The following is a 115,343-nucleotide window of genomic DNA, read 5'->3' on the forward strand; positions in this document are numbered from 1 at the left end:
TTGCTCGAGCTGGCCGTGAACGCATCCGGCTCGTATTCCTCGCTCGACAGATGCGTGTTCCACGGCGACAGGCTCGCGCCGCAGGTGATCCACAGCCCATTCGCGGGCGACGTGTCGACGTTGTGATACTTGACGAGCGTCAACTTGCCGGTGGCCGGATCCTGATCCAGCGTCAGCACCGCGATCGGCGACGGGAGGCGGCCATACATGTCACTGCCGGACTGCGAGCGCGTCGTGTATTCGAACTGGACCACAGCGAACACCGTGTTGCCCTTTACGCCGGCGACCTTCGCGCCATCGATCTTCAGCAGCGACGTACCGTCCGGCGAGTCCGAAAAGAACTGGCGCCGTTGCGCGGGCACCGAATCGTCGTCGATCGGCTGGTTGTTGATGTCGAAGTACCCGCCGGCCGGCACGGTGCCGCCGTTGCCGTCCGGGACCAGATCGCCGGTCATGAAGAACGGCTCGTACGCGAGTTTGTAAGCCTTTTGGGAGCCGTCGGAATACGAAACCGTCAGGCCTGAGCCGACCGTGGTGGTTGCCATCAGCGACGGATTGGCGAGCGACGGCGCCGGCATGCTGGTGAAAGACGCCGAAGTGAAGTTCGCAACCGGGGTGGCAGGCGTAGTAGGCGTGGTGGAATTGGCCGACGGATTCGCCAGATCGCCGCCGCAAGCGGTCAGCATCGACGCCGTGGCGATGCCGCCTAGCGGCAGCATCGGCGCACCGGCAAGTAGTTTCAGGGCCTTGCGGCGGGAAATGTCGAACGGCTCTGCCATGTTGTCGTGATCCAGGGTTCGGGTAGCGTGGGTGAATACACAGCCGGCACGCAGTCAGCCCGAAACCACATGGTTCACGCTCGCGCGGCTATGACGCGAGGATTCTATGAAGTTAATATGAAAGTATATTGATAGGTTTTAGTAATTTTTGAATCAGCCTGGTCTGCCGGCCTGCCCGGTTGTGGTGCAATTCCGGTGCGTCGGACTGTTACCTTGAGCTTTTGACGACCACGAGCCAATGAGCAAGCTGAAAGATCTCAAACGGTTGTTCAACGGGCGTCATTTCGACCGCGAAGTCATCGTCCTTTGCGTGCGTTGGTATCTGCGCTACAAGCTCAGTCTGCGTGATCTTGTCGAGATGATGGCTGAGCGCGGCCTGTCCCTCGCCCACACTACGATCCTGCGTTGGGTGAAGCGCTACACGCCGGAGTTCGTCAAACGCTGGAATCGGTTGGCTACGACAGCCGGTCAGTCGTGGCGAGTCGACGAGACCTACGTGAAGATCGCGGCAAATGGGCCTATCTCTACCGCGCCGTTGACCGAGCGGGAAAGACGATCGATTTTCGCCTCAGCGCGAGGCGCGACGTGGCGGCAGCAAAGGCGTTCTTCGCGAAGGCAATCAGAACTCAGGGACGCGCTCCTGAGACGATTACGCTGGACGGCTACGCGGCATCTCTTCGGGCGGTCCGCGAGATGAGGACCGACGAGTCGCTACCCAGGCGAACGAAATTGCGATCCTCGAAGTACCTGAATAACCTCATTGAGCAGGATCACTGCCACATCAAATCGCGGGTGAACGTGATGCTCGGGTTCAAGCGGTTCCACAGCGCCGCCGTTACCCTCTCCGGCATCGAACTGATGCATCGCATTCGCAAAGGCCAGTTCGATCTCACCAGCATGCACCTCAAAGATACCACTTCGCCCTCGATTTGGATGCCGGTTCTTTCAGCTCGTTGAGGTCTCCGAAACATGGGCGATTTCTCGCCCGCCTACCCAGTTTGCACCACAGCCACCTTACGTATGTGGAGCCTCGTCTTGACGACTGCTGCTCCACGCCCCGCATACGATCCTTCGATTACGAAAGCTTCAAAACGGTGCCACTCATCGTCACGCTCCCACTTGATACAAGACGTGATATCGCAAGCCCAACCCTAGCTTCGGCATCTCCCGGCGTACGCGACATTCCAATCAGCCGACACACGGATTTGGCGACGTCAGAGGTTGGTGCACTGCCCGTTTCTTCAAGCACATGAAGCACACCGTTAGCCAACTCTTCCAGGCACACATCATCGACCTTCCGACGTGAAGTCTCCTCATCCGAGGCCTCACGAAAAACGCCCCACTCTGCCGGATTTACCTTAGCTGGCCAGTAAAACGTCGCGTTTCCGTCCGAGGTTCGACCTTGCTCGCGAGGCGTCAGCATCCGGAGACGATCAACAATTCGCGTACCCGTTCGCTCCAAACCCCACGCTCTTGCGACTCTGCGGTGAAGGACACTCTCGTGAATCGGTCCTTCAGCTTCGATTATCTCGATCAGTTGTTCCGTCAGCTTCCGGCCGTGGGTGAGGTCGTAAAAGTCTTCCGGCTTGCCTCCCGCTGGGATGATGACCGTGTACTTAGGTAGAGAGACGTCAATGTCCGATGCAAGAGTGGCCGAAGGAACGCTGTCGACGATTTCGGTCTCTACCGTCTCCGGGATTGACGCCGCTGCTGGAGCCTCCTCGTCGGCACCATCATCATCGAGAAGTAGCTTGTCCAAACGAGCGAGGAGCTTCTGAACCTCGACATCCGGATTTAACCACCAGTCGGTCGACCAGATTCTATGTATGCGCCATCCCAACCCTTCGAGCACTACTTGACGAAGGCGGTCTCGATCACGCGCAGTCGCACCGGAGTGGTAGGCGCGACCATCGCACTCTATCCCGATGAGATAACGGCCCGGTGCTCGGGGATCAACGACGCCAATGTCGATGCGATACCCAGAACAACCCACTTGAGGATGAACAACCCAGTTGTGGTCGCGGAGCACCTTGATGACCTGGCCCTCGAATGGACTGTCCGGCTCCATTCCAGTAGGCAATGATTGCTCCAGCAACGCCTTGGGGCCCTTCAGCGCAAACTCGAGATAGTGCTTCAGGTCGCGCACACCCGCAGCCCTCACGCGGGAAAGATCGATCTGCTCCGGTCGCAGGGTGCTGAAAATCACCACTCTTTCGCGAGCACGGGACACCGCCACGTTGAGTCGTCGCTGTCCACCCTCGCTGTTCAGTGGCCCAAAGTTCATGGTGAGTTTGCCGGCTGCGTCGGGACCGTAGGTAATCGAAAAAAGAATCACGTCGCGCTCATCGCCCTGAACGTTCTCAAGGTTCTTGATGAACAACGGCTCGCGCGACTGCGCAGAGATCGCCTTGTCGAGCGCGGCATTGGCTCGGCGACGCGCGTCAAGCAACGACTCAATGAGCGACTGCTGCGGCTGATTAAACGTGACAACGCCCAAAGTCAGATGTTGGTGCTTTGAATCCAGAAAGTGTTGCTCGATTCCACGCACAATCGCTTCGGCCTCTGCCCGGTTTGTCCGGCTACCACCTCTGTCGTAGACACCCGTGACGCGCTCAAGGCGCACCGCCACGTCGTCCGTCACCGGCGACGGAAAGGTGATGAGTTGCGAGTCGTAATAGGTAACGTTGCTGAAGGTAATCAGACTCTCATGCCGGCTGCGATAATGCCACTGCAGCCGCTGACGATTCATCCCCGCACCCAGACATTCGTCCAGAATGCTTTCGAGGTCTTCGATCTGAGCATCATCGCCGCCGTTGTCGTCTGAATCCGTCGACTTACTGAAGAAGCTCGTGGGTGGCAGCTGCTTCGTGTCTCCAACAACGGCCAGTTGCTTGCCACGCGCTATGGCGCCCACGGCGTCCCACACGGGAATCTGGGAAGCCTCATCGAAGACGACGGCATCAAACTGTGCGTGCCCAGCGTCGAGATACTGAGCCACAGATAGCGGCGACATCAACAGACACGGTTTCAGCTTGGGGAGCAGACTCGGAAGTCCGTGCATCAGTTGGCGCACCGGCGCGTGGCGTGTCTTCTTTTGCAGTTCCCTTCGCAACAGCCCGAGTTCACTATCGCTGCTGACCACCATGCCTTTTCCCGCCGGCACCTTGCCAGCAAGCGTCGCGGCAACATGTTGCGCCGTCAGATGCTGGAATCGCTCGTCGGACTGGCGGAACTCACGAATCTTCCGTTCGTGGTCAGCGCTGGAAAACGTGCGCAGCACCGAGTCTTTGTCGATGACCTTTTTCACCCACCAATTCTGGTAGCTGTACTCGAAGTGCTCCTCGACACAATCCAGCGGCACACGGCCATCTTCCAGCGAAGTTACGACGCCTTGCAACCCCAGATGCACGGCCTGCTCTCGAACCTGCCGCCACAGACACCACGACATAAACTGGCTCTTCGCCCGACGCCACGCCGCAGTAATACCGAGCATCCGCTCCAGAGCGCCGTCAGTGTCAGTCGGCCCCTGCAATGGTGCAGTCGGTTCTGCCAGTGCTTCCAGCGCCGACAGGCTGGCACGCACTTCACGCCACGCGTCGCGATAAGCAACCAGCGACTTGCTCATCGGACCTCCCGGCTGCAGCAAAGCACGGTTTTCGACCACCATATGCTGGAAACGGGTTTGCAGTTCCGCTGCCGCGACCGGATCTCCAGCAACCAAGGTGACAGCATCTGAGAAACGTTGCGCCCATTGCTCGCACCGCAATACCTGGTCCCAGTCCGTCTTCACGCCGTTGAACGTATCCCGCAGCACACGTTCCGCGTTGCCTTTCATCGCGAGAAGCTGCTCGTCCTCGGCATTGACGCCTGCAAGATGAGGCAACATTGCTCCAACAGCTTCGTCCGTCGGCCGCGCTCCGGTAATGCTGTAGCTCGCAAGCCGTGTGCGGATAGCGCGCTTCTTGATCGCTGATTTAGGCCACCAGGTGTTCGACGCTTGCGCCCACTCGTCTTTTAGAGATTTCGCGCTGACTTCTGAGATCCGCTCAGTCCAACTCGCCTCGAGATTGCTCCATGACTCGTTGCGCGCCTTCCCATGCCGGGCAAGCCGTTGCAGTTGTGCCCGGACTTCAGCGTCGTAAGCTTGTGCGGCAACGCCTTGAGGCACCTGTGGCGCTCCGAGCAGAACGTCTGCCAAACGGTCAATCTTTTCGTATCCCTCAAGGCTCAAACCGGAAACCGGAAGTCCCAGGCTGCGTTCCGCCTCGGCTGCACCGCCTTTGAATGCCTGGATCGCCTGCTCAAGCAAACGCGCAGTTGTCAAGAGTTCGTCCTGCCAGCTCGGACTCCAGTCGGTTCTGCCAATATGTTCAAGCGGATGGCCATGCAGCGCGACGAGCGCCCCGGAAAGGGTGGCCATCCGTCTCGATGTTTCTCGCAGGCTTTCGAGGGATTTGTGATCGTGAGCGGATGCATCTGCCCAAGACATCAGGGAGGCTTCCTCGCCATCGTGCGCGATGCAAGTTCCGATTGCCTGATATACGGTGAGCCCGTTGGAGTGCGGGTGATGTAATGCATCGACGAGATCGTTCAGATCCTGCCGCAGTTGGGCCAGACGTCCTGCTTCCCGGCTCCAGTCTTCGCTCGTTCGCTGGCCGCTGAAATCCAGAGCCTTGCCGAGTTGCTGCAGGACTTCCGACTTCCGCGCTTTGGACGAATGCAGTTCAAGACAAAACGGCCCCAGACCGACCGACTCGAGTCGCCGATGCACAACCTCCAACGCGGCCATCTTCTCGGATACGAACAGGACCGTCTTACCTCTCGCTAACAAATGGGCAATCAGGTTTGTGATGGTTTGGCTTTTGCCCGTACCGGGCGGGCCCTCAAGAACCAGATCACGCCCGGAGTCGACTACGCAGATGGCCTTTAGCTGCGACGAGTCAGACAGCATTGGCGTGAACAGGTCCTGAGGCTTGTGCGATTCATCCAGCCTCTCGAAACGTTCGTCGCCCTCCTCCTTCTCAAATGCTTGCCCGGGGTTCTCTATGAGATGTCGGACTACTCGATTCGCCTTGAGTTGCTCTGTCCGATCCTGGAGATCCTTCCACATCAAATACTTGGTGAAAGAGAAAATACCCAGGTGCGCCTGCTCGACGACCTCCCACTTGGGGATCTCGCGCACCGCCAGACGGAACGCCTGGAGCACCTTCCCGACGTCGACGCCCTTCTCATCCATCGGCATAACGTCCAAACCTGGAATGCGCAATTCGAAGTTCGAACGCAACATCTGCAGCAGCGTTGGATTGATGATCGTCTCATCGTCATGACGGCTAAGCCGGAAACCGCTTCGCACCGACTGGCGCTGTAGCGCCACGGGAACCAGGATGATAGGCGCCTGATGCACGCTCTCGGCGCTTTCCGCCTCCGTCCACCGCAACATGCCCAAGGCGAGATAGAGTGTGTTCGCGCCGCCTTCTTCCAAACCAGTCCGCGCCGCACTAAAAATGCTCAGAAGGTTGCCATCCAACGCCTCCTGCGGCATCCGTGCGATCAACTCCTTGTTGTCCAGGGCGTTGAGTGCCATGTCGTCAAGGGGGTGGTGTCCGCTGCGACTCGCATGGACCTCGGCCATGCGCGGATCATTTCCCTCCATCAGGGTCGGCATTGGCCGCACGCGAAACTCGACGCCTTCGGCGATGGCGTCCTCGAGCTTGGCCAGGTCCGGCGCGACCAGCGCCAGTGTCGATTTAGTCGACTTGAAGTTGAGAAGCCGGTTACGAAGCGTCAGATCCAGCAACCGGGATTTCCACTTCGACAAGCGCCCTTCCGGCGTCTCGTCGCCACCTAGATCGAGAGACGTCAGAGACTCTGGGTCAAGCGGTGGGAGGACCGGCGTCGGTTCAATGGCCGCGGGCTTTTCCGCGTCTTCGGTCTCGGATCGCTTAATCCCTGCTACGCGGGACGGCAATGGCCTGATTTGCAGTTCTCGGGCCCGATGGATATCAACCGCATACCGGAACGTGCCTTCTTCGAGCAGATGGACCGCACCCTGTTCCAGGGCGATTCTCAACGAGGGGCGACGGCTCGAATGCTGTGCGACTGCCGTGGTCTCGAATACCAGAAACTCGCCGCTATCGACGCGTTTCCGTACCGCCTGAACATCGTCGGTGAGAGGATCGGCGAAACAGGCCTGATGAAGCCATACACCTACCCAGGCATGACCATCCTTGAGCAAGACAACGGGACGTAGACCAGCCTGCTCCAGACATGACGAGAAAAGCATCGCGAGGTCAAGGCAAGTGGCTACTCTTCCCTCGATAACACGGTCAGGGGTTCGGATTTTCTGACCATCCACCCCGAAAGAAGCTGGCGGCTCAGCGTATTGCAAATTCTCCGCGGCCAGCGTGCTGTAAATCGCGGAAATCTGCTTCCACACCACATCGCGGCTCTTCGACTGATATCCATTCATCGACAGGTCGCTGTGCTGCTCGCGAAGCAACTTGGACGCCTTGCCAATGAGGATGTCGATCGCCGGGTTGTTCGGCATTGAGAAGCACGCGAGCAACTCGGGCATGGCGCGCGTACCGGCCCATTGATCGTAGGCCAGAATCTCGACGGGGTGGTTTATCCGGGCCAGTTCTATATCGCCGGCCTGCGCGACCACAGTAACCGATGAGGTAATAGCCTCCTGGAGGTCGGCCAGATAACCGTGGTCGGCTGCCAGATCTAAAGGGGATATGCGCCTGCTTTCGTCCGGAGTGAGCTTTGCAAAGTGAAGCTTCACGCCTTGAGCGAAGCGAGGATTGCACCCGACCAGGACATCCACGGCCTCGAGAGGTTCGCTACCGCGGTTCGTTACGCGCAAGGCACGGACTACGGGCACGGAATTCTGGATCGACGCATAGCCCAGTGTTGGGTCGGCCTCGATCTCCAGAAGCAGCGGCGCAGGGGTTGTTTCCTCGGCGGTTACGGATTCCAGATCCGGTTCTTGTTGGACGTCCATCGTACCCCCTTATCAGCGTTCTTTTTAAATCGTTCTCACGTTTTGCACGTAAGAATACGCCAGATGGCCGTCAATCGGGAAAGCCGAAATCGCATTATTGGCTGCATTGAATCGCGGGCTGTTTCAAGCAATCTGGCCCGGACACGCTTTTGCCACCCCTGTCTCGAGGGATCCGAGACGATCAGCGCGCTGGCCGCGCGGGACGGCGTGAGCCGCAAGTTCGTCTACGCGCAAACGCGCAAGGCCGGCGTCGCGCTGGCGGACGCGTTTGCGTCAGCGATACCGGAGGATGAAGTGCTGTTCGAGTTGCCGGTCAGCAAGAGGTGGCTGCGTCAGGTGATGGTCGCGCTGACGCTGATCTGCCGCAGCTCGTATCGCGGCGTGGTGGAGTTCATGCGCGACTTGCTGGGCGTGTCCACCAGTGTGGGCAACGTTCACGACGTGCAGCAATGGGCCGTGCAGCAATGGGCCGCGCAGCAAGCGGCCGCGCTCAACCGCGAGCAAGACCTGTCCGGCATTCGCGTGGGCTTGCACGACGAGATCTTCCAGGGCTCGCGGCCGGTGCTGGCCGGCGTCGATGCCGAGTCGACCTACTGCTACTTGCTGGCGGCCGAGGCCCATCGCGACGGCGACACCTGGGGCGTGCACCTGCTGGACGCGGCGCAGCAGGGACTGGCGCCCGACTACACGATTGCCGATGCCGGCCGGGGCCTGCGCGCCGGGCAGAAGGCCTCCTGGGGCGACACGCCGTGCCATGGCGATGTGTTCCACATCCAGCGCCAGTGCGAAGGACTGGCCAACACGCTGGGCAACCCTCGCCAGGGGCGCCCGGTCGCGGCGCGAGAAGCTGCAAGCCAGGCTCAACCAGCCGCGCTCGCGGGGGTGCGCCGGCGGCTTCGCTGCCCAGCTGAGGCGGGCACGTCGGACAGAAGCGCAGGCGCATCAGTTTGCCTGCGACATCCGCACGCTGACCCAGTGGCTCAGTCATGACATCGTGTCGCTGGCGGGTCCGCAACTCGCCACGCGGCAAGCGCTGTTCGACTTCATCGTCGAGGAATTGGGCGTGCGCGAAGCGCTGGATACGTGCCGCATCCGCCCGGTGCGCATCGCGCTGCAGAACCAGCGCGATGACCTGCTCGCGTTCGCCGGCGTGCTCGATGAGAAGCTCGCCGCGATCGCGCAGCGCGCCAACGTCTCGGACGAGCTCGTGCGCGCCGCGTGTGTGCTGCATCGCAAGCCGCGCACCTCACCCGCGTACTGGCAGGGATGGGGCCGGCTACGCGCCAGACTGGGCGGCCAGTTCCACGCCGTGTTCGCCGCGGTGTCCGAGGCCATGGCCCACACGCCGCGCAGCAGTGCGCTCGTCGAAAATCTGAACTCGCGCTTGCGCAACTATTTCACGCTGCGTCGCCATCTGGGCGCCCCTTACCTCGACCTACTGCGCTTCTTCCTGAATCATCGGCGCTTCGTGCGCAGCCGCCGGGCCGAGCGTCAAGGCAAAAGTCCGTGCGAGTTGATGACAGGGCGGGACCACCCGCACTGGCTCACGATGCTGGGACTCGGAGCGCTTCAACCGCGGCAAGCCTGAGCGCGGAAGGTCGATACCCAAGACCTCCGAATACATCGGGATACTAATCAAAAATCAACACACCGCCCTCCACGAGCGGTGCGGCTCAGTTCGTCCGTGTTACCCAAAATCGGCGCTTTTCGAACCACGCCGTCTGCCGCTCGAGTCGCCCCGCCAGGCAGGTCTCGGTGCGCTCATTGCTCAGCCGAGCCTTATTCCAGCTTGCACCCATTGATCGACTTAGGCAGACACCGTTGCCCGTGGGTCCATCGGGCACCAGACAGATCAGATCCGCTCCAGCTTACATTCACAAACCGCGCGTCTTCGAAGTTGGAATTGCGTAGATTCGCGTTATCGAACGAGACGTTTGTCAGGTCGGCTCGAGAAAAGTCGACACCAGATAGATCCGCGCCACTGAAATCCACATTTTTGCTCACGCTTTCCCGCAACGATGCCGAGGCGAGGTCGGCACGGACTGCACCAACGTTTTCAAGAGTCGCATGGGACAGATCCTTCTTCTTCCAGCTCACCCCCTTCAATTCAGTATTCTGAAGGACGATGTGTGACGACGAAACCTGATCCGATGCAGATCCTTTAGTCACGCTGGACGGCCGAACACCACTGATATTCATTGTCGCCGTCGAACCCGGACCGATTTGCCTGTTAGTAATAGTGACATTATGCAGTTCGAGTACCTGATTGGATTCGGTGAATGAATTTTCGGCCAGCGCAGCGCGGCCGAATAGCGCCACATAGACAAATAGCAAAGCGCGGCACATTGCCATTACGTGTCTTCCTAGATTCATTTTTCAACAACCTCTTCCGAGAGAATATCTGCGTGTAGCGGCTTGTCGGCGGAGATATTGGAGGACGAAGCAATGCTTGTCTGCGCAATCTGTCTCATCCAGGCAGGATCAAGCTGCTCGCCATTAGTTGCTGAGAAGATCAATCCAAGCATATTCTTCGCGCGGGAGTACTGTCGCTCTGCGGAGCGCCTGTACCAGACGAGCGCCGCCGAATAATTGATAGTGGTCCCCTTGCCGATGTGGTACATCGTCGCGAGTTCATACATCGCAACCCGATCGCCCTTCTCTGCTTCCTGACGTACATCGGTAAATTGCTCGCGGGCTGTTTTCGGTTCATTCCCGCCATTCAATCGCATCAGGTTGCGAGAGGCAGCAACCAGTCCCTTCATAGCGGCAGAGGCGTACCATCGCTTTGCTTCGGCCAGATCTTCCGGGACTCCGTCGCCCGACTCGTAGATTACTCCGAGTTCGTTCTCGGCGACCCGGTTGCCTGCTGACGCCGCCGTACGAATCTCGCGTAGTCCTTTCTCCACATCTCCAGTTGCCTGCATAACGAGTCCCAAAACCAGTCGTCCGCCGGCATTGCCCTTCACAGCCACATCATTCGCGTAGGACTGAGCGGAGAAGAGGTCGCGTGCAACACCACGCCCGTACAGGTACAGCACAGCCATTGCAACATAGTTCCGAGCGTCACCGGAATTTAGACCTTGCTGCCAGATCGCTGCCGCGTATTGAAACTGGCGACCAGTGTCATTCGATTCCATTGCCGCCATGCCAGCACGATACGCCGTAAGGCCGTCGTCATAGGTCTTGTCGGCCAGATCGTCGTATGTGGTTGCGCCTTGCTCGGTCACGCCGCGCTTTGCAGAGAACGATGCATCGCTCTCACCGCGAATACGGAAGTCGGAAAACCTGTCAGACAGTCCCTGGACATCCGGCGCTATCGTGGATTGGTGAATGACCACGGTCGCGTGCGCGGAAGGCATACTCATCGATACGATCAGCGGAAGGAAGCTGGCCGAGCAAGTCCATCTTTGCCGAAATCGGCCACGTATCTTTCTTTGCATATTTCGATTTCACTTGAGTTTGCGGGGCTCGGAGGAGCCCCACTATCGGCTGCCGACAGCGACGTTTAGCCGACCCACACTGAGGCTCGGCGCATTGAGCGCAAGCATCGCGTTCGTAATGTCTACCAGTGCCGGGAATCCCGTGATGGTCTCGAGCCCTGGACCCTTCAACTCGGATGGAAGATGTTCGAACACAGAAGCGTTTGCAGCGAAACACAGCACCTCCTCGTGGCCCGGTTTTTCGAAACGGATTGAAAATCGCTTGTCTTTAACAGGAATCGATGTGCTCGAATAGGCTTGCACCTCGCTCATCGGCTCGAAAGGGTTGGGATAAATCTGCGTAACGGTATGGCTCGCATCTTCGTAGTAGCAACGCAGCGCCGCACTTCGATTGAGCCGCACGTCCAGATTGAGCTCGTCACCCACCCGAGGATGATCGCCGCCTTCTGCACTCAGCGTGACGTCGATCGGACCTTGCCCTCCCTCCTTCAACGACAAGGCGTCCGACGCCGGAGCGACCGCGGATAAATCAACCTTCTGTACATTTCCGTGGACGTCAACCGGAACTCGCTTCGCAAGCATCGCCTGATAGGTCGGGAAGCTCAGCAATCCCGTGGACGGAATGTCCTGGTCCATCTGGAATTCCGCAATCGCAGCCTTCAGTTCGGTGGACGATATACCGTCCACGGGACCGTCGTAATAGGTTTCCCGGCGCAGGACAGTCTGCGCGAGCATCGTGAGATATGCCGGTGTTGCCGCGTCGTACCACGTGCGCAGTTCCCGCTGGAATTCCGGCGCTGCTTCGTTGAGCGACAGACATTGCCAATATGGCAGTTTCAGCCACTTTCCGACCAGCTCGATCATGCCGAGATCGACGAGGCTGCGCAGTGCGAGTCCGGACCCCTGGCTATGGTCGTTGCTCAACGAGAACTGCACCCCCGTCTTGAAGATCGTGCCGCCCCCTTCGATTCCGCTGCCGCTTTTTGCAACGATGGCGGAGTTGGCCGCATAGATACCTGGCACCAGCGTGCGGGTTCGTAACTCGCCCAGGTGCAATTCCAGCGCAATAATCGACGCATGCACGTCGCCATCATAGGCCAAGTCTGTGCTGAATTCGTGACCACGAATCGACCCGTCTGCCGAAGTGCCGAGGCTACGCCGCTTGCCGACAACGTTTTCGTCGATATAGCTAACCGCGCCGGACACATAGACCTGCGGCGGCTCGATGTTCATTGCGTTCATTCCGAGCAGCAGACTGCTGAGATATTGAACAGTGTCCTGCTGAACCAGATTGATTTCGTAATCGACGAACTGGAACGTCTTGCTGCGCTCGGACATTTGCGCCAGCGCGGTAATCACGAGGTCCTTGACCGATGTTCCAGCCTTGCCGGAGGGATCGGCGATAGATTTACTCGTGATGCGGATAGGAGTCTGATGGGTGCTGGCGAGCATTTCGTCCATGCACGCCAACGAGCGACTGAAGGAGCTGATCGAACGAACCGGCTCGACGACGGGACTGCCTTCGGAATAGGCCTGCGAAATGACTTCCTTATGGTCGCGAGGCGTAAGCGCACACGATGTGACCGAAACCGCTGTGATGGCCGCGCAAACACGACCTGCAACGGAGACGACAGGGTGCGGCCTCCGTTGAAAATAACGGTAAATTCCCAATTGATTCGCCTGAAAAAACAATAAGTGGCACTCAACAGCCGTTAACTATGGGACCCTTGATAACGACGATATTATCTTTCGGCGCCCTGACCCCTGGACGCTGGTTACCAAGGTCTACATTGCCGATGTCTGTTGTGCAGCCCTTGCCAACAGACGCGCCTGATGACGCGGAACTACTGGACGAAGAAGAGCCAGGGTTGGCATCCGCCCCGGTGCTTTTCGACAACAGACGATTTCTCGCCAGTGCACTGGTCACCTTGCTCTGTTGACTGGGATCAAGACCGGTTCGAGAACCAATTTCGTTGGCGCGCGTGGACGCGCCATGCAGTGCGGCGAAAATGACAGCATTAGTAACTATTGCGAAGAGAATGGCGCGCACTCGGTGAGCTCCGCTAAGGCCGCGAGATACGATGTTCGCGGCGCCTAAGACTTACTTGCCCGAGACGGAGCCGATGTTGAGCTTCGCCTTACTCATGGCACCGACGGATGAGTTGGCCAAACCGCTGTTCTCGATGCTCAGCGTTTGCTTGTTATTGCCGCCGATCTTCACGTTGCCTTCGACCGAATTGGCGTTTAGAACAGATTCCGATCCAACACCGACAGCCGAGTTGGCAATCCCGGAGTTCTTGATCGTGGTGCTCTGGTTATTATTTCCTGCGATCTCCACCTTAGCTATAGCGACGCTGGCAGAACAGGCGAGAAGCGCGCACAGAATGTATGACTTCATTAGTTATCCAAAAATGTAAAAATAGAATGAAAAAATGAAACGGCCGTTAAATATCATTTGCAACCATTGTTCATGCAACAGCTCCATCTTCCGACTTTTCATCGAAACATACAATAAGAGTACTCTTAAATTACAAGTTTATATTTGCCAGGGGTGGACGTCGCATGCGCGGCGCGGCTCAAGTGCGCTTCTGTCCACTGGTTTCGCCATAGCGCGGGGTCGAACATGGCCGATGGCAACCTCGATCTGCGGCTCGCACACGACAAGCTCGACCACGCGTCGCTGACGACCACAAGCCTGTATCTGCACAGCGACGATGTTCAGCGACATCAGGAAACAGAACTGAAACACCACATCGACTGGTGAGGGGTATCCACTTCACCTTATGGCTATTGAGGGCATTGCGCAATCGATCGCGCCTTTGAGAGGCTCCTGGCCGACCTCTGCCCGACGCTGATCGGCCCATCCCGACCCACAAGGGACAGTTGGATTTCTCCGTAACGGACGTTCAAGCGACTGGAAACGTTAAACCTCGCAAATAGCCAGGCACGGGCTGTAGTCGATCCGGGCTAAGCTTGACGCGCCCACGCAGTCTGATGCTGAGTCGCCCCGTTGCCTCCAATCTCGCCCATCAGATAATCGATGAACGACGCTATTCGCGAAGAAACGGCTGTATTGCGGTAATAGACAGCATGGATTGGCTGACGGACGTCCTTGGTCTGACGGGCGAGGATCTGCACGAGACGCCCTGTTTCACGGTCCCGGTCGGTCATGAAATCCGACAGGCAGACAACGCCCACGCCTTCGAGCGCCAGTTGACGAAGCGTCTCGCCGCTCGATGAACTTGCCACCGGCTCGATACGGTACGGCTCACCGTCGGCACCGAGCAACGGCCAGACATTGAGCGACTCCGGTTGTGTAAAGCCCAGCAGTACGTGCTTGCCAAGGTCAGCGACCTCGCGCGGATGTCCGTGCGCCTCAAGGTGGTCGGGACTCGCAAGAACACGCATGCGGCTACTGCCAACAAGCCGGCTATGCAGCGTCGAATCCTTGAGCCGGCCAATTCGAATAGCGACATCGGTGCGGCTCTCGAGTAGATCGATGATGCCGTCGTTCGTGTTCAGCTCCAGGTGAACGTGCGGATAGCGCACGCGGTAGCCTTGCACAAGCGGTGCGATCACGTGCAGCATGAAAGGCGACGCTGCATTGATCCGCAGGAGCCCCGATGGGTTTTCCCGCCGCGCGACCATCTGTTCCTCCGCGCTTTCCACGGAATCGATGATGGCTCGCGCGTGTTGAAGGAACGCGCGCCCTTCCTCGGTCAGCTCCATCCTGCGCGTGGTCCGGCGCATCAAGGTCGTTTTCAGCTTTTCCTCGAGGCGCCCCAGCGTCCGGCTGGCCGCCGACACTGTCAGGTCGAGATGTTGGGCAGCTGCCGTCATCGAGCCGGTATCGACCACGGCCATGAAAGTCGCCAATTCGTCGAGGGCGATATTCATTCTTGATTTCTTTTCAAAAGAATTTTGTTTATAGACCAGCTTGTGAACAAAAGTAAAGCTGGCAGACTCGGTCCGTCAGAATCCTCAATTCCTTCGCGAGGGAATACAGCCGCCGGAAGGCGCAGGCGCGCTGTCGAGTCTGGTGAGACAAAACTTTCTCCAATGTCACGGAGATTTAATAAATCAAACAGGCTGTTTCTGGAGACATACGCCGCGACGTTCAGGCTTGCGCAGACCAGGCGGGCAACTAACTCTGCTTAGCCGGAATGCGACTGACATCGGCATAAAGCCGGCGCGCAACTCACCTCGATCAATGCGAGCACAAACATGACGGTTACCGAGCGACCCGCGAATTACGGCACCAGCATGATCGACCTGGGCCGGTTTCAGATCGATTTGGAGATGCGGACGCTGCACCAAAGCGGCACGCTCGTACCTGTCGGATCTCGCGCCTTCGATATTCTTGCCGTGCTCGTGTCGGCCGCTGGACGACTAGTTACGAAAGACGAATTGTTGGATAGTGTCTGGCCGAAAACCGTCGTCGAAGAAAACAATATCCAGGTCCATCTGTCCGCGTTACGCAAAATACTTGGTGAGGATCGCAACCTGATTGTCACGATCCCTGGTCGCGGGTATCAGTTGCGACAACGACCCGTTGAGAGCCGGGCTCCTGCGGTCGAGTCCCGAGCCTTCAGACGTAGCCTGCCGCTACGCGAAACCCGGCTCACAGGCCGCGACGCAGCCGTTCGGCAGATCAGCATGTTGCTCCAGACGACGCAGGTATTGACGCTCACTGGAGCCGGCGGTATAGGGAAGACGAGCCTGGCTATAGAGGTAGCACGGCAGGCATCGAACGATTCTTCCCGCGCTGTGTGTTTTGTCGAACTTGCCACGGCAACAACCGAAGGATGCGGTCCTATGCGAGGTCGCCGAAGCATGCGGGCTGTCCACGCCCGATGCTGCAGTCGACATTGCGCAACTGGCTGCGGCGGTTTCCGGCAAACGTCTGCTCCTCGTGCTGGATAACGCCGAGCATGTGATCGACGCCGTCGCGCGGATCGTCGACGCACTCGTAGCGACAAGCGAAATTCTGCGTGTGATGGTAACGAGTCGTGAACCACTTCGCCTGATGCAAGAGACGGTGTACCGGGTCGAGCCACTCGACGTGCCGCCTTCGCATTCAACCCATGCGGAGATCGTCCAGTTTCCAGCGGTAAAGTTGTTTTTGCTGCGCGTCAATTCAATCCAACGGTATGCATACGCCGGCTGCGAGGAAATTCATCTCATCGGCGAGATCTGCCGCCGGCTGGACGGCATTCCTTTGGCGATCGAGCTGGCAGCGACGCGCGTCGCTGGCCTCGGCATTGGGGGTGTTCATCGCTATCTGCACGACCGTTTCAGTTTGCTGACGGGCGGCTACCGGACCGCTCTGCCACGCCATCAAACCTTACGTGCGACGTTCGACTGGAGTTTCTTCATCCTGAATCCATGCCATCAGTTACTGTTCAGGCGCCTCGCGGTATTTAGCGGCGGCTTTACGTTCGATGCGATGTGCGCGGTGATGTGCGACGAGAAATACGCTGTGGCGGACGCGATCGGCGGCATCGGCGATCTGGTGGCGAAATCGCTCGTCAACATTGAGCTGGAGGGGCCGGTAAGCAGGTATCGCCTTTCCGATTCGGCACGTGCCTATGCGCTGGAGAAGCTGCATGCGCAAGGCGAGCAGAGGCTGATCGCGGCGCGCCATGCACGCTATGCCTCCCATTGCTTGCGACCGTGTCTGGCTGACAGTGTCGCTGAACAATTGGACCTGGAAATCGATTTCCGGCAGTCGCTGGATGATGCACGCAGCGCTTTCGATTGGGCGTTCTCGCGGCATGGCGATACGCGGATTGGAGTCGAGCTCGCGGCAGGTCTCACAGAGGCGCTGCTCGATGCGGGCCTGATTCACGAATGCCGCACGCGTGCTGAGCAGGCCATCGATGCGCTTGAAGAACTGCCCCCTGCCTCGGTGGACTCAGACACCGAAAATGCGCGTACGTGCCACTCTCGCCTCGGCATTGATCTATGCTCAGGGGCCCGTGTCAAAGTCGGCACAATCGTGGACGGAACTGCTGGCTCTTGCTGGCGATAGAGGCGACGGTTCTGGTGCAAATAGTGAAGGTGAATCGGTTAAGGTGTTGCCCCCCGATCTCATCATCCGACAATGATGTCCGAGCGCGGCCTGTCGCTGGTCCACACGACGATCGCGGTCTCCTATTCGAACTCCGCGATCCGCAGGCCAATTTCCCAATGGCTTCATATCCATTCCGTTATACGACACATAACGAATCAATATTTCGGCCTTGATATTGACTCACCACCATCATCGCTGACGCGACGCAGCCAGTCGTCAGGACGACTGGCGTCGTCTCCTTCCAGTTCCCCATCTTCGGAGACTCCATGAGAACAAACTTCGCTCGCGCGGTGGTGCGCTCACTGCGCCCTGCGGTTACGCTTTTAGCCGCGCTTGGCATCTATGTCGCGTTGAGCCCCACTGCCACCGCCGCGGTGCCGATGGGCGTCGCGTTCGTCTACCTCGGCAACCCCGGCGACGCTGGCTGGACCTACGCACACGAACAGGGTGTGAAGGCGATCGAAGCGAGGTTCGGTGACAAGATCAAGGTCACGCGCGTCGAGAACGTACCCGAATCCGCTGACTCGGAGCGCGTGTTTCGCGACCTCGCGAACAAGGGCAACAAGATTATCGTGGGCTCGAGCTTCGGATTCCAGGACTTCGAACTGAAGACTGCAAAGGATTATCCCGACGTCGTCTTCGAGCATGCGACCGGATACAAGAAGGCCACGAACTTTGCGACCTATGACGTGCGCACGTACCAGAGCGCCTATCTGGCTGGGCTCGTCGCCGGCTATACGACGAAGACGAATACGCTCGGCTTCGTCGCCTCGGTGCCGGTCCCGGAAGTGGTGCGCAACATTAACGCCTTCACAATGGGTGCGCGTTCGATCAATCCGAATGCGAAGGTAAAGGTCATATGGATCAATAGCTGGTTCGATCCAGGCAAGGAGAAACAGGCGGCCGAAACGCTGATCGGCCAGGGAGCCGACGTGCTGATCCAGAACACCGATTCGACGGCGACAATGCAGACTGCCGAGCAGAAGAATGTGCACGCGTTCGGTTGGGACTCGGACATGAAGAAGTTCGGCCCGAATGCCCAACTGGGCGCATGCGTGAGCTACTGGGGCGTCTACTACTCTCACCTGATCGAACAGGTGCAATCCGGCACGTGGACCAACGCGCCGACGTGGTGGGGTCTCAAGGAAAAAGCAATCGACCTCGCTGACATCAACACTACAGCCGTACCGCCTGCCGCGCAAAAAGCGCTGGCGCAAAAGCGCGACGACATTATCGCTGGCAGATTCGATCCGTTCTCCGGACCGATCAGGGATCAGAATGGCGCGATCAAGGTGGCAGCCGGCACGTCGCTGCCCGACGCCGAGTTGCTGCGGCTCAACTGGTTCGTGCAGGGGGTCGAGGGCACGTTGCCGAAGTAACTCAGCCAACGTGGAGGAGACACACTTTGAGCCTTGTCATTTCCCCGCAACAGAACGCGTCGGCGTTCCCTGAGCAGGGGCTCGCGCCGACACGCGAGCAGATCATCCGCCATCTGCGCCATGCAAGCGTTATCGCGGAACGTGCGATGCTGTTGGGCCGTCACCCGTTTGGCGCCATACTCGTCGGGCCTGATCAGGAGTCGGTTCTAATAGAACAGGGCAATGTCGATTCCGTCAATCATGCGGAAGCAGTGCTCGCGCGTATCGCCGCGCTCAACTTTACGCCGCAATTCTTGTGGGGTTGCACGCTCTATACGACGGTTGAGCCATGTTGCATGTGCGCAGGCACGGCATATTGGGCCAACATTGGGCGGGTGGTTTTTGCAATGACGGAAGAGCGACTGCTGCAAGCCACGGGCAATCATGCAGAGAATTCGACGATGAGTGTGTCGTCGCGGTATGTCTTCGACCATTGCCAGAAGCGCATTGAACTGGTTGGACCCGTGGCCGAGGTCGAGGAAGAAGTGATGCAGGTGCAGCGCAGGTTCTGGGGACGCCGATGAGCATGGCGCATCGCGGCCTTATGTTCGCATCATGCCGCGCGCGGAGCCGCCACCGCCCGCGCAGGGGCCGCCGCAGCCACCGCGCCCGCAGGGCTCGGTTCGGGACTTGCGCAGTGGCGGCCGTTCGGCGGATCAGACCACCCGAACGTACCTCCACGCTGAGAGACGGACAGCATCCTCAATTGACTCGATGGTGAAAGCCCTGCGCCTCGCAAACTCACGCCGGCGATCGAGGAAGCCAGCGGCGCTCACTGGAACGAGCGTGAGCGGAGCACGTTGCTGACCGACCCTCGCGCGCACTTTTCCGGTGAGGTAGGAGCACAAATGCTGAGATGGCGCGGTCCGATCCCGTGAGGTCGCATGCCGGTGCTCCGAGCACACCACCGGTCTGCGTTGGCGTAGGCGTGGCCACCGCTCGCGCCGCGGCAGCAGACGACAACGGTGGACACGAGCGCTGTGCAGACCGGCACGCGGTACTCTCCACCACGCCGCAAACGCGCTACCGCTGCGGTACGCCGTCGCGCCACTCGCCCCAATGCGTGACGATGTCCTGCACGAGCGGATTGCCCGTGAGGAACAGATTGTCGATCGCGATCGTGAAGCCGCCCTGCGACGAGTAGTTGAGCAGGTTGTCCGCGCTCGACTGGCCCGCGTACGGCCGGTCGAAGTCCGAGCCAGCGCGCAGCACCGCGACACGGTTCAGGTCAACGCGATGCACGGTCGCCGCGCGCGTCAGCGCCTCGAAGGTGGCGTTGTCTTCCTGCTGCGTCGTGCAATAGGTGCCCTTGCCGTCGGTCAGGATCTTCGTCCATTGCCGCGCGCGCTCGCCGAGATCGGTGCCCGACCACCAGGTATCGCCTGCCAGCGTGTCGCACTGGATCACGGTCGGCGGACGGTTCGCGGGCGCATAGTTGTATTTGGCGCGGGCAGCCTGCGCCTGTGCGTCGTCGGTCAGCGTCACGTTGCGCGACAGCGCGAATGCCGCGTTCGAAAGCGCCGGATTGAGCTGGAACACTTCGGTGCGATAGTCGAGCGGCGGCTTCTGCGTCGGGCCCGTCGTGTTGATGCCGAGATAGCCGGTATTCCAGCCCGGCGGAATTTCGCGTCCGTCGATTTCCCATTGAATCCCGAAGTCGACCAGCCAGTTCGCCCACGCAGCGGAACCGACGGTGCCCTGAAGCGGATCAATACCAGCGATGCCCGCCACCATGAAGTACGTATGACGCAAGTCGAAACGCGGCGAGAACGTCAGCGCCATGATCGACGCGGCGGCATTCGCGTGCCCCATGCCCGTCGTCATCACGCAGACCTCCTTGCGATTGCAGTGTACGGCAGGGTAGTCAGGAGACAGGCCCGCGACGGTGATGTCCTGCCACGGGCCGAGATGATCGAGCCACACCTGGCCTTCCGGACCGAACATCGAAATGATCATCACCTTGACCGGCCGGCCATGCGACGCGCCGTCGTCCTGCGCGAAGCTGTCGTCGGCATGCGCGATGGCCGGTGCAACTGCCGCGCCTGCCACGAGCAACGATGAAATCGCTGCACCAAAAGCACGATTTAGCATAAGAGGTCCCACCTGATATGTAAGAACTGCGGTTGCGAAACGTGAGTCGCGTGCCGTGTTGTCGACTGACGTCGTGGTTTTTTGTCGGCGTGCAGCGTGGGACCTGGGCGTGAGCCGTTCAGGTGACAGTGAGTATAAGCAGAGAAAAATCTGTATTGCCAAGCGGACGAATGTCATTCTCGGCTACAACCGTTTCAGGAACGCCGCGATCACTCTTGCAGGCATTGAGTTGACGCATCGCATTCGCAAAGGCCAATTCAACCTGGCGAAGCTCGGCCTCAAAGATACCGCCGCGTCAGCACACGTTGTGCGCTCAACTCGCGCAACACGCGCGAAACGGTCATGCGTGCGACTCCGGACTCCTTGACCAACTCGGTTTCCGAAGGGATTGGCAAGCTTGCGCTGCAGCTTCAACCGCTTCGCCTCTCCACCCGCCTGCGCCGCCTCGGTCATGACTGTCCTGGTTGCACCGTGAACGATTTGCGCGGCGCCGCGCGACGCCAGCCTCAAGTACCGACCGCCCCGGGCAAAGCATCGTTCGCCGAGGCCGCCGCGCTGCCCGCCACGGAGTCCGTTGGTGCCGGAATGCAGAAATCCCGTGAGGGCCGGACCGTCAGCGGGCCGGGCAACGGCGGCGGACCATCATCCATGATCATGTGAAATGCGCGTGTCATGTCGTCCGCAAGCGGACGGTCGTCACGGTAGGTCGGCAAGACAGCGCGAACCTGGCTATACAACGCCTGCGTATACGGCGCGCGCTCGGCCGCGATAGGCTGCAGGTCGTATGCCTGAGCCGCGGCAAGCAGTTCAATGCCAAATATGCGGCCGCTATTGTCGATGACGGCAAGCGCCTTGAGCGCGGCCGGCGTGGCGTGGCAAAGGTGATCTTCCTGCAAGCCGGACGTCACACCGCCGTCGAGACTCGCGGGCGCGGCCTCGCGGCGGTTCTGCGCGACCAGCGCCGCCGCCGTGTATTGCGCGATCATGAAGCCCGAGCGCGTGCCGCTCGCTTGCGCGAGAAACGCGGGCAACCCGCTCACGAGCGGATTGACGAGACGATCGAGACGCCGCTCCGCCATCGCGGCCACCTGCGCGACCGCAGCCGCGAGGCTGTCCATGGCGAGCGCGATCGACGCGCCGACGGCGTGCGCCTGCGAGAACACGCGCGGCTCCTCGGGCGTGCCGGCGATGATCGGATTGTCCGTCGTCGAGGCGAGTTCGCGGTTCACGACTTCGGCCGTCGCAGCCAGCACATCGCGCGCCGCACCGTGCACATGCGGAATCGTGCGCATGCTGAGCGGATCCTGCGTACGCCGTCCGAGTGCCGCCGCCAGCAGACCGCTGCCCAGCAGCGCCGCGCGCATGCGCGCGCCGACCTGCGCAAGGCCCGGTGAGATGCGATACGCGAGCGAGCCCGCGTCGAACGCCACCATCTGCCCGCCGAGATTCTCGAAGCTCATCGCCGCCACGGCGTCAGCCCAGTCGAGCAGCCGGTGCGCGCGTTGCACCGCGAGCGCCGCGAGCCCGGTCACGCACGGCGTGCCGTTCACGAGGCTCAAGCCTTCTTTCGCTTCGAGCGACAAGGGTTCGAGCCCCAGCCGGCGCAGCGCCTCGGCGCCGCTGATGCGCTCACCACGCCAGTTCACGTGCCCCGCGCCGACGCACACGAGTGCGATATGCGCCATGTGGCTCAGATAGCCGACCGAACCGAGCGCGGGCACTTCGGGCAGGCAATCGGCCTGGAGCAGCGCGACGAGCCGCTCGACGAGTTCGACGCGCACGCCCGAATGCCCGTGCGCGTAATTGTTGATGGCTGCGGCCATGATCGCGCGCGTCTCCTGCGCGCCGAGCGACGCGCCGACGCCCACCGCGTGGCTCATCAAAATGTTGTGCGAAAGCGTGTGCTGTTCGGCCGGCGACACCACCACGTCGCACAACGCGCCGACCCCGGTGTTCACGCCATAGGCGCGCATGCCGCGCGCGATGATCTGCTCAACGAGCGCGCGCGCGGCGCCAATGCGCTCGCGCGCTTGCGCGGAAAGCTCGAGCGGTGCGCCTGCCGCGACGGCGCAGACTTCGCGCCAGTCCAGCGGGCTTCCGGTACGGATGACGGTCATGATGAACCCCGACGATGGATCAATGTGCGTTGCGGTCCTGATGGCTCGACACGAACTGGCGGAAGCGCTCCGACTTCAGTTCGCCGAATACCTCCGCGGGCGTGCCGTCCGAATCGACCTGGCCCTGATCCAGGAACATCACGCGATTGGAAACGTGTTTCGCGAAGCCCATCTCGTGCGTGACGACGAGCATCGTGCGGCCCTCGTCGGCAAGCGTGCGCATGACGCGCAGTACTTCGCCCACGAGTTCGGGATCGAGCGCCGAAGTTGGCTCGTCGAACAGCATCACCTTCGGATGCATCGCGAGTGCGCGCGCGATTGCCACGCGCTGCTGCTGGCCGCCCGAGAGATGTGCGGGATAGTGGCCGCGCTTGTCGGCGAGGCCGACCTTCACGAGCAGCGCCTCGGCTTCCTCGACCGCTTCGGCGCGGCTGCGCTTTTGCACGCGCATCGGGCCTTCGATCAGGTTCTGCAGCACCGTCATGTGCGACCACAGGTTGAAGTTCTGGAACACCATGCCGAGCTGCGAGCGCACGCGGTCCACCTGGCGGCGGTCGCCCGGTTGGAGCTTGCCGTCACGGCGGCGCTTCATCTTCAGCGCTTCGCCGGCAAGCGCGACGGTGCCGTCGTCGGGCATCTCAAGTAGATTCAGGCAGCGCAGGAACGTGCTCTTGCCCGAACCGCTCGCACCCAGGATCGAAATCACGTCGCCTTCGTGGGCGTCGAGCGAAATGCCCTTGAGCACGTGATGGTCGCCGAACGACTTGTGGATGTTCCTCACGGACAGGGCGACCGGTGCGACTGCGTTCATACGATTCTCCGGAAAGATGGGCCGATCAAGACGCGACGCGGCGGGTTTCGAGTTGCGTGGCGGGACGGCGCACGACGGTGGGCGCGGCGCGCAGATGGCGCGAGAGGCGCCGCTCGACGAGGCCGATGAGGCGCACCACGAGGAAATTCAGGCATAGATAGATCAGCGCAGCGCACGTGAACACCTCCGTCGTGCGATAGGTCTGCTGAATGATCTGTTGCGCGACACCAGTCACTTCCCAGACGGTGACAAGGCTTGCGAGCGCCGTCGACTTGACGAGCAGCACGGCTTCGGTCGAATAGGCGGGCAGGCACTGCCGCAACGCGATGGGGCCGATCACGCGGCGCAGCAGCGCGAAGCCCGACAGGCCGATTGCATGACCCGCCTCGATCTGCCCGGCCGGCACGGCCATCAGGCCGCCGCGGATGATCTCGGCGGTGTAGCCCGCCGTGCACAGCGCGAGCGAGAGCACGGCGCACACGTAGGGCTCGCGCAGCACGGGCCACAGGAAGCTTTCGCGGATCACGCCGAACTGTCCGAGCCCGTAGTAGACGAGAAACATCTGGATCAGCAGCGGCGAGCCGCGGAACACGAGAATATAGGCGCGCGCGAAGCGGTTAGGCAGCCAGTGCGGCGAGACGCGCATCGTGACGATCACGAGCGAAAGCAGGCCGCCGAGCACGAGCGAGGTGAAAAAGAGGCTCAGCGTGGTCGGCACGGCGGCAACGAGCTGGCGCGTCGTGTCGAGAAGAAAATCGAAATCGATATGCATGATGAGGCCGCCCTTGCGTCAGTTGCGCGCGAAGTTGCGCTTGAAGGAGCGGCCGACGATCGTCTCCGCCCGGCCGAACACACGGTTCGAAACGCCCGTCATCGCGAGATAGAGCGCTCCGCCAACGACGAAGAACAGGAAGTACCGGTGTGTCGATCCCGCCGCGACCTGGCTGGCACGCAGCAATTCGGCGAGACCGGTGACCGAGATCAGCGCCGAGTCCTTGAGGCTCAACTGCCACACATTGCCGATACCCGGCAGTGCGAATCGCAGCACCTGGGGAATCAGGATGCGGCGCGCCATGGTGAGCGTCGGCATGCCGATCGCGCGCGCAGCTTCGAGTTCGCCGCGCGAGACAGCTAGCACGGCGGCGCGATAGACCTCCGTCTGATACGCGCCGGAAATCATGCCCACCGCGAACGCGCCAATCACGAACGGCGGCACGCCGATGAAGCCGTCGGCACCGAACCACTGCCCGATCGAGGACACCAGCGTCGAGCCGCCAAAGTAGAACAGATAGATGACAAGCAGTTCCGGCACGCCGCGGAAGACGGTCGTGTAGAAGTCGCCGATCACGCGCGCCGTGCGAAAGCGCGAGAGCTTTGCCGCTGCGACGAGCGCGCCGAATACCGCGCCGATCGCGAGCGCCGCAAGCGTCAGCACCACCGTCATGAACGCACCGAGCAGGAGCAGGCCGCCCCAGCCATCGGTCCCGAAGCCGAGCATTTCGAAAAGAGCCATCACGCCACCTCAACCAAGCCTGCGAAACAAGCCGCGCGGCATCAGCCTTTCGAGCCGGATCAGGCCGAAGCGCGCGGTCACGTTGTGAGCGACGCTCAGGGCGTCACATCGGTCTTGAACCACTTCTCCGAAAGCTTCTTCACAGTCCCGTCGCTAATCGCCGACGTTATCGCCGCGTCGAACTTCGCCTTCAGGTCCGCGTCCTGCTTGCGGAACGCGAGGCCTTCGCCCGGCCCCCAGATCAGGCCGCCGATCTTCGGGCCGGCCGTCACCGTCGGCACCGCTTCCTTCTTGTCGGCATTTGCGGCGTAGTACGTCACATCGTCGAACGACGCGTCGATGCGGCCATTGGACAGATCGAGATCGCGTTCCGGCGAGGTCTTGTAGACGCGGATCGACGCGACATCCTTGAAGTTCTCGTTGATGAAGCGCGTATAGACCGTGCCCGACTGAATGCCGATGGTCTTGCCCTTGAGCGCCGTGCGCAGCGCCTGGACGGCGGGCGCGTTCGACTTGGCGTCGGTGTCGAGCTTCAGCGACGCCGGGGTTTCGGTTGCCGTCGGCAGGATCTTCGTGTCGGTGACCGCGAAGGTCGCCGGCGTGGACGCATACGGCTTCGAGAAGGCAATGATCTTCTCGCGCTCTGGGGTGATCGAGATCGCGTCCATCAGAACATCGAACTTTCCGGCTTGCAAGCCGGGAATCATGCCGTCCCAGTCCTGCGCCACGAGATTGCACTTGAGTTGCGCCCGCGCGCACAGGTTAGCGGCGAGTTCGGGTTCGAAGCCGCCCAGCTTGCCGCCCGGTAGCGTCATGTTCCAGGGCGCGTAGCCGCCTTCGAGGGCGATCGTCACTGTCGTCCAGTCCTTCGCCTCGGCGGTGTTGCCCACAAGCGCCGCCGCTCCAAACGCGGCACCGATCAAACTCTTGACCAACCATCTGCACTTCGCCTGCATGTCCACACTCCTTGGGATTGCCGAAAACTTCATTACGGTAGCGCGCCAATCGCGGTTTCGTCTTGTCTAGACAAGATGCGGGAAGTCGAATTTTGGCGCAAGCGCAATTTCTGAAAATGTCGCCGATTCAGGGTATCCACCAGGTCAGGGTCTCGGATCTGGCGCTTTACCCCGCCTGGCGGCGAACGCACAGTGGCAGTCACGGGTAATCGCATCAGCGACGATGCCGATGCAGTTCGTCGCTGGGCGATAGCCGGGGAAGGCCTTGTCTACAGGTCGCGACTGGACCTCATCGACGATCTGAAGGCAGGTCGACTGGTGGAGTTGTTTCCGCCGGCGTATTGCGAGCCTTCGCCGCTGCACTTGATTTGTGCTCACCGTGCGCGACTGACACGCTTAATTCGCACCCTTTGTCTTATAACAGTTAGACGAATTGATTGAATTAAATGTCATTTCACTTATCCTGTTTTCATAGTCGCGCGATGGTCCAAACCAGCAGTCCTCTCGTCGGAGGTCACGGCCAATGAGTCCCGTCGTCGTCACCCTGCTCGTGCTGCTGGGCGTCGGGCTACTGCTCGCGCTCCGCCTCATGGGCATCTACAACGGGCTAGTGGTCGCCCGGAACCGCTTCGCGAACGCCTTCGCCCAAATCGACGTGCAGCTCAAACGCCGCTACGAGCTGATTCCGAACCTAGTCGAAGCGGTCAAGGGCTACATGGGTCACGAGAGGGAGACGCTCGACGCCGTCATCAAGGCCCGCAACAGCGCGATGGCAGCCGAGCAGAAAGTCGCCGCCAACCCCAGCGACCCGGCGGCCATCAGGGGGTTTAACGAGGCCGAGGCCCAGCTCGGCGGCATTCTGGGCCGGCTCTTTGCGCTATCCGAAGCGTACCCGGACCTCAAGGCCAACCAGAACATGCTCGCCCTGCAGGAGGAACTGAGCTCGACCGAGAACAAGATCGGCTTCGCCAGGCAAGCCTTCAACGACGCCGCCACCGACTACAACAACCAGCGCGAAGTCTTCCCAGCCGTCATGGTGGCCGGCATGTTTGGTTTCAAGGAAGCGTCACTGCTCGAAACCACAGAGGCCGAGCGCGCAGCGCCCAAGGTGTCGTTCGGGTAACACGGAACCGCCACGGCTCCGTGCGCTTCACGCTCTCAAAACCGCGCCGACCATGGCCACCAATTTCTTTCAGCAGCAGGATTCGGCACGGCGCAAGACCTTCCAGCTGGTGGTCTATTTCGTCCTCGCGATCCTGATTCTGATCGCCCTCGTGTACGGTCTGTTGGTGGCGCTCAGCATGTATGGCGCTCACGAGCCAGTGTCCTGGTGGCAACCTGACATGCTCCTGCTCGCGGCGCCGGCGGTGGGCATCCTGGTCGGCGGTGCCAGCGCGCTCAAGGTGGCCCAGCTCGCTTCTGGCGGGCAGGCCGTCGCCTTGATGTTGGGCGGTAAGGAGGTGCCCGGCACGACCACCGACGCGCGGCAGAAGCGGCTGCTCAACGTCGTCGAGGAGATGGCCCTCGCTGCGGGAGTGCCGGTGCCCCCCGTATATGTTCTGCCGGAGACCGGCATCAATGCCTTCGCGGCCGGCTACGCCCCGGGCGATGCTGTGGTCGCCGTCTCCCAGGGCTGCCTCGACTACTTGACCCGTGATGAGCTGCAGGGCGTGGTGGCGCACGAGTTCAGCCATATCCTCAACGGCGACATGCGGCTCAACATCCGGCTGATCGGCCTGATCTTTGGGATCATGGCGTTGTCCATCATCGGCCGCAGCCTCATGTTCGCTTCCCGCGGACGCTCGTCGGGAAGACAGGATTCCCGCGGCGGCATGGTGCTACTGGGCCTGGGCGTGTTTGTGCTGGGACTGGTGGGAGCGTTCTTCGGTCGGCTGATCATGGCAGCGGTGTCCCGGCAGCGCGAGTACCTGGCCGACGCTAGCGCCGTCCAATTCACGCGCAACCCCGACGGGATTGGCGGAGCACTCAAGAAGATCGGCGGGCTGGCCGAGGGGTCGCGCATCGACACCCCCCGGGCCGCCGAGGCTGGTCACATGTTTTTCGCCAACGCTTTCGCCGGCGAGGGGCTCGCCGGACTGCTGGCCACCCACCCGCCCCTCGTCGAGCGCATCCGCCGGCTCAATCCCCAGTTCGACGGCCAGTTCCCGGAAGTGCGACCGGTCGATGTCGATCGGGAACAACTCAAGGGCACCCGCCCCAGCCGCGTCCCGCCGTTCGCCGGGGTTCCCACGTTACCGGGGCTGCCGCAGGTGCCGGTGCCGGTATTGGGCTTCGCCGAGGAAGCGGCGTCTCGGGTCGGCCACGTCCATCCGGAAGTGATGAGCTACGCCCAGGCACTGCACGACGGTATGCCCGACGCGCTCCGGGTTGCCGCCGAGGAGCCGTTCAGTGCTCGCGCCGTAGTCTGCGCGCTTCTTCTGGACCCGCTGGAGGACCTGCGGGAACTTCAGCTGGCCCAGCTGAAGGCCGGCGCCGAACCGCGGGACTTTGCCGAAACCTTGCGGATGGTCGCCCCAGTCCTGGCTCTGCCGGACACGCATCGGCTGCCCCTCCTGGATCTGGCGCTGCCAGCCCTGCGGCAGATGTCGCACCGCCAGCACCAGGCTTTCCGCGCACAGGTCGAGTTGCTCATGATCGCCGACCAGCGGCTGAGCCTGCTCGAGTACACGCTCCGCTGCGTCCTGCATCGCCATCTCGACGCCCAGTTCCTGCCGCAGCGTCAGACGCGTCCCTTGCACAGCTCGCCGCAAAAACTGGCGCAGCCGGTGGCGACGCTGTTAGCGCTGTTGGCCTGGGAAGGCCGGCCGGAACCCGACCGGGCCGCCCGAGCTTTCGATACCGGCATGCGCGGCTACATCGGCGGCGACCACACCCACCGCTTGCCGCCCCGCGAGAAACGTTCCCTCATCGAACTCGATGCGGCCCTGCGAACGCTCAATCAATCCGTTCCGGCAATCAAGCGCCGGATCGTCGCCGCCTGCGCGGCGTGCATCCTGGCGGAGCAGCAGGTCACCGTCCGTGGAGCAGAGCTGCTCCGCGCCGTTTGCGACACGCTCGACTGCCCGCTACCGCCGCTCGTCGCGAGCGAATCGGACAGGCGGTGAACGACATTGCATGCAGGGTTTTGTCGCGGCAAGGAACGCAGAACAACTGCGATCGCTATGCCGCGGGATCGAAGAACCGGGGCTACACCCCCTGCTCCGGTTTTCTGATCGCGGATGATTCTGCCTGACCGGCGGCTGCGCCGGTGACCGACGCGGCCGTCGCGCTCGGCACGATGTGCAATTCACGGGTGCGCAACGGCAGCGAACATTGCGCGTCGGTCAGTGTTTGACGCACCCGGCGCGCGAGTTCCCAGCGCATGGTCCAGAACATGTCCGTGTTCGACCAGACGCGGATATTCAGCACCGCCGTGCTGTCGTCGAAGCGGATGACCATCACCTGCGGCGCGGGATCGCGGAGCGCACGCGGGTCGGCGGCGGCGAGCGTGCGCAGCGCCTCAAGCGCGCGATCCACATCGTCACCGATCGAGATCTCCACTTCGAGATCGAGCCGGCGCATCGGATTACGGCTGAAGTTGCGGATCGAATTGCTCCACAACGCGCTGTTCGGCACGTATTCGCAAATGCCGTCGGGTTTGGTGAGACGCGTGGTGAACAGATTGACTTCGTCGACCGTGCCCGCGACACTGCCGGCTCCGCCCTCGATATAGTCGCCGACCTTGAACGGCCGCAACAGTAGCAGCATGATGCCGGCCGCGATGTTCTGCATCGTGCCTTGCAGCGCGAGACCGACCGCAAGACCGGCTGCGCCAAGCACGGCAATGATGCTGGCCGTCTGGATGCCTAACTGCGACAGCGCACCGACGATCGCGACAATGCGAATGCCCCACAGGCCGATGTCGCAGAGGATTGGTCGCAGCGTGGCGTCCATGCGTGATTGACGCGCAAGAAGCCGGCTCAGCGACATCGAAGCGCGGCGCGCGACCCACCATCCGATCACCAGTATGCCCGCAGCGGCGCCCAGACGAATCGAGAACGCGGTGAGCATATCCAGCAGGAAGGCCCATCTGCCCGCACTGATTTCGACGAGAAGATTCTCCATGTGTCTTGACGATCCCTATATTGGACAGCGGGTAGATTGCCGCGCGCGAGCATCGACGGTATATGTGGACGAACTCGACTGGCTTTCGGGGATTTAACCAGATAACTTCCGTTTTGGGCATTTTCAGCGGTTAAAGCTGCGTGTTTTTTCTGAGCTGTTATCCAGATCGCTTTTGGTCGTAACGGCAGCCGCCCGCGCTAGCGGCTGCCCGCCCCGAGTTCCGTGAACGGCCCCGCCGGCGTGACCTTCATCGTGCGCGGCGCGCTGCACGTACCGATTGAAGGATCGGTCGCGCTCTTTCTCGCTGGAGCGGCGCTGCACCTGTTCGCCACCACTTCGACGGGCATTTTCATGGCCACGCTCGAGCGCAGCATGCCGCAGTTCGCCCAGAACGTCATGCTCGCCGCGCCCACCACGCATTTCGTCGAGCTCGGCCAGGCCGTACTCTTTCGTGGCGCGGGCATCGCAGTGGTCTGGCAACCCTTCCGGTGGCTCGCGGCGATAAGAGGTCACGCAGCGCATGAATGAGCGCCTGCTACGCCGCGCCGAGGTCGAGCAGCGTATTGGCCTGACCGGAACGACGATCTATCTGAAGATCGCCCAAGGCAAGTTCCCCAAACCCATCAAGGTCGGCGTGGCGGCCGTGCGCTGGCGTGAAAGCGAGGTCAATCAATGGATCGCAGATTGTGCGGCAGGCACATTGCAGCACGCCCCGGACGCAGGCAAGGCGCAGATAAAGCCGCGAAGGAAGGCGAAGCGCCAGCGATCCGAGACCTGATCGCAGGACATCCACCCGACCCGCATCGCGCGGGTCTTTTTTTGCCTGCGCGCTGCGCTCGATCAGATCGCAGTCACAGTTCCGATGTTTGTTAAATCACGTCAAGGTATTGATAGTGCATAGCATCCCCGTTGCAAATGCTTGCGTAGCCGGGTAAAAAATTGTCCGTTCGTAGCGCATACCTTATTAAAAATGAGGTCGTAACCATGCAGCGCTCATTTAACCATTCAAGGAAAAATTCAAGATGCCGATTCCTGCACATGTGGCTGAAAGATGATGGCGGCGCAGACATCAAAGGCTCGTCAACCGTTCAGGATCGCGAGGGAAGCATTGAAATTATCAGCTTCAGCCACGGCGTGAATCTGCCAGTTGATGCGGCTAACGGCAAGATTACCGGCGCGCGCTCGCACTCGCCGATTGCGTTCGAAAAGGAGGCCGTGGCGAAGGGGCAAACGCTGCAGTCCGCCGAGATCAAGTGGTATCGCATCAACGATGCAGGCAAAGAGGAAGTCTATTTCGTGATGACGATCGAAGGTGTGAAAGTGTGTGGCATCAACCCCGGCATGGCTAATACCAGGCTGGCGCAGGCATCCGCACTCAATCACGTTGAAGCGGTCTCCATGATGGACGACCGCATCACGTGGCATTACCTTGATGGCAATATCAAATACACCGATTCGTGGAATGAGCGCGGATAAGGGGGCGTGACAATGGCCCATCAGGGTAAGTTTTTGGTGAACAACGAGCAGTTTTCGCCGCTCACAATTTTCGGTGTCGGCACGTTCGACGCGTATTCTGGAAACGATCAATACCGCAATCGCGGTGGCTGCACGGCTGTGCCAAGTAACGGTCCGACCCCTGCCCGAAGATACTGGATCGTAGACCGGCCCACTGGCGGTTTCGGGTCTCAAGCTTGGGCTTCGATAAAGGACACAGTTAATTCAGCGATTGGGAGTGCGGTACATCATCGCGAATGGTTCGCACTGTATCGGGATGATGGACTCATTGACGACGTGACATGGATCGGTGGTGTCAAGCGCGGACAATTCCGGTTGCATCCGGGAGGTGGCCAAGGTATTTCACTCGGCTGTATTACGCTTCCGAGCCGCACGGATTTTCTGAGAATCCATAACGCGCTGCTGCACACCATGACCATTCCTGCCGGCAATTCGGGGCTTCGCGCCTACGGAACAATTGAGGTCATCACGTATGGCAACACTTGTCCGTAGGCTGTTCAAGGTGGCGCTATTTGTTGGCCTGTTCTGCCTTTCCGTGCCCTACGTCCACACATTCCCTATACCGATGCCGGAAAGGCAGGCGTTTGCGTGGTTACACGCTGCAAATCGGCTTGGCATTCGCGACCCGGATGATTTATACATCCCGGTCATGCTGCTCGCTGATCTGCTTGTGGCGACGCTTGCCTATGTGGTGATCATCAGGCTATGGCGGCACTGTCGCGGCAAAAGGCAACGTTGAGAAATAGCGAATGATGTCCGCACTTGTCCGTAGGCTATTCAAGGTCGCGCTGTTTATCGGGTTGTTTTTTATTTCCGTTCGTTATATCCCGCTATCCAATAAGTGGACAGCAAGCGAAGCGCGTGCGTGGTGGCGTGCTTCGGATTGGCTCGGTATTGAAGATCCCGGCGATTTGTATTTCGTGGTATGGCTGTCTATCGAACTGATCGTGGCAGTGCTCGCCTACACGGTGATCATGAGGCTATGGCGGCGCTATCAACGCAAAAACTAACAGGGTCGATGAGCGGCGATCAGGCCGAATTCATTCCTGCGCGGTCCCGTCCAGTCCGGCGCGTGATGATCGCGTTGCGGGGGTTAACTGGTGGGTCAGAAAGTGCGCGTTTGCTCAGAGACAGGCGGGACAAGGGCGTGACGAACGAGCCGTTTGCGCCTGTACATCAATGATCGTGTAACAATCCCTCCAACGGCCGCGAGACGCCAGCGAGCGTCGAGCCGGCGGATGCGCACGTCAGCCCGGGAGCATCAGATGAAGCCCATACGTAATACCGACTCTGCTTCAGGAGAGTGGTACATCGACACTGCATGCATCAATTGCGGTGCATCTCGTCACGTAGCGCCTGGGCTGATTGTTGAGCGCAACGACAAAAGTGTCTTCGTTCGGCAGCCGGCCACACCGGAAGAGCAGCTCGATGCCTGGCGCGCGGTACTCGTATGCCCTACGGCGTCGGTACGCAGCGAAACGAAACAGCCTCGTCCGAACGCAGCGATCTTTCCGCAGCAGATCACATCGGGCGTGTGGCGCTGTGGATTCAACGCACGGTCGTCGTTTGGCGCACATTCTTATTTTGCCGCGCGTCCGGAAGGCAATCTGCTCATCGACTCCCCGCGCTATGCGGCGGAACTCGTGAAATGGTTTGACGGCGCTGGCGGTATTGCGCACATTTTGCTGTCGCATCGTGACGACGTCGCAGACGCGGACAAATACGCGCGTCAATTCGGCGCGCGCGTCTGGATTCACCGCGAGGACGTGTCGGCCGCCCCGTATGCGACGGATCTGCTCGACGACGGTTCAGCACTGAGCATTGCGGCCGGCGTGCGCGCGATCCCTGTACCCGGACACACTCGCGGTAGCGTCGTGTACCAGCTCGATGATCGCGTGCTGTTCTCGGGTGATTCGCTTGCCTGGAGCCCACGCCAGCAGGACCTCGTCGCGTTCAGGGACGCGTGCTGGTACTCGTGGACAGCGCTCACCGAATCGCTGGGCAAGTTGGCCGCGTATCGCTTCGAATGGCTGCTTCCTGGTCACGGTTGGCACGCGCATTTGCAGGCTGAGGAAATGAATGCCCGCTTGCTCGCATTGGTTGCACGCATGCGAAAGGACTGAATTCGCTGTTTTTCGCTAAAGCGCGTCGTCCTTGCCCCCGTGGAAACGCTTGAACTCGAACCGCACGTGCTAAACAATCGCCTCGGCTTAGCGTTTGGTCCGGTACGCCTTCCGCTGCCCAGGCGGGCTCCTGGCACACAATGCACGAACGTCAGAAAGACACCCCGATAACAAAAGCATACGGACGCAGCAACACCGGGCGAGTAAGCTCCGCCGACGCGGCCCCCCGCATGACGTCCGTCCCTCGCACCGTCTCCTCATCACTGATCAACGCGTCGAGAGACACGCCTCCCCCACGAAGCGTCAGTCGCACCGTACGCGCGCGGTCAGTCAGATTGGCTACCACGACTCGAATGCGCCCTTGCGGGTCTCGCGCGGCGATGCATGCGATCGCGGAGCGCTCCGCCGCCGCGACGGCGACAGGGAGCCTGTCCGATCCAGACATAGCGGCGAGCGCGCGGGCCACTGCGTACATCGGATACCGCGTCACCCCATCGCTGACGTCTGCGAGACCTCGCTCTCCCGTCAACGCACCTAGCGTCAATGTGTCGATCTGCGCACCTTCCAGCGCCGCCGCGTAACCGGCGAGCCATGCGCCCCCGAACAGCGCGGTCTGGCGCGGATCGAAGCCGGCCATCGCAATCCGTTCGCGGCGCGGGTTGGGCATCACGCGCGAGCCGTACGGATTCTGGCGCATGCCGATCGACACCGGCCCGATCGAATACGGCTGCGCCCCGACCAGCGAGCGACATGATCGGGTGATGTGTGGAATGGCTTCGAGCGTCTGCATCACGCTACGATCGTCGGCCGCGTGGACGATCGGACAGGTCGCGTGGGTCACCCAGTCCACGAGTTCCAGCGGCGGACGCTTGCGATTGAGTTCGGTGAAATAGCTCAGCATCCCGCCGCCGATCCTGAGTCCCGGAAAGGCCGCGCGCGCGGCGCGATAGACGTCGTCGAGCGCGGGACATGGTGGGCTGATGCTGCCCGGCGGGTTCGACTGCCGATGCACGGACGGGCTGACGACGATGCCGACGATCTGCAACCCGGCTGCCTCGATCAGCGCGGCCAGCGCATCGAGTTCGCGCCGCGGCTCATCGGCGCCCGGCAGCGCGTATTCGAGCACGGCCGCGACACCCGCGCGCCGCTGCAATGCCGCGAACCGCTCCAGTTCGGCCAGCCGGTGGCCAGCTACCGGATCGAAGCTCAACGTGATTTGTTGCGGGGCCAGCTCGGCCAGCAGCTCGGGATAAGCGAGCGCAGCGTCGATCTCGCTTGCGGCAATCGCGATGCCGAGTGCCGGCATCGTCTCGACCGCTTCCCGGGCGGGGTCGAGCGTGATCGTCGCGAGGTCGTCCTGCGCAGGGATCGACGGTGCGCATGTGCTGCCCGGCCACCAGGCGCCACTCCGCTCCGTGACGCTCAGCGTCACGCTCTGGCGCTCCGTGGCGCCCGCTTCCAGCGTATAAGGCCAGGGCAACACAAGCGGTCGCGAGTACGTCTTGAACGATGCATCGGACCAGTTGCGCTGGTCTTCCATCTCGAACACGTCGCCGGTGAATGCGCAGCGCACCGTGAGCCCGCAGGCGAGATCGTGTTCGATCGCGCAGATGTCCTTGAACGGCTGCCATGGATCGATCAGTTCCGGAAACACGGATTCCTCTCGTGTGCCGTCTCCATGCTCGACGCGAACGGGCACGCCTGCCACGCCGTCGATCGGATGCAGCACGCAGAATCCACAGCGGGCCGTCAGGAAAGCATCGTGTGCGGTCACGGATGCGTCGAAGCGCAGCACGCCATCAGCCGTGCAGACGATGCCCAAATCGTAGTTCAGCACCTGTCCATCAGGATTCGCACACTGCGCAAGATAGGCGATCCGAAAGCGGAGCTCGTCCTCGTCGAGTTCGACGCCCTCCAGCAGCGGACGACAGGTGCCCCAGTCCTTGTCGCGAACCAGGAACGCGACCGAGCGGATCACTTCGACGTCGCGATAACGGATCTCGCGCAACGCGCCGTCGACCAGCAGCGCCGACCACGGGCCCGCAAGCACGCGCCGCTCCTGCTCCTTGGCCTGCGTGGTGCCGTATCGGGCCATCGCGAGGTCCACGCTCACCGCGCCCCCTTCGTGTCAGCGCCGAACATCTCCGATATCTCGATGCTGCGTCCTTGCCGCGCCGACAGGTAGGTCGCTTCGACGAGCGCGAGTGTCGCCAGGTTGTCGCGCCCGCTGGTCGCCGGCTCGACGCCGCGCCGCAGGCAGTCGATCCAATGCGACTGAATGCTGGCCACGCTGCCCTGAATCGCTTCCCACGGCGCGCTCGCCCACGACAATGCAGGCGGCCTCACGTCGCGTATCCCGGTTCCCGCAGCGTTGTGAATCTGCAACCGGTAGTCCGCGAACAGGCGCAGCGTGCCGCCCGAGCCATCCACTTCGATCAGCGTTTGCGGAAACAGCTCGCGCGGCAGCCGCGTCGCGTAACTGCAGTCGACGATACTGGTCACGCCCTGCTCATGACTCAGCATGATCGTCGCGACGTCCTCGCCGTTGATCGCCGGATTCACGCGCGACGTGCTTGCGTACAGCCGCTTTACGTCGCCGAACAGAAACCGCGCGATATCGAGCACATGAATGCCAAGATCCTCGACGATGAAGCGCTCGCCTTCGGCCAGATACGGTTGGCCGCTGAACACGTCGAACCCCGAGCGGAACGACACCCGCCCCCAGAACGGCTGGCCGATCTCGCCGCGATGCAAGGCCGCGCCGACCGCCTGGATCGCGCTTTGCCAGCGGAAGTTCTCGTGAACCATCAGCGGCACGCGCGCCTCGTTGCATGCGTCGACCATCGCGCGGGCATCGTCGAGCGAGCGCGCAAATGGCTTCTGACAGATCACCGCGACTTTGGCCCGCGCGGCAAGTTCGACGAGCGCCTGATGGCTCGCCACCGTGGTCGCGATATCGACGAAATCGAGCTGCTCGCTTTCCAGCAGCGCGGCGGCATCCGAATAAAGACGCTCGATGCCGAACTCACGCCCGGCCGCATGCAGCCGCGTTTCGTCTGCATCGCACAGCGCGACGATGCGTGCCTCGCCAATCTCGCGCCACGCATGCAAATGGTTGCGCGAGAAAAACCCGCAGCCGATCAGCGCGCCTTTGAACACGTTCCGCTCTCCGTTAGAAATGGTTTGCATGCTCGCTCCGCTCATCGCTCAGGCCCCCGTCGCCGCTTGCTTCTGCAATGCGAAGCGCTGCTGCACGCGCCGCTGGACCTGGTCGACGACGACTGCCGCGACGATCACCACGCCCTTGATCACGGTTTGCCAGAACGCGCTGACGCCCATCATCACGAGCCCGTCCGACAGGATCCCGATCACGAACGCGCCGATGATCGTGCCGCCGATCTTGCCGCGCCCGCCGGACATCGAAGTGCCGCCGAGCACCGCCGCCGCGATCGCGTTGAGCTCGAAGGTTTCGCCGCTCATCGGATGCGAGGCGACCAGTTCCGACGCGATGATCAAGCCGACGATCGCCGCGCACAGCCCCGAAAACATATAGACGAACATCTTCACGCGGTTGACCCGCACGCCGGACAATTGCGCCGCGCGCTCGTTGCTGCCGACCGCATAGATCTGACGGCCGAGCGGCGTGCGTCCGGCGATATAGGCGGCGAGCGCGCCGACCGCCACCAGCAGCCAGATCGTCAACGGAATCGCCAGGATCGTCGCCGAGCCGATGATCGGAAAGCCGGTGGTGCCATAGTCCGGGTCGCCGGTCAGATTCGGAAACGTCTCGCCATTCGACGACAGCAGCGCAGCGCCGCGCGCGATATACAGCGTGCCGAGCGTCGCGATGAACGGCGCGACGTTCAGGCGCGTGATCAGCAGCCCGTTGATCGCGCCGACCGCGACGCCGGTCAGCAGCGCGACGATGATCACTTCGGGCACGCTCAGGTACAGCGTGTACTCGTCGCCGAGCGCAATGCCATGGAGGATCAAACCGCCCGCCACCATGCCCGACAGGCCGACGATCGACCCGACCGACAGATCGATGCCGCCCGCCACGATCACGAAGGTCATGCCGATCGCGAGAAAGGCATTGAGCGCGACGTGGCGCGACATGATCAGCAGGTTTTCCCAGCTCAGGAAATTGTGCGCCGCGAACGAGAAGAAGATCACCACCGCGAACAACGCGATGAACGTGCGCACCTTGAGCAGCAACAGCAACGGCGCCTCGCTCAAACTCGCGCCCGCTGCCTCGCCCTTCATGTTGATCGCCATCCGGTTCTCCCTCATGCAGTGATTGTGTCGGCGGATGCGCCCGCTTGAGCCGTGCGATGCCCGATCGCCGAGGCGGCGACGAGCGCGTGCTGGGTCGCCTCTGCCGCGTCGAACTCGGCGGTCAGTCGCCCGTTCGACATCACCAGAATGCGATCGGACAGCGCCATCACCTCTTCCAGATCCGACGTGACGAACAGGATGCCGAGCCCTTTCACGGCCAGATCGCGCATCACCTTGAAAATGTCCGCCTTCGCGCCGACATCGATGCCGCGGCTCGGCTCGTCCATCAGCAGCACGGTCGGCGTGGTCATCAGCGCCCGCGCGATCACCACCTTCTGCTGATTGCCGCCCGACAGCGAGCTGACCGGCAGCCGCCAGTCCGCGACCTTGATCGCGAGTTCGCGGATGTACTGGCCGATCGTGCGCCGCTCGCGCGCGGAATTGAGGTGAAAGCCCCGCGCGAATTCGGAGAGGCTCGCGATCGTCATGTTCTCGCCGATCGACAGCACCGGCAGAAGCGCATCGGTCTTGCGATCCTCGGGGATCAGTGCGATGCCCGCCGCGACCCGGTCCCACACCGGCTTGCCCTGCAGACGCTTGCCGTTGAGCACGACCTCCCCGCTCGCTTGGCGGTGACAGCCGAGGATGCACTCGAACAACTCGGAGCGGCCTGCCCCCATCAGCCCGTAAATGCCGACGATTTCCCCGGCATGCAGCGTCAGCGATACATGATCGACCGTGAAGCCGTGGGTCTTGCCCGGCAGCGACACGTCGCGCACGCACAGCACCTCGCCGCCGCGCGCATGACCGATCGGCCGCGAGAAATCCTTGGTGTCGCGGCCCACCATCTGACGCACGATCCACGGCACGTCGACCTGCGCCATCGGTTGATGGCCGGTGATACGGCCATCGCGCATCACCGCGATGTAGTCGCCGATGCGGATCAGCTCCTCCAGCCGGTGCGAGATGTAGACGATCGCGACGCCTTGCGCTTTCAGCTCGGCGATCACCCGGAACAGCACGTCGACCTCGGCCGCGCTCAGTGCCGAAGTCGGTTCGTCGAGAATCAGCACGCGTGCATCATGCGCGAGCGCCTTGGCGATTTCCACGAGTTGCTGCTGGCCGATGCGCAGATCCTCGACGAGCGTGTCGGGACTCAGATCGAGTTCGAGACGCGCGAGCAGCTCACGCACACGCCGCCGTTGCGCGTCGATGTCGATGTGGACACCGGCACGCGTGATTTCGTGCGCGATGAAGACGTTCTCGGCAATCGACAGGTTCGGAAACAGATTCAGTTCCTGATAGACGATGCCGATGCCCCGCTGCAACGCTTGCGCGCTGCTTTCCAGCTCGATCGGCGCACCGTCGAGCATCAGCCGCCCCGAGGTGGGCTTCTCGGCGCCCGCGATGATCTTCATCAGCGTGGACTTGCCCGCGCCGTTTTCGCCGACCAGCACGTTCACGGCCGCGCGCCGCACCGCGAAGTTCACTTCCTTCAGCGCGATGGTGCCCGGATAGACCTTGGTCACCGCCTCGACCTGCAGAATCGCCTCGTCCTGCGCAGGCGTCGCGCTCATGATTTGTCTCCCACTGCGATCGCGAGCGGCACCACCTCGGGCTGTTCCGCCGACGAGTCGTAGGAGAACGCGCCCGTCACGGTGATTTCCTTGCCTTTCAGACCGTCGCGCGGCAGCGGCTTCATCACATGCGTCGCCGCATAGCTGTTGAGCGCTGTGCCGAACTGCGCATATTCGATCTGATTGCGAAAGCTCTCGAACGAAATGAAATCGAGCGTGTCGCGCAGCGTGGTGCCGAGCACCGTCGGGCCGACATCGACGATCACATCGGCCTTGCCGTCGCCGTCGACATCGACGCCGACCGTGCCCTGGCTCGACTGCGTGTCCACTTCGACGATCTTGCCGTGCAGCTTCGTCGGGAAATTCCACGGCGCGCCGTCGTCCTTGCCGCGATAGCCGTACTTGCGGCCCGCCGCGTCCGGGTCCGCCTTGATCGCGTCGCGCAACGCCGGGTAGTCGGTCGCGCGTTTCTCGACGTCGGGCACGATCTTCGCGGCCCACATCGACGCGACCATCGCGTTCGGATCGTAGCCCGCGGAAGCGTACGCATCGCGCGAATGTTTCGACGCCTGCGCGTCATGCTTGACCAGCTTGCAACCAGTCAAGGCACCGCTCATTGCGATCACGATGAGCGCGCCACCAATGCAACCTCTCATGGTTCACCTCATGCCACACCGATGGAACAGCATGTCGCGGCGCGAGGATGCGCCCCCCGGCATCCTCGCGTCGGTCTGCGATCAGCGCAGCGCGAACATGTCGAGCTTGCCGGCGTTCGCCCTGGTGATCAGCGTGCAGTTGATCAGCTGCTTTTCGGGCTTGCCGGTCGAGCCCGTCTTCAGATACTTGTCGGCCTGTTCGACCGCTTCGTTGGCGGCCAGCGCGGCCGGTTGCAGCACAGTCGCGCGGATTTCGTCGCGCTTGATCGCGTCGCGCACGTCGTTGCTGCCGTCGAAGCCGACCACGATCACGTCCGGCCGCTTTGCCGCTTTCAGCGCGGCCGACGCCCCCATCGCCATCGTGTCGTTGCCGGCGATCACGCCTTTGATGTCAGGATGGCTCTGCAGGATCGTTTCCATCACCCGATACGCTTCGGTCTGACTCCAGTTCGCCGATTGCCGCTCGACCATCTTCAGGTTCGGGAACTGATCGATCACGTCGTGATAGCCCTTCGAGCGGATGCCCGCGTTGATATCGGACTCGCGCCCGACCAGCTCGACGTAGTTGCCCTTCTCGCCCAGCGCCTTGACGAATGCCCGGCCGCCGAGTTGCGCGCCCTGATAGTTATTCGACACGATCTGCGCGACCGCAATGCCGGTCGCGTTGATTTCGCGGTCGATCAGGAACGCCGGAATGCCCGCGTCCTTCGCTTTCCTGACCGCCGAGATCGACGCCTCGGAACCGGCGTTATCCAGCACGATCGCCTTCGCGCCGCGCGCAATCGCGGTGTCGACCAGTTGCGACTGCTTGTTCGCGTCGTCGTCGTGAACCAGCACGATGGTGCTGTAGCCGAGCGCCTTAGCGCGGGCATCCGCGGTATCGGCTTCGGCCTTGAAGAACGGATTGTCGTGCGACGGGGTGATGATGGCGATCAAGTCGGCCGCCTGCGCGCTCGTCGTACCGACGAGCGCCAGGGTGGCCAACGCGAGGGCGAACAACGGCTTCGATGCTTTCATGGTCTGTCTCCTGTGTACTTCGTTATCGGGTACAGCTACATCAAGCACTGCATCTTGCTCATCTGCTCATCTGTTCACTTCCAGAATTCCAGCGCTCCCGCCAGCGCGCGGCTGCGCGCGGCATGACGCTCGAGCGGCACGCCTTCCATCGCCGCGATCCACGCTTCGCGCAATGCCTCGACGCCCGCGGCAACGCCCTGTGGATGACCGAAGATGCCGCCACCCGCCGTATGGATCAGATCCGCGCAGCCGATTGCCGCATACGTGTCCGACGCTTGCAAACCGGTCTGGCCCGAACTGAACACCGGCATCGCGCGCATCGGCGCTGCGTCCAGCGCCGGCGCGAGCACCGCGCGAGCGGCCGCGATCACGCTGTCGTCCGATTCGCTGAACTTGTTGCGCAGGCCGTTCACGTGCAGATGGTCCGCGCCCGCGAGCCGCCATAGCTTTTGCCATGGCGCGTAGTCCCATCCCAACGCTTCACATCGGGTCAGATAACCCCAGCCTGCGCGATGCGCATGAATCGGCAACTGGCTATGGCGTCGCAGTTCGTGCAGCCCGACAAGGCCGACTGAGTTGAGTACCGCCATCACGCAGGTGCCGCCTTCCGCCAGCACCAGATCGTGACGGCGCTTCATCTGATCGAGATCGCCGGTCACGTTGAACGCCACCATCACCTTCTTGCCGGTGCGCTCCCCGTGCTCGTTGACGACCCGCATCACCGCGCGCACGCGCTCATCGAACGGGCAATGCGGACCATCGCCCTGCAGTTCGTCATCCTTGATGAAATCGATGCCGCCCGCGACCAGCTCCTTCACCTGCTCGGCGGTTTCCTGCGGCGACAAGCCCACGCTCGGCTTGATGATCGTGCCGATCAGCGGGCCGCGCGCGACCCCCGACAGCCGGCGAGTACCATCGATGCCGAACGCGGGCCCCGGATAGGCGGCCGCGAACGACGCCGGCAGTTGCAGATCTTTGAGCCGCAAGCCTGACACCTGGCGCAGCTCGAACAGGTTGCCCGCGATCGTCGACATCAGATTCGGCAGGGAGGCGCCGAAGTTTTCGATCGGCCACGACAACTCGAGCACGCACTGCGTATAGCGTTTGGATTGCACGCCGCCGCTTAGACCCGGCGTGTCGCTGTGACCGAGCAGCTCCAGACGCTCGACCCGCGCGCCGGCGCGCGCTTTCAGTTCCGGCGTCTCGTTGGGCAGCGCGATGAAGGTGCCGCTCGACTGCTCGCCTGCAATCACGTCGGCGGCCTCTTGCGGGTCGACGCCGGTTTCCAGCCAGTAGGTCGCGTGGATGCGTTCGGTCACGATGTGCTCCTTGACGATTCGTGTTCGGATGGAGCGGTGGGTCTGCGTGCGCCGGTGACAGGCAGCCTGACCGCATAGAGCGACGTGGTCGCGCAAATGAAAAGCTGATTGTGTTGCGGGCCGCCGAACGCGACGTTCGCGACGGGTTCGGGTGTAAGGATCTTGCCGAGCAGCGTGCCGTCCGGGTGGTAGCAATGCACGCCGTCCGCCGCGCCTGCCCACAGCCGTCCCGCACTATCGACACGCAATCCGTCGAACATGCCGTTCGTGCAGTTGGCGAACCACTCGCCGCCGCGCAGCGCGTGCCCGCTGACGTCGAAAACGCGGATATGACGCGGACCGTCCTTCACATGGGTGACGCCGCTGTCGACGATATACAGCCGCTGTTCGTCCGGGCTGAATGCGAGACCGTTCGGGCGGATGAAGTCATCGGCGACGATCGCGCATTCACCGCTGTGCGCGTCGATGCGGTACACGTGGCACGCGCCGATCTCCGACGGCGCGGCGTGGCCTTCGAAGTCGTCGTCGATGCCGTAGGCCGGATCGGAGAACCAGATCGAACCGTCCGACTTCACGACCGCGTCGTTCGGGCTGTTCAGGCGCTTACCCTGATGGTGAGACGCGAGCGTCGTCACGCTGCCGTCGTGCTCGGAGCGCGTGAGCGAGCGCGAACCGTGTTCGCAGCGCAGGACACGGCCTTCGCGATCGAGCGTGTGGCCGTTCGCATAGCGCGCTGGCGTGAGGAATACGCTGACGCGGCCGTCGGTTTCGTCCCAGCGCAGCACGCGATCGTTCGGGATATCGCTCCACAGCAGATAGCGGCCCGCCGGCACGTACACCGGTCCTTCGGCCCAACGGCAGCCGCTGTATAGCCGGTGCACGTGCTCGCTGCGCCGCACGCAGCGGCTGAAGCGTTCGTCGAGTTCGAGAAAGTCACGCTCTGACATAGCCAGGTCGCTCCAGAGCGCCGCTCAAGCCGCCGGCCGCGTCATGCCGCCACTCGCCGGCGGCGTGGCCGAGCGAGCTTTGCGGATCGAGCGGCGCAGCGCGCCGCCACCCGCCAGCGCGAGCACGGTGATGATCACGACGCCCTGCACCACATCCTGGATGCCCGGCGGCAGGCCCGCGATCTGCATCGTCGTGACGACCAGCACCAGCAGCATGCTGCCGATCAGCGTACCGAGCGGCGTCGCCGAGCCGCCGAGCACCACCGCGCCGAGCGATTGCAACAGATAAGGCTGGCCCATTTCGAGGAACGCGCCGCCCACGTAGCCGCCCAGCAGCAGACCCGCCACCGCGGCCAGCACCGAGCTGGTGAAGAACGCGCTCGCGGTCACGCGCGCTGTGCGTACGCCGGCGAGACGCGCGGCGCGCACGTTCTGTCCGACCGCGGACAACATGCGGCCGTACGCGGTGTATCTGAGGGTCACGCAAAACAGCGCGGTCACGCCGATCGCGACCAGCACGATCACCGGCATCGCGCCGATCCGGCCGGTCGCGATGAAGTGAATCGCGGGCGCGACCTTGAAGCCGGGGATCGCGCGATTGGCGAGCAGCGTCGCGCTCGCGAGGATGTAGCCTGTGGCCAGCGTCGCGATGATCGCCGGAATCCGGCACAGCACGACCAGCGCCGCGTTCACCGCGCCGACCGCGAGACCGAGTCCGAGCGTCGCCGCGACGCCGGCCACGAGCCGCGCGTCGCTGCCACCGATCACGATCAGCGCGAGATAGGCGGACAGCGTCATCACGCTCGCGATCGACAGATCGATGTTGCCGCGCCCAGTGGTCACCACCGCCATCTGGCCGAGCGCGCACAGCGCGAGAAAGGAACTTGATACCGCGACGCCCGACAGCGAGCTGACGCTGAAATTTCTGGTCACGACCGACAGCGTCAGCCACAGCAGCACGACGGCAAGCGCGGCCCACGCCCAGCGGTTGCGCGCGGTCCAGTCCGCCAGTTGTGTCGAAGTCGAGCGCTTCATTCTTCACTCCCGTTACGGGTGACCAGCGCACGCAGCGCGAGGATCACGACCAGCAGCGCACCCTGCACGGCCGCGTTGAAATCGGAGCTGACGTTCAGCGTGCCGAGCAGCGCGCCGATCAGGGCGAGCGCGACCGAGCCGGCCACCACGCCGGCCGGCGAGATGCGTCCGCCCATCAGGCTGCAGCCGCCGATCACGACACCCGCAACGCCGAGCAGCGTATAGCTCGACCCGGCATTGACGTCGCTCGCGGTGTTGATCGCGGTGAGCGCGAGGCCCGCGGTGACGATGAAGGCGGCCGCGAGCATGTAACGCACCGCTGCATAGCGCGGCGCGGACCAGCCGGCGCGCGCCATCGCGACCGGGTTGTTGCCGAACGCGCGCAGCGTGACGCCGAGCGGCGAACGGTCGAGCATCCAGGCGGCGAGACCGGCGACGACGATCAGCACCAGCGAAGTCGGCACGCCCGGCACCTGCCACGTGAACAGCGCCGACAGCCAGGCGGGGCTCGCGCCGCCCGGCGTCGGTTGCAGCGTGTGGCCGATGCCCATCCAGATGAACGACGCACCGAGCGTGATCACGATGGCCGGAATCCGCCGCGCCTGGATCAGCCAGCCGAGTGCACTGTAGGTCGCCATCGCGGCGACGAGGCTGAGCACGCCGAGCGCCGGCTGGTCGAACAGCAGCGTCGCGCTCAATACATTCACGAGCCCCGCGAACGCACCCGCGCCGAGGTCGATCTCACTGCCGCCGATCACGAACATCTGCCCAAGCGCGACCAGCACGAGCGGCAAAGCCGGGCCGAGCAGCAGATCGAGGCCGAACACACCAGCGGTGGCGGGGTTCGCGAGAATCATCGCGGCGAATACGAGCGCGAGACTGATGAACGGCGCCATCTGCACGACGCGGCGAGCGAGCGCGCCAGTCCCCACGCGCGACGTGGCGGACGCGGCGGCCATGCCGGACGGCTGCACGAACGACGCATCGACGATGGCCTGCTCGCTGATGCCCGTGCCGTCCAGCTCGCGCACCACGCGGCCGCCGGCGAACACGAGCACCCGGTCGCATTCGAGAAATTCGAGGTCTTCGGTCGAATGCCACAGCACCAGCCGGCCCGAGCGCGCGACCTCGGCGACGAGCCGGTAGAAGTCGCGCTTGGCCGCGATGTCGACACCGCGCGTCGGATCGTCGAGCAGCACGATCGGTGCGTCGGAAACCAGCGCGCGGGCCATCAGCGCCTTCTGCTGATTGCCGCCGCTCAGATCGAGGATGCCCGACGCGAAACGGCTCGCATCCAGCCGCAACTGCGCTGCGGCGTCAGCTGCGATGTCGCGCTCGGCCGCCGGCGTGACGAGGCGAAACGGCGAGCCCGCCGCAAGACTGCCGATCGAAACGTTGGAGAGCACCGTCCACAGCGGAAACACGCCCTCGCGCTGGCGGTCGCCCGACACGAAGCTGACCGCGCCGATGCGCTCGACCTTGAGCGCATCGCGTCGCGCGGCCGCGAAAATCTGGTGCAGCACCTCTTTCTGGCCGCTGCCTTCGAGACCCGCGAGCCCGACGATCTGGCCGCGCCGCAGCTCGATCGCGGTGCTGCCGGCCGCACCGCCGACGAGGCGCAGGCAGACACCGGCGGTCGCGCCCGTCTTGCCCTCGGCAGTCGGCGCGTCGCTCGCCTCGCGCAGCGCGGCGGCGGCTTCGCCGCCCATCAAGCGCACGAGCACCGGCACCGACGCATCGGCGACCGGGCCTTGCCATTCGAGCCGGCCATTGCGCAACAGCACCACGCGCGTCGCCACGTCGACGATCTCGTGCAGCTTGTGGCTGATGAAAATGAACGCGAGCCCTTCGAGTGCCTTCGCATGGATGTAGGCACGCAGTTGCCGGCTGCGCTCCAGTCCGAGCGACGAGGTCGGCTCGTCGAGGATCACGAGCTTCACGTGAGGCGCTGCGACCGTGCGGGCGATCTCGACCATCTGCCGCTCGCCGATCGGCAATTGCCCCGCTTCGGCGTCCACGTCGATGCCGTGGCCGGGGAACACCGCGTCGAGCGCGGCGCGCGCGCGCTCACGATAGACGCGGCGCCAGCCAGGCCGCGACCGCGCAGCTTCCGGCGCTTCCAGATAGAAGTTCTCGGCGACCGACAGGTTCGAGCACAGCGACAGCTCCTGATGCACGATGCGAATCCCGCGCCGCTGCGCAATTCCCGCCTCGTAGGCGCTGCCCGCCGGCGCTTCGTCGCCGAAGTCGATCGTGCCCGAGTCGGGCGGCGTGGTGCCGCACAGCATGCGCATCAGCGTGCTTTTGCCGGCGCCGTTGCCGCCGACCAGGCCGATCACGTCGCCGCAGTTCACCGCGAGCGAAATGTCGTCGTTGGCGCGCGTCGGCCCATAAACCTTGGTCAGATTGCTGGCGCGGACGATGAGCCGCGCGCGGTTCTGCAACTGCACCGTATCCTCGCGGTTCATCACGCTTCCTCCGCGTTACTTGCTGGCCAGCAGATTCTTGTCGACCCAGACCTGCGTGTAGGTGGGGCTGATGATCATCCCCGACGGGCTGTTCACGAAGTCCTTCAGGTTGTCCTGAGTGACGGTGGCCACCGGCATGATCATCTTCTTCGGCGGCTGCGCGCCCTTCACGAGCGACAGGCTCAGATAGAACGCCGCCGCGCCGATGCCGGGCGTCGTGTTCATCGAGATCGTCGTGTAGCCGTTCTTCCTGTTCTGCGCGTCCCACCATTTGATGAAGTCGGTGCTGCCGCCGCCTTCGATCACCGGCATCCTGTCCTTGTACTGGCCGCCGTACTGCTCGAACGCCTGGGCGATGCCGAAGTCGTCGCTGCCGCCCTGACCGAGCACCGCGTCGACGTGCGGCAGACTCGGCAGCACGTTGGCGATCGCCGACTGCGCGACCGACGCGGTCGCCTGCCCGTAAACGGTCGCGACGACCTTGACGTCCGGATAGTGCTTCAGCACCTCGACCTGCGCGTTGTACATGTCGTTGTCCGGTGCCGAGCCCTTCACGCCGCGCACCTGGATCACGTTGCCCTTGCCGCCGATCTTTTTCATCACCCACTCGGCTTCCTGCTTCTTGTAGCCGGTGAAGTCGAAGTTCAGTTGGTAGTTGCACGGCGAGCTTGCGACCGAGTCGAACGACACGACCTTGATGCCGGCCTGACAGGCCTTCTGGATCATCCCGTTCACCGCGGTCTCGGAGGCCGCGTCGACGGCGATCGCATCGACTTTCTTGAGGATCAGTTCGGCCAGCTGACTGTTCTGCTGCGCGACCGAGCCGTCGCCGTTGACGACGATGTAGTCGGCGATCTTGCCTTCCTGTTTGGCCTGCTTTGCGGCCGCGTCGAACGAGTCGACCATCTGATGCCGCCAGGTGTTGCCGTAGTAGGCATTGGCCAGCGCGATCACCGGTTTGTCCGGTGACGCGACGGCGTTCGGCGCGAGCGTCGATACGAGCGCGAGTGCGCCGAGCGAGGCGGCGAGCGTTCTGAGTTGCATGTCTGTCTCCTGAATTTCGACCCGTCGCCGAGGCCCGGCGAGGACTGTTCGAATGTGTGCATTCGTCTTGTTTGTGAATGCACTGTAGTCACGCGGGAACGGCGGGACAATCGATTTGTTCTCGGCAAGCTGTGAGAAAATCTCATACGAACCAGAAAAATCACGTACAAGGATTCCGCGCCGACAGGGCTCCCCTCGACGGACAAGGAGACATTCATGCACACCCCCCGCCCCTCCCTGAACGCGTTGCGCGCGTTCGAAGCCGTTGCCCGGTTGCGCAGCATGACGCTCGCCGCGCACGAACTGTGCGTGACGCACGGCGCGATCAGCCGGCAGATCAAAACGCTGGAAGAAACGCTCGGCCTCACGCTGATCGTGCGTTCCGCCCAGGCATCCGATCCGACGCCCGAAGGCGCGCGCCTCGCCGAGGGGCTGAGCGCCGCGTTCAATCTGATCGATGCGAGCATCGAGCAGCTAAAGCCCGAACCGCTGACGTTGTCGTGCTCGGCGTCGGTGATGATGTATTGGCTGATTCCGCGTATTGCGGGCTTTCATCAGCGTTATCCGCAGACGGAATTGCAGTTCAACATGAACTACGACCAGATCGATTTCGTGCGTGACAAGATCAGCGTGGCGATCCGCGCGAACACGATCGAACCGCCGAAAGACGCGCTCACGCGCCAACTGATGGACGAATGGATCGGCCCGGTCTGCTCGCCCGCGTATGCAAAGGAGCATGGCCTCGCGACGCCACGCGATCTCGAACGGGCGGCGCTGCTGTCGACCAGAACGCGCCCGGAAGCGTGGTCCGACTGGTTTAGCGCGACCGGAGTCGAGGCGATGCCGGAGGAAGCGGCCGGCGCTTACGATCACTTTTATCTGCTGATTCAGGCGGCCGTGTGCGGCCTGGGCATCGCGCTCGTGCCGCAGATGCTGGTGATGAACGACCTGATCTCCGGCAAGCTGTGCGCGCCGTTCGGCTTCGTGCGCGGGCCGCGTCAGCTGGTGCTATGGGTCGCGCCGCATCTGCGCGCGCATGCGGAGGTCAAGCAGCTGGAGCAATGGCTGACTGCGGAGATGAACGAAAGTCTGAAAGAGATGACCGCGTTTCTGGCGACGACGGACAACGCTGACGCGCGCGGCGCCGCGCACGTGCACGCGCGAGGTTGAGCGGTCCGACTAGCGCGCCGCGTTACGACAGAATCAGCTTGCCGTACAACGCGTTGGCGCGGCTCAGATGGGCGTGCATCGCTTGCGCGGCCGCCTCGCCGTCATGGCGCGCGATGGCCTCGACGATACGTTCGTGCTCGGCGAGCGTCAGCTGCTCGGCGCCGGGCGCGCGCACCATCGGCCGGTAGTATTCGGCGGCCCAGAGGAAGATCGATTCGACGATGGACGGGTAGATCGGATTGCCGGTGATCAATGCGATCTCACGATGAAACGCCATATCGCACTCGACAAACGCATCGCGGTCCGCGAGCGCCGCGCGTTGTTCCCGCACCTTCGCGCGCAGGCGCTCGATATCGGCGTCGCTCGCGCGCTCGGCGGCCATCCTGGCAGTGCCGGTTTCCAGAAAGAGACGCGCTGATTTCAGGTGATCGAGCATGTCCGGCTGCGTGCGCAGCAGATGCATCGTGCCGACCGCGATCTGCGCGATCAGGCTTTGCGCTGTGGGCACGACGACCCGCGCGCGCTCGCCGTGCGCGATTTCGACGATGCCCGCGCGTTCGAGCGTTTGCAGCGCCTCGCGGATAGCCGGCCTGCCCACGCCGTAGGTTTCCATCAGCTCGCGCTCCGATGGCAGTTGCTCGCCGGGCGCGACCTGGCCCGACTGGATGCGCTCCATCAGCCGCTCCAGCACTTCCTGATATAGCTTGCGCCGCTGAATCGTTTCGGCCATTCCTGTTGCTCGCGTCGATGACTCGCGTCGAAGAAACCAACATTATTCCAGAAGCCGCCCCGCGCGCACCGAACCGAAGAACGACGCCGCGCCGACCTGGCCGCCCTTCAGCGCGATTTCGAGGCCGTCGCGCGCCGGATCGTCCGACCATGCGCGGCACAGCGGCGAGCCGGGCGCCATGCCCGCGGCGACGCTCAACGCCGAGATGCCGAGCCGGCTCGCCACTTCACCCGAGCTGTCGCCGCCCGCCACCACCACGCGCGACACCGCCGTGCGTTCGAGCGTGCGCAGCATCACGTCGGCGAGCGCCTCACCGACGCGCCGCGCCGCCTGCGCGCGCGTGAGCGACACGCGTGCGGCGAGGTCGTCAAAGCCGAGCACGTCGGGATCGTCCGGACCCTCCGCGCTGAACACGAGCGAACTTTGGCTGCGCGACAGCGCGTCGACGGCTACCTGCACCGCGCGCTCGATTTCGGCGTAGCGCGTATTGGCATCCAGCGCGCGCCGCAGATCGAGCCGCTCGACGCGAAAACCATGCTCGCGCGCCCAGCGGATCTGCCCGGCCGTGACCGGCGAGCAGCTGCCGCTGACGGCGGCGATCGCATCGACGGAACCGGCCACAGGCAGAGAGGGCGTTGCCGGCACGAGCCCGGTCGCGCGCCAGTGCGCGGCGAGCGCATACTCCAAGCCCGACGACGACGCAGTGAAGACGCCCGCGCCGCGCTCTTCCCAGACGAGGCGCCCAGCCGCGGCGAGCGATGCCTCGTCGAGGACGTCGATCAGCACGACGGCGGGATCGTCCCGCATCAGCGTGTGCAACTTCGCGGCGGCATCGGGCGCGGCGAGCTGCACGAAGTCGATGAGCTCGATACCGCGTCGCGTCTGCCGCGCCAGATGCATGCGCAGGTCGGCTTCGTTCATCGGCGTGACGGGATGGCGCGACATGGTCGGATGACGATCGAGCCGATAACCGATGCCATCGACCGCTGCGAACAGGTTGCCGAACGCCTGATAACGCTTCAGACGCGGCGCGCCGACCACCATCGGCGACCATCTGCCCCGCATGTGCTGCACGCCGATATCGATCGCGCGGCCAATCGAACCGGTCTCCGGCGACGAATCGAAAGTCGAGCAGACCTTGTATTGGAGGATCGGCGCGCCGAGCGCGGCGAGGCTCGCAAACGCGCGCGGCAACTCGTCGTCCATCCACTGCGGACTGCGCCCGCGCGACGATCCGGCGAGCCCCACGCAACGTACGCCCGGAAAGCGCGCGAGCAGTTCGGGCGTGGGCGCGTCGAGACACAGCAGCGTGGGCACGCCGGCGGCGCTCATCGCTTCCATCGCGTCGGTCGAGCCGGTGAAGTCGTCGCCGTAGTAGGCGAGCAGCAGGCCGTCCGGCCAGCGAGCGTGGATGGCTTCGCTCATATTTGTCAGCACTCCAGCGCAGTGTTCAGCGTCTGATCGGTCACGTAATGCGGCGAATGCTCTCGGCGATCTCGGCGCGGTCGAACACGTTCTTCCAGTCATCGCGCATCAGACGCGGTTTGCCGAACTCGATCGCCTTATTGCATGCATCGGAGAACGCGCCGGGAATCTCGTTGAAGATCACCGCGGCCAGAATGTTCATATGGCCGAGCAGGAAGTCGCGCGCGGCCTGCTCCGGAACGCCGCGTTTCACGGTCTCGTCCATCGCCTCGCGCATCACGGATAGCAGCGTCGCGCAAATCGTTTCCGACAGACCGGGTTCGAGAATCGCCATCTGATCGACGCTCAAGCGATACGAACGCAGAATCGGTGCATAGATCACCTTCGCGACTGCTTCGCCGAGATCGAATGCTTCCTCCGGGCCCTGCATCAGCGCGCTGACGACCGACTGCTTCGCGTGCGCGCCACCGAAGTGATCGTGCAGCGACTTTTCGTCCGTGTCGTAGTTGAAGATGACCGGATGGCACGGATGCGCGACGAAGTACGTCAGGTCTTTGCGATCCGGCAGATGGCCGGCGAACGGCGCGGCCGCATCGAGCGTCATCACCATCGTGCCGGGGCGCAGCTTCGGCGCGATTTCATGGCTCAGCTTGCCGATCAGCGTATCGGGCACCGCGAGAATCACGACGTCGGCGCCGTCCAGCGCGGCATCCGCCGCGACCACGTCGATGCCGAGTTCGTCCTTCAGACGCTTCTGTCCCGCCGCGCCCGGTTCGACGTGCGCGACACGGTAGTCCGACTTGAGCAGGTTACTCGACAGGCGCACGCCCATCTTCCCGCCCGCGCCGAACAATGCAATCTTCTCCTTCATTCCAACTCTCCTTCAGCAGTCGATGTGAGCCGGAACGCGTGGCCCCGGGAACGTGAATCGGTGAATCGCAATCGGTGAACGTCAGTGCGCTTGCGCCGGCTCGAGCGACGCGCGGGTACTCGTGCGGCCAATCGCCAGCGCGAGCACGGTAGACATCAGCATCATCGCGCCGACGATCAGCATCGGCAGTTGATACGAGCCGCTCATGTCCTTCGCGACACCGGTGATGTACGGCGCGGCAAAGCCCGCGATATTGCCGACCGTGTTGATCAGGGCGATGCCCGCCGCGGCCGCCGCGCCCGACAGGAAGCGCGCGGGCAGCGCCCAGAAATTCGGCAGCGCGGCGAAGATCGCGCAGGCCGTGACGGTGATGACCGCGATGCTCGCGGTAGGCGAGCCCATCTGCAGCGCAAGCGGCACGCTCAGTGCGCCGATCAGCGACGGCACCGCGATGTGCCACGAGCGCACGCCGCGCCGCGTGGCATCGCGGCTCCACAGGAACAGCACGAGCGCCGCCGGCAGATACGGAATCGCGGTGATCAAGCCCTTCTGGAACACGTTGAAGTGGGTGCCGAAGCGCGTCTCGAAGCCGCCTATGATGGTCGGCAGGAAGAACGCCAGCGCATACAGGCCATAGATCAGGCCGAAGTACATCAGCGAGAACATCCACACGCGGCCGTTGGTCAACGCGGCGAGCGGATTGCCGTGCTGCGCGAGCGCGGCTTTTGCGCCCTTCTGCTGTTCCTCGGCTTCGAGTTCCGTGCTGAGCCAGTCGCGCTCGGCGGCGCTCAGCCAGCTAGCCTGCGACGGCTTGTCGGTCAGATAGAACCAGGCGACCACGCCGATCAGAATCGCGGGGATCGCGACGCCGAAGAACATGATGCGCCAGCCGGCCAGCCCGAACAGACCGTGTGCACCGATCAGCAAGGCGGCGAGCGGCGCGCCGATCACGATCGTCAGCGGCTGCGCGAGATAGAACAGTGCGAGGATATGACTGCGGTGCCTCGCCGGCACCCACATGCTCAGGAACAGGATCGCGCCCGGGAAGAAGCCGGCCTCGGTCACGCCGAGCAGAAAGCGCAGCGTATACAGACCGCTCACGCTGCTTACCCACGTGAACAGCAACGACACGATGCCCCAGGTCACCATGATGCGGGCGAGCCAGCGACGGGCGCCGAATTTGTGCAGAGCGAGATTGCTGGGAATCTCCAGCACGATATAGCCGACGAAGAACACCCCGGCCGCGAGGCCGAACTGGGCGGCACTGAGGCCGAGATCCTTGCTCATCCCGTTGGGTCCGGCGAACGAGATCGCGGTCCGGTCGAGAAAGTTGACGAAGAACATCAGAGCGACGAACGGTACGAGTCGCCACGACACCTTTCGAATGACCGACCGTTCGACGGCCGTCGTATCTGCAACGTTCACGAGTCCTCCCGCTGTGATGGATGGTCAAACTGGTGTGATGAGTAGACCATCGCGAAAGGGCGCGACGACATAGGCGTAAACACCGGGTCGCCGCGATTTTTTCTCACAGCGCGGTGATAAAAGCTCCTGGATTCTTGCATCGGTAGTCGTATGCAAGAGCTGTTCGCGCGACTGAAAATTGACCCCGTCGACTAGCGGTTCCTTGGGTGAACCTGATGGCGACAGTCTGGTTATCGAGAGAGATACAAGCAATGACTTCACTATTCGATCTGAGCGGGCGCACGGCGCTTGTCACCGGCTCGACACGCGGCATCGGCTTTGCATTGGCCGAGGGCCTCGCGATGGCAGGTGCGCGTGTGATCCTGAACGGCACGCAGGCCGATACGGTTGCCGCCGCGGCAAAGCGGCTCGCCGACCAGGGACACGACGCACGAGGCCGCGCGTTCGACGTGACGGACGAACAGGCCGTCGCGGCCGCCTTCGCGCAATGGGATCACGACGGCGTGCAGATCGACATCGTCATCAACAACGCCGGCATCCAGTTTCGCAAGCCGCTCGTTGAACTCGAACTGAGCGACTGGCAGCGCGTGATCGACACCAATCTGACCAGCGCATTCATCGTCGCAAGGGAGGCTGCGCGGCGCATGATCGCGCGCGGCACCGGCGGCAAGATCATCAACATCGGCTCGCTGACGAGCGAAGCCGCACGCGCGAGCGTCGGCCCGTACACGGCGGCCAAGGGCGGCATCAAGATGCTGACCCGGGCGATGAGTGCCGAATGGGCAGCGTCGAACATCCAGGCGAACGCGATCGGTCCCGGTTACATCCTGACCGACATGAACCAGCCGCTGGTCGAGAACGCAACGTTCGACGCGTGGGTCAGGAGCAGCAATCCCGCGCAACGCTGGGGCAAGCCAGAAGAACTCGTCGGCACCGCGGTCTATCTCGCCTCCGCGGCATCGAGCTACGTGAACGGCCAGATCATCTACGTCGACGGCGGCTGGCTGGCCGTCCTTTGAATGCAGAACCGCGCGGGCGGATAACACGACAACAGCCGGCCGCCGGCAAGACACCCTTACGCCCGCAAGCAGCCATTATCCATATCGATCTGGCGTCGCCCAATTTCGGTGTGCAGGAATGGTCCGGCACCGAGCCGCCCAACTTCGTGATTCAGGAACTCAAGGGGCCAAGAGCAGCATTGCCGGACGTGTTTCCCGGCCTGCCCGAATTCCGCAACGGATATGAGTACGCGAACGACAGACCGGGGCTGGGCGTGGACATCGATGAAGCCGAGGCAGCGAAATATCCATGCGACAACCCGGTAACGACGTGGACGCAGACGCGGCTGAAAGACGGCACCTTGCAGCCGCCGTAACGTCGTCAGAGCGCGCTTTCGCCGCCAGCCCGCGCGAGCTGCACGTGTTCGAATCACTGCGTTCGATGCGGGACATCGTCAGGGAAGGGATACGGTGCGTGAGGCCCCGGCCATTCTGGCGCGGGCGGTCCGCTCAACGCATCGCAACCACTTAAGCCAAAGAGAACCATCCCGGCGAGCAAACCGGTCGCAACGCGGCGCAGCATCGCTCGAGTGTCCATGTTGCACCTCCACGTACATCACTGTTTTGCGGTTGGACCTGCAATTGCCGTACAGGTTGCGCTGCGATCGCGTGCGCACCGTCATGCGCACGCGGGCGAAAGTGTGACAACCAGCTCAGGCCGCTTCCCGGTTGGCTCGCTGGAAGACGCGAGCGGCTCGCTCATCCGGAACACCGCGACCGCGCCGTCGAGCGCGCCCGCCTGCTCCTCCAGCGACGCCGCGGCAGCCGCAGCCTGCTCGACGAGCGCGGCATTCTGCTGGGTCGCCTTGTCCATGTGCGTGACCGCGCGGCTGATCTGCTCGATGCCTCGTGACTGTTCTTCCGAAGCCACGCTGATTTCGCTCACGATACGGGTCACGTTGCGCGCCGCGCCAACGATCTCCGACATGGTCGCGCCGGCGCGAATCGCCAGTTCGGATCCATTCTCGACCTTCGCCACCGAGCCGACGATCAGTTCCCTGATCTCTTTCGCCGCGGCCGCCGAGCGCTGCGCCAAAGCACGCACTTCACCCGCCACCACGGCGAATCCACGCCCTTCGTCGCCGGCTCGCGCGGCTTCCACGGCGGCATTCAGTGCAAGTATGTTGGTCTGAAAAGCGATACCTTCGATCGCACCAATAATGTCGACGATCCTGTTCGAGCCCGACGACATGTCGGCGATCAGGTCGATCACCTGATCGACCACTTCGCCGCCACGCGCCGCGGTTTGCGACGCGTTTTCAGCGAGCGTATTGGCCTCGCGCGCGTTATCGGCGTTCTGCCTGACCGTCGCCGTCAATTCCTCCATACTCGCGGCGGTCTGCTCCAGCGTCGCCGCCTGCTGTTCGGTGCGCGCCGACAGATCGGCATTGCCGCTCGCGATCTCGCGCACACCCTGTGCGATTGCCGCCGTGCCGAAACGAACCTGGCTGACCGCGCCAACGAGACTCTGCTGCATGCCGGCCAGCGCGCCCATCAGGCGACCCATTTCGTTGGCGCGCACGCCGCCGATCTGCCCAGTGAGGTCGCCGGCCGCGATTCGTTCGAAGTGCTGGATTACCGCGTCGATCGGTCGAAGAATCGCTGCTTTCACCATGAAGCGCGTGCAGAGGCCAAGCACCAGCGCGACCAGCCCGATTGCAGCGAACACCCAGCACAGCAGGCGAAAGTGCTGCTGCGCCGAGGTAAAGCGTGCTTCCGCGTGCTGCATCTGGAAGTTCTCGAGCGCAGATTCGGCATGTTTATAGTCGCTGAACACCGCATCGGGCGCCTGCCGTTCCGTGGTCCGGAACGTGATGAAATCGTTCTGATCGAGCGCCGTGACTTCGGGCAAAAGCACCTGTTTCAGCAACTGCTCGCGCTTTGCGCGCAGCGCGTCGGTCAGCGCCTTCTCGTCGTCGTCCGACGCAGGCTGCGCGAGATAGGCCGCCAGTTCGCGATCGCTGTGCGCGAGCCCAGTGTGGACGCGAGCGAGCACCGCATCGGTGGGCTTTCCCTGTGCCACGAGCGTTTCGTAGGCGCCGAGATCGACGCGCACATTCAGCAGCGCCTCCCCGCTCGCGGCGATGTGGCGCATCGCAACGGTCTCTTCGGTATACATCTTCTCGAGCGCCGCGTTGGTGGTCTTCAAACCAGCGACGGACATCGCGATCACGAACATCAACGCGGCGGTGTAGCCCGCGATGGTCACGCTGAGCGCGGTTCTGATAGTCGTATTGCCGAACATGCCTCTCCCTCGCCTGATGAAATGAAAAAGCGGCCGCGGAAATGTCCGCGGCCGCAAGCTGGAGAACATCGTTGAAACGGATGCGCTGCGAGGCTGTGTTCCCGATCAGAATCGGGTACGCACACCCGTGGTCAGTTCGAGCTGGTTGGTCGCGCCGAACGTGGTGCCGACCGTATAGCCGCCATGCAGCCTCATATAGTCGCCGGCCAGATACACTTCAGTGCGCTTGGACAGGTGATAAAACGCCGACCAGTACAGCGTTTCCTTGTAACCGTTGTGCAAGCCCGAGGTCGGATCGAAGGCGCCGATGTTCGCGTTCGGAATATCGCCGTCGGCGTTGTACGCGGCATTCTTCACACGCATCTGCTGATAGCCGAGCTGATAATCGAGCGGCCCCTTCGGCGACAGCTTGAGCGACACGGTCCACGCATTATCCTGACGCTGACCCAGCGCGCCCTGATTGCCGAGGTAGCGGAAGTACCCTGCATTGGCGCGCAGAATACCGAACGTATAGTTGCCGCCGACCGAAAACGACTGGTTCGTGTTGCCTTCGCGGTTCACGTGGCTATAGAAGCCCGACACGTTGAACGGGCCGCCGTTATAGCCCAGCGCAGCCTGATAGTTGGCGTTGGAGCCAAAACTCGTCGAGTTGCCGAACGCGTAACCCGCACTCGCGAAGATGCCGTTGCTGAACAGCTTCTTCCACGCGACGCCGTTGTTATAACGCGTGCCGGTCGCGCTGGCCGCGTAGAAAATCATCTGCTTGAAGTTGTTCGAATTCGTCCAGCCACCTTCTTCGTACCTCAGCTTCGCGCTGCCATACGGATCGCCATAAATCGCCGCTGCATCGCGTGCGATGGTGTTCTGGAAGCCTGCCGTAATCTTGCCGAACGTGTCGTTCTCAATACCGACCCATGCGTCACGGTCGAAAATCTGACCCGGATCTTCCATTTGGCCGTTGGCCACGACGAATTCGCTCTCGAGCCGGAAGATGATCTTGGAACCACCGCCGATGTCCTCTGCACCCTGCATGCCCCAGCGGCTGCCGCTGAACCAGGGTTCGCCGTCGTTGCCCATGCCGATGACATGATTGCCGTTCGCATCAGCATGCGTCCGATAAGTCGGGAAGCTCAGGTCCATCAGGCCGTAAAGCTGCACGCTCGACTGCGCGTGTGCGCCGCCTACCCCGAGTGCGCTGAGCGCGACAGCCAGCGAAAGATACTTTTTCTTCAAGATCGTCTCCTCAGACAACTGCGTTGAAATTGTGTTTTCCCTACTCACGGCTGCCTCCCTTTCGAGGTCCCGGCAACCGCTTCGGTATGCGAATGTTCATCATGCTAGTTACCCGAATCCTTCACGTTCCTTTCCTGTGTCATTCATGCAACTCAGTGACTCTACCGATATGCGCAATGACGCTCGCAGCAATAATTCGGACTACTGCTGTGCCGGAACAGGCTTGGAAGCGACGCCTGGACGTCTATCGACCACTACGGGACAAATTTGCTCACGTCCCTGCGGACGACCGCGGTAACGCGCCAGCCGGCTACGACCTATTTGGCGCTGACAAACTCGTTCGTATACGTTTTGCCCAACTCGACATGCTTGCCCTTGACCGACGGATTGAACGCCGATAGCACCTTGAGCACCGTGGTCGGACCGTCGGCCGGCATCTTGCCGTCCGCTGTGTACATCGGCAGCGACGCCCGCAGTGCGCTCACGTAGAGCGGCTTGTCTTTCTGATAATCGTCGGGCATCTTCCCAGCGATTTCTTCTGCGCTATGCGTGTGGATGAACTGCATCGTGCGAACGAATGCATGCGCGAGCTTAGTCGCCTCGGCCTTGTGCGAATCGGCCCATGCAGCCTGCACGTAGAGACTCGACGCCGGATAGGTGCCGCCCAATGCCGCCTTCGTGCCTTCGACCGAGCGCATGTCGACGAGCACCCTCGCGTCGCCGGACTTTTGCAATGCCGAGACGGTCGGTTCAGTCGTCATGCCGGCGTCGATGCGGCCTTGCTTGATCGCCGCGATGAAGCTGGCGTCGGCGCCCACCGGCAGCATCGTGTATTCAGTGGACTGAATGCCATGCTGTCCGGCAAGGTACTGCGTCAGGAAGCTGGTTGAAGAACCCAGGCCAGTCACACCAAGCGTCTTGCCCTTCACGTCCGCCATCGATTTGATCGTTTCGGCCGCTTTGGTCGAGACCATTTCGACCTCGCCCGGCACTTGCCCGAACACGACGATTGCCTTGACGTCCTTGCCCTTCGTTTGCAGATCGATCGTATGGTCGTAGAACCCGACGACAGCCTGAACGGCACCGGCCAGCAGTTCGTTTTCAGCATCGACGCCGGCAGGCTGCGACAGCAATTCAACGTCGAGCCCCTCGTCCTTGAAGTAGCCGAGCTGTTCGGTCAGGCGAGCCGGCAGGTAGATCAGCTTGGTGATACCGCCCACCATGATCGTGATCTTGCCGCTATCCGCGGCTGCCGCGTGCTGCGAGGCAAGGCTGAACAACAGGCTGGAAGCGACAGCAATATGACGAAACACACTGAACTTCGGTTGCATCGATAGTCTCCTTTATTGTTGGCGGCGAATGGCTGCCTGTTTGCATCGATGGCGCGATTGTCGAAGCGCGAACCCTTCCCCCAGCTTTCACGGCGAGGACCTGCATTTAGGGGATTTCCATGAGAGGGCCCGACTATCCGCGCAAGCACGACAGCGTTGCAATCGGCAAGACTCCGTGTAGGCAGCAAATTCGGCGGCCGCCGGTTGTGCCCATGGAAAACCCCCATCGGAACGCGCAGTGGCTGAAAGCGTTCAGAAGGTTCGGCTCTCCTAGAATTGCATCATCGATTGCGGTGATCCCATCGTGCTTTCAACGCCGACCATCGGCGCAATCGCGGCTTGACTTTGCACGGCGACGTCTTTCGGATGGAACGCGATGCTGGACGAGCCGACGCAATGACAATGCGTACACCTGCTACCTGACGACGCGCATGCCGCGACAGCCGCAACATGACTAACGATGGCATTGAGCACTACCTGATCCGCGGCGTGACGTCGCAGTGCAAGCTCTTCCGGCCAGGCGACTGGGCCGAGCGCCTGACCGGAGTTGTTGCACTGTTCGTAGGGGAACGCTGCCCCGGCAACCCGATAGCCAGCACACGGCTTGCGATGCCGGTTGTGGAGCAGGACATCAAATGCCTACGTGTCTCGAACGAATTGCGACGTATCTGTCCGGACGGATTTGATTTTGTGATGCGCTTCGCCAGCGACAACGATCTGATGGTCGATATCTGCCGCGCGCTGGACGATAACCCTGGACGAGATCCGCAACCTGAGCGGCAGACATCCGGAAGCAACGCAAAGGACCGGATGGATGTGTCGCCGGTTCCAACTGCCGCTACCGTTGCTACAGAGTCGAGCGGCTGATGCGACCGCCAGGAGAAGGCTGATGGAGACACTCACTAAAGTGCGTTACACCTACGCGTGCGCAGCATGCGGATACCGCGGGCGCGTAGTTCGTCCGGACGCGTCACATGCGAGAAAGCTGGCCATTTGCGCGCGGTGCGACGGACAGGTGTGGCTCAGCGTCGATGCCGCAACCGCCCCCGGCGAAGCTTCGGCGGTCTTTTCAGCGCAAAGGCTATCAGCCCACACAAGTCGCGGATGATGCAGAAGTTCTGCATCGCCAACCATTCCGAGTTGATCCGTTATCCGATCCGGCACGGCGTAGTGCCTGGGTGAACTCGCGGGCGCCTTTGTTCCTCGTGCAATTGGCCATCCCGCTGCCGTTCATCGATCGGATATCACTTCAACTGTATCGAAACGCGAGGCCGGAAGACATTCCCGGCGCGCTAACTCAAGGAGACACGCTGTGTCCATCACCACACCTACGCCGGAGCATTCACCGGCGGCGTCCGCGCAGCGGTCCGACAACGCCAGCCGATTCTGGCCGGAAGGCTGGTGGAAGCTGATGGAATACAGAATCGGCATCATCCCGCTGCCGGTTTATTTCATTCTGCTCGCGCTAATCACCGGGTTCGCGGTGACGGGCAAGATGCCGGGCGAGATTTCGATGGCGATCGCCGTGCTGGCGTTCTTCGGCTTCACCTGCGCGGAGCTGGGCAAGCGCCTGCCGCTTCTGCGCAATATCGGCGCGGCCGCGATCTGCGCGACGTTCGTACCTTCCGCACTGACTTACTATCACCTGTTGCCCAAGCCAATCCTCGGCCTCACGACCGAGTTCACGAAGCAGAGCAATTTCCTCTATCTGTTCATCGCGTCGATCATCGTCGGCAGCATTCTCAGCATGGACCGGCGCGTGCTGATCAAGGGCTTTCTCAAGATCTTCGTGCCGCTCGCGCTGGGTTCGCTGGCCGCATGCATCGTCGGAATCGCGGTCGGCTCGGCATTCGGACTCGGCGTGCGTCATACGCTGCTGTATATCGTCGTGCCGATCATGGCGGGGGGTGTTGGTGAAGGTGCCATTCCGCTGTCGGTGGGCTATTCCGAAATCATGCATCTGCCGCAGGGCGAGCTGTTTGCACAAGTCTTGCCGCCGGTGATGCTCGGCAGCCTCACTGCCATCGTGCTCTCCGGCGCGCTAGACATGCTCGGCAAGCGCTTTCCCCATCTCACCGGCGAGGGGCGCCTGCAACCTGGCGAGACAGACGAAATGGATCCTGTCCAGCAGGAGATTCGCGGTCATATCGACGTGACGCATATCGCGGCGGCCGGCATCACGGCGATCACGCTGTACCTGCTCGGCTTGATGTGCCGCAACCTGTTCGGTCTGCCCGCGCCGGTTGCCATGCTGTTCCTCGCGGTGTTGGTCAAGCTGGCGCGCGCAGTCTCGCCGCCGTTGCAGGAGGGCGCATTCGTCGTCTACAAGTTCTTTTCGACCGCGGTGACGTATCCGCTGCTGTTCGCGATCGGCGTCGCCATGACGCCATGGGACAAGTTGATCGCTGCGTTCACGTTGGCCAATATCGTGACGATCGTCGCGACCGTGACGACACTAATAGGCACCGGCTTTCTGGTTGCGCACCGGCTCAAGCTCTACCCGATCGACACGGCGATCGTTAATGCATGCCATAGCGGCCAGGGCGGCACAGGCGACGTCGCGATCCTGACCGCGGCGAACCGGATGCAACTGATGCCCTTCGCGCAGATCGCCACGCGCATCGGCGGTGCTATCGTCGTCACGCTGACGTTGATCGTGCTCGCGCATATCGGTTGATGCGTTACTGGCCATGGGCCGGCGATGGTCGCGCAACGCGCATCGCGCGGCACGCCCAACGAGAGCCGGTCTAGCTAAGCCTGGCCTCGGGCGAAGCGACGAAATGCCCCGGCGTCACGCCGACCGCGCGCCGGAAATGTCGGCCAAGGTGACTTTGATCGAAAAATCCGACTTCGGCAGCGACCTCACAGGGCGGCACGCCGTCGCGCAATAGCCGTTTAGCGTGCTGTATTCGCACCAGACACACATAGCGATGAGGCGAAATACCGACCTCTTTGCGAAATAGCGTGGCGAAGCGCGAAACACTCAACCCGGCGGTGGCGGCAAGCGTCGCGAGGCTGACGGGCTGCGCGAATGAGCTCTCGATAAAAGCCACGGCCCGCCTGATCGCGCGCGACATCGCCACGGTCCTATCGCCTGCAGATAGCCGAGGCAGAGCAGCAGCGTGCAGGCCTGTACGAGCGGGAAGTCGCGGTTGCTGACCGCGTCGACCATCAGGCTGGCGAGGCCCGGGTAGTTGAAGATGTTCTCGACGACGATCACGCCGCCAAGCAGATAAGACAGGCTCAGCGCGATTGCATTGGCGATCGGGCCGATCGCATTCGGCAGTGCGTGGCGCAGTACGACGCGGGCGGGGCTCGCGCCCTTGAGCATCGCCATTTCCACATACGAAGAACTGAGTTGCTCGATCACCGCGGCGCGTGTCATGCGGGCCATCTGCGCGATCACGACCGCGCACAGCGTGACGACCGGCATCGCATACGCGCGCAGAAAGTCGTGCAGGCTCTCGAGCTCACCGCTGTACGACAGCGCTGACAGCCAGTGCAGCTTGACGGCCAGCACCAGCACCGCCAGCGTCGCGATCAGGAACTCGGCGTGGCGACCAGCGACAGCGTACCGAGGCTCACGATCCGATCGATCAGCGAGTCGCGCTTGACTGCCGCGAGAACGCCCGCCGACACCGCGATCGGCACCGACACCCCGGTGGTGATCGCCGCGAGGGTCAGCGACTTCGGCAGGCGCCCTTCGATCATCTCGGACACCGGCAGACAGCTCGACAGCGACACGCCAAAGTTCGCGTGCAGCAGACCGACGAGCCAATGGAAGTACCCCAGGTATGCCGGCTGGTCGAGGCCGAACTGCAGTCGCAGCGCCGCGACCGTATCCGGCGTCGCCGACTGGCCGAGTGCGGCCTGCGCGGCATCGCCCGGCAACAGGTTGGTGATCACGAAGATGATGATCGAGACAATCAGCAGCGTCAGCGCAGTGATGGCGACGCGCCGGCCGATCAACTGGGCGATATCGACGGCAACGAACTGCTCGACGCATTTGCGGGCCTGTGGTGCGTGAACGTGGGTTACGGCCAGCAGAGCATCGTCGAAGCGGCGACGCGCCAGATGACCAAGCTGCCCTACGCGACCACCTACTTCCACTTCTCGTCGGAACCCGCGATCGAACTGGCCGAAAAACTGGTGTCGCTTGCGCCCGCTTCGCTGCAGCACGTCTATTTCACGCTCGGCGGCTCCGATGCGATCGACTCCGCGATACGCTTCATCACGCATTACTTAAATGCAACGGGGCGCCCGGCGAAAAAGCAGATGCTCGCGCTCGAACGTGGCTATCACGGCTCGTCGTCGGTCGGCGCGGGGCTCACTGCGCTGCCCGCGTTCCACCGCACCTGTTCGTCGCCGACGAGGTCATCACGGGCTTCGGTCGTAGCGGCCCGCTCTTCGCGTGCGAGGCCGAACAGGTCGAGCCGGATCTGATGACGGTGGCGAAGGGGCTGACCTCCGGTTATGCGCCGATGGGCGCGGTGCTGATGTCCGACGAAATCTACCAGGGCATTGCAGGCGATGCGCGCGATACCGCGGTCGTCGGTCACGGTCAGACCTACTCCGCGCATCCGGTAAGCGCCGCCATCGGGCTCGAAGTACTGCGTCTCTATCAGGAGGGCGGTCTGCTCGCGAACGGCATCGCGCAGGCACCGCGCTTTGCCGCCGGGCTCGACGCGCTGCTCGCTCATCCGCTGGTGGGCGACTCGCGTCATCGCGGGCTGCTCGGCGCGCTGGAACTGGTCGCGGACAAGAACTCGCGGGCACGCTTCGATCCGTCGCTGAAGCTGCCGGACCGGATCACGGCCGCAGCCTACCGCAACCGCCTCGTGTTCCGCGCATTCGGCGACGGCATTCTCGGTTTCGCGCCCGCGCTGTGCTTCGGCGAGGCCGAGTTCGAACAACTGTTCGGCCGTCTGCGGCGCACGCTCGACGACGTGCTCGAGCAGGCGGAGGTGCGTGCCGCATTGCGCGGCGCGAGCCGCGCGGCCGCCTGAGCGCGTGATAACATCGGCCTGCGCGTTGCTTGACCAAGGCGAAGCGCAACGAAGCGAAAAGCAGAACCTTCGACGGGCAGACCGATACATGACGACAAGCGGCGAAACGAAGCTGGACCGGATCGACCTGCGTATTCTTTCGCAACTCCAGAAGAAAGGCCGTATCACGAACGTCGAGCTTGCGGACGCCGTGGGGCTCTCGCCGAGCCCCTGTCTGATTCGCGTAAAAAGGCTTGAAAAGGCCGGCTATATCGTCGGCTACGGCGCACATATCCAACTGCAGAAACTCGGTGACGTGCAGATCGTGTTCACCGAGGTCACGCTCGCCGACCATCGTCGCGAAGACTTCGCCAAGTTCGAGGCGGCGATCCGTCCTGTGGACGAGATCATTGAATGCCATCTGGCGAGCGGCGGCTACGATTACCTGCTGAAGTTCGTCACGCGCAGCGTCAATCATTATCAGAGCGTGATCGAAGGGCTGCTGGAGCGCGATATCGGCATCGAGAAGTATTTCAGCTACGTCATCATCAAGACGCCATTCGTGAAATCGGAATACCCGCTGGAAACGCTCTTCTCGCAGCAGCATCAATGAAGCGGTGATGGTTTCGGCTGCGCGCGCCGGCCCGATCGGGTCGAATGCGTTCGAGGCCACCGGCGCGACGCCGGTGGCCTGTCGACTTGCAGTCAACCATTCGAGCTCAGCCATTCCCCCGGCGTTCTGCCAAGCACACGTTTGAAGTGCCGGCATAGATGGCTTTGATCGAAGAAGCCCACCTCGGTCGCGACGATCGACGGCGGCAAGCCTCGTCGCAACAGGCACTGCGCATGCCGTACGCGCACTAGCCGCACATATTGCTGCGGCGACACGCCAATCTCCGCGCTGAAGCGCACCGCAAACCTCGAAATGCTCAACTGCGCGACGGCCGCCAGTTCGGACAGGCTGATTGGCTCGGCGAAACAGGCATCGATGAAGTCGAGCGCACGCTGCACGGCGCGGCTCACGCGATTCGGCGCGCGCGTCGGATGACGGCTCGCGCCCACAAGCTCAGGCGCGGATGATGACGAAGTTGGGCTCAGGCTCAGCATCGACGCTCCGCTCACGCAACGCGCGACGTGGGCGGCACTGTCGGTGCCGTCTCCCGACTGGCCGCGAAGCGGCGGATGTCGAACGGCTCGAGCGGCGTGCTGGTGGCGCCGGTGTCGATCAGTTCGGCCATCGTGTCGCCTACGCCCGGACCAAGCTGAAAACCGTGGCCGCAAAAACCGAACGCATAGAACAGGCCGCCGGTCGTCCCGCTTGCACCCATGATCGGCTTGTCATCGGGCATATAGCCTTCCACGCCGCTCCACACCCGGATGATGCTCAACTTGCGCAGCATCGGCGCGACCCGCTGCAGTTGTCTGAACTGCAGCAACGTGCTTGACGGGAGAACCTTCGCGCGACGCTCGTCGAGATACGCAGGCGCACGCGCGCAGCCGCCGATCACGATATTGCCGCGCGCGACCTGGCGGAAATACACCACCTCTTCGATCTCCGGCGACGACACGCCGACCACCGGCTGGATCGCATACGGCACGGGTTCGGTAACGGCCATCTGTGGACCGTTGACGGCGATCGGCACCGCTTCGCCAAATTGCTCCGACAGCAGGTTGCCCCACGCACCCGCCGTGATCAGCAGCACGGGCGCATGAAACGTGCGGCCGTCGGCGCTCGTCGCGCGAAACTCGGCGCCCTCTTTTTCCACCGTCACGACATCGCAGTGTTCGACGATCTGCGCACCGAGCCGAGCCGCGGCGCGGGCGAACGCGGGCGCCGCGAGGCGCGGATTCGCGTGCCCGTCCATCTGCGAATAGGAGCCCGCCAGCACCTCCGCACCGAGAAACGGAAACCGCGCGCGCAGCGCGTCGCCGCGCAACAGGTCGAGCTTGAGACCGTAGTGCGCGGCCTCCTTCGCATAGGTTTCGAACTGGTCGGCCTGCTCTTCGCGATAACAGACGCGGACATGGCCCGACATCAGAAACTCGGCGTCGTGCTGGATCAATTCCGGCAGACGCCCCCAGATTTCGCGCGAACGGTTCGCCAGCGGCAACTGCGGCAGAAAGCGCCCTTGACGGCGCACGTTACCGAAGTTGGTGCCGCTCGCCTGCTGCCCGACGAGTTGGCGCTCGAGCAGGATCACCGAGCGGCCCCGCTGCCTCAGAAAAAATGCGGTGGACGCACCCATGAACCCGCCGCCCACGATCAGAACATCGGCTTGTGCACGGTTCACTCGGTATCCTCCACGGTTGCGATGGCCAGCGGCTTGACCGGCGCCTGTCCACGAAGTCTGCCAACCTGCTCGAGCGGCACGTTCGCCGCCGCCGCGATCACCTCCGCACCCGCATGGCCGCAGTAACGTCCCTGACAGCGCCCCATACCGACACGGCTAAAGGCCTTGGCACGGTTCGCTTCCTGCGCGCCTTCATCGCGCACCACGCGGCGCAGTTCGCCCGCGGTGATGCCTTCGCACCGGCAAACGATCGTATCGTCGGACAGACGCGCCGCCTGCGCGGCAGGCCACGCAAACGCCTCTGCCAGACCCAGCCGGAAGCGATCCATTTTGCGCTGTTCGCGCGTCAACGCGTCGAGGGTGGTCGCCGCAACGGGCCGCCCGAGATCGCTCAGCGCAGCGTGGGCCGCGAGCCGTCCGGCGACCTCGGCGCCGTCCGCGCCGAGCACGCGCGCGCCATCGCCCGCGATATAGACGCCCTTTTCGCTACTGCGACCGAGTTCGTCGATTTGCGGCACCCATTGCCGCGTGATCGCGTCGAAACGGAACGCACAGCGCGCGAGATCGGCAAGCTGGGTTTCCGGCCGCAGGTGATAGCCGAGACCGACCGCGTCGCATTCGACCTGCGCGACGTTGCCGCGCGCATCGCGAAAGCGTACGCCAAGCACGCCGTCGTCCGGAGTGCCGAGAATTTCGAGCGGCTCGATGCCGTTTTCCACCCGCACGCCTGAGCGCTTCAACGCGCTCACGAGCGCGCGGCCCTTGCGCAATACGTCGACGCGCGCCAGCAATTTCGGCAGCGCGCGCAAGCGCGCACCGGTCTTCGACGTGTCGAGTACTGCCGCTACCCTGGCGCCCGCCTGCACATACTGGTTCGCGACCAGATACAGCAATGGGCCGGTACCCATGAAAACGACCTGACGGCCAATCGCGCAGGCCTGCGACTTCAACGCGATCTGCGCAGCACCGAGGCTGTAGGTACCGGCGAACTGCCAGCCTTTGACCGGCATCAACCGGTCGGTCGCGCCAGGGCACAGGATCAGCGCGTCGTAGCGCAACACGCTCGCGTGTCCTTCATGCACGATATGCAGCTTGCCTTGCCCGACGTTCCACGCCAGCGTCTGCGGACGGTAATCGATCTGCGGGCGCAGTCGCTCGAAAGTTCGATGGAGGTTCTCCGCGCGCGCGGCTTCCGTGCCGTACAGCTTCGAATACGGCCGCGTGAAGCCATCGGGCTGACGCCGGTAGATCTGGCCGCCATCGCGCCTGCCTTCGTCGACGACGATCGGGCGGATGCCGGCCGCCAGCAGCGTTTGCGCGCAGCGCACCCCTGCAGGCCCGGCGCCGACGATTACGATGCGAGGTTCGGCCATTGCGCCTCCGGTTGCGTCGTGACGACGCGCATGCCTGCTTCGACCACCGTGGTGCAGGCGCGCAGCCGCTCGCCGTCCGCGGTCCATACCCAGCAGTCCTGACACGCGCCCATCAGGCAAAAGCCCGCGCGTTGTTCCGCGCCGAACTCGGACTGCCGCACATGCCGCACCGAGCACAGCATCGCAGTGAGCAGCGTGTCGCCGGCCAGCGCTTCGACCGGCGCGCCGTTGATCGTCAGTTCGACTTTGGCGCGAACCGTCTCGCCTACGCGTACGAATCTGCCGTTCATGCCGCGGCTCCTGCCATACCGTCGGGCGCGACGTGAGCGTCGCCGCGATTGGTCAGCACGTGGCGCAGGAACTCGCGGGTGCGCGCCTCGCGCGGCGAGCCCAGCACCTGCTGCGCCGTGCCCTCCTCGATGATGAGTCCCGCGTGCAGAAAACACACCCGGTCTGCCACCTCACGCGCAAAGCCCATTTCGTGGGTGACCACCAGCATCGTCATGCCTTCCCGTGCAAGGGTGCGCATCACGCCGAGCACTTCGCCGACCAGTTCTGGATCGAGCGCCGAGGTCGGCTCGTCGAACAGGATCGCCTTCGGCTTCATCGCGAGCGAGCGCGCAATCGCCACCCGTTGCTGCTGCCCGCCCGAAAGCTGGTGAGGATAGGCGTGCAGCTTGTGGCCGAGCCCCACCTTGTCGAGCAGTTCAGACGCTTCGCGTTGCGCGTCCGCGCGCGCGAGGCGCTTGACGTGCACCGGCCCTTCCATCACGTTCTCGAGCGCCGTACGGTGCGGGAACAGGTTGAAGCGCTGAAACACCATGCCGACCTGGGTGCGCAACTGGTTGATGTTACGCGCGCGCTGTTCGACGCGCTCGCCGAGCAGACGAATTTCGCCTTCGTCGTATGACTCCAGCGCGTTAATGCAGCGCAGCAGGGTTGACTTTCCCGAGCCCGACGCACCGATCAGGCAGACCACTTCGCCCTGGCGGACGTTGAGCGAAATGCCCTTGAGAACGGGTACGGTGCCAAAACTCTTGTGCACATTCGTGATTTCGATCATCGCATCCTCACTTCGCACTTATCTCGCCCTGTGCCGACCGAAACGTCGTTCAAGCGTGCGGGTCATGCTCATCAGCGGCAAGCTCATCGCGAGATAGCCGAGCGCGACGAGCGTATATACCGTCAGATTCTGAAACGTCGACGACGCGATCAGTTGGCCTTCGCGCGTCATTTCGGCGACCGTGATGGTCGACGCGAGCGATGAATCCTTCAGCATCATCACGAGCGTGTTGCTGTACGGCGGCAGCGCGACCTTGATCGCCTGCGGCAGGATCACCCGTATCATCGTCTTCACGCGGCCCATGCCGATCGACTGCGCGGCTTCGTACTGGCCCGGATCGACTGCCTCGATACCCGCCCGGAAAATTTCCGCGACGTAAGTCGAGTAACCGAAACCAAGCCCAATGATGCTGGCCTGCAGCGCCGACACCTGGATGTGGATTTCCGGCAGCACGAAGTAGATGTAGAACAGCAGCACGATCATCGGCAGGCCGCGCACGACGTTGATCATCGTGCTCACACCGCGTACGACGAGGGGATAGCGCGACATCTTCAGCAATGCCCAGGTCAGGCCGAGCACGGTGCTCAACACCAGACAACCCAGCGTGATGACGATGCTCATCACCGCGCCTTGCAGCAAAATCGGTACAAAGTCGGCTATATCTTGCCAGTGCATGTCGTGCCTTCCATTGCTCTTCGTATTCGTTCAGTCCGCCGCGCCGCAGCGCGACGGACCTGGCAGGACGAGTCCCGCGTCGCCGCGGGCACGGCTCTTTTCACGCGAAGCCAATCAGCTCACGAGGTGCCACTTTTTGAGGATCGCGTCGAGCGTGCCATCGGCCTTCATCTTCGTCAGCGCGTCGTTGATCTTTGCCATCAGCGCGCTGTTGCCCTTCTTCACCGCGATCGCGATGTCGAACTTTTCCATCGGCACATACGCGTCGTCGACCCGCGTCCCCGCCATCGCGCCCGCTGCTTCCTGGGCCTTCAGGATCGGATAGTCGTTGAAGCCCGCGACGATGCGGCCAAGCGCGACATCGCGCGTCATGTCGGCGGGGCTGTCGTACATCTTCACCTCGGTGAAGATGCCGAGCTTCTTCAACTGATCGCCGTAGTCGGTACCGGTCGGCGCCCCGACCGTCATGCCCTTCAGGTCCTGCACCGAGTGATAGACCGCCTTGTTCGTGTCCTTCACGATGATGCCTTCGCCAAACGCCGTCACCGGCTGCGAGAAATCGACCACTTCGGCGCGCTTCGGCGTCGGCGTCATGCCGGCAACGATGATGTCGATCTTGCCCGATACCACCGACTGGATCAGCGCCGAGAACGGCACCGCGTCGTACGACACGTTAAAGTTTTCGCGCTTGCCGATCTCCTTGACGACATCCGGCATCATGCCTTCGATCTGCTGTGTCTTCACGTTCATGAACGTGGTCGGCGCGCTCGAGGGCGGCGAGCCCGCGGTGAGCGTCGCCGTTTCGGCAGCGTGGGCGGCGCCGAACATCATCGTCATCGCGAGGCCCGCGCCGGCGGCAAAGCGCTGCACGGTGTTGAAGCGGACGGCGGCTGCAGGCTGGAACATGAAACGCAACATGGGGATTTCCTCTGGGAATAGTGATTTTCAATCTACGCGCTGCCCGACCATCTAACGGTAGCGATCAGTCGATCCATTCAATGCAGTACATCCTGCAACCTGTAATACGCGCCGACGAGCGGCAGAAACCACGCGCGTCCAAAATGTCCTGGAATCGCGGGCCATTCGAGCGTTCGCCACGGATTGCGCGAGGCGGCGCCGAACATCACGTCGGCCATCAGACGGCCCATGTGCACGGACATCTGCACACCGTGGCCGCTGTAGCCCATTGAATAGAACAGTCCTTCATGCTGGCCTGCGCGCGGCAGCCGGTCGGCCGTCATGTCGACGAGGCCGCCCCAGCAATAATCGATGCGCACGTCGGCCAGTTGCGGGAAATAGCGTGCGAGCCCATCACGCAGAATCCGCCCGCTTTTCTCGTCCGAACGCGGATTCGACATCGCGAAGCGCGCGCGGCCGCCGAACAGCAGACGCTCGTCCGGCGTCGCACGAAAATAGTTGCCGATGTTCAGCGTCGTCACATACGAGCGGCGCGTCGGCAACACCGCATCGAGGCGCGTCTTGCCAAGCGGCTCGGTTGCGACGATGAAGCTGCCGACGGGCGCGATGCGGCGCCGGAACCATTGCAGCGGACCGACCTGCGACGCACCGGTGGCAATCAGCACGCGCTCGGCGCGTACCGTCCCGAGCGGACACTGCACGTCGAACGCGTTGCCGCCGAGCGGCTTGAGGTTCGTCACCGGCGTGTTCTCGTAGATCTGCGCCCCACGCCGTGCCGCTGCCGTGCCGAGACCCACGCCGAATTTGCCCATGTGCATCTGCATGCCGTTGCGTTGCACGAGGCCGCCGAAAAAGCTGTCCGACCCGATCTCGTTGCGAATCTGCTCGGGCGGCACGAGTTCGACATCGGAATCGACTTCGCGCCGCAACACCTCGTACGACTTCGCGAGCGACGCGAAATGCTGCGGTTTCGCAGCGAGTTTGATCTTCCCGGAGTGGCGCAGATCGCAATCGATCTGCTCCTCCCCGATGAGCGTTTTCACCGTTTCGACGGCGCCGGCATACGCACGGTAGAACTCCGACGCGCGTTCGCTGCCGATGCGCGCGGACAACGCCGCGTAGTCCTGCGCGACGCCCGTATTGCAGTGGCCGCCGTTACGGCCCGATGCCTGCGCCGCGAGTCGGCCCGCCTCGAACACGATCACCGACATGCCACGTTTGGCCAGCTCCAACGCAGCCGACAGCCCGGTGAAGCCGCCGCCGACCACCGCAACGTCGACCCGCTGCGGTAGCGGACCCTGGGCGCCGCTGGTAAAGCGTGGCGCAGTGTCGAGCCAGTAGGAGTCGAGCTTCATCGTGATGCGTTCCTGTCGGTTGGTTGCCCCGCTTTCAGCGGCGCGCGGGAAGCGATGTCGTGAGAAGGCCGGACGTGCGAATCAGAGGCCGAGCAGCGATGCCAGTTGCGGAATGCCCGACACTTCGTTGACGCCGTAATACGGGTTCAGCGGCTCGTGACTACGGTTGACGAACGCCTTGTGTTTGATGCCCATGTCGTACGCGGTCATCAGGTCATAGCGGAAGCTCGACGACACATGCAGCACGTCTTCCGGATTGCAGTCCAGTTGCGAGAACATGTACTCGAAGGCTTTCTGCAGCGGCTTGTACGCCTGTGCCTGCTGGGCGGTGTAGACCTTGTGGAACGGCGCGCCGAGCTTGTCGACGTTGCTGTGGATCTGGTCGTTCGACGCATTCGACAGAATCACGAGCTTGTACTTCGAGGCCAGTCGCGACAGCCCTTCCGGCACGTCCGCGTGCGGGCCCCAGCTCGGCACGGCCTCGTAGATCTTCAGTGCGGTCGCTTCGTCGAACGGCACGCCGGTGCGTTCGCAGGTGCGGCGCACCGAGTTCACGACCACGTCGCGATAGGGCTTCCATGCGCCCAGCACTTCGTCGAGGCGGTAGCCACGGAAGAACTCGACAAACTCGTCCATCTTCGCCTTGTCCAGCTTGTCGCCGTAAAGCTCGCGCGCGGTCTGGCCCATCTGGAAGTTGGTCAGCGTGCCATAGCAGTCGAAAGTGATGTACTTCGGCTCGAAATCGATCATGGTCAACATCCTGTCGTCGTGGCGAACCTGGTTGCAGGCTCGGGTTCAGTTTCGGGTTGAATCAGTGCGGTTGATGCTTGCGTATATCCGGTGTAAAGCCGTGCTTCACAGCGTTTCGAAATCGATCAGCACACTCTTGTGCCGCATGCTCGCCACCATCGCTTCGCGGCCGAGATCCTTGCCGATACCGGACTGGCCGAAGCCGCCCGTCGGAATGATCATGTCGCCGCTGCGGCCGTAACGGTTGATCCAGATGGTGCCCGCGGCGATGCGGCGCATCGCCCGCAACGCCTGACCGATGTCGCTGCTATGGACCCCCGCCGCGAGACCGTAGATCGGATGCGCGGCGAGCGCGATGCCCTCTTCCTCGTCGGCGAATGTCTGTACCGTCAGCACCGGGCCGAATAGTTCCTCGCGCACGGCGGGCGTCTCTGAAGTCACATTGGCGAGCAGCGTCGGGCGGTGGAAATAGCCTTTGTCGGTGCCGTCGAAAAAGCCGCCGCCGAAGATCACTTCCGCGCCGCTCTCGCGGCTCTGCCCGATCAGCGCTTCGATGCGTCGCGCCTGGGCGGCATTGATGATCGGCGAATAAGCGGTGCGGCTGTCCCACAGCGGGCCGGGCTCGATCGGCTGCAGTTGCCGTTGAATGGCGGCGACCAGCGGCTCGGCAATGCGCTCGTGCACGATCAGCCGCGTGCCGGCCACGCAGGCCTGGCCGCCGTTGGCCGTAAAGCCGCGGGCGACACAGCGCGCCGTATACTCGAGGTCCCGCACATGTTCGAACACCAGTTGCGGGCTCTTGCCGCCGAGTTCCAGCGTGACGGGCTTGGTGCCGTGCATCGCGGCGTCGCTCATGATCGCGGCGCCCGTGCGGGTCGAACCGGTGAAGCTCATCTTCGAGATGCCTGGGTGACGCGTCAGCGCGGCGCCCGCCGTCGCTCCACGGCCATTCACCACGTTGAAGATGCCCGGAGGAATGCCGGCTTCGATGGCGAGTTCCGCGAGACGCAGCGTCGAGAACGGCGTCATTTCCGACGCTTTCATCACGACCGCGTTGCCCGCCGCGAGCGCGGGACCGCACTTCCATGAACACATCGACAGCGGAAAATTCCACGGTGTAATCGCACCGATCACACCGTACGGCTCCGATGCAACAAAACCGAGACTGTCGCGGCGCGTGGCCGCGATATCGCCACCGAGCTTGTCGGCCAGCTCCGCGAAGAAGCGGATCGCCTCCGCGGTGAACGGCACATCTGACGTATAGCTTTCCGTCACCGGACGCGTCGAGCTGACCGTTTCGAGTTGGGCGAGGTTCACCGCATCGCGCTCGATCAGATCGGCCCAGCGGCTCAGCACCTTCGCGCGCTCGCGCGGAGAGCGGGTGCCCCAGCCGCTCGTCTTCCATGCCGCTAGCGCATTGCTGACTGCGTGATCGACGGTGGCATCCGACGCGTCCGGCACATGGCCAAGCAGCGCGCCGTCCGACGGCCGATGAACGGCGATCTGTGCTTCGCCCGCCGAATGGTACGCACCGCCAATGAAATGCCCCTGCGGCAACGGCACGGCTGAAGGATCGAAATCGAGTGACGGAGTGGACATGTCCGGCCTGATCAGTAGGTTCAAGTGTGTGGTGCCGCGTGCGCTTACGCACTGATGACTGCGGCACCACTCGGCACTGCTGTTCGCCATCGCGACCGCCGAATGAACGAACATCGGATGAAGTTCATTTTAATGAACACCAAATGAAATACTAGTGGTCAAAAATAAACTGTGTGAAAAGTTCGTTGTGCGCTGCGATACATTGCCCGCCTCGCAGAGCACACCGCCGCACGGGTGGGCACGGACCGCAATCCCGCACGGCTGGGGCGCGCACGAGCGAGGCGACGCGACACGCCCGTGCCGTCGTGCAACGCAAAACCGAAAAGTGAATGAGAGAAAGAAAGGCGTTGACGTCAGCCGCCGTCCGTGCGAACCGGACGCGACGCGTCAGAGCGAGCGAGGAAAAGAGAGGGAGGACAGCGCCGCATGCCGCACGACATGCGGCTCCGGAACAACAAACAGATCAAAGATGAATGACGGGCGGCTGCGTGTTCATGATCCACAGCAAACGAGCAGTCTTCCTGCTTTCGTTACGCACGCTATGCGGCACCGTGCTCTTGAACTGGAAGCTGTCTCCAGCGCGCAGTTCGGAGCGCCGGTCGCCGACATTCAGCACGACCGTGCCTTCCAGCACCAGGCCCGCCTTCTCGCCAATGCCTACCAGCACTTCTTCGGAACCGGAGCCGGCCGGCAGCATGATGATCATCATCTGCAAATCGTGATCGCCATGCGGCGACAGCAATTCTTTCTGCATGCCGTTCTTGCCAACTTCGAACAGCGGCCGCTCGGCCGCCTTGCGCACGAAATCGCCGGTGATCGGGTCCGAGACCGCGTCGTCTTCTTCGAGGAGCGCGGTCAGCGGAACCTCCAACGCTTGGCGCAGGCGCTCGAGAATACGCACCGACGGATTGGCCTTGTTGCGCTCGACCTGACTGACGGTGCCGACCGACACGCCCGCGCGCATCGCCAGTTCGTTAATGGACAGACCCTGCGCGACGCGCAGCGCGCGCAGACGAGCGCCGACGTTGCCGTGAACCGGGTCGGCCGCGCGCTTCTTGCTGAGTTCTGTTCGCTGCATGTGTTTCCCGTTGATGACGATGCGCCCGGCTGCCTATGTGCCGCCGGTGCGGTTGTTGTGCTGGGCGCGCACGGTCGCATCCGATGAGGCGCCAGCCGCCTCGTTACAATGAACGCCCGCTCAATTTTTCATCATTATATTGAATATAGCACCCGCGGGGTGAACGCCAAAATACCTGTGCAATTGCGTGGCGCGTCGCTGCCGCCGTGAAGCAGACCCGACCACACACCGGCCGAATAACAAAAAGATCGTCCTATGAAGCAGGCACCGGGAATGCCACAGTTTAGGCTGATCATGCCGCCAGCAGGAGTTTGAAGTGTCCGAATCAACCGTGAAGAAATCACTGACCTATCGCCGCTTCACTGCCGAAGACATCGCCGCCGCGCACGGCCTCTCGGTTGCGGTGCGCTGGCCGCACCGCGCCGATGACTGGCGCTTCATGTACGACGCCGGCACCGGCTTCGTCGCCGAAGACAATGGCGCCGTGATCGGCACCGCGCTCTGCTGGAAATTCGGCGCGGACCGCGGCACGCTCGGCCTCGTGATCGTCTCGCCGGACGAACAGGGCCGTGGCATTGGCCGCAGGCTGATGGAACTGGTGCTCGAAGAACTGGGCAACCGCGTGACCTTCCTGCACGCAACGGTCGCGGGCAAGCCGCTTTACGAAAAGCTCGGCTTCGTCAGTTGCGGCGGACTCACCCAGCATCAGGGCACGCTCGGCAGCGTGGCCGCTGTCGCGCCGCCGCCCGGCGAACAGTTGCGTGCCGCGAGGCCGGACGACACGCCGAAGCTGATCGAACTCGCGTCGCGCGCGAGCGGCTTCGACCGCAGCGCGACGATACCGGCGCTGCTCGGGTTCGCACAAGCCGTGGTTCTCGAACGTGACGGCGAAGTGGTCGGTTTCTCGCTGTTCCGTCCGTTCGGACGCGGTTACTCGGTTGGACCGGTGGTCGCGCAGCATGGGTCCGACGATCTGCGTGCCCGCGCACTGATTTCGTACTGGCTCGCGCAGCACGCCGGCGACTTCGTGCGGATCGACGTGCCGGACGACGCCGGCATCAACGACTGGTTGACCCATGTCGGCATGTCGCGCGTCGATTCGGTCGAAAAGATGGTGCGCAACGCGCCCGCCGACTTGCGCGAGGTGGCCCCGGACCCGGGCTGTCGCGCGTTCGGCATCATCAATCAGGCGATGGCGTAAGCGCCAATGACCGTCCTCTACAAAGCCGATCCGGCGCGTGGAGCGCTATGGGCCGAGCGCTTCGCGCAGCTCGCGCCCGACGTGCCGTTCCGGGTGTGGCCGGACCTCGGCGATCCCACGGCCGTGCGCTATCTGGTCGCGTGGCAACCGGGAGACCTCGCGCTCACGCTGCCGAATCTCGAAGTGGTGTTTTCGGTCGGCGCGGGAGTCGATCAACTGGATCTGTCGCAGATTCCGGCGCATCTGCCGGTAGTGCGGATGCTCGAGCCGGGCATCGTCGAAGGCATGGTCGAATATGTCACCGAGGCGGTGCTGGCGATTCACCGCGATCTGTTCGATTACGGGTTGCAGCAGCGGGCGCGCGTCTGGCAGCCGATGCCGTTGCGCGCCGCCGCGTCGCGTCGAATCGGCGTGCTCGGCCTCGGCATGCTTGGCCGCGCGGTACTGGAGCGTGTGCGGCTGTTCGGCTTCGCCTGCGCGGGCTGGAGCCGCTCGAAGCATGCGCTCGAAGGGATCGACTGCTATGCGGGCGAGGCCGGGCTCGACGAGTTGCTTGCGCGTGCCGACATCCTGATCTGTTTGCTGCCGCTCACGGACGCGACGCGCGGCCTGCTCTGCCGGCGGGTATTCGACATGCTGCCGCGAGGCGCGTCGCTGGTTCACGTCGGCCGCGGACCGCAACTCGTCAGCGCCGACCTGCTCGACGCGCTGCAACGCGGGCAGATTCACAGTGCGGTGCTCGATGTCACCGACCCGGAGCCGTTGCCCGCCGACCATCCGCTGTGGGCGCAACCGCGCGTGCGCATCACGCCGCATATCGCAAGCGCGACGCGGCCCGAACCGGCCGTCGATGCGATACTGGAAAACCTGCGCCGCTATCGCAGCGGCGAGCGAATGAACGGCTTGATCGACCGGACGCGCGGCTACTGATACCCATACGCGGCCCGACCTCCGAACGCAACCCCATTTCGCCATCCGCGCGGCGTCGGCAGACGGCGCGCGATCACGGCAAGGAGAGAGATGTATGACCCGCAAATACCGCATTGCCGTGATTCCCGGCGACGGCATCGGCACCGAAGTGATGCCCGAAGGCCTGCGCGTGCTGGACGCCGCATGCAAACGCTTCGACATCGGCATCGACTACCGCCATATCGAATGGGCGTCGTGCGACTACTACGCGCAACACGGCCAGATGATGCCCGACAACTGGAAGGCGCAACTGCAGGATTGCGATGCGATTCTGTTCGGCGCGGTCGGCTGGCCCGACAAGGTGCCCGACCATATTTCGCTGTGGGGCTCGCTCCTGAAGTTCCGCCGCGAATTCGACCAGTACGTGAACCTGCGACCCGCGCGGCTGTTCGAAGGCGTACCCTGCCCGCTCGCCAACCGCAAGCCGGGCGATATCGACTTCATGATCGTGCGCGAAAACACCGAAGGCGAGTATTCGTCGGTGGGTGGCACGATGTTCGAGGGCACCGAGCGCGAAGTCGTGATGCAGCAGTCGATCTTCACGCGCCACGGCACCGAGCGCGTGATGAAGTTCGCGTTCGACCTTGCACGGCGTCGAGCGAAAAAACTCACGGTGGCAACGAAGAGCAACGGTATCGCGATCAGCATGCCGTGGTGGGACGCCCGCGCCGATGAAATGGCCGCCCGCTACCCCGATGTGAAGATGGACCGTCAGCACATCGACATCCTCTGCGCGCGCTTCGTGCTGAACCCGGATCGCTTCGACGTGGTGGTCGCATCGAACCTGTTCGGCGACATCCTTTCCGATCTCGGGCCGGCGTGCACGGGGACGATCGGCATCGCGCCGTCGGGCAACCTGAATCCCGATCGGCGCTTTCCGTCGCTGTTCGAGCCGGTGCATGGCTCGGCGCCCGACATCGCCGGCAAGGGCATTGCCAATCCGGTCGCGATGATCTGGTCGGCCGCGATGATGCTCGACTTTCTCGGCAACGGCGCGGGTGTCGAGCGCGATGCGCACGACACCATCGTCGCCGCGATCACGCGGGTGCTGAAGGAAGGCCCGCGCACGGGCGACCTGGGCGGCAGCGCATCGACCACGGAGGTCGGCGCGGCGATCGCGGCTCAGGTCGCCAACCCGTCCTGATCACTCACAGAGCAGGCAGCACTGACTGCCCGGCGCGCGTCGGGCGCTCTGCCATCGCATGCCAACCGGCACGGAGAGCTCATATGAGCACGAATCTCGAACAACAGGCCCGCGCGCTGATCCGCACGGAGAACTTCATCAACGGCGAGTGGGTCGCCGCCGCGAGCGGTCGGCGTTTTGCGGTCACCGATCCGGCGACCGGCAAGCTGATCGCGGACGTTGCCGACAGCGGCCCCAGCGACGCGCGAGCGGCCACGGACGCCGCCGCTAAAGCGCTGCCCGCGTGGCGCGCGAGGCTGGCCAGCGAGCGCGCGGCAGTACTGCACCGCTGGCACGCGTTGATCGTCGCGAATCGCGATGCCCTCGGTGCGTTGATCTCACTCGAACAAGGCAAGCCGCTCGCCGAAGGACGCGCCGAGGTGAACTATGGCGCGTCGTACGTCGCGTGGTTCGCCGACGAAGCCACCCGCATCTACGGCGACCTGATTCCGCAGCAGCAGCGCGGCAAACGCATGAGCGCAGTCAAGGAACCGATCGGGGTCGTCGCCGCCATCACGCCCTGGAATTTTCCGCTGGCGATGATCGCGCGCAAGATCGCACCCGCGCTCGCCGCGGGCTGCACGGTGGTCGCGAAACCCGCGGAAGACACGCCGCTCACCGCGATCGCACTGGTGATGCTGGCGCACGAGGCGGGCGTGCCGAACGGCGTGCTCAACCTGATCTCGGCTTCGCGTGCGGCGGCGGCCGAGACGGTCGGCGACTGGCTCGCCGACAGCCGTGTCCGCAAGATCACGTTCACCGGATCGACGCCCGTCGGCAAGCATCTCGCGCGCGAATCGGCGGGCACGCTGAAGAAGCTCTCGCTGGAACTCGGCGGCAATGCGCCGTTCATCGTATTCGACGACGCCGACCTCGATGCCGCGGTCAATGGCCTGCTGGCCGCGAAATTCCGCAATGGCGGGCAGACCTGCGTGTGTCCGAACCGCGTCTTCGTGCAGCGCGGCGTATACGAAGGTTTCTCCGCGCTGCTGTGCGCGAAAGTGGCCGAACTGCGGGTCGGACCCGCCAGTGACCCCGCCTCGCAGATCGGGCCCATGATCAATGAGCGCGCTGTGGACAAGATCGCTCGTCATGTCGAGGACGCGCTCGAGAACGGCGCGCTCGTGCTGACGGGCGGACGCCGGCTCACCGAGCTGGGACCGCACTATTACGCGCCCACGGTGCTGGGTAACGCCACGTCGTCGATGGTGTTGTGCGGCGAGGAAACCTTCGGCCCGGTCGTGCCGCTGTTCCCATTCGACAGCGAGCAGGAAGCGGTGCAGGCCGCCAACGACACGCCGTTCGGGCTCGCCTCGTACTTCTATAGCGAGAACATGCGCCGTATCGAGCGTGTCTCGCGCGCGCTGGAAGCTGGCATCGTCGGTATCAACGAAGGCGCGCTCGCTTCAGAAGCGGCGCCGTTCGGCGGTGTGAAGGAATCCGGCTACGGTCGCGAAGGATCGAAGTATGGTCTCGATGACTATCTGTCGATCAAGTATCTGTGTCAGGGAGGTCTGGAGTAAACATGGAAGCCTATCCGATCGAAGTCGCATTTCCGGACCTCTCGGCGCACGCCGACGGCAATACCGGCATCGCATACGTGCACTCGTTCGACTCCGGCCAGGCCGGGCCGCACGTGATGATCAATGCGCTCACGCATGGCAACGAAGTGTGCGGCGCGATCACCGTCGACGCATTGTTGCGCAGCGGCCTGCGCCCGCGCCGCGGCAAGCTCACGCTGTCGTTCGCGAACGTCGCCGCGTATGCGCGGTTCGATCCCGCGACACCAGACAAAGCGCGTTTCGTCGATCAGGACTTCAACCGCGTCTGGACCGCCGCGAAGCTCGACGATCTGGCGGCCCGCTCGTCGGAACTCGATCGTGCGCGCGCGATGCGGCCGGTGATCGACACAGTGGATCTGCTGCTCGACCTGCATTCGATGCATGAAAAAAGCGCGCCGCTGATCGTCGCGGGGCCGCTGCGCAAGGGAGCCGAACTGGCCGAGCGACTCGGCACGCCCGCCACCGTGATTCAGGACGAAGGCCATCCCGAAGGCCGCCGGATGCGCGACTACGAGGGCTTCGGCGACGACACGAGTCCGAAGAATGCCCTGTTGATCGAATGCGGCCAGCACTGGGAAGCCAGCGCGGTGACGGTTGCGCGCGACTGCACCGCGCGCTTTCTGTTGCTGTCGGGCATCGTCGACGCAGCCGACCTGCCGCCCGGCTGGATCGCGCCATTGCCCGACGAAATGCGCATCGTGCGCGTGACCGAACCGGTCGTCGCCAGGAGCATGGATTTCCGTTTCGCGGGTCCTTATACCGGCCTCGAGACGTTCGACAAGGCCGGCACCGTGATCGCATGGTCCGACGGTCAGCCAGTCTCGACTCCGTACGATGACTGCATGCTGGTGATGCCCTCGCTGCGCCAGTTGCGCGCCGGCGTCACCGTGGTCCGGCTAGGCCGGATCGAACGACGTATCGACCTCCGCTCACGACAACAGGAAACAGCGCAATGAAGGTTCAGCAGATCAGGCAAGCCGCGGAAGTCTCCGCACTGGAGGATTGGGGAACCGCGGGCCTGCCCGGTACCGAACCGTCGCGCGTATCGGGACGCCAGTACGTCATTCCCGGTCACGAAGCAATCGATACCGGCGTGTTCGAGTGCTCGCCCGGCGCCTATAGGCGCTCCGTCAAGCAGGCGGAGGTGATGCATTTCATCAAGGGCAGCGGCACCTTCACACCCGACGGAGAAGACACGGTCCGCTTCGCCGCCGGCGATACGCTATTTTTCCAAGCCAACACGGAAGGACTCTGGAACATCGATGAAACGCTGCGGAAGATCTATGTGATCTTCTGACAGCGACGCACCCGGTATCCGGCTGCTCATGTCAATCATGGTTGCTCAAACATGCTAAGAATCGACGAAGTCCCGAATAGCGAGGGGTTCCCCGATCGCTGCGACGTAGCCGTGATCGGCGGCGGCATTATCGGCGTCAGCACCGCTTACGCGCTGGCACGGCGCGGCGTATCGGTCGTGCTGCTCGAAAAAGGCATCATTGGCGCGGAGCAGTCGGGGCGCAACTGGGGTTGGGTGCGTCAGCAGAACCGCGACCTTTACGAGTTGCCGCTCGCGATGCAGAGCCTGAAGCGTTGGGGCGAGTTGAGCGACGAACTCGGCGAGGACATCGGTTTTCGGCGCAGCGGCATTCTGTACGGAAGCGAGCAGTCTGCCGACGTCGCCCAGTGGGAAGCATGGCTCGGCAAGGCGCGCGCGCTCGGCTTCGACAGTCAGCTGCTGTCGGCTCGAGAACTGGCCGCGCGCGTTCCGCATAGTCGGGCGAAGTGGGCGGGCGGCGTGTGGTCGCATTCCGATGGACGCGCGGAGCCGTCGCGAGCAGCGGCCGCCATCGCAAGAGGCGCGCAACGACTCGGCGCGCGCGTGCATCAGACCTGTGCGGTTCGCGGACTCGATAGCAGCGCGGGTCGAATCTCCGGCGTATGGACCGAGCGCGGCCGGATTGGCGCGAGCAGCGTCGTGCTGGCCGGTGGCGCGTGGAGCGCCCTGTTCTGCCGGCACCATGGGATCGATCTGCCGGCGGTCAATGTGATCGGCACCGCGCTGCGCACGGCGGAAGCGCCGGCCGTGATAGACGGGTGCTTCTCCGGCCCGAACTTCGCGATGCGGCGGCGGCTGGACGGCGGCTACACGATCGCGGTGCCGGGCTATGGACGCATGGAGATCGCGCCACAGAACCTGCGGCACGCGGTCAAGTTTCGCCAGATGTTCCGCAGCAAACTCAACAAGAAGCTCAAATTCCGGATCGCGCAACCTTTCTTCGGCGGCCCCGAAGGAAGTGCGGACTGGCGCAACGACGACATCTCTCCGTTCGAGGTGACGCGGGTTCTCAATCCCATGCCCGATGCCGAGTGGCCGACCCGTGCACTACAAAACGTTGCGACGGTCTTTCCGGAACTGTCTGGATTGCGTATCGCCCATGCGTGGGCAGGCGCGATCGACACGATGCCCGATCTGGTGCCGGTGATGTCACGCGTGGAGGGCAAGCCGGGCCTTGTGATCGCTTCGGGGTTCAGCGGTCATGGATTCGGGCTGGGACCGGGAGCCGGCATGCTGGTTAGCCGCATCGTGACGGACGACGCGACAGGGATCGAGACACAGCCATATCGATTGACGCGCTTTAGCGATGGCACCCGGCTGGCGAAACCCGAGATGATGTAACACCTGAGGTCGCCCCGCGAAAGCGAGCCTTCGGTGCTGTACAGCCGCGCTGATCTCGCTCGACAATCTCGGTGTCTCGTACTCCGTCGGCAATGCCAACACAACGACACTGCCAGTCGTCATGCTGTCGTACCTGCTTGCAGTCGAGAAACTCTATGGCTTGCGATCGATGAACGGTTGATTGCGCAATCGTGGCAAACACTGACCATCAGACCATTGCAGTTGAGTGCCGACCACGCTTGATCCGATCTGCGCCAGCGCATGACCGATGACACGTGGGAATCGGCTTGTAATATCCTGCTAAAAAGGTCATCCGCGAGCGGCTTTGGGCAACCCCAATCGACCTCGGCGGAGCCCATGGGGGGAACAGCATGAAGGGCTTCCTTCTGGCGTTGGCTTGCGCGTGTGTGCTGCTGGCCGCGGCGGCGCAGGATTTATCGCCTGGCCCTGCGCCCGGAGCCCCGGCCGCCGCGACGGACTTCCTGGCCCTGGCCAGGCGAGTGGTCGACGCCGCTTCGCGACCCGCTGCACCCTGGAACGGGCCACGCAACGGGCCACCCGCGCAATCTGGAAAACACATCGCGGTCGTCGCCGAGGATTTACGCAACGGCGGCATCATCGGTGTGGTCGATGGTGTGCTTGAGGCGGCCGAGGTGATCGGCTGGCGCGTGAGGATCTTCGATTCCGCGGGTGTGGCCGACCTGCGTCTGAAGATGCTCGCGAATGCGCTGGCAAGCCACCCCGACGGTCTGATCCTCGCCGGCGGCGACGCACGTGCGCTGCTCCCCGCGCTGCGGCCGTTTGCCGAGAACAACATCCCGATCGTCGGCTGGCATGTCGCGGCCCGGGCCGGACCGGTGCCCGGCACGCCCGTGGCGATGAACGTGGCGACGGATCCGCTCGAGGTCGCGCGCGTGACCGCGCTGGCGGCCATCGTGCAGTCCGGCGGGCATGCGGGCGTCGTCATCTTCACCGATTCCAATTTCCGAATTGCGCAAGGCAAGGCGGATGAAATGGCTGCCGTCGTTCGCGCGTGCAGTGGCTGTACCCTGCTTGAAGTGCGCGACGTGGCGATTTCGCGCAGCCGGGAACTGGTGCCGGGGACGACACGCGCCCTGCTCGCGCGTTACGGCCCGCGCTGGAACTGTGCGCTGGCGATCAACGACATCTACTTCGACTACGCCGCCCCGGTGTTGACCCAGGCCGGAATGCCGAACGCTGCAATGATCATGCTGTCGGCTGGCGACGGCAGCGAGTCCGCCTTCCTGCGCATCCGCACCGGCACGTTCCAGACCGGCACCGTAGCCGAACCCCTGAATCTGCACGGCTGGCAACTGGTCGACGAAATGAACCGACTCTTCGCGGGCGTTGGCGTCACGGGTTACGTGACGCCGGTGCATCTCGTGACGGCGGACAACGTCGCCGCGGACGGCGGCGATCGTCTACTCTACGACCCTGACAACGGCTATCGCGACATTTATCGTCAGATCTGGCAACGACCGTGAAACTGCCCTTCCCACAATCGCTCACCGCTCAATTTGCGCTCGTTGTTTCGTGCCTGGCCGCGCTGGTGGTCGTCGTCGGAGCCACGACGATTTACTCGTTGACCGGTTCGGCCCAATCGATCCGTCAGCTGGCCGAAGAGCGGCTCACGCGCCTCGCGGATGCGCAGGATCTGGTACAGCACACGCTGACGATCGAACGCCTCGCGTTGCAGTTGTCTCGCGACGATACGATCGATGCCGTGCACGAGACCCATCGGCATGTGCTCGAACAGCTGGCATCCTTCGACCGCCTGGTTGACCGCCTGGCCTCCGCGAGCGCAAGCGACGACCCAGGGGTCGACGCGCTGACGCTTTATCGGTCGAGCCAGCGCTTTCGCAACATCGCCAACATCGAGGCACAGGTGCGCGAGACCGCGCTCGGCCCGCGGGGTGCGCCGGCGGATGGGCAGCGGCCGGGCGTGTCGCTGACCAGCCTCGACAAGGACCTGCGCGGCGCGGCCGAGGCTCTGGCCGTCGCGGCGCAACGGCAGTCCGATTATTTGACGCGCGACTACCGCGAAGCAGTCCAGGATCTGGCCGTTCGCGCAGACCGCACACGCAAATGGGTGGCGGGTGGAGTCGCGGTGAGCCTGCTGCTCACCTGGCTAATCGCCCGCGAATTCCTCGGGCGCCATGTCGTGGCGCGCCTGCGCCGCGTCAGTCACTTTCTGCGGCACGGCGATGCCGGGAGCACGCAAGCCGGAGTCCCCGTGCACGGCGGCGACGAGATTGCCGATATGGCGCGCGCAGTCGAGCAGTTCCTTGAAGACCGACGCCAGCGCCGCCAGGCCGAGGATGCGTTGAAGGAGCTCAACGCCGGACTCGAGGCGCGCGTCGCACAGCGCACGGCCGAACTCAGTGCGGCGCTTGCGGGTCAGGCGGCCGAGATCGCCGAACGTCAGCACGCCGAAGATGCCGTCCGGGAAAGCGAGAACTTTCTTAACAGCATCATCGAAAATATCCCGGACGCGATCTTCGTCAAGGAGGCCGCGACCTTGCGCTTCGTGCGCTGCAACAAGGCGGCGGAGCAACTTCTCGGCGACCGGCGCGAGGAGCTCCTCGGCCGGTCCGTCCACGATCTGTTTCCCGCGGAGGAGGCTGAATTCTTCGCGCTCAAGGATCGGGCCGTGCTGGAGTCGCATCACATGATCGACATACCGGAAGAGCCGGTTCATACGCGACATGGCGTGCGCCTGGTGCACACGATGAAGATCCCGATCGCCGATGTGCGCGGCGTGCCGCAGTTCCTGCTCGGCATCTCACGCGACATCACGGATCACAAGCATGCCGAAGCGGAATTGCGGCGCTATCGCGAGCACCTCGAAGACATGATCCGCGAACGGACAGCGGAACTCGCCGTGGCCAAGGAACATGCAGATACGGCCAACCAGGCAAAAAGTGACTTTCTCGCGCACATGAGCCACGAACTGCGTACGCCGCTCAACGCGATTCTTGGATACGCGCAGATCCTCACACGCGACACGACTCTCGATCAACGCCAGATCGACGGACTCGCAGTCATCCAGCGCAGCGGCGAACACCTGCTGATGCTCATCGACGACATCCTGGATATAGCCAAGATCGAAGCTGGAAGAATGGAACTCAATCTTTCCGACGTTCCGCTCGAACAGTTCGTCTGCTTTGTCGCCGAGACGATGCGGGTCAAGGCAACGGAAAAGGGCCTCGCCTTCGATTGCGAGATGCCGCCCGATCTGCCCGCGGCTGTCCGGGTTGACGAAATACGGCTGCGTCAGGCGCTGCTCAACCTGCTTTCCAATGCGATCAGATTTACCGAGCAGGGGAGCGTGCATCTGAGCGTCGCTTTTACGCCGCCCGCGCGACTATGTTTCAAAGTGCAGGACACCGGCATCGGGATAGATGAAGGGCGCCAGGAGGAAATCTTCAGGCCTTTCGAGCAGGTGAGCGACGACCGGCACCGCTTTGGCGGCACGGGGCTGGGGCTCGCCATCAGCCGGCAACTCGTACGCCTGATGGGCGGCGACATCCATATCGAGAGTCGTCGAGATATTGGCAGCGTCTTCTCGATCGAACTGGATGTCCAGGTGGTGGCGCCCCCGGCGGCTGTCGCCGCGTCCGGACGGATCGTGAGCGGTTACAAGGGGCCGCGCAAGGCTATCCTGGTCGCGGATGACGTGGCGGAGAACCGTGCCGTGATGGTCGATATGCTGGGGCCGCTCGGATTCGACATGGCGGAGGCTGGCAACGGATCCGAAGCTCTGGAGAAAACCCGCTCCCTGCATCCTGCGCTTGTCCTGATGGATGTGGTCATGCCCGGGATGGACGGGCTCGAAGCCACGCGCCGCCTGCGCCAGATGCCCGAGTTCCGGGATCTGCCCATCGTCGCAGTCTCCGCAAGCGCCTCGGGGACCGATGCGGCGCACAGTCTCGCGGCCGGCGCAAACGCTTTTCTTGCCAAACCGATCGATTTCGGCCGGCTATTGTCCCATGTCGCGTCGCTCCTGAATGTCGAGTGGATCGACAAAGCGAGCAAGGCGCAAGTCACTGGCGCGGACCACACGGCTGTACCCGCTGCCGCTCTTTTTACCGCGCCCTTGATGGCACCGCCGCAGGGGGAGATCGAAGCGCTGCACTACCTGGCGCGACTCGGCGACATGCGTGCCATCGTGCAACACGCCCAACACTTGAGCGAGCTCGACGAGCGCTATCGACCCTTCGCAGACCACCTTTGCCGGTTGGCGAAGGCTTACCGGTCCAAGGCGATCCTCAGCTTCGTCGAGCAATATCTGGAAAGGAGGCTGCTGCGGTGATTCGCGCCTCAGAACGCGAACCGCATCATCCTTCGTTTTCTACTCGACGATCATTCCGTGCCGGATCGCGTACCGGATCACCTCAGCGTTGTTGGAAAGCCCGAGTTTCTGCATCAGCCGCATCTTGTGTGTACTGATCGTTTTCGCGCTGAGGGCACATGCCAGGGCAATTTCATTGATGCTCCTGCCTGCCGCGAGCATCTGCAGGACCTGGAATTCGCGGTCCGACAGTACTTCATGCGGCGGGACGTCGCCGCGCTGTGTATCGAACACCATCGCATCGACGAGCTTCGGATCGATGAAACGGCCGCCGTCCGCGAGCTTGCGGATTGCCGCGAGCAGCACCTCCGGGTCACTGTCCTTGGTCAGATATCCCGTTGCTCCCGCGCGCAGCGCGCGAGACGCGACCTGGGCCTCGTCGTGAATGCTCAGCACCAGCACCGGCAACGAAGGATGTTCCGCCCGTATCCTGCGGATCAGAGCGACGCCGCTGATGCCGGGCATCGTCATGTCGAGCAATAGAAGATCGAGCGCGCACGAGCGCAGCTTGTCGATCACTTCCGCTCCTTGCGCCGCTTCCGCCGCAACGACGATATCGCTCGTGGTCGCGATGATCTGTCTGAGTCCGCCACGGACTATCGCATGATCGTCCGCAATGAGTATCCTGATCATGTTCGAGCTCCGCCATCGAGCGGAATATGAATCGAAACCATGGTGCCCGCGCCCGGCGAGCTGTCGATCGAAAGCGATCCGCCGATCAGCCGCGCGCGCTCGTTCATGCCGAGCAGGCCATATGAATAGTTGCGACTCACCACTTGCTGATCGAAGCCGCATCCGTCGTCACGCACATGCAGCAAGAGCTGTGCAGCCGTCGAAACAAGCGTCACCTCGACACGTTTGGCGGCGGCATGACGCGCGACGTTCGTCAGCGAAGCCTGGGCAATGCGGAACAGGGCCGTCGCGTGGGCGTCGGACAGTGTGGGTTCGCCGCCTTCGATGCGCAATTCACAAGCAATCGCATTGCGGCGGTTGAACTCGTCGACAAGCCATTCGAGCGCAGACACGATGCCGAAGTTAAGCGCCGCGGGCCGCAGGTGGCTCGCGACATTGCGCACCATCGAGATCGTGCCTTCGACCAGTTGGCGCATATCGTCGGCTTTTTTTGTCGCTTCCGCGTCGTGCGCGATGCGCATTTTGAGCAGAGACACGTCCATCTTGAGCGCGGTCAGCAATTGCCCCAACTCGTCGTGAATTTCCATCGCAATGCGCTTTCTCTCCTCCTCGCGAATCGCCTCCATGTACGCGGACAGTTCGCGCTGCTGCTCGCGCGATTCGACGAGTTCCTGTTCCATCTGCTTGCGCCCCGTAATGTCATTCAGGCCCACATAGATCGCGGGAGAATCGTCGTAAGTCGCGGCGCGCGCCGTCGCCATCGCCCAGAACCGGGTACCGTCCTGGCGCCGGAACTGTACTTCCGTGTTGCGCAAGCCACCCTTGGTCCGCAGATGTTCGATCAGACGCTCGCGCTCGCCCCGCTCGGCGTAGAAATCCGCGATATTGGCGGCCAAGCCTTCGTCCATGCCGAAGAGTTCGCGCAGCGGCGGGTTCGTGTACAGGATGTGCCCATCCGGTATCGAGGTGATGCATAGCGGCACCGGACTCGTTTCGACAATCGCGCGAAAGCGAGCCTCGCTTGCCTGCAGGCGCGCGTCCGCGCGCCGCCGCTCGTCGATCTGCGCCCGCAAGTTGGCGTTGGCGCGCGCCAGCTCTTCGGTGCGCAATGCGACACGTCGCTCCAGATCGTCGCGCGCTTGCGATAGCGCGGCCTCCGTTTCCTTGCGCACGGCGACTTCCGCCAGCAGTTGCCGGTTCTGCGCGAGAACCTGCTTGTGCATCAGCCGCAGCTCGAGGTGCACGCCAACGCGCGCGACCATCTCATCGACGCGCAATGGCTTGGTCACATAATCGACACCGCCCACCAGAAAACCTTCGACGCGGTCCTCGTTGTCCATCAGCGAGGTCATGAATATGACGGCGATATCGCGCGTGCGCTCATCGCGCTTGAGGCGCCGACAGGTCTCGAAACCGTCGATGCCCGGCATCTTCACGTCGAGCAGGATCACATCGGGCTGCGAGAAGGCTGCGCGCTCCAACGCTTCGATACCGTCGAGCGCCACCAGCACGCGAATGCCGCGCGCCTCGAGACTGTCGACAACCACGCCGAGATTCCCCGGCGTATCGTCGACGATCAGAATCGTGCCCGTATACGCGACCGGAGCGGCGAGATGGCTCATGATGCGGTGTTCCCTTCGAGATACCGCTCAGCGGGTTGCAGGATTCCGCTCCACCATGCGTCGAAAATGTCGAGCGCCATATATCCCCGCCAGTGCCGCCGTTGTAGTTGTCCTATTCTGCACTCGATGCCGGCGCCTGGTCCATCACGCCCGCTCCGGGTTTCAAACGTCCGATGAAACGGCGCGCCCCGTGGCCTCACAGCCGCCGCATGCGTGCCTGTAAGCAGTTGCGCGCCTGGCCGGCGTTGCCGTTCGCTAGTGCGACACCTCGCCCGCCACCGCGATCAGTCGGACCGTGCGCGGCAAGGTCAGTTCGTCGATGAGGTCGGCCACCTCGCACAGCGCGCGAAAGTCATACTCGTCGATCTGCTCCGCGTGATTGCGCCGCAACTCGCGCATGGTTTCGCCCAGGCGCCTGAGCGCGTTGGTCGTGCCGTCTATCAACGGCCAGCAGTGCATCAAATACGCAAGCGATGTCACGCTGCGCGTCTCGCACCAGGTGTCGAACAGTCGCAGACATATCACGTCGATTTGCTCGATGACGTTTTCCCGTTCCGATAGATAGCCGATCATGTTGCATCAATTCGACATTGCATTTCGATGGCTCATCATCTACGAGCAGAATGTGTGTCGCATTCAGCGCACGCTGGAAAATCAGGGTGTGACTTCCTGATTCGCGTGTCAGGAAATCCTTAGTGTCATTCATGGCGAAAGCCCCCGCAGATGGGCAGGGACGCTTAAATGCCGTTCTATATGCTGCTCCGGTTCAGGAAGTCCTGACGGTTGAAACCAGTGATTCCTGAAACGACATTCCGGCCGGTGCCGATTGGACGCACGCACCGATCGCCATAGCATCGAATCATCGTGCATCGCGGGGAAAATCATGGCGGGCAACAGATCGCTGCGTTCTCAGGTCGAAAAACTCGTTGGCCCGACGGGGGGCCGAGGAGCGCGCGTGCGTCTGCTGAACCGCTCGCGCTCGGGTGGAACATGCCGGGTGTGCATTCAAATCGATCTGCCGACCGGGGCGTTTTCACTCTTCTTCTTTCGCCATGCCGACGGCGCATGGCACGTGTTTCCGCCGGGCCAGCGCCGTCCGGAAATGGGGATAGGCCGCATGGCGGCCTGATCGTTCAGCCAGCCGGGGAAACGCTCATGTACGACGATGCTTCGAACACACTGCCGCAGGACGTGATCGAACTGCGCGCGTGGCTCAACGACTGGTACGACCATGCATTCGCCGTAGGCTACGTCCATCCGCCCTTCACGCTCGACGAAGCGACAGCCGACCGGCTCGAAGGCTACTTCAAGGCGGGCCTGACGCCGGCCGAAGGCGCAATTCTGTTCTTTGGCGTCGTGCATTGAGAGGCGAGCGATGAAGGCGAAAGACCGTGAAGTCAATCAATGAAACATCACATTGTCGGGCGTTATCGCGGATTCGTCATCGAAGCGCACATGGAGCCGCGGACAGCCCGTTTGTCCGATGGAATCGCGCTGACATATCGCGTCACGTGGTCGTTGCGTAGAAGGACACGAAAACAGCACGTCACCGGTGACTTAGCCGATGCCATTACCTACGAGTCGGAAAGTGTTGCTCTCGCGTGCGTCGATCGCAAGGCTCGCGCTCTTATCGATGCCATGCTAGCGAATCAGGAAGCGTTACAAACCGTGGGGCTGTAACCCCGATGCCTGGAAGGCCCGCGCCTCGCGCAGCGTCACGCGGACTCCAACGGTCATGCAAGAAAAACGGTTCGACTAGCCGCGGACATCCCTGCCGAGATACGCAGCGACCGCGCCTGTCACGGCGAAGCCAGGCAATTGCTCCGGCGACGCCAGATGCGCGGCGACGATCTCGCGATTATCGAGCCGCAGTTCGGGTCCCGGATACTGCCGCCCGGGAACCCCCATTCGGCGCGGTACGACGACTTCAGCAGCAACAGCGACTGACCGACGTAGATTGGGCGGATTCAACCGGTCGATGCAACACAATGAACGCCGGATGAGCGGCTCTCGGTGCAGAGGAAAACATGAGCGGACCTACGAGTAGGCGATGGACCTGCTCACGTCCGCGGACTTCGATGTGAGAGCTGGTCAGGAAGATCGGAAAGCAATTGGTCGCGCTGGCCAAACGTATCGTTGCAGCTCGCTCCGACCGTTCGGCGAGTTACGATCCACATACGTTTTCGCCCCGGCGCCCGCGTACGAGAGAAAGAGCAGCTTCATCCTCGGTTGTGAGCAGGTTTGCTCCCACGAGCCTTTCCCTACACACGGCTTTAGCCAGGCTCTGACCTCGCTTCTGCATGAGCCATCGGATAGGCCACACCCGCGCGGTCTGATCCGCGGACGCAGTTACCACCCGCTGGCCGTCCGGGCTGAAGGCGGCGGAGAAAACCGGTCCCTGATGTCCGGTGAGCTTCGCGATCACCTCACCGGTCGCCGCGTCCCACACCCGCGCGGTCCCGTCCGCGGACGCGGTCACCACGCGCTGGCCGTCCGGGCTGAAGGCGGCGGAGAAAACCGGTCCCTGATGTCCGGTGAGCTTCGCGATCACCTCGCCGGTCGCCGCGTCCCACACCCGCGCGGTCCCGTCCGCGGACGCGGTCACCACGCGCTGGCCGTCCGGGCTGAAGGCGGCAGAGAAAACCGGTCCCTGATGCCCACCGAGCTGGGCGATCTGTTTGCCTGTGGCCGCGTCCCACACCCGCGCGGTCCTGTCCGCGGACGCGGTCACCGCTCGCCGACCGTCCGGGCTGAAGGCGGCGGAATAAACAAGATCCTGGTGCCCGCTGAGCTGCGCGATCTGTTTGCCCGTGCTCGCGTCCCACACCCGCGCGGTCCTGTCCCTGGACGCGGTCACCACCCGCTGGCCGTCCGGGCTGTAGGCGACGGAATCAACCGGGCCCTGATGCCCGCCGAGGAGCAAGATCTGTTTGCCGGTGGCCGCGTCCCACGCCCGCGCGGTCCCGTCCCACGACACGGTCACCACCCGCTGGCTGTCCGGGCTGAAGGCGGCGGAATCAACCGGGCCCTGATGACCGCTGAGGAGCAAGATCTGTTTGCCTGTGGCTGCGTCCCACACCCGCGCGGTCCCATCGGCGGACGCGGTCACCGCGCGCCGACCGTCCGGGCTGAAGGCGGCGGAATAAACCAGATCCTGGTGCCCGCTGAGCTGCGCGATCTGTTTGCCGGTGGCCGCGTCCCACACCCGCGCGGTCCTATCACGGGACGCGGTCACCACCCGTTGGCCGTCCGCGCTGAAGGCGGCGGAAATAACTGACCCTTGATGCCCTCTGAGCAGCAAGATGCCCATCGCCGCGTCCCATGCGCGCGCGGTCCTGTCACGGGACGCAGTCACCACCCGCTGACCGTCCGGGCTGAAGGCGGCGGAATTCACCGGCCCCTCGTGTCCGGTGAACTGCACGATCACCTGGCCGGTCGCCGCATCCCACACCCGCGCGGTCTTGTCATCGGACACGGTCACCACGCGCTGGCCGTCCGGGCTAAAGGCGGCGGCGCTCACCGGTCCGCGATGTCCAGTGAGCTGCACGATCGCCTGGCCGGTCGCCGCGTTCCACACCCGCGCGGTGTTGTCATCGGACGCTGTCGCCACGCGCTGGCCGTCCGGGCTGAAGGCGGCGGAGAAAACCGGTCCCCGATGCCCTATGAGCTGCGCGATCACCTGGCCGGTCGCCGCATCCCACACCCGCGCGATCTTGTCATCGGACGCGGTCACCACGCGCCGGCCGTCCGGGCTGAAGACCGCGGAGCTTACCGGTTCCCGATGCCCGGTGAGCTGTGCGATCAGGTGGCCGGTCGCCGCATTCCACACCCGCGCGGTCCTGTCCGCGGACGCGGTCACCACGCGCCGGCCGTCGGGGCTGAAGGCGGCGGAGAAAACCGGTTTCTGATGCCCGCTGAGCTGCGCAATCTGTTTGCCCGTAGCCGCGTCCCACACCCGCGCGGTCCTGTCCGCGGACGCAGTCACCACGCGCCGGCCGTGCGGGCTGAAGGCTGCGGAGTAAACCAGATCCTGATGCCCGCTGAGCTGCGCAATCTGGTTGCCCGTAGCCGCGTCCCATACCCGCGCGGTCCTGTCCGCGGACGCAGTCACCACCCGCTGGCCGTCCGGGCTGAAGGCGGCAGAATAGACCAGATTCTGATGGCCACTGAGCTGCACAATCTGTTTACCGGTGGCCAGGTCCCACACCCGCGCTGTCCCATCCCAGGACGCGGTCACCACCCGCTTACCGTCCGGGCTGAAGACGGCGGAATCAACCGCATTCTGATGGCCGCCGAGCAACGCAATCTGCACTGATGCTTGCGCGCCACGCATAAGCTCGAGCTCTGCTTCTGCCGATCCCGGCGAGAGCCAACCGTTGCCCATCGCCAGCATCGCGAAGCGCATTGCGCGGTCATAATTTCCCGCGTCGTTCGCCGTGGTCGCGGCCGACGCCAACGCCAGGGAAGTCTGGCGTGCGACCGTCCGAGTCTGGTGAATGATCCACCCGGCAGTCACAATTAGAATGAATACGATTGTGCCAACCAGTACCTGGATGCGTCGCTGCGCGCCCTGTCCGTGCCCGCTCTTCGTTGACATGGGCTTGATCCTCAACGATTTGTTGCAACTGCGACTCGCGCTCCGCGCGTGCAACCTCCTCGCGCCCGCAGCAAGTCCATAGATAGGAAAGGTCGTCCGCGCCCAGCCGAAAGCAATTCGCACATGTCCAATTCGCAAAGAAATCGCTCGCCCCACACCGTCGCCCAGACGTCTGGGGGCTCCCGGTCGCATCGTCTCACGCCACACCACGCACTCGATTCCAGGAAACAGCACATCAGTGCGCACCAGTGTCCGCCCGTCAACAATAGATGAGCCGAAGCAATGGTCTTGACGCCGCATCCGTTCCGCCTTGCAGGAGACGTCACTGATGAAATTGCTAAATGATCGCGTTAAACCATATGTTCGGTATCGCGCATGTTTCAGGCCCGGTTAAAGCACACTTCCGAGACAGCGAACGTCTATGATCACCGCAACCCAAAGAGGAGAAGCCTCGCGAAGCGAAACGCGTCGTAGTTGAGCAAGGCGAACGAATAATCGCCACATAGGCTGGAGTTGTTCGGAAAAGCGTGCACGACTCGCACCCCCGATCCCGTGCGGAGACAACTGACAGTTGTGGGCATGAACCCGGCAGCGCGGAAAGACTTCGTGCGCTTCCGGGTCATCCCGCTACGCAACGAAACGACACTCCGACGCTGGTGTACGTGTATCCATGTTCCTTCCGCGATTCGCATGGTCATCGATTTCAGCCGCGCAACCGAGCATGCGGGGGTAAAGAAAGATGGTAAAGGCGGCCGTCTCCAAAGCGTTGCGCGAATACATTCCGTCACGATACGGCTGCCAGAGCATCTTGAGCAGTAACGCGGCAATCACCGCATCGACGTTGACGCAGTAGACGTTTCGCGAAACCCCCGCGTCGAACAGGCTTTGGACCAACGTCCGGTAAAAGTCGTGGAAGACGTTGTATTCGTCGCGCTCGGCGAACAATTGCAGCACGAACATTTCACGCGGGTCGTGATTGACGGGTTTATCTTTAAACACCGGATGATTCAGGCCAGGGATTTTCTGGATGTCCAGGCTGCCGCTCGTTTTCTTGCTCGATTTGTATTTGGCGTAACTTTCGACGTACGTCATCGCTAGTGCTTTCAAATCCAGCCCGTGCGCAGGATTGCCGGGGTCAGTCAGTCCGCTATGCGCGAACTGGTCTAGCAGAAACGCAATTCCCTCAAATCCATTGCCACCGTGTGTGTAACCGCTGTGCGTAAGGAAGCCGATTAACGCCTTGTTGAGTTGGACGCGCCCGGGGTCTTCGGGACCATCGGCAGAGACCGCACCTTTTGCACCCTGCGCGGAAATCGTTCCGGGTCCATTTGACAGCAGCAGACCGACCAGCAATTGGAAGGAAAACAAGTCGCTCGTGCCTGGCGACAATCCAAACAACGCGCGGAAGGCGGTTTCACCAAGCGAACGCTCCTCCAGGACTGTCTTCGTTTCGACGCCGCAAAAGCTGTCCGGACCGTGCTGGTCCGAGGGCACTGAAGCGCCTATCAGGGAGCCGAAAAGTTGTATCCACCACGGAAGGCTCTCAGCCGAAAGGCGTGAAATGCGTTTGCGCATGAGCGGTCCCCATGCGAGCGTCGCGCAAATCGCTGCCAGTACACCATCGGTAGTTGGTTCGCCGGGCAGGCTTTCGATGTATCGCACAAACGTCGACTTCGCGTCCCGAGCCTTGAGTCCAGCCAGGATTGCCCGGGCCCGCAAATCCGGTTCACTGCCGACGAACAGGTTGAGGTCGGTGACTTCGGCGCGCGAATAGTCGAAACTCTCGTCCGTCGCGTTCTCGAGCTTCACCGTGGCAAAAGCGTCGATGAGATCGCGGACCGCCTCGCGAGGCGCGGATTGGCCACGCGGCCCGATGATACTCGCCGCCGCTGCAAGGACAGTGTTAGGTGCGTTCCCAGCATCTCGTGCAGCCTGCGCAGCTACGAGTGCGGGATGTCCATACAGGTTCAGGAACGCACTCACAGCGACATTGATTAGCGCGCGGTCGTTCATCCCGCCGGGTTCGTGGAGCAGCGCAAGGCTTACGTTTGTCTCAAGGGGGTACTGCGCCGCATCAAGCATCGAAACGCCGTACAGACTGGTCACCTGCGACTTTGGGTCCATCTGCGACGCGCCAGAAGCATCCTTCATCGACTGTCGCGGTGGTACAGCTCCAACCTGTTTGTCGAGCGCGGCAATCTGGGCATCGTATGGGGCCGTGGCCTGCACGACAGGCAAATCGAGCGCCTGCGGCAGGCTCAATCCGCGGTGACTGCTAAACCACGGTTTTAATGCGAGGTTACCTTCCGGCTCGAAATCTGGCCTGCAGGCGTTTTCACGCATCACAGCCGTGAGTGCTGCGGGTATGTGCGCGATGTTCGTGACAAGCGCACCCTTTGCCGACACGGCCGGATTGTCCGGTGTGAACACACTTGACACCCCGAATTTATCGAGAAACCATTGTTCTTTCGATGCGGCGTCGTCCGCGCCTCCGGACATAGCACCCGCGTGTCCGACAGCACGGGTCAGCTTTGACTTCCAGCGACCCACGACGCACGCAACCACCGGCTTCGTAAAGTTGGCGTCGAGCTCGTAGTAGCCGCCAGGTTCGACATAAAGAACGGCGGCCTTGCTTCGCGCGTCGTTTGCCAGGGCCGCAGCGAACTCGGGCGCCGCGAATTGAATGTAGACGTCTTTGCCACTTGAAATGGCTGTTGTCGTACCCCATCCGGCCATCCGCAGGTAGGTTGCAATGGTCGTTGTGAAGTTGCCCGAGTTCGAGAACAAGGCAATCGAGCCGCGTCGCAATGCCTCTTCAGGATTGTCGCCGCCCAGCGCTCCGCCGATACGCACCTGGTTCCAGGCGTCAGCTACGCCGAGGCTGTTGCCGCCAAAAATGTCGATGCCGTTGGACTGACCCATCGCGCGGATTTCGCGGGAGTCACTGACGGCCAGCTTTTCGGTGACGATGAAAATCTTCTTCAGTTCCGGGTTGACGCGGATAAGCTCGGCCACGCCGTCCCGTGCAGCGGAAGGAGGGAGGTAGATGACGCCGCAGTTGAACCTGTGGCCATCGTTCAGTCCTTCGAGAACGTTGTTGTAGACCGGCACGCTTCCAAGTGCCGTTTCCAGTACCTGGCCGCGCTTTCCCGGAGCCGTGCCAAACACCACATTGCCACCGGAATAGGCATGACCGACGGGCGTGACATCGCTCGACTCGCCGCCCAGAATGTTGAGCACGCAAACGCGGTCGTCCTTTGTTGCAACTTGGGATAACGAACTAATTCCTACGAAGTATTTAAAATCGCCAATGCCCTGCTTGTACATAATGATTCTCCCCAGTCGATGAGATGCTCAGGCAGCCTGTTTGACCGCAATTCCCAGCTTCGCGGCAATCTGCTCACGGCCGCCTGCTTTCATCCATTGGTCAACCTGCTTCGCATGCAGGACGACCTCGCTCATGTCCGAGTCAAACCCGAAGAAGGTGTACGGCAATCCCAGCGAATCGAGCGTGTCGCGCAATGCTCCCATTCCGCGAACCAGATTCGGACCGCCACGGCCGACCACCACATAGAGCGGCGTCGGGCCGTGCTGACTGAAGTGCTCGCGTAACGCGTCGGCCAGTGCGCGAAACGTTTCAAAAATATCCGTGTTGTTTGACTTTCCACCAATAATGAACAGAACATTGCTTTGCTGAATCCAGTGCTTGAAACAGATGCGGGCAACTTCCTTCATTTTTTCGTAGGGTGGATTGCCGCCGAAGTCTGACGAGATGATGGCGTCGTCTCCGAGCATTTGCGTGACAAGGGAGTTCGCGCCGCCACCGAACGTCGGAGCGAGAATGCTGCCCTTCGCGTTAATGACGTAGACGTCGCTCTGCCCTTGATATGTGCGAAGCTGGTTGATTTCCTGTTCGAAGTCTGAATAGTCGACTGCGAAGAGATGCGCGGGCAGGTCAAGGCGCTGCCAGCGCGGGTCATCACGGTCGAAGCCGCATTTGAAGTCACAGGCGACGGGTGTCAGCCGTCCCTTGCTATCCTCACGCATCCGGATTGGATTGAGTTCGAGGGTCGTCATTCCGAACCCGTGGTAGAGCTCCCATAACTTGGGGAGGTGCTGTACAAGCGGCGAGATAATCTGTTTGGGTGCGCCCAGCGTCGAAAGCGCGTTCGCCACGACGAACGCCTTGAGCCCGGTGAGCGGGTCAAACGGAATCTGCACAACTTGCGACTTGTCCAGTTCCTCGATGTCGACGCCACCGTGATGTGTGAGCGTCATCGTCGGTGCGCGGAAGCGTGTCGAGTCGGTAATCGAGAAATAGACCTCGTACTCGGCCGGCACACCCGCCTCAAAGGTCACGCCGTTGGCTTTCGACACAGTATTGGCAACGTGATGTTCGACGAAGTAAAGACGCTCCTTCTCCTTCAAGGCGGTCGTCAGGTCAGTCGCGCGGCCAATCAGACCGGCCTTGCCCTTCTTGCCAACACCGCCCTTGAAAACCGGCTTGATGAAAATCATGCCGTGCTTTTTCAGCATCGCTCGAATCTGTTCTTCGCTAGCGTCCGGACCCAGAATCTCGGGCGTCGGAAAGCCCACGAACTGCAGCAATCTGGCGCCGTGCAACATACCGGTGACTTGCATGATGACCTCAGGAAGTGAGTTGGGAAGTCGGCGTCGCCGGGACAATATCCCTCACGGGGTCTTCGTCGAACCCGTAAAACGAGTGTGGGGTTGAGCACAGGATTGCCTCGACAATCGCGGGCGCAAGATGTAAGTCCAGCAACGCGGTAAGCGTCTGGCTGTAGTCCGTCGCATGTTCAAACTGCGTGTGTGGCCAGTCGCTACCCCACATCAGACGTTCGGCGCCAAATGCGTCTATGAGCTGGTCCGTGGCATCGCGCATGAAACTCGAGTCCGGCTCCGAGCACCGATAGGCGCCCGAAATCTTGACCCACACGCGGCCAGATGGGCCAAACTCCAACAGGTCGTGGAAGCCCGGGTCGCGTGTGCCGCTGTCCGGGTCAGGGCGGCCAAAATGGTCAACGACGACTGGCAAGCCCACATCCAGCAAAGTGTTGACGAGCGGCGCCAGGTCCGACGCCTCCCTGTGCAACTCAACATGCCAGCCTAGTTTTGATAACTGCCGCCAAAGCATCACGTACGGGGCGGTGCTGAGGTCGGGGAGCGTCTGCCCGACAAGATTGAGACGCACGCCCGTCACACCCAGGCAGTTCAGCCGCACCAGGTCGTCTTCTGAAATATCGGGGGACACGACTGCCACACCGCGCAGCCGGCGTATGTCTCTGGTCAGCGCCTGTAAAAGATGGCTGTTATCGGTGCCGAGAAAGCTGGGCTGGATAAGGACGGCATTGCCAATATCGTTCTCGTCCAGAAGCTTCCGGTAGGCGTCCAGGGTTGCGTCATAGTCGGGTGCATAGCGCCGTCCGTCCGCCAGCGGCAGAGTCCTGGCAAACACGTGCGCGTGCGTGTCAACGCGCGGCAGCCGTGGCCGCGCGATGGGTGGTGCCTGAGTCATCGCTGGCTCCGGGGATGGTCAAGCGCGAGGTCGGCGTCGGCGACCAGTTGTGAAGCCTGCTCGACGCCGGACTGCCGCAAGCGCTTGCCGCGCGTTTCGGGAAGCAGCAACACGGCAACCATCGCCAGCCCGTACGCAATTGCGGCATCGATACCGATCGCTGCTCCCAGCGACATCGAATGACTCATGTACCCGACCAGCACCGGGAAACCCGCCGAGGCGATGCGACCGAAGTTGTAGCAAAAGCCGACGCCTGTCCCGCGCATGTCCGCAGGATAGAGTTCGTTGAAAAGTGCGCCCAGGCTGGCCGGGATGCCGGCGGCGAAAAAGCCTAGCGGGAAGCCCAGAACAAGCATCTGCGTGTTGCTCAAGGGAAGCATCACGTAGGCGAGCACAGTGACGATGCAAGAAAATGCAAAAAATGCGATGTTGCGACGCCGTCCGATACGGTCGAGCAGGTAAGCGCTCGCCATACAGCCGCACCAGAAAGCCACGATAACAACCGCAAGATACCCACCGGTGTTGAGGACCGACAGATGTCTTTCCTTGGAGAGGAAGGTCGGCAGCCAGGTCATGATGGCGTAGTATCCGCCGTGTGCGCCTGTGCCCAGAATCGCCCCGATAACGGTGGTCTTGATGACGCGCGGCTGGAATACTTGCGCGATTTGCCCCCACACAGAAACAGCTGGTTCAGCGCGAGACGGCTCAACGCGCACAGGTTCGCGGAGATTGCGGCGGACGTAAAGGACGAGAAGCGCGGGCAGCAGGCCAACACCGAACATGACACGCCACGCCGTGTCTGACGGCAACCACGAAAAAGCTGCGGCATACAACAGCACTGCGCCGGCCCAGCCGACAGCCCAGGCGCTCTGTACCGCGCCCATGGCCTTGCCGCGGTGTTCCGTCCGGATAGTCTCAGCCATCAACACGGCGCCTGCAGCCCACTCTCCGCCGAATCCGAACCCTTGCAGGGCTTTCAGGACCAGTAGTTGAGGAAAACTCTGGGCGAAGGCACAAAGGAATGTGAATCCTGCAAACCAGAGAATCGTAATCTGCAGCGTCCGCACCCGACCAATCCTGTCGGACAAGGCGCCCGCCAACCAGCCGCCCATCGCCGATGACACCAACGTCACGCCGCTGATTGCGCCCGCCTGCGTATGGTCGATGCCGTACGCTGCGATGATTGCGGGGATTGCCAGGGTAAACATCTGCACATCGAGAGCATCGAGGCCCCAACCCGCGAAACATCCCCAGAAGGTGTTTCGTTCAAGAGGTGTGCCTTGCTTGTACCAGGTGAACATCGCCGTCTCCAAGGTAAATTCATATATTCATGTATATGACTATATGTTTAGTTTAGGCGCCTCGACGAAGAAGTCATTGAGGATTTACCCTTGTTGCTGCAGATGTTGTACAGTGACTATTCCTGTGAACAACTATATGAATCATGGATATGCAGTCGTTCTCGGCCAAGCCAGACGGTCGATTGCCCCGATACCAGCAGCTCCGCGATGACCTGGTGCGCCGCATCGCGGAGGGCGAGTGGGCGCCAGAAAAGGCAATCGACACAGAGGCGGAGCTCAGCCTGTTTTATAACGTGTCGACCGGCACACTTCGGAAAGCCATTGATTTGCTGGTGGCCGACGGGGTGCTCACCCGCACCCAGGGAAAGGGGACCTTTGTCCGGCGCCCGCGCTTTGATTCGTCGTTGTTCCGCTTCTTCCGATTCAAGTCAGCTGACGGCAAGCCGGTCCGACCGACGGCGAAGGTGCTCAGTCGCGAGGTCGTCAAGCCGAACGAGACGATTCGCTCAACCTTGCAGATGAAGGCGACGGAGAAGGCTGTTCATCTCTCGCGGGTACGATTGATTGACGGACAACCCGTTTTGTCGGAAGAAATATGGCTTCCACGAAGCCGTTTCGAAGCTCTGGCGACTCTGCCCCTTGGTGGCTTCGAAGATTTGCTTTATCCGCTCTATGAGCGGCTTTGCCGCCAAATCGTCGCATCCGCAACCGAGATTCTGAACGTCGAACAGGCGACGGACGCTGATGCAGCGCTCTTGCATATCGACGTTGGCAGCCCGGTAATCCTTGTGCACCGTGTGGCATCCGATTTCGCCGGGACGCCTATTGAATGGCGCACCACGCGTGGTGCTGCTGCAGCGTTCCAGTATCAGGTCGATATTCGCTGACAACGCGACTTCCTCGCCGCGTTTGGTGCTGTCATACGGACCGACAACGCGAACTGACTTTCTGTCACCCGGCAAGTCGCATTTTTCCCGCGACTTTCAGGCTCTACACCTCGTTCGCCGAATACATCACTGGTCGCCAGCTGCGGCCGCAGCTCGCTTGCATGCGCTCGTCCGGGTTATACCTCATTGCAGCCCGACCTCAAACATACAAACATATACATGACTATATCAATCTGCTTGTTTTCGTCTGACTGACCGTTTTCGAAACGCCAGTCGAGCGGCAGCGGGCATGGAACTTGGAGCGAACATGTCTACGTCCGTAACACGTGAGCAGCAGGTAATGAAGAAAATGGCATGGCGGCTGATGCCGCTGCTGATTGTCATGTTTCTCATCGCATTCATCGACCGGCAGAACGTCGGCTTCGCGAAACTGGAAATGGTTCAGGCACTCGGCATGACGGAAGCCGCGTATGGCCTTGGAGCATCGCTGTTTTTCATTGGCTACCTGCTGTTCGAGGTGCCCAGCACACTGGCGCTTCATCGGTTTGGGGCCCGGACGTGGCTCGCTCGCATCATGATTACGTGGGGCGTCGTTACAGTGCTAATGGCGTTCACCAGGTCCCTGCCAGCTTTTTACTCGTTCCGGTTCGCGCTGGGCGTTGCTGAAGCCGGCTTTTATCCAGGCGTCATTTACTACCTGACGCAGTGGTTTCCTCAAAGCTACCGGACACGTGTGCTTGGCCTTTTTACCCTCGGCAGTTCGCTGGCAAACATGCTTGGCGCGCTCGTCGGAGGGCTGCTCCTTTCCTTGGGCGGAACACTGGGACTGGCGGGTTGGCAATGGGTCTTCCTTGCCACCGGTTTTCCGGCAATACTGATCGCCTTCGTAGCGCTTAAATATCTACCGAGCTCCGTCAAGGAAGCGAATTTCCTTTCTCAGGATGAGAAGGACATTGTGGTCGCAGCGCTTGTGCGCGAAGCGTCCCCGGAAGCAAAGGAGTCCCGGCCATGGGCTGCATTGCTCGACCCGAAGGTTCTCATGTTCGCAGCAACCTACATGCTGATGTCGACGTCGCTCTACGGCGTGACGTACTGGCTGCCCACGTTGGTTAAGAGCTGGGGCGTTTCGTCGAGCGTCAATGGCCTGCTTAACATGATTCCGTGGGCACTCGCGGCTCTTCTCCTGCTTTGGCTTCCCGGGAAGCTCAAACGTGAACAGGTGGTGTTAAAAGCAATGGCCATAGTCGCCGGCATCGGCGTCGTATGCTTTGCATCGAGCCTCGTGTTGCCGACTGTGTCGTTGCGCTTTATTGCTCTGTGTCTGGGCGGAGCTTGTATTCCTCTGCTGTACCCTTGCTTCTGGTCGCTCCCACCACGCTTCTTTTCTGGCGCTCGAGCCGCTGCAAGTGTCGCTGCCATCAACTGCATTGGAAACCTTGGAGGGTTCTTTGGACAGAACCTCATGCCGTACGTTGGCAAGATAACCAACAGTCATATTGCACCCATGCTCGTTCCGACTGCATGCCTGTTAGCTCTCGCAATCGGTACCATCATTGCGTGGACAGTCGGTGGGCATCGCAAGGCGGCGCTTGCGTCATCAACGGTTCCACTTTGATGCGGGCCATGACACCCCCAAGCTATTTGCACAGACGCAATGTACCCTCATTTGAGCCGCATGCTCGATTGATTGCAGACTGAGCGCGGTTCGACTTCGCGATGGTTTGAAGCCATCCGGCCCGGCTGGGGGTGCCGTTCCGGAGCAAGGCTCGAATCGGCCAACTTGAGACGGTCGCGAACGGCTCTGCGAGGTCGCTGAGCGGCTGCCACATGCCCTGAGTCCGTCCCCGTCAAGTATTTCGAGGGCGGCCGATCTGGCCCGTCTGTGCCTAGCCAGCGAGACCCAAAGCCTGATTTGAAAAGGCCGATCCACTGGTTAGATTTGATGCCATGTCCCTCCCCAACGTAGCAAGCGGTCATGTCGATCTATACTGGGGTACCTGGAGGCTTCGATGGCTAATCAAGACAGACTGCATCCGCTACGTCCGCTCCTGAAGAATTGGGTTTGGGAGCATGGCCGAATCGGTACCCGATATCTGGACTGCACCGATGGCGAAATCAAGTTTGACGAAGGCAAGAAGTCGCGCTTCGCGGCCGAAGAATACATTCACGTGCCGCTCGATAAGAATGCTGACGACGATGCGCCTGTGGAAGGTCCTGCGATCCAGGAAGCGGGGCTCGCCCGGTTTTTGAGGGCAGCGCAGTTAGGCAGGCCCGAGGAGGCCGGCACTATCGTGGAGGTCCAGCGCGCAGTGCAGGACTGCATGGAACTCGGCCTGTTCAGCGCATATCAGTTGAGCGCCCAGCAGGCCGCCGCACGCTATGCGCAAGAACCCATGTTCGAGGATGAAATCCGCGCTGCGGTTGTCGACGATATCCGACGTATCTACGCGGGCATGCGCGAGCAATTGGCGCTGTACGATTTCAGTGTGCTTTACGGCTTGCCCACGCCCCTGCTCATCAGCGAGGCGCCGTTCATCGACTGGCGCGTGCGCGCTAGTCCGGCCCTTCCGTTTGTCTCGCTTCCTCTTGGGCCATACTGCCTGCTGGTGGGTGCGCCGTCGGGCAGGAGCAGCCGAATTGGCCCCGTGGTCTGGAAGTCCGCCGCGGCAATGGGCCCGTTGAAGGACCACAACCGTCAAATCGCGGAGCACGCACGGTTGTGGCTGGTGGCGACCACTGATGACCAACTCGTCGCGGTACAAAGCCGCTTTGCTGATGCCAGGAGCCCCAAGCCAGAGGATGCGAGGCCCTGACTGAAGTCGGCGGGAAACGCGTTGAATCGTTCGTGCTTCTGGAGACGATTTACGGACGTCCGCTCCCTGAAGCCACGAGTGTCACGCTGGGTCGATATCCGCGCGGCCTTCATAAGCAGCGGAATACACCCGCGAGCAGGGGTCGGCCCCGTCAAGCCCCCCGTCGCGCGTGCCAGCCTCTGAAAGTCGCGATCGCGTATCCTGGCAGGTCAGTCCTTAGCCCACGCCGCAGCCATGGCGACGGCAAAGTCCCGATAGGATCTCGGTTGCCGTCCCAGCAGCGTCGCCAGACGCTCGACGTCCGCGCTGGACGCGACGGCGCCGTCCTGCTGATACCGGCCCATCATGAGCCGCATGTCGTATGCGAGCCAGGCAGGAGCAACCGACTTGAGGCGCTGCTCAAGGACGTCGAGATCGTCGCCACCGTAGCGGACGGGACGTCCCAAGGCCTCGGCCCAGATCGAAACCACGGTCTGCGCATTGATCACGTCAGGACCGACGAGTTCGTACGTCTCGCCCGGCAGCGGGTTTGAGCCACGCTCGCGGCGCAGCAGTTCGCGCGCGGCAGCCTCGCCGATATCACGGACGTCGACCATGGAAATGCCTTTCGCGCCAATTGGCATGCCGTAGACGCCGTGCGAAAGCAGCGGGTCTTTCTGCCGGACGTCGTTCTGGATGAAATACGCGGGGCGCAGCACTGTCACCGGCAGGTCGAGGTGTTCGATCATGCGCTCGACCGTATGTTTGCCGGTGAAGTGCGGCACGTCGACGTATTCGGCACCCTTGAACACCGACAGATAAACCACGCCTTTCACACCCGCTTCCCGTGCGACGCTCAGGGTCTGCACCGCCTGAGTCAGCTCGTCCGCGACGTTGGGCGCAAGCAGGAACAACGTGCTGACGCCGATCATCGCCTGCCGCACCGCGTCGACGTCGGACAGGTCGCCCTTCACTGCTGTGACGCCACCAGAAAATCGCGCTTTCTCCGGTGTGCGGGTCAGCGCGCGTACCTCGGCACCGCTGCCGCCCAGATGCTCGATAACCTGCTTACCGATCACGCCCGTGCTGCCTGTAACGAGGACTGCCATGGGTATCTCCTTGAAGTGGATGGGCTGGGTCCGCCCGTGAGACAAACAATAGTCGTTTCGCTCAATAGTCGAAAGTGCCAGAATTCATACACTTCGTCTCATAAACGGAACGATCATGGATTTGACGTCGCTCGGGGATTTCAATGCAGTTGCGCTGCACGGTGGCTTTGGGCCCGCCAGCCGGGCGCTCGACCGCCCCAAGGCCACCCTCTCGCGGCGCGTGGCCGAGCTCGAGGAAAGCCTCGGCGTCAGGCTGATCGAGCGAGGCTCACGCAGGCTGCGTCTGACAGAAGAGGGCGTTGCACTCCATGAACGCACGCGGGGGCTCATGGCTGAGATTCAGGAGGCGGGTGAAGCGCTCGCCTCACGCGCCCCGGTGGCGCGCGGGCGGCTGCGCATCAGCGCGCCTGTCGTTTTCGCGCATGTCGTGCTGTGCCGGATCGCTGCGCGCTTTGCGCTCGCCTATCCGCAGGTCGAACTCGAGGTCATTGCAGAAGACCGCATCGTGGATCCGGTGGAGGACGGCTACGACCTCGTTATCCGTATCGACCCGGCGCATGGCGAGCAGCTCGTGGGACGGCGCATCCTCGGTGACGAGCGCCTCGTGGTCGCGGCGCCGGGCATGTCGATACCTTCGAGACCGGCACCCGATGCAACCGGGTTGGAGGTGCCGGCCGTTATGTCGGCCGCGGCACCATCAGGCGCGTTATGGCACATGCGAACGGAAGACGGTGGTGCGATAGCGATCAGGCCGATGCCCGTGTTGCGGCTGTCATCGTTGCTGATGGTGCGTGACGCGGTGCTCGAGGGCGTAGGCGCGGCGCTCTTGCCCAGATTGCTGGTTGAGCATGATGTGTCGACAGGAAGACTCGCCTGTTGGGGAAAGGCGGGCGCGCCCGTGGAAATCTGGGCCCTTTACAATTCGCGCCGGCTTCTGAGCGCGAAGGTGCGAGCGTTCATGACTATGCTGCAGGAGTTGCCGGGTCGGGAGCGCAAATGGGGTGGCGCTAGCAGCTCCAATGATTCTCAGCGCCGCTAGCTTTCTCTGTGGTAGCGCGGCGACGTGGTCGAGCCGTCGAGCGGCTGCTTTGGGCGACATTGAGTGTCTCTCACGGGTCGGCTGCCGACGTCCAGTCGGGCAGGAGTCGTCAGAAAACCGTGGTTGAGGGCCGGTTGTGTCGCCCGGGAACAGCTATTCGTCGGCGCGTGCGCGCTGTCCAGCAGCCTTGGCCGGTCTGCCTGAGTAGGCCTATGATGTCCCTTCGGCTACTGTGAGTGACTGGGCCCCATGAACCGTCTCCTCATCGTTGTTGGCATGCTGTGCATTCTTGCCGGCCTCGGGTGGCACTGGCTCGCGCGCATCCCGTTTGGGCGGCTGCCTGGTGACATCCATATCGTCCGAGACGGATTCAGCTTGCACTTCCCGATCGTCACGTGCATTGTGATTTCGGTCGCGGTATCGGCGCTGTTCTGGTTCTTGCGGCGTTGAGCGCGGCTCCGCGGCGGAGAAGGTTCGGTACACACAATCGCGCCAATTGTTTGAGCGCGAATCGGGTCGTCATGCGCCGGTCGCATCCGACAGCAGGCGGCCAATAGCCGCCGCTCGCGGATGTCTGCTTTACGGCTGCTAGTCCCAGTGAAACCCGAGATACGCCGAGCTCCGAAAGACGAAAATGTTGTATTGCGTAGAAATGCAGGTCAACAATTCGGCTATCGCTCGACGCGCACCGAGTCGAAGATATCCACGAGCCCACTGGCACGCGTCGTCTGCAGATGACGCGCGATCGAACTGTTGAGTTCCTGGTCCGCCGTCGCCAGCATGATGCGCGCACGCATGACCAGCGCCGTCGAAATCGAACGCGCTGTCGAAAACGGAACGGAGCTAGCGGATTGCCAGAGCGACGCGGCCGCCCGCTGTCGGATGGCCATATTGAGGCCCACGGGCAGCCGAACTTCCGTTTTGCGCTGCGTCCGTTGATGAACTCTCCTGATCGATGCGGAACACCGCCACCGCACCCCGCAGAACATCCGCCTGCGCTTCCAGCGACTTCGCTGCCATCGCGGCTTCTTCGACGAGCGCGGCATTGTGCTGCGTGACTTCATCGATCTGGCTGATAGCCTTGTTGACCTCATCGATGCCGGCGCTTTGTTCGAGCGCGGCGGCTTCGATCTCGCTCATGATGCCGCTTACCCGGCCCACCGACTCCATCGCCTCCTGCATCGTCCTGCGCGCTTCCCCTACGAGCAATGCGCCTTGTTCCACCTTCGCGGCCGAGTCGCCGATCAGTTCCTTGATTTCCTTCGCAGCCGCGCCCGAGCGCTGCGCGAGGCTGCGCACTTCCGATGCGACCACCGCGAAGCCGCGCCCCTGCTCACCCGCACGGGCCGCCTCGACCGCGGCGTTCAAAGCGAGGATGTTGGTCTGGAAAGCGATGCCTTCAATCATGCCGATGATCTCCGTGACCTTGCGCGACGACTCCGTGATGCCGTCCATCGTCTCTGTCACGCGAGTCACGACGTTGCCGCCGCGCGTAACCGTCTCCAGCGCGCCCTGCGCGAGGAGGCTAGCCTGTTTCGCGTTGTCGGTGTTGTGCTTCACCGTCGCGGATAGCTGTTCCATGCTCGCCGCCGTCTGCTGAAGCGCCGCGGCTTGCTGCTCGGTACGGCTTGAGAGGTTGGCATTGCCCGAGGCAATCTCGTTCGCGCCAGTGGTGATCGCGTCCGTGCTGCCGCGCACCTTCGACACCGTGTCGACCAGACCATCGCGCATCTGCGTGAGCGCCGACAGCAGCTGGCCCATTTCATTGCGCGAGCGTGACCCGACAGAGATCGTCAGGTCACCCGCAGCGATGCTGCGAAAGTGGGAGATCGTCCGGTTCACTGGCTTGACCACCGCCGCTGACAGGCCCACTCGCGCCAACATCCCGACCACGCCCCCAATTGCGCCGATCGCGCCGAACAGCAGCGTCGCGATGCGCAAGCGCTGCTCCGATGTTTCGGCCTGGCGTTGACTTTCGGCGGTCTGCAACTGGTTGAGCGCGTCGAACGCCTTCGCATAGGCCGCGTAGTAGATGTTCGCCGTTTCGCCCTGGATAGTGTGGAAGGTATTGAAGTCGTAGTCCGTGAGCGCCGTGAATTCCGGCTCGATCGCGCGGTCGACGAGCGCGGCGCGTGCCTGCTCTACGGCCTGCGCACGCCGCTTTTCCTCGTCGTTGGCAAAAGGTCTATTTGCGTAACTGCGGAACGCTGCCGTGGATTCTTCCAGCACCTTGTGCGCCGCCGGAAGAAGCCCGTCGCTCTGCTTGCCGGCGCTGAAGAGCGTGTCGTAACTGCTGAGCGCCAGCCGCACCTGAAGAAGCTGTTCAGAGCTGCCCCTCAGTTGCTCCAGCGTGGACGCGCCGTGCCGGACGTCCTCCAGCCCGCTACTCGTGAGCTTGAGCGCACCGTAGCCGACGCCGATCACGGTCAGCAGAAATGCAACGAAAACGCTGATGACCAGCGTCAGGCCACCGCGAATGGTGAGGTTGTTAAGCATTGGGTCTCCGGAATGTCGGAATCAGCCTTTGGCGGCGCGTGGCTCTTCCAGGCTTCGAGGTTTGTCGTTCACCTCTCGCTTCGGTGACGCGCTTGTGTGATAGCGGCAGTGCATAGATACGGTGTCTACCTGATCATGGATTGCAGCGAATCGGTGCAGTTAAAGGTGCGGACAGTGGTGGCGATCATCCTCTGGTGCGATGTCAGCGCGAGCGACAGTGTGATCGCGCGCAAACCCGATCTCGGCGTCCAACAGAAATCCGTGCGCCCTCCATTGACACGACCGCGGAGAGCCCTGGTTCCGCGCGTCCATCGACGGTCCAAGTCTGCCGTCCTTGACTAGCTCCGCGATCTCGAACCCGCTGATCATCGAGATCAGGACCTCACCGCTATCGGGTCCCGATCTATCGCATCACGTGCAGCCTGGCTTAACGCCTTCTGGCTGCTCAGCCAGCACACTGGCGCAGGTGTGATCATCGGTCGTCCTGCTCCAACGCCACTGGAACAGACGAGTGCTTCATGTCGAAATGCACGATCGAAGCACGCAGCAGCTTAAGCGGATCCTCCTGCTTGTTGCGGTAAGGCCTGATTTCGATGGTGGGTTGCCCCCGGTCCGTGACGACGATCGTCTCTCCCCGCATCTCCACCTGGCGGAACAGTTCACATGCTTTGGACTTGAAAATGGCCTTCGATACTCTCTTTTGCATTGCGGTCTTTACCCAGACAGTTCATACGGGCTATTTTTTCGATGGGGCGGACACGTTTTACGGTTCGCAGCCGGACATTCGTTATCGACCTTCGAACTACGCTGTCTTCGACTTCGCACGTCCAAACACTGCATCGACGGCGACATGATGCTTTCACCGTCGTTAGCAAGCGATTCGCCGATGCGGCATGCATTCACCGCAGTGCTCTGATCTGGTCGGTATTTGCCCCTGTTGTGACTTTGAATTAAAAACAACCGATGAACGTTATCCTTAACGTTAACAAATGTTAATTTGCTGCTGAGAAATCCGCCATGCGGAGTTTACCTAGTCCTTTGGGGCACGCCTCTGCGGTCTGCCAATGGCAGGATCTCGCGCTGCCGTTGAGCCAAAATGCTCATACCAGCCCGGTAATATCCAGTCGACACCGAAGTGGTAGCGCTAGCGTTAAATGAACGATGGCCACTATAGACATGAACGGCCGTTTCCGGCGTGAGTATCGAGCGTCAGTGTTCATGAGAAATCGAGTTGACATTCGTGAAGCACTCGTCGGACTAGCCTGTGCGCCGGCCTGCTGGAACAGCTTCAGCCATCCTGAACAGCCTTTTCGAACTGGCCTCAAAGCAACGTGGGCAGCCAGGCATAGTGGCAGTATTGAAAAGGCGCGGCGATCTTCGACTTGAAGTCGAACTGAAATCCAACGCATTGGGGCGGCGGAACATGTATTGACAGAACGGATGAATCCGCCGTCGCGTGCTGCCGGTCATGACCCGACACTTGTCGATCGCACAACGATTGACAAGGTTCGGCCAGGAACGGTCCTTCCCAATCGGGTCGCGAGCGTCCGCTTGCTCGCGGCGAGCGGATCTTCGAGGCGCGGCGACTGACGACCCGTCTCCGACTCATTCCCGGGCCCACAAGGCGTGGCGCGTCCTCGAGCACTTGAGCCTTCGGTTCGGAACCATGTTCGTGATTGTGGACCACGTGGTACCGAATGTCGTTCAACGTGATTCAAAGGAAGGTTCGATTTCATCGAACAAGGTCGGGTGCACGTGTACTTCCAAATCGCGTCGCCTAGAAACGGCGGGTGGCCCGACGCCAAGCGGATTCGGGGGTCAACTGTTTTTTGCACCGCAGTCTACGATAGATAAAGGCGATGAGTGCGTTCCCGTCTGACTAACTGGTTCCTGAAGAGAAACTCCGTGGCCGCAAAGCGGAAGCGTTGCGCGGCACGGAGTGAACAAAGTCTTTGGGCTTTCTTGACCTCAGAGGTATTCCATGCTTCAAGACAGCGACGTCGCAACTCGGATCCCAGCGCAAGACCTCGCTCGCGCAAGATCTTTCTACTCGAGCAGGCTCGGCCTTGAGCCGGTGGAAGAACGGGCTGGTGGCCTCCGCTACAAATGCGGCAGGGGCTACTTCACACTCTTTCAGTCGTCTGGGTCGGCCTCAGGGACTCATACACAAATGGCCTGGGAGGTCGATGACATCCAGGCAACCGTTAGTGAGCTGCGACAGCGTGGAGTCGCGTTCGAAGAATACGATCTTCCCGGCCTCAAAACGATAAACGGGATCGCTGATATAGAAGGAAATTACCCGTCCAAGGGTGGGGTCGGCGAAAGAGCTGCCTGGTTCCGGGATAGCGAGGGCAACCTGCTCGGCATTGGGCAACCGCTTAAGTGAGCAGGCCGACGCCATGCCTCAAAGCGCCGCTTAGGGTCAAAGCAGGCTATCGGTGCAAGGGAATCGACTATTGTCGATTTCTTGACTCCCCGCTCGTCGTGCGTATGGGCGGTCGTGTTGCGATGCGCTGCCGACCGGCACCTATAGTCCGTATGGGAAAAAGGAGATTGCGAATGACTTACGTCGATGGATTTGTTGTCCCCGTGCCTACAGCCAACCGCGAAGTTTACAGACAGTTCGCCGAAAGAGCGGCGGCCGTGTTCAAGGAGCACGGCGCGTTGAAGGTGGTCGAATGCTGGGGAGATGACGTGCCGGAGGGCAAGTTGACGTCGTTTCCAATGGCGATCAAGCGCAAGGATGATGAGACGGTGGTGTTCTCCTGGGTTGTCTGGCCGTCGCATCAGTCGCGAGACGAAGGAATGAAAGCGGTAATGGCCGACCCGCGGCTGCAACCAGATAAAAATCCGATGCCTTTTGACGGCCAGCGGCTAATCTATGGCGGTTTCGAAGTGATTGTCGACGCGTGATGGCAGAAAAACATGGCGCCGGTTCGCGTTGAGACGCGAACCGACGCCGCGGCCTGGCATTGAACATCCGCGATGCAACGCGTGAATCTCCTGTCGGACTTACGCTACTCAGGGCAAGCTGTGAAGTCAGGTATCTGGTTGGCAGCGGACGGTCGCGCGTGACGCATAAGTGACTCCAACGGGTCGACACTCGACGACGGCGCCGCCATCGAACAGGCTGCGGCGGATGGTCGGTTGAACCGGCTCGTAGTCCGCAACCCAGCGGGACCCGATACCCCCTACATTTCGCTTCTTTTCCCCGGTGATCTGCTGGGTCGCCTCGAAACACTGTGGCCCAGGCAATCCGCAATCTTCGACGACGCCTCCGGTGAGGGATGAACTCTTCGTCGATTGCGCTTGCTCAGGCGCCGAACAGATCGAGTCGCGCGGGCACTTCGGTCAGGGAGTTGAAAAAGCACCCGCTACTTAAGCTCTTCGGAAGGAAACGCGGTGAGGAAATCAAAGTCGCACCCTGCCGCGGCAGAGAGCACGTGATCGTGATAGAGGCGCTGGTAACCGCGCGCATACATCCCTTCGGCCGGACGAATCTCAGCGGCACGACGCGCCAGTTCGACCTCGTCGACCAGTAGATCGATCCGCTTGTCCCGCGCCGAGAGCCGGATCCGATCACCGTTGCGCACCAGCGCCAGCGGGCCACCGAGCGCCGCTTCTGGCGTCACGTGAAGCACGATGGTCCCGTACGCCGTGCCCGACATGCGCGCATCTGAAATCCTCACCATGTCCTTCACCCCCGCCCGCGCAAGTTTCTGCGGAATCGGCAGATAGCCGGCCTCGGGCATGCCTGAAGCACTGCGCGGCCCCGCGTTCTGCAATACGAGAACGTCGTCCGCGCGAACGTCCAGACCGGGGTCGTCGATGCGCGCGGCCAGATCTTCGAGCGAGGTAAATACCACGGCACGCCCTTCATGTTCGAGCAGTTCGGGAGTAGCGGCGGCGCGCTTCAGAACCGCACCGCCGGGCGCCAGACTCCCGTTCAGAACAATCAGCCCGCCATCGGGACTGACCGGTTTCTCCGTCGAGCGGATCACGGCCGTATCGATCGGATCGGCAAGCGGCTTGTTCAAACGCTCCTCGAGACTCTGCCCGGCGATATCGCGACACGTCAGATCGAGTTGGGGCATCAGTCCGCGCAGAACGCCCTCCAGCCCGCCGGCTGCATGGAAATCCTCCATGTAGCCGTTGCCTACCGGCTTGAGATCCACGAGTACGGGCGTTTCATCAGACAGCCGGTTGAACTCGTCGTAATCGATCTTCAGTCCGATACGACCGGCAATCGCCGCCAGATGAATCACGGCGTTGGTCGAACCGGAGACCGCGAGCAGCACGCGCAAGGCATTGCGCACCGACGCGGGCGTCACGATCTCGGCCGGTTTCGGTCCGCCATTGAGGGCCATGCGCGCAACCAGCGCCCCGGTTTCTTCGCAATTGCGCAGACGATCCGCGTGCACGGCCGGAATCGCCGCCGAACCGGGCAGCATCATGCCCAGCGTTTCCGCGATCAGCGCCATGGTCGACGCCGTGCCCATGACCGCACACGTTCCCGCCGTGACCGCCAGACGCCCCTCCACTTGCCTGATCTCCTGCGCCGAGACTTTCCCCGCGCGGAAATTCGACCAGAAGCGCCGGCAGTCCGTGCACGCGCCAAGCCGCTCGCCGTGATGTCGCCCGGTCATCATCGGACCGGCCACCACCATTGCGGCGGGCCGCTCCGCGGAGATCGCGCCCATCAACATCGCCGGCACGGTTTTGTCGCATCCGCCGAGCATCACCACTGCATCCATCGGCTGGGCACGAATCATTTCCTCGACGGCCATCGCCATCAGATTGCGATAGACCAGCGAAGTCGGCGAAAGGAAGACCTCGCCAAGCGACATCACCGGAAATACGACCGGCAATGCGCCCGCCGCGAGCACACCGCGTTCGACCGCCTTGATCATTTCGGGAAAGTGGCGATGGCAGTTATTGAAACCGCTCTCCGAGGTGCAGATCCCGACGATCGGCTTGTCGAGCGATTCGCCGGTGTAGCCCATCGATTTGGCAAACGACCGGCGCAGATAGCGCGCGAAGTCGGGATCACCGTAGTTCGTCAGGCCATTGTCGAGGCCACGCGGTTTTTGATTCATTTCCAGTTCCTTACGATCGGGCGATGCAGCGCGGATACAGCGAAAGAAAACGTCAGATGAAACCAGGAGCGAGGCGGCCTCCAACCTCGATAAGTCTAAACGACGCCTATCATCCAGATACCGCCCGGCGCCGCACGCGTGACGGGATGGGCGGGGACTCACGCACTGAACGTGTTCGACGGTCGATCCCGGTCTGGGAGGTCACATGTCATCGCTACGCGCAAACGATCTGCTCCATTCGAAGGAAGGATTCCGTCTGCATGGACCGGACCTCGACTGCTGGCGCCGCTGGGGGCCTTATCTGAGCGACCGGCAGTGGGGCACCGTTCGCGAAGACTACAGCGACTACGGAACCGCATGGGAGTATTTCCCCCACGAGCATGCGCGCAGCCGC

General features: G+C 62.5%; 98 protein-coding genes and 7 pseudogenes (1 of these 105 running past the window's edge). 45 read left to right on the forward strand and 60 right to left on the reverse strand.

What is annotated here, in order from left to right:
- A pseudogene (locus HDG37_RS03935) lies at window positions 1–779 on the reverse strand (alkaline phosphatase); the annotation flags it as partial.
- A gap of 238 nt (window positions 780–1,017) precedes the next feature.
- On the opposite strand from HDG37_RS03935, the gene HDG37_RS03940 reads away from it, so the two are divergent.
- A protein-coding gene (locus HDG37_RS03940) for an IS6 family transposase (protein WP_409259902.1) occupies window positions 1,018–1,736 on the forward strand; the annotation gives its coding sequence in 2 pieces (ribosomal slippage) (window positions 1,018–1,285 and window positions 1,285–1,736; 720 coding nt in all).
- A 118-nt stretch (window positions 1,737–1,854) separates the two neighbouring features.
- On the opposite strand, the gene HDG37_RS03945 is transcribed toward HDG37_RS03940, so the two are convergent.
- Entirely contained in the window at window positions 1,855–7,782 is a 5,928-nt protein-coding gene (locus HDG37_RS03945; protein ID WP_184044530.1) for a DUF3320 domain-containing protein, read from the reverse strand.
- 63 nt (window positions 7,783–7,845) lie between these two features.
- Here HDG37_RS03945 and HDG37_RS03950 point away from each other — a divergent pair, with 63 nt between their 5' ends.
- Together HDG37_RS03950 and HDG37_RS03955 are read left to right on the forward strand one after the other, a co-directional pair.
- On the forward strand, window positions 7,846–8,772 hold the full coding sequence (locus HDG37_RS03950; RefSeq protein WP_184044532.1) for a hypothetical protein: 927 nt from the start codon (window positions 7,846–7,848) through the stop codon (window positions 8,770–8,772).
- A gap of 4 nt (window positions 8,773–8,776) precedes the next feature.
- The gene (locus HDG37_RS03955; protein WP_184044534.1) at window positions 8,777–9,370 is read left to right on the forward strand and encodes a hypothetical protein; all 594 of its coding nucleotides are present in this window, start codon (window positions 8,777–8,779) and stop codon (window positions 9,368–9,370) included.
- A 191-nt stretch (window positions 9,371–9,561) separates the two neighbouring features.
- Here the strand turns inward: HDG37_RS03955 and HDG37_RS03960 are convergent, their stop codons facing one another.
- The 4 genes from HDG37_RS03960 to HDG37_RS03975 form a co-directional block, all read right to left on the reverse strand.
- Window positions 9,562–10,134: a pentapeptide repeat-containing protein gene (locus HDG37_RS03960; RefSeq protein WP_184044536.1), complete on the reverse strand. Its 573-nt coding sequence runs from the start codon at window positions 10,132–10,134 to the stop codon at window positions 9,562–9,564.
- A gap of 17 nt (window positions 10,135–10,151) precedes the next feature.
- On the reverse strand, window positions 10,152–11,147 hold the full coding sequence (locus tag HDG37_RS03965) for a tetratricopeptide repeat protein (protein WP_184044538.1): 996 nt from the start codon (window positions 11,145–11,147) through the stop codon (window positions 10,152–10,154).
- Between the two features lie 117 nt (window positions 11,148–11,264).
- The gene (locus tag HDG37_RS03970) at window positions 11,265–12,683 is read right to left on the reverse strand and encodes a DUF4384 domain-containing protein (protein ID WP_184044540.1); all 1,419 of its coding nucleotides are present in this window, start codon (window positions 12,681–12,683) and stop codon (window positions 11,265–11,267) included.
- A gap of 640 nt (window positions 12,684–13,323) precedes the next feature.
- A complete protein-coding gene (locus tag HDG37_RS03975) occupies window positions 13,324–13,620 on the reverse strand; it encodes a hypothetical protein (RefSeq protein WP_184044542.1) in 297 nt (98 codons plus the stop codon).
- A gap of 153 nt (window positions 13,621–13,773) precedes the next feature.
- Between HDG37_RS03975 and HDG37_RS03980 the strand changes: the two genes are divergently transcribed.
- On the forward strand, window positions 13,774–13,986 hold the full coding sequence (locus HDG37_RS03980; RefSeq protein WP_409259281.1) for a tyrosine-type recombinase/integrase: 213 nt from the start codon (window positions 13,774–13,776) through the stop codon (window positions 13,984–13,986).
- A 203-nt stretch (window positions 13,987–14,189) separates the two neighbouring features.
- Here HDG37_RS03980 and HDG37_RS03985 read toward each other — a convergent pair whose 3' ends face one another.
- Window positions 14,190–15,119, reverse strand: coding sequence for a LysR family transcriptional regulator (locus tag HDG37_RS03985; protein WP_184044544.1), 930 nt, complete (start codon window positions 15,117–15,119; stop codon window positions 14,190–14,192).
- A 402-nt stretch (window positions 15,120–15,521) separates the two neighbouring features.
- Here HDG37_RS03985 and HDG37_RS39010 point away from each other — a divergent pair.
- From HDG37_RS39010 to HDG37_RS04000, 4 genes and pseudogenes are all read left to right on the forward strand, one after another.
- A pseudogene (locus tag HDG37_RS39010) lies at window positions 15,522–15,701 on the forward strand (transcriptional regulator); the annotation flags it as partial.
- A gap of 295 nt (window positions 15,702–15,996) precedes the next feature.
- The gene (locus tag HDG37_RS03990) at window positions 15,997–17,253 is read left to right on the forward strand and encodes a hypothetical protein (protein ID WP_260332777.1); all 1,257 of its coding nucleotides are present in this window, start codon (window positions 15,997–15,999) and stop codon (window positions 17,251–17,253) included.
- Between the two features lie 308 nt (window positions 17,254–17,561).
- Window positions 17,562–18,674 carry a BMP family ABC transporter substrate-binding protein gene (locus HDG37_RS03995; RefSeq protein ID WP_184044546.1) on the forward strand — a complete coding sequence of 371 codons (1,113 nt, stop codon included), beginning with the start codon at window positions 17,562–17,564 and terminating at the stop codon, window positions 18,672–18,674.
- Between the two features lie 26 nt (window positions 18,675–18,700).
- Window positions 18,701–19,237, forward strand: a complete 537-nt coding sequence (locus tag HDG37_RS04000; protein ID WP_184044548.1) for a nucleoside deaminase — start codon at window positions 18,701–18,703, stop codon at window positions 19,235–19,237.
- Between the two features lie 499 nt (window positions 19,238–19,736).
- On the opposite strand, the gene HDG37_RS04005 is transcribed toward HDG37_RS04000, so the two are convergent.
- The 7 genes and pseudogenes from HDG37_RS04005 to HDG37_RS04035 form a co-directional block, all read right to left on the reverse strand.
- Window positions 19,737–20,804, reverse strand: coding sequence for a purine nucleoside permease (locus tag HDG37_RS04005; RefSeq protein WP_184044550.1), 1,068 nt, complete (start codon window positions 20,802–20,804; stop codon window positions 19,737–19,739).
- 290 nt (window positions 20,805–21,094) lie between these two features.
- Window positions 21,095–21,193, reverse strand: a pseudogene (locus tag HDG37_RS04010) (GntR family transcriptional regulator); the annotation flags it as partial.
- Window positions 21,194–21,310: 117 nt separating this feature from the next.
- Window positions 21,311–22,921, reverse strand: coding sequence for a histidine ammonia-lyase (gene hutH, locus HDG37_RS04015; protein WP_184044552.1), 1,611 nt, complete (start codon window positions 22,919–22,921; stop codon window positions 21,311–21,313).
- Window positions 22,922–22,940: 19 nt separating this feature from the next.
- Entirely contained in the window at window positions 22,941–23,732 is a 792-nt protein-coding gene (locus HDG37_RS04020) for an ABC transporter ATP-binding protein (RefSeq protein WP_184044554.1), read from the reverse strand.
- A 25-nt stretch (window positions 23,733–23,757) separates the two neighbouring features.
- Window positions 23,758–24,504 carry an ABC transporter permease gene (locus tag HDG37_RS04025; RefSeq protein WP_184044556.1) on the reverse strand — a complete coding sequence of 249 codons (747 nt, stop codon included), beginning with the start codon at window positions 24,502–24,504 and terminating at the stop codon, window positions 23,758–23,760.
- A gap of 18 nt (window positions 24,505–24,522) precedes the next feature.
- A complete protein-coding gene (locus HDG37_RS04030; protein ID WP_184044558.1) occupies window positions 24,523–25,245 on the reverse strand; it encodes an ABC transporter permease in 723 nt (240 codons plus the stop codon).
- Between the two features lie 95 nt (window positions 25,246–25,340).
- A complete protein-coding gene (locus HDG37_RS04035) occupies window positions 25,341–26,201 on the reverse strand; it encodes a transporter substrate-binding domain-containing protein (protein ID WP_184044560.1) in 861 nt (286 codons plus the stop codon).
- A gap of 156 nt (window positions 26,202–26,357) precedes the next feature.
- Here HDG37_RS04035 and HDG37_RS40245 point away from each other — a divergent pair, with 156 nt between their 5' ends.
- The 3 genes from HDG37_RS40245 (at window position 26,358) to HDG37_RS04050 (ending at window position 29,326) form a co-directional block, all read left to right on the forward strand.
- Window positions 26,358–26,642 carry a hypothetical protein gene (locus HDG37_RS40245; protein ID WP_409259959.1) on the forward strand — a complete coding sequence of 95 codons (285 nt, stop codon included), beginning with the start codon at window positions 26,358–26,360 and terminating at the stop codon, window positions 26,640–26,642.
- An 82-nt stretch (window positions 26,643–26,724) separates the two neighbouring features.
- On the forward strand, window positions 26,725–27,324 hold the full coding sequence (locus HDG37_RS04045) for a LemA family protein (protein WP_184044562.1): 600 nt from the start codon (window positions 26,725–26,727) through the stop codon (window positions 27,322–27,324).
- Between the two features lie 52 nt (window positions 27,325–27,376).
- Entirely contained in the window at window positions 27,377–29,326 is a 1,950-nt protein-coding gene (locus HDG37_RS04050) for a M48 family metallopeptidase (RefSeq protein ID WP_184044564.1), read from the forward strand.
- An 82-nt stretch (window positions 29,327–29,408) separates the two neighbouring features.
- Here HDG37_RS04050 and HDG37_RS04055 read toward each other — a convergent pair whose 3' ends face one another.
- Window positions 29,409–30,326, reverse strand: coding sequence for a mechanosensitive ion channel family protein (locus HDG37_RS04055; RefSeq protein ID WP_184044566.1), 918 nt, complete (start codon window positions 30,324–30,326; stop codon window positions 29,409–29,411).
- Window positions 30,327–30,566: 240 nt separating this feature from the next.
- Here HDG37_RS04055 and HDG37_RS04060 point away from each other — a divergent pair.
- The 7 genes and pseudogenes from HDG37_RS04060 to HDG37_RS04090 all read left to right on the forward strand — a co-directional run.
- A pseudogene (locus tag HDG37_RS04060) lies at window positions 30,567–30,854 on the forward strand (hypothetical protein); the annotation flags it as partial.
- Complete coding sequence (locus tag HDG37_RS04065) at window positions 30,847–31,104, forward strand: AlpA family transcriptional regulator (protein ID WP_184044568.1); 258 nt, start codon at window positions 30,847–30,849, stop codon at window positions 31,102–31,104. The pseudogene HDG37_RS04060 and the gene HDG37_RS04065, both read left to right, overlap by 8 nt.
- Window positions 31,105–31,364: 260 nt before the next feature.
- Window positions 31,365–31,802, forward strand: coding sequence for a type VI secretion system tube protein TssD (locus HDG37_RS04070; RefSeq protein ID WP_260332742.1), 438 nt, complete (start codon window positions 31,365–31,367; stop codon window positions 31,800–31,802).
- 12 nt (window positions 31,803–31,814) lie between these two features.
- Entirely contained in the window at window positions 31,815–32,333 is a 519-nt protein-coding gene (locus HDG37_RS04075) for a DUF2778 domain-containing protein (RefSeq protein ID WP_184044570.1), read from the forward strand.
- Window positions 32,314–32,580, forward strand: a complete 267-nt coding sequence (locus tag HDG37_RS04080) for a hypothetical protein (RefSeq protein WP_184044572.1) — start codon at window positions 32,314–32,316, stop codon at window positions 32,578–32,580. Before HDG37_RS04075 ends, HDG37_RS04080 begins: the two co-directional genes overlap by 20 nt.
- Window positions 32,581–32,593: 13 nt before the next feature.
- Complete coding sequence (locus tag HDG37_RS04085) at window positions 32,594–32,851, forward strand: hypothetical protein (RefSeq protein WP_184045250.1); 258 nt, start codon at window positions 32,594–32,596, stop codon at window positions 32,849–32,851.
- A 255-nt stretch (window positions 32,852–33,106) separates the two neighbouring features.
- Window positions 33,107–33,964, forward strand: a complete 858-nt coding sequence (locus HDG37_RS04090) for an MBL fold metallo-hydrolase (protein ID WP_184045252.1) — start codon at window positions 33,107–33,109, stop codon at window positions 33,962–33,964.
- A 151-nt stretch (window positions 33,965–34,115) separates the two neighbouring features.
- Here HDG37_RS04090 and HDG37_RS04095 read toward each other — a convergent pair whose 3' ends face one another.
- The 11 genes from HDG37_RS04095 to HDG37_RS04145 all read right to left on the reverse strand — a co-directional run bounded on the left by HDG37_RS04095 (window position 34,116) and on the right by HDG37_RS04145 (window position 48,302).
- The gene (locus HDG37_RS04095) at window positions 34,116–36,077 is read right to left on the reverse strand and encodes a hypothetical protein (protein WP_311540975.1); all 1,962 of its coding nucleotides are present in this window, start codon (window positions 36,075–36,077) and stop codon (window positions 34,116–34,118) included.
- Window positions 36,074–37,153, reverse strand: coding sequence for a Gfo/Idh/MocA family protein (locus HDG37_RS04100; protein ID WP_184044574.1), 1,080 nt, complete (start codon window positions 37,151–37,153; stop codon window positions 36,074–36,076). Before HDG37_RS04100 ends, HDG37_RS04095 begins: the two co-directional genes overlap by 4 nt.
- Window positions 37,154–37,171: 18 nt before the next feature.
- Window positions 37,172–38,239: an ABC transporter permease gene (locus HDG37_RS04105; RefSeq protein ID WP_184044576.1), complete on the reverse strand. Its 1,068-nt coding sequence runs from the start codon at window positions 38,237–38,239 to the stop codon at window positions 37,172–37,174.
- Window positions 38,240–38,250: 11 nt separating this feature from the next.
- Window positions 38,251–39,816, reverse strand: a complete 1,566-nt coding sequence (locus tag HDG37_RS04110) for a sugar ABC transporter ATP-binding protein (protein ID WP_184044578.1) — start codon at window positions 39,814–39,816, stop codon at window positions 38,251–38,253.
- Window positions 39,813–40,472 carry a DUF2291 family protein gene (locus tag HDG37_RS04115; RefSeq protein WP_184044580.1) on the reverse strand — a complete coding sequence of 220 codons (660 nt, stop codon included), beginning with the start codon at window positions 40,470–40,472 and terminating at the stop codon, window positions 39,813–39,815. Before HDG37_RS04115 ends, HDG37_RS04110 begins: the two co-directional genes overlap by 4 nt.
- Before the next feature lie 81 nt (window positions 40,473–40,553).
- Window positions 40,554–41,489: a D-ribose ABC transporter substrate-binding protein gene (locus HDG37_RS04120; protein WP_184044582.1), complete on the reverse strand. Its 936-nt coding sequence runs from the start codon at window positions 41,487–41,489 to the stop codon at window positions 40,554–40,556.
- Between the two features lie 74 nt (window positions 41,490–41,563).
- Window positions 41,564–42,808, reverse strand: coding sequence for a ribulose-bisphosphate carboxylase large subunit family protein (locus HDG37_RS04125; RefSeq protein ID WP_184044584.1), 1,245 nt, complete (start codon window positions 42,806–42,808; stop codon window positions 41,564–41,566).
- Window positions 42,805–43,755 (reverse strand): SMP-30/gluconolactonase/LRE family protein, encoded by a 951-nt coding sequence (locus HDG37_RS04130; protein ID WP_184044586.1) that lies wholly within the window; start codon window positions 43,753–43,755, stop codon window positions 42,805–42,807. Before HDG37_RS04130 ends, HDG37_RS04125 begins: the two co-directional genes overlap by 4 nt.
- Before the next feature lie 24 nt (window positions 43,756–43,779).
- Complete coding sequence (locus tag HDG37_RS04135; protein ID WP_184044588.1) at window positions 43,780–44,790, reverse strand: ABC transporter permease; 1,011 nt, start codon at window positions 44,788–44,790, stop codon at window positions 43,780–43,782.
- Window positions 44,787–47,258, reverse strand: a complete 2,472-nt coding sequence (locus tag HDG37_RS04140; protein ID WP_184044590.1) for an ATP-binding cassette domain-containing protein — start codon at window positions 47,256–47,258, stop codon at window positions 44,787–44,789. The genes HDG37_RS04135 and HDG37_RS04140 overlap by 4 nt, the downstream gene beginning before the upstream one ends.
- A gap of 15 nt (window positions 47,259–47,273) precedes the next feature.
- Complete coding sequence (locus HDG37_RS04145; protein ID WP_184044592.1) at window positions 47,274–48,302, reverse strand: ABC transporter substrate-binding protein; 1,029 nt, start codon at window positions 48,300–48,302, stop codon at window positions 47,274–47,276.
- Window positions 48,303–48,518: 216 nt separating this feature from the next.
- Here HDG37_RS04145 and HDG37_RS04150 point away from each other — a divergent pair, with 216 nt between their 5' ends.
- Window positions 48,519–49,472, forward strand: a complete 954-nt coding sequence (locus tag HDG37_RS04150; protein WP_184044593.1) for a LysR substrate-binding domain-containing protein — start codon at window positions 48,519–48,521, stop codon at window positions 49,470–49,472.
- A 22-nt stretch (window positions 49,473–49,494) separates the two neighbouring features.
- Here HDG37_RS04150 and HDG37_RS04155 read toward each other — a convergent pair whose 3' ends face one another.
- The 4 genes from HDG37_RS04155 to HDG37_RS04170 all read right to left on the reverse strand — a co-directional run bounded on the left by HDG37_RS04155 (window position 49,495) and on the right by HDG37_RS04170 (window position 53,923).
- Window positions 49,495–50,202 (reverse strand): transcriptional regulator NanR, encoded by a 708-nt coding sequence (locus tag HDG37_RS04155; protein WP_184044595.1) that lies wholly within the window; start codon window positions 50,200–50,202, stop codon window positions 49,495–49,497.
- Between the two features lie 42 nt (window positions 50,203–50,244).
- A complete protein-coding gene (gene oiaK / locus HDG37_RS04160) occupies window positions 50,245–51,627 on the reverse strand; it encodes a 3-oxo-isoapionate kinase OiaK (RefSeq protein ID WP_184044597.1) in 1,383 nt (460 codons plus the stop codon).
- Between the two features lie 40 nt (window positions 51,628–51,667).
- The gene (locus HDG37_RS04165) at window positions 51,668–52,498 is read right to left on the reverse strand and encodes a phosphogluconate dehydrogenase C-terminal domain-containing protein (RefSeq protein WP_184044599.1); all 831 of its coding nucleotides are present in this window, start codon (window positions 52,496–52,498) and stop codon (window positions 51,668–51,670) included.
- An 81-nt stretch (window positions 52,499–52,579) separates the two neighbouring features.
- Window positions 52,580–53,923, reverse strand: a complete 1,344-nt coding sequence (locus HDG37_RS04170) for an MFS transporter (protein ID WP_184044601.1) — start codon at window positions 53,921–53,923, stop codon at window positions 52,580–52,582.
- Window positions 53,924–54,174: 251 nt separating this feature from the next.
- Between HDG37_RS04170 and HDG37_RS04175 the strand changes: the two genes are divergently transcribed.
- Both HDG37_RS04175 and HDG37_RS04180 read left to right on the forward strand, forming a co-directional pair.
- Window positions 54,175–54,942 carry an SDR family oxidoreductase gene (locus HDG37_RS04175; RefSeq protein ID WP_184044603.1) on the forward strand — a complete coding sequence of 256 codons (768 nt, stop codon included), beginning with the start codon at window positions 54,175–54,177 and terminating at the stop codon, window positions 54,940–54,942.
- Window positions 54,939–55,298 carry a hypothetical protein gene (locus tag HDG37_RS04180; RefSeq protein WP_260332743.1) on the forward strand — a complete coding sequence of 120 codons (360 nt, stop codon included), beginning with the start codon at window positions 54,939–54,941 and terminating at the stop codon, window positions 55,296–55,298. Before HDG37_RS04175 ends, HDG37_RS04180 begins: the two co-directional genes overlap by 4 nt.
- 302 nt (window positions 55,299–55,600) lie before the next feature.
- Here the strand turns inward: HDG37_RS04180 and HDG37_RS04185 are convergent, their stop codons facing one another.
- From HDG37_RS04185 to HDG37_RS04195, 3 genes are all read right to left on the reverse strand, one after another.
- Complete coding sequence (locus HDG37_RS04185; protein ID WP_184044605.1) at window positions 55,601–57,226, reverse strand: methyl-accepting chemotaxis protein; 1,626 nt, start codon at window positions 57,224–57,226, stop codon at window positions 55,601–55,603.
- A 105-nt stretch (window positions 57,227–57,331) separates the two neighbouring features.
- Window positions 57,332–58,459, reverse strand: coding sequence for a porin (locus HDG37_RS04190; RefSeq protein ID WP_184044606.1), 1,128 nt, complete (start codon window positions 58,457–58,459; stop codon window positions 57,332–57,334).
- 317 nt (window positions 58,460–58,776) lie between these two features.
- Window positions 58,777–59,790, reverse strand: a complete 1,014-nt coding sequence (locus HDG37_RS04195; protein WP_184044608.1) for an ABC transporter substrate-binding protein — start codon at window positions 59,788–59,790, stop codon at window positions 58,777–58,779.
- A gap of 450 nt (window positions 59,791–60,240) precedes the next feature.
- On the opposite strand from HDG37_RS04195, the gene HDG37_RS04200 reads away from it, so the two are divergent.
- A complete protein-coding gene (locus HDG37_RS04200; RefSeq protein ID WP_184044610.1) occupies window positions 60,241–60,657 on the forward strand; it encodes a DUF3579 domain-containing protein in 417 nt (138 codons plus the stop codon).
- 451 nt (window positions 60,658–61,108) lie between these two features.
- The gene (locus tag HDG37_RS04205; protein WP_184045256.1) at window positions 61,109–62,467 is read left to right on the forward strand and encodes a 2-hydroxycarboxylate transporter family protein; all 1,359 of its coding nucleotides are present in this window, start codon (window positions 61,109–61,111) and stop codon (window positions 62,465–62,467) included.
- Between the two features lie 70 nt (window positions 62,468–62,537).
- On the opposite strand, the gene HDG37_RS04210 is transcribed toward HDG37_RS04205, so the two are convergent.
- Both HDG37_RS04210 and HDG37_RS04215 read right to left on the reverse strand, forming a co-directional pair.
- Window positions 62,538–62,867 (reverse strand): helix-turn-helix domain-containing protein, encoded by a 330-nt coding sequence (locus HDG37_RS04210; protein WP_184044612.1) that lies wholly within the window; start codon window positions 62,865–62,867, stop codon window positions 62,538–62,540.
- Window positions 62,774–63,768, reverse strand: a pseudogene (locus tag HDG37_RS04215) (ABC transporter permease). The gene HDG37_RS04210 and the pseudogene HDG37_RS04215 overlap by 94 nt, the downstream one beginning before the upstream one ends.
- Here HDG37_RS04215 and HDG37_RS04220 point away from each other — a divergent pair.
- Both HDG37_RS04220 and HDG37_RS04225 read left to right on the forward strand, forming a co-directional pair.
- Window positions 63,760–64,796, forward strand: a pseudogene (locus HDG37_RS04220) (aminotransferase class III-fold pyridoxal phosphate-dependent enzyme); the annotation flags it as partial. The pseudogenes HDG37_RS04215 and HDG37_RS04220 sit on opposite strands and share 9 nt — an antisense overlap.
- 88 nt (window positions 64,797–64,884) lie before the next feature.
- Window positions 64,885–65,388, forward strand: coding sequence for an Lrp/AsnC family transcriptional regulator (locus HDG37_RS04225; protein ID WP_184044614.1), 504 nt, complete (start codon window positions 64,885–64,887; stop codon window positions 65,386–65,388).
- Between the two features lie 92 nt (window positions 65,389–65,480).
- On the opposite strand, the gene HDG37_RS04230 is transcribed toward HDG37_RS04225, so the two are convergent.
- The 11 genes from HDG37_RS04230 to HDG37_RS04280 all read right to left on the reverse strand — a co-directional run bounded on the left by HDG37_RS04230 (window position 65,481) and on the right by HDG37_RS04280 (window position 75,877).
- On the reverse strand, window positions 65,481–65,882 hold the full coding sequence (locus HDG37_RS04230; protein WP_184044616.1) for a helix-turn-helix domain-containing protein: 402 nt from the start codon (window positions 65,880–65,882) through the stop codon (window positions 65,481–65,483).
- Window positions 65,883–65,893: 11 nt separating this feature from the next.
- Complete coding sequence (locus HDG37_RS04235) at window positions 65,894–67,066, reverse strand: FAD-binding oxidoreductase (RefSeq protein WP_184044618.1); 1,173 nt, start codon at window positions 67,064–67,066, stop codon at window positions 65,894–65,896.
- A complete protein-coding gene (locus HDG37_RS04240) occupies window positions 67,063–68,439 on the reverse strand; it encodes an NAD(P)/FAD-dependent oxidoreductase (protein WP_184044621.1) in 1,377 nt (458 codons plus the stop codon). The genes HDG37_RS04235 and HDG37_RS04240 overlap by 4 nt, the downstream gene beginning before the upstream one ends.
- Window positions 68,418–68,729, reverse strand: coding sequence for a (2Fe-2S)-binding protein (locus HDG37_RS04245; protein ID WP_184044624.1), 312 nt, complete (start codon window positions 68,727–68,729; stop codon window positions 68,418–68,420). The genes HDG37_RS04240 and HDG37_RS04245 overlap by 22 nt, the downstream gene beginning before the upstream one ends.
- The gene (locus tag HDG37_RS04250; RefSeq protein WP_184044626.1) at window positions 68,726–69,502 is read right to left on the reverse strand and encodes an amino acid ABC transporter ATP-binding protein; all 777 of its coding nucleotides are present in this window, start codon (window positions 69,500–69,502) and stop codon (window positions 68,726–68,728) included. Before HDG37_RS04250 ends, HDG37_RS04245 begins: the two co-directional genes overlap by 4 nt.
- Before the next feature lie 18 nt (window positions 69,503–69,520).
- Window positions 69,521–70,177 (reverse strand): amino acid ABC transporter permease, encoded by a 657-nt coding sequence (locus HDG37_RS04255; protein ID WP_018422365.1) that lies wholly within the window; start codon window positions 70,175–70,177, stop codon window positions 69,521–69,523.
- Window positions 70,178–70,291: 114 nt separating this feature from the next.
- Window positions 70,292–71,095, reverse strand: a complete 804-nt coding sequence (locus HDG37_RS04260) for an ABC transporter substrate-binding protein (protein ID WP_184044629.1) — start codon at window positions 71,093–71,095, stop codon at window positions 70,292–70,294.
- Between the two features lie 77 nt (window positions 71,096–71,172).
- Window positions 71,173–72,450, reverse strand: coding sequence for an FAD-binding oxidoreductase (locus HDG37_RS04265; protein WP_184044632.1), 1,278 nt, complete (start codon window positions 72,448–72,450; stop codon window positions 71,173–71,175).
- An 81-nt stretch (window positions 72,451–72,531) separates the two neighbouring features.
- Window positions 72,532–73,200, reverse strand: coding sequence for a haloacid dehalogenase type II (locus HDG37_RS04270; RefSeq protein WP_184044635.1), 669 nt, complete (start codon window positions 73,198–73,200; stop codon window positions 72,532–72,534).
- 105 nt (window positions 73,201–73,305) lie between these two features.
- Entirely contained in the window at window positions 73,306–74,799 is a 1,494-nt protein-coding gene (locus HDG37_RS04275) for an aldehyde dehydrogenase (RefSeq protein WP_184044638.1), read from the reverse strand.
- A gap of 463 nt (window positions 74,800–75,262) precedes the next feature.
- Complete coding sequence (locus HDG37_RS04280; RefSeq protein WP_184044641.1) at window positions 75,263–75,877, reverse strand: helix-turn-helix domain-containing protein; 615 nt, start codon at window positions 75,875–75,877, stop codon at window positions 75,263–75,265.
- A gap of 316 nt (window positions 75,878–76,193) precedes the next feature.
- Between HDG37_RS04280 and HDG37_RS04285 the strand changes: the two genes are divergently transcribed.
- From HDG37_RS04285 to HDG37_RS04325, 9 genes are all read left to right on the forward strand, one after another.
- Window positions 76,194–77,078, forward strand: coding sequence for a GNAT family N-acetyltransferase (locus tag HDG37_RS04285; protein ID WP_184044644.1), 885 nt, complete (start codon window positions 76,194–76,196; stop codon window positions 77,076–77,078).
- Window positions 77,079–77,084: 6 nt separating this feature from the next.
- Window positions 77,085–78,008: a glyoxylate/hydroxypyruvate reductase A gene (locus HDG37_RS04290; RefSeq protein WP_184044647.1), complete on the forward strand. Its 924-nt coding sequence runs from the start codon at window positions 77,085–77,087 to the stop codon at window positions 78,006–78,008.
- 94 nt (window positions 78,009–78,102) lie between these two features.
- Window positions 78,103–79,191 carry a tartrate dehydrogenase gene (locus tag HDG37_RS04295; RefSeq protein ID WP_184044650.1) on the forward strand — a complete coding sequence of 363 codons (1,089 nt, stop codon included), beginning with the start codon at window positions 78,103–78,105 and terminating at the stop codon, window positions 79,189–79,191.
- Between the two features lie 83 nt (window positions 79,192–79,274).
- On the forward strand, window positions 79,275–80,753 hold the full coding sequence (locus tag HDG37_RS04300) for an NAD-dependent succinate-semialdehyde dehydrogenase (RefSeq protein ID WP_184044653.1): 1,479 nt from the start codon (window positions 79,275–79,277) through the stop codon (window positions 80,751–80,753).
- A gap of 2 nt (window positions 80,754–80,755) precedes the next feature.
- Window positions 80,756–81,748 (forward strand): M14 family metallopeptidase, encoded by a 993-nt coding sequence (locus HDG37_RS04305; RefSeq protein WP_184044656.1) that lies wholly within the window; start codon window positions 80,756–80,758, stop codon window positions 81,746–81,748.
- Window positions 81,745–82,089, forward strand: coding sequence for a cupin domain-containing protein (locus tag HDG37_RS04310; RefSeq protein WP_184044659.1), 345 nt, complete (start codon window positions 81,745–81,747; stop codon window positions 82,087–82,089). The genes HDG37_RS04305 and HDG37_RS04310 overlap by 4 nt, the downstream gene beginning before the upstream one ends.
- Window positions 82,090–82,140: 51 nt before the next feature.
- Window positions 82,141–83,469 carry an FAD-binding oxidoreductase gene (locus tag HDG37_RS04315; RefSeq protein ID WP_184044662.1) on the forward strand — a complete coding sequence of 443 codons (1,329 nt, stop codon included), beginning with the start codon at window positions 82,141–82,143 and terminating at the stop codon, window positions 83,467–83,469.
- Between the two features lie 371 nt (window positions 83,470–83,840).
- Window positions 83,841–84,974 carry a substrate-binding domain-containing protein gene (locus HDG37_RS04320; RefSeq protein WP_184044664.1) on the forward strand — a complete coding sequence of 378 codons (1,134 nt, stop codon included), beginning with the start codon at window positions 83,841–83,843 and terminating at the stop codon, window positions 84,972–84,974.
- A complete protein-coding gene (locus HDG37_RS04325) occupies window positions 84,971–87,802 on the forward strand; it encodes an ATP-binding protein (RefSeq protein WP_184044666.1) in 2,832 nt (943 codons plus the stop codon). The genes HDG37_RS04320 and HDG37_RS04325 overlap by 4 nt, the downstream gene beginning before the upstream one ends.
- Before the next feature lie 39 nt (window positions 87,803–87,841).
- Here the strand turns inward: HDG37_RS04325 and HDG37_RS04330 are convergent, their stop codons facing one another.
- From HDG37_RS04330 to HDG37_RS04340, 3 genes are all read right to left on the reverse strand, one after another.
- Window positions 87,842–88,474 (reverse strand): response regulator transcription factor, encoded by a 633-nt coding sequence (locus HDG37_RS04330; RefSeq protein WP_184044668.1) that lies wholly within the window; start codon window positions 88,472–88,474, stop codon window positions 87,842–87,844.
- Window positions 88,471–90,096 (reverse strand): response regulator, encoded by a 1,626-nt coding sequence (locus tag HDG37_RS04335; protein WP_184044670.1) that lies wholly within the window; start codon window positions 90,094–90,096, stop codon window positions 88,471–88,473. Before HDG37_RS04335 ends, HDG37_RS04330 begins: the two co-directional genes overlap by 4 nt.
- A 255-nt stretch (window positions 90,097–90,351) precedes the next feature.
- Window positions 90,352–90,669, reverse strand: coding sequence for a hypothetical protein (locus tag HDG37_RS04340; protein WP_184044672.1), 318 nt, complete (start codon window positions 90,667–90,669; stop codon window positions 90,352–90,354).
- Between the two features lie 310 nt (window positions 90,670–90,979).
- On the opposite strand from HDG37_RS04340, the gene HDG37_RS04345 reads away from it, so the two are divergent.
- The 3 genes from HDG37_RS04345 to HDG37_RS04355 are packed head-to-tail and all read left to right on the forward strand — an operon-like array spanning window position 90,980 to window position 91,776.
- Window positions 90,980–91,225, forward strand: a complete 246-nt coding sequence (locus HDG37_RS04345) for a hypothetical protein (RefSeq protein WP_026226136.1) — start codon at window positions 90,980–90,982, stop codon at window positions 91,223–91,225.
- Window positions 91,226–91,251: 26 nt separating this feature from the next.
- Window positions 91,252–91,461 carry a hypothetical protein gene (locus HDG37_RS04350; protein ID WP_018422385.1) on the forward strand — a complete coding sequence of 70 codons (210 nt, stop codon included), beginning with the start codon at window positions 91,252–91,254 and terminating at the stop codon, window positions 91,459–91,461.
- A gap of 39 nt (window positions 91,462–91,500) precedes the next feature.
- The gene (locus HDG37_RS04355) at window positions 91,501–91,776 is read left to right on the forward strand and encodes a hypothetical protein (protein WP_260332744.1); all 276 of its coding nucleotides are present in this window, start codon (window positions 91,501–91,503) and stop codon (window positions 91,774–91,776) included.
- A 75-nt stretch (window positions 91,777–91,851) separates the two neighbouring features.
- On the opposite strand, the pseudogene HDG37_RS04360 reads toward HDG37_RS04355, so the two are convergent.
- The 6 genes and pseudogenes from HDG37_RS04360 to HDG37_RS04385 form a co-directional block, all read right to left on the reverse strand.
- Window positions 91,852–92,054: pseudogene (locus tag HDG37_RS04360) on the reverse strand (NUDIX hydrolase); the annotation flags it as partial.
- 206 nt (window positions 92,055–92,260) lie between these two features.
- Complete coding sequence (locus tag HDG37_RS04365) at window positions 92,261–94,693, reverse strand: WD40 repeat domain-containing protein (protein ID WP_184044675.1); 2,433 nt, start codon at window positions 94,691–94,693, stop codon at window positions 92,261–92,263.
- A gap of 627 nt (window positions 94,694–95,320) precedes the next feature.
- Window positions 95,321–98,020 (reverse strand): CoA-binding protein, encoded by a 2,700-nt coding sequence (locus HDG37_RS04370; RefSeq protein WP_184044677.1) that lies wholly within the window; start codon window positions 98,018–98,020, stop codon window positions 95,321–95,323.
- A gap of 27 nt (window positions 98,021–98,047) precedes the next feature.
- A complete protein-coding gene (locus HDG37_RS04375) occupies window positions 98,048–99,334 on the reverse strand; it encodes an ATP citrate lyase citrate-binding domain-containing protein (RefSeq protein ID WP_184044680.1) in 1,287 nt (428 codons plus the stop codon).
- Window positions 99,335–99,341: 7 nt separating this feature from the next.
- Entirely contained in the window at window positions 99,342–100,229 is an 888-nt protein-coding gene (locus HDG37_RS04380) for an amidohydrolase (RefSeq protein WP_184044683.1), read from the reverse strand.
- Window positions 100,226–101,530, reverse strand: coding sequence for an MFS transporter (locus tag HDG37_RS04385; RefSeq protein ID WP_184044685.1), 1,305 nt, complete (start codon window positions 101,528–101,530; stop codon window positions 100,226–100,228). The genes HDG37_RS04380 and HDG37_RS04385 overlap by 4 nt, the downstream gene beginning before the upstream one ends.
- Window positions 101,531–101,673: 143 nt before the next feature.
- On the opposite strand from HDG37_RS04385, the gene HDG37_RS04390 reads away from it, so the two are divergent.
- The 3 genes from HDG37_RS04390 (at window position 101,674) to HDG37_RS04400 (ending at window position 105,230) form a co-directional block, all read left to right on the forward strand.
- Entirely contained in the window at window positions 101,674–102,417 is a 744-nt protein-coding gene (locus HDG37_RS04390; RefSeq protein WP_184044688.1) for a GntR family transcriptional regulator, read from the forward strand.
- Window positions 102,418–102,724: 307 nt separating this feature from the next.
- Complete coding sequence (locus HDG37_RS04395) at window positions 102,725–104,032, forward strand: MFS transporter (RefSeq protein WP_184044691.1); 1,308 nt, start codon at window positions 102,725–102,727, stop codon at window positions 104,030–104,032.
- Window positions 104,033–104,426: 394 nt separating this feature from the next.
- Entirely contained in the window at window positions 104,427–105,230 is an 804-nt protein-coding gene (locus HDG37_RS04400) for a hypothetical protein (protein ID WP_184044693.1), read from the forward strand.
- A 209-nt stretch (window positions 105,231–105,439) separates the two neighbouring features.
- Here HDG37_RS04400 and HDG37_RS04405 read toward each other — a convergent pair whose 3' ends face one another.
- On the reverse strand, window positions 105,440–106,318 hold the full coding sequence (locus HDG37_RS04405) for an NmrA/HSCARG family protein (protein ID WP_184044696.1): 879 nt from the start codon (window positions 106,316–106,318) through the stop codon (window positions 105,440–105,442).
- 115 nt (window positions 106,319–106,433) lie between these two features.
- Between HDG37_RS04405 and HDG37_RS04410 the strand changes: the two genes are divergently transcribed.
- Both HDG37_RS04410 and HDG37_RS04415 read left to right on the forward strand, forming a co-directional pair.
- On the forward strand, window positions 106,434–107,357 hold the full coding sequence (locus HDG37_RS04410; RefSeq protein WP_184044698.1) for a LysR family transcriptional regulator: 924 nt from the start codon (window positions 106,434–106,436) through the stop codon (window positions 107,355–107,357).
- Between the two features lie 249 nt (window positions 107,358–107,606).
- Entirely contained in the window at window positions 107,607–107,807 is a 201-nt protein-coding gene (locus tag HDG37_RS04415) for a DUF2905 domain-containing protein (protein WP_184044700.1), read from the forward strand.
- 221 nt (window positions 107,808–108,028) lie between these two features.
- Here the strand turns inward: HDG37_RS04415 and HDG37_RS39015 are convergent, their stop codons facing one another.
- From HDG37_RS39015 to HDG37_RS04425, 3 genes are all read right to left on the reverse strand, one after another.
- Window positions 108,029–108,154 (reverse strand): hypothetical protein, encoded by a 126-nt coding sequence (locus tag HDG37_RS39015; protein ID WP_260332745.1) that lies wholly within the window; start codon window positions 108,152–108,154, stop codon window positions 108,029–108,031.
- A gap of 46 nt (window positions 108,155–108,200) precedes the next feature.
- The gene (locus HDG37_RS04420) at window positions 108,201–109,853 is read right to left on the reverse strand and encodes a methyl-accepting chemotaxis protein (protein WP_184044702.1); all 1,653 of its coding nucleotides are present in this window, start codon (window positions 109,851–109,853) and stop codon (window positions 108,201–108,203) included.
- Between the two features lie 472 nt (window positions 109,854–110,325).
- A complete protein-coding gene (locus tag HDG37_RS04425; RefSeq protein ID WP_184044703.1) occupies window positions 110,326–110,559 on the reverse strand; it encodes a type II toxin-antitoxin system Phd/YefM family antitoxin in 234 nt (77 codons plus the stop codon).
- Window positions 110,560–111,834: 1,275 nt separating this feature from the next.
- Here HDG37_RS04425 and HDG37_RS04430 point away from each other — a divergent pair.
- Both HDG37_RS04430 and HDG37_RS04435 read left to right on the forward strand, forming a co-directional pair.
- On the forward strand, window positions 111,835–112,239 hold the full coding sequence (locus tag HDG37_RS04430; protein WP_184044705.1) for a VOC family protein: 405 nt from the start codon (window positions 111,835–111,837) through the stop codon (window positions 112,237–112,239).
- Between the two features lie 173 nt (window positions 112,240–112,412).
- Window positions 112,413–112,766, forward strand: coding sequence for a DUF1428 domain-containing protein (locus tag HDG37_RS04435; RefSeq protein ID WP_184044708.1), 354 nt, complete (start codon window positions 112,413–112,415; stop codon window positions 112,764–112,766).
- Window positions 112,767–113,227: 461 nt separating this feature from the next.
- Here the strand turns inward: HDG37_RS04435 and HDG37_RS04440 are convergent, their stop codons facing one another.
- A complete protein-coding gene (locus HDG37_RS04440) occupies window positions 113,228–114,949 on the reverse strand; it encodes a dihydroxy-acid dehydratase (protein ID WP_184044711.1) in 1,722 nt (573 codons plus the stop codon).
- A gap of 205 nt (window positions 114,950–115,154) precedes the next feature.
- On the opposite strand from HDG37_RS04440, the gene HDG37_RS04445 reads away from it, so the two are divergent.
- On the forward strand, window positions 115,155–115,343 hold the 5' end (the start) of the coding sequence (locus HDG37_RS04445; protein ID WP_184044713.1) for an MGH1-like glycoside hydrolase domain-containing protein. 2,577 nt of this gene lie beyond the right edge of the window; the window shows 189 of its 2,766 coding nt (coding positions 1–189); it begins with the start codon at window positions 115,155–115,157; the stop codon falls past the right edge of the window.

Origin of the sequence: Paraburkholderia sp. MM5384-R2 (genome assembly GCF_014201025.1) — a bacterium.
In the GTDB taxonomy this organism is placed as follows: Bacteria; Pseudomonadota; Gammaproteobacteria; order Burkholderiales; family Burkholderiaceae; genus Paraburkholderia; species Paraburkholderia tuberum.

Coding starts and splice junctions, on each gene's coding strand:
- HDG37_RS03945 (WP_184044530.1), bottom strand. CDS start 7,782: ATGGACGTCCAACAAGAACCGGATCTGGAATCCGTAACCGCCGAGGAA.
- HDG37_RS03950 (WP_184044532.1), top strand. CDS start 7,846: ATGGCCGTCAATCGGGAAAGCCGAAATCGCATTATTGGCTGCATTGAA.
- HDG37_RS03960 (WP_184044536.1), bottom strand. CDS start 10,134: ATGGCAATGTGCCGCGCTTTGCTATTTGTCTATGTGGCGCTATTCGGC.
- HDG37_RS03965 (WP_184044538.1), bottom strand. CDS start 11,147: ATGAGTATGCCTTCCGCGCACGCGACCGTGGTCATTCACCAATCCACG.
- HDG37_RS03970 (WP_184044540.1), bottom strand. CDS start 12,683: ATGGACGAAATGCTCGCCAGCACCCATCAGACTCCTATCCGCATCACG.
- HDG37_RS03975 (WP_184044542.1), bottom strand. CDS start 13,620: ATGAAGTCATACATTCTGTGCGCGCTTCTCGCCTGTTCTGCCAGCGTC.
- HDG37_RS03985 (WP_184044544.1), bottom strand. CDS start 15,119: ATGAATATCGCCCTCGACGAATTGGCGACTTTCATGGCCGTGGTCGAT.
- HDG37_RS03995 (WP_184044546.1), top strand. CDS start 17,562: ATGAGAACAAACTTCGCTCGCGCGGTGGTGCGCTCACTGCGCCCTGCG.
- HDG37_RS04005 (WP_184044550.1), bottom strand. CDS start 20,804: ATGCTAAATCGTGCTTTTGGTGCAGCGATTTCATCGTTGCTCGTGGCA.
- hutH (WP_184044552.1), bottom strand. CDS start 22,921: ATGACCGTCATCCGTACCGGAAGCCCGCTGGACTGGCGCGAAGTCTGC.
- HDG37_RS04020 (WP_184044554.1), bottom strand. CDS start 23,732: ATGAACGCAGTCGCACCGGTCGCCCTGTCCGTGAGGAACATCCACAAG.
- HDG37_RS04025 (WP_184044556.1), bottom strand. CDS start 24,504: ATGCATATCGATTTCGATTTTCTTCTCGACACGACGCGCCAGCTCGTT.
- HDG37_RS04030 (WP_184044558.1), bottom strand. CDS start 25,245: ATGGCTCTTTTCGAAATGCTCGGCTTCGGGACCGATGGCTGGGGCGGC.
- HDG37_RS04035 (WP_184044560.1), bottom strand. CDS start 26,201: ATGCAGGCGAAGTGCAGATGGTTGGTCAAGAGTTTGATCGGTGCCGCG.
- HDG37_RS04045 (WP_184044562.1), top strand. CDS start 26,725: ATGAGTCCCGTCGTCGTCACCCTGCTCGTGCTGCTGGGCGTCGGGCTA.
- HDG37_RS04050 (WP_184044564.1), top strand. CDS start 27,377: ATGGCCACCAATTTCTTTCAGCAGCAGGATTCGGCACGGCGCAAGACC.
- HDG37_RS04055 (WP_184044566.1), bottom strand. CDS start 30,326: ATGGAGAATCTTCTCGTCGAAATCAGTGCGGGCAGATGGGCCTTCCTG.
- HDG37_RS04065 (WP_184044568.1), top strand. CDS start 30,847: ATGAATGAGCGCCTGCTACGCCGCGCCGAGGTCGAGCAGCGTATTGGC.
- HDG37_RS04070 (WP_260332742.1), top strand. CDS start 31,365: ATGTGGCTGAAAGATGATGGCGGCGCAGACATCAAAGGCTCGTCAACC.
- HDG37_RS04075 (WP_184044570.1), top strand. CDS start 31,815: ATGGCCCATCAGGGTAAGTTTTTGGTGAACAACGAGCAGTTTTCGCCG.
- HDG37_RS04080 (WP_184044572.1), top strand. CDS start 32,314: ATGGCAACACTTGTCCGTAGGCTGTTCAAGGTGGCGCTATTTGTTGGC.
- HDG37_RS04085 (WP_184045250.1), top strand. CDS start 32,594: ATGTCCGCACTTGTCCGTAGGCTATTCAAGGTCGCGCTGTTTATCGGG.
- HDG37_RS04090 (WP_184045252.1), top strand. CDS start 33,107: ATGAAGCCCATACGTAATACCGACTCTGCTTCAGGAGAGTGGTACATC.
- HDG37_RS04100 (WP_184044574.1), bottom strand. CDS start 37,153: ATGCAAACCATTTCTAACGGAGAGCGGAACGTGTTCAAAGGCGCGCTG.
- HDG37_RS04105 (WP_184044576.1), bottom strand. CDS start 38,239: ATGGCGATCAACATGAAGGGCGAGGCAGCGGGCGCGAGTTTGAGCGAG.
- HDG37_RS04110 (WP_184044578.1), bottom strand. CDS start 39,816: ATGAGCGCGACGCCTGCGCAGGACGAGGCGATTCTGCAGGTCGAGGCG.
- HDG37_RS04115 (WP_184044580.1), bottom strand. CDS start 40,472: ATGAGAGGTTGCATTGGTGGCGCGCTCATCGTGATCGCAATGAGCGGT.
- HDG37_RS04120 (WP_184044582.1), bottom strand. CDS start 41,489: ATGAAAGCATCGAAGCCGTTGTTCGCCCTCGCGTTGGCCACCCTGGCG.
- HDG37_RS04130 (WP_184044586.1), bottom strand. CDS start 43,755: ATGTCAGAGCGTGACTTTCTCGAACTCGACGAACGCTTCAGCCGCTGC.
- HDG37_RS04135 (WP_184044588.1), bottom strand. CDS start 44,790: ATGAAGCGCTCGACTTCGACACAACTGGCGGACTGGACCGCGCGCAAC.
- HDG37_RS04140 (WP_184044590.1), bottom strand. CDS start 47,258: ATGAACCGCGAGGATACGGTGCAGTTGCAGAACCGCGCGCGGCTCATC.
- HDG37_RS04145 (WP_184044592.1), bottom strand. CDS start 48,302: ATGCAACTCAGAACGCTCGCCGCCTCGCTCGGCGCACTCGCGCTCGTA.
- HDG37_RS04150 (WP_184044593.1), top strand. CDS start 48,519: ATGCACACCCCCCGCCCCTCCCTGAACGCGTTGCGCGCGTTCGAAGCC.
- HDG37_RS04155 (WP_184044595.1), bottom strand. CDS start 50,202: ATGGCCGAAACGATTCAGCGGCGCAAGCTATATCAGGAAGTGCTGGAG.
- oiaK (WP_184044597.1), bottom strand. CDS start 51,627: ATGAGCGAAGCCATCCACGCTCGCTGGCCGGACGGCCTGCTGCTCGCC.
- HDG37_RS04165 (WP_184044599.1), bottom strand. CDS start 52,498: ATGAAGGAGAAGATTGCATTGTTCGGCGCGGGCGGGAAGATGGGCGTG.
- HDG37_RS04175 (WP_184044603.1), top strand. CDS start 54,175: ATGACTTCACTATTCGATCTGAGCGGGCGCACGGCGCTTGTCACCGGC.
- HDG37_RS04185 (WP_184044605.1), bottom strand. CDS start 57,226: ATGTTCGGCAATACGACTATCAGAACCGCGCTCAGCGTGACCATCGCG.
- HDG37_RS04195 (WP_184044608.1), bottom strand. CDS start 59,790: ATGCAACCGAAGTTCAGTGTGTTTCGTCATATTGCTGTCGCTTCCAGC.
- HDG37_RS04200 (WP_184044610.1), top strand. CDS start 60,241: ATGACTAACGATGGCATTGAGCACTACCTGATCCGCGGCGTGACGTCG.
- HDG37_RS04210 (WP_184044612.1), bottom strand. CDS start 62,867: ATGTCGCGCGCGATCAGGCGGGCCGTGGCTTTTATCGAGAGCTCATTC.
- HDG37_RS04225 (WP_184044614.1), top strand. CDS start 64,885: ATGACGACAAGCGGCGAAACGAAGCTGGACCGGATCGACCTGCGTATT.
- HDG37_RS04230 (WP_184044616.1), bottom strand. CDS start 65,882: ATGCTGAGCCTGAGCCCAACTTCGTCATCATCCGCGCCTGAGCTTGTG.
- HDG37_RS04240 (WP_184044621.1), bottom strand. CDS start 68,439: ATGGCCGAACCTCGCATCGTAATCGTCGGCGCCGGGCCTGCAGGGGTG.
- HDG37_RS04245 (WP_184044624.1), bottom strand. CDS start 68,729: ATGAACGGCAGATTCGTACGCGTAGGCGAGACGGTTCGCGCCAAAGTC.
- HDG37_RS04250 (WP_184044626.1), bottom strand. CDS start 69,502: ATGATCGAAATCACGAATGTGCACAAGAGTTTTGGCACCGTACCCGTT.
- HDG37_RS04255 (WP_018422365.1), bottom strand. CDS start 70,177: ATGCACTGGCAAGATATAGCCGACTTTGTACCGATTTTGCTGCAAGGC.
- HDG37_RS04260 (WP_184044629.1), bottom strand. CDS start 71,095: ATGTTGCGTTTCATGTTCCAGCCTGCAGCCGCCGTCCGCTTCAACACC.
- HDG37_RS04265 (WP_184044632.1), bottom strand. CDS start 72,450: ATGAAGCTCGACTCCTACTGGCTCGACACTGCGCCACGCTTTACCAGC.
- HDG37_RS04270 (WP_184044635.1), bottom strand. CDS start 73,200: ATGATCGATTTCGAGCCGAAGTACATCACTTTCGACTGCTATGGCACG.
- HDG37_RS04275 (WP_184044638.1), bottom strand. CDS start 74,799: ATGTCCACTCCGTCACTCGATTTCGATCCTTCAGCCGTGCCGTTGCCG.
- HDG37_RS04280 (WP_184044641.1), bottom strand. CDS start 75,877: ATGCAGCGAACAGAACTCAGCAAGAAGCGCGCGGCCGACCCGGTTCAC.
- HDG37_RS04290 (WP_184044647.1), top strand. CDS start 77,085: ATGACCGTCCTCTACAAAGCCGATCCGGCGCGTGGAGCGCTATGGGCC.
- HDG37_RS04295 (WP_184044650.1), top strand. CDS start 78,103: ATGACCCGCAAATACCGCATTGCCGTGATTCCCGGCGACGGCATCGGC.
- HDG37_RS04300 (WP_184044653.1), top strand. CDS start 79,275: ATGAGCACGAATCTCGAACAACAGGCCCGCGCGCTGATCCGCACGGAG.
- HDG37_RS04305 (WP_184044656.1), top strand. CDS start 80,756: ATGGAAGCCTATCCGATCGAAGTCGCATTTCCGGACCTCTCGGCGCAC.
- HDG37_RS04310 (WP_184044659.1), top strand. CDS start 81,745: ATGAAGGTTCAGCAGATCAGGCAAGCCGCGGAAGTCTCCGCACTGGAG.
- HDG37_RS04315 (WP_184044662.1), top strand. CDS start 82,141: ATGCTAAGAATCGACGAAGTCCCGAATAGCGAGGGGTTCCCCGATCGC.
- HDG37_RS04320 (WP_184044664.1), top strand. CDS start 83,841: ATGAAGGGCTTCCTTCTGGCGTTGGCTTGCGCGTGTGTGCTGCTGGCC.
- HDG37_RS04330 (WP_184044668.1), bottom strand. CDS start 88,474: ATGATCAGGATACTCATTGCGGACGATCATGCGATAGTCCGTGGCGGA.
- HDG37_RS04335 (WP_184044670.1), bottom strand. CDS start 90,096: ATGAGCCATCTCGCCGCTCCGGTCGCGTATACGGGCACGATTCTGATC.
- HDG37_RS04340 (WP_184044672.1), bottom strand. CDS start 90,669: ATGATCGGCTATCTATCGGAACGGGAAAACGTCATCGAGCAAATCGAC.
- HDG37_RS04345 (WP_026226136.1), top strand. CDS start 90,980: ATGGCGGGCAACAGATCGCTGCGTTCTCAGGTCGAAAAACTCGTTGGC.
- HDG37_RS04350 (WP_018422385.1), top strand. CDS start 91,252: ATGTACGACGATGCTTCGAACACACTGCCGCAGGACGTGATCGAACTG.
- HDG37_RS04355 (WP_260332744.1), top strand. CDS start 91,501: ATGAAACATCACATTGTCGGGCGTTATCGCGGATTCGTCATCGAAGCG.
- HDG37_RS04365 (WP_184044675.1), bottom strand. CDS start 94,693: ATGTCAACGAAGAGCGGGCACGGACAGGGCGCGCAGCGACGCATCCAG.
- HDG37_RS04370 (WP_184044677.1), bottom strand. CDS start 98,020: ATGTACAAGCAGGGCATTGGCGATTTTAAATACTTCGTAGGAATTAGT.
- HDG37_RS04375 (WP_184044680.1), bottom strand. CDS start 99,334: ATGCAAGTCACCGGTATGTTGCACGGCGCCAGATTGCTGCAGTTCGTG.
- HDG37_RS04380 (WP_184044683.1), bottom strand. CDS start 100,229: ATGACTCAGGCACCACCCATCGCGCGGCCACGGCTGCCGCGCGTTGAC.
- HDG37_RS04385 (WP_184044685.1), bottom strand. CDS start 101,530: ATGTTCACCTGGTACAAGCAAGGCACACCTCTTGAACGAAACACCTTC.
- HDG37_RS04390 (WP_184044688.1), top strand. CDS start 101,674: ATGGATATGCAGTCGTTCTCGGCCAAGCCAGACGGTCGATTGCCCCGA.
- HDG37_RS04395 (WP_184044691.1), top strand. CDS start 102,725: ATGTCTACGTCCGTAACACGTGAGCAGCAGGTAATGAAGAAAATGGCA.
- HDG37_RS04400 (WP_184044693.1), top strand. CDS start 104,427: ATGGCTAATCAAGACAGACTGCATCCGCTACGTCCGCTCCTGAAGAAT.
- HDG37_RS04405 (WP_184044696.1), bottom strand. CDS start 106,318: ATGGCAGTCCTCGTTACAGGCAGCACGGGCGTGATCGGTAAGCAGGTT.
- HDG37_RS04410 (WP_184044698.1), top strand. CDS start 106,434: ATGGATTTGACGTCGCTCGGGGATTTCAATGCAGTTGCGCTGCACGGT.
- HDG37_RS04415 (WP_184044700.1), top strand. CDS start 107,607: ATGAACCGTCTCCTCATCGTTGTTGGCATGCTGTGCATTCTTGCCGGC.
- HDG37_RS39015 (WP_260332745.1), bottom strand. CDS start 108,154: ATGCGTGCGCGCATCATGCTGGCGACGGCGGACCAGGAACTCAACAGT.
- HDG37_RS04420 (WP_184044702.1), bottom strand. CDS start 109,853: ATGCTTAACAACCTCACCATTCGCGGTGGCCTGACGCTGGTCATCAGC.
- HDG37_RS04425 (WP_184044703.1), bottom strand. CDS start 110,559: ATGCAAAAGAGAGTATCGAAGGCCATTTTCAAGTCCAAAGCATGTGAA.
- HDG37_RS04430 (WP_184044705.1), top strand. CDS start 111,835: ATGCTTCAAGACAGCGACGTCGCAACTCGGATCCCAGCGCAAGACCTC.
- HDG37_RS04435 (WP_184044708.1), top strand. CDS start 112,413: ATGACTTACGTCGATGGATTTGTTGTCCCCGTGCCTACAGCCAACCGC.
- HDG37_RS04440 (WP_184044711.1), bottom strand. CDS start 114,949: ATGAATCAAAAACCGCGTGGCCTCGACAATGGCCTGACGAACTACGGT.